The organism is Variovorax sp. YR566 (assembly GCF_051992195.1).
GTDB lineage: Bacteria > Pseudomonadota > Gammaproteobacteria > Burkholderiales > Burkholderiaceae_C > Variovorax.
The window spans coordinates 5,240,799-5,351,991 of the sequence record NZ_CP197092.1 but is presented as its reverse complement, the minus strand read 5'-3'; the positions used below and the strand labels follow the sequence as shown (position 1 = coordinate 5,351,991).

Here is a 111,193-nt window from a genome sequence, read left to right as displayed (position 1 = left end):
CGCGTGCAGCAGAAATTGCCGATAACGCACAGGGTCGGGCTGGGCAAAGGCCTCGGGCAGCCAGTCGTCGCGCGCAACCAGCGTGCGCAGCAACGCGCCGCCTTCAGAAAGAATGCGGGGCTCGTCGGGCGCGCTGTCGAGCAGCCGGCCAAAGGCGCCGACGAATTCGCGCAGGGGCGCCAAGGTGGCGATCACGCCGGGCGCTTCCAGACGCTGGTGTCGGTAATCGCGCGCACATCCACCCGTACCGGCAGGATGCCGTCGCGCGCCGAGCGGTCGGCCACGGCCTGCAGCGCGACGATGTCGGCTTCGCTCACCGGCCGGCCTGCCACCGAAGCCCGCGCGGTGATGATGCGCGACGACTCGATCGGCAGCCGCGTGAGCTGGCTGTAGGCCTGTGCGTAGGCTTCGGGGTTGGCCAGCGCCCAGTCGCCCGCGCGGCCCAGCCGGTCGAGAAACTGCACGATGGCCGCGCGCCTGGCCGGGTCGGCCAGCGAATGTTCGCTCGCGGTGATGAAGCCCAGGGCAGTGTTGATTCCGCGCCCGTCGCGCAGGATGCGTCCGCCTTGCTGCACGGCGATGGTGTAGTACGGATCGAAGATGGCCCACGCGTCGATCTGCTTCGAGGCGAAGGCGGCGGCTGCGTCGGTCGGCAGCACGAACTTCACCGTTACCTCTTCGCGCCGCACGCCGGCTTCTTCGAGTGCGCCGTACAGCTGGTACTGCGAGATGCTGCCGCGCGCCGACGACACGATCACCGTCTTGCCGCGCAGGTCCGCAACGCTGCGCAGCGGCGAATCGGGCTGCACGACGATGCCCAGCGAGTCGGCCTTGCCGACGCGCGTGGCGACGATCTTCAGCGGCGTCTTGCCCACGGCCGCGGCCAGCACGGGCAGGTCGCCGGCCATGGCTGTGTCGACCGCCGCGCTGCGCTGCGCCTCGAACAACGGTGCCGCCCCCTGGAAGTTGGCCCAGCGGTAGGCGAACGGCGCGCCTTCGAGTGTGCGCGAGGCCTCGAAGAGCGAGCGCAGGCCACCGGCCTGGTCGCCAAGCACCAACGTCGTCGGTTGCGGCTGCGCCCACACGCGCAGCGAGCCAGCGGCGGCCAGCGAGAGCGCGGTGCCTTGCTTCAGCCAGCTGCGGCGGGAAGCCCTGGAAAACAGCAGGTCGGTCATGCAGCGGCTCCCGTCGAGAGCAAAGCGCGCTTGCCCGCGGCCACCAGGATCGCATCGTTCTGCGGTGTGTGGATGCGGCTGCACAGCACGTCGCGGTAGTGCCGCTCCAGCGGGTTTTGCCGCGTGAGGCCGTGGTTGCCGCTGAGCTGCAGCGCCAGCTCGACCGCGCGGATTGCGTTGCCTGTCACCGTGTACTTGAGCAGGCCGCTTTCGGCGGCAGGTTGCGCATGGCCGCGATCGACGGCGGCGGTTGCGTCGTCGAGCAGCACCCGGTTGGTTCGCAGCAGCGCCTCGATCTCGCCCACATGCTCCTGCACGCGCGGCAAGCTCGCCAGCGGCGCGCCCAGGCTGCCGGGGGCGCGCTGGTTCAGGAAGCCGACCAGCCAATCGCGTGCGGCCGTGGCCACGGCGTCGTAGAGGCTGCCGAGCAGCACCGTCATCCACGCCTGCTGCGTGGCATGGGCGTCGATATCGGTCTGGCTGCCTGCATCGGGCGCCCAGTCGGCCGGCGCGCGAAGGTCCACCGCGTGGTCGAGATCGATGGCGACGTCTTCGAACACCACCTCGTGGCTGCCCGAGGCGCGCAGGCCCAGATGGTCCCAGCTCGCGATCACGCGCACGCCGGGCGCGTTGCGCGGCACCAGGAACACGCCGGTGCGCGGGGCGGCTTCATCACCCTCATCGGTACGAGCCCACACGGCGAGCCAGCTCAGGCCCTCGATGCCGGTGGTGTAGAGCTTGTGGCCGTCGATCTTCCAGCCGTTGCCGTCGCGCCGCGCGACCGTGCCGGGCAGGCCGCCGCGGGCCGGCGAGCCGAGCGCGGGCTCCACGCGCAGCGCGTTGATCAGCGCGCCGTTTGCGACTGCATCACGCGCCACGCGTTCGCGCAGATGCGGTGGCCAGCGGCTGTCGGTGCGCGTCAATGCGTGGTGTTGCAGATAGGTCATCGTGAGAATCAGCGCCGTGGCCGGCTCGCCCCGCGCCACGGCCGAGATCACGCGCCGTGCCGTCGCCAGCGTGGCCCCGCCGCCGCCGTGCTCGGCGGGCGCGACCAGCCCGATGAGTCCATGCGCCTGCAGTGCCGCGAAGTTCTCGCGCGGAAAGGCGCCGCTGCGGTCGTGGTCGGCCGCGGTGGCGGCGAACTGGGCCGACAGGCGCGCCAGCACGGAGGCATCGACGGTGGAAGGCGGGGAGGGGTGTTCAGGCGTGGCCGGTGTGCGGCGCAAGGGGAGTGCACTCATGGTTCCCGCACGGTACCGGGCCGCCCGGCGCGGGAAAACGACGCATCCCGCATATGCAAACTCGTTTTTCTGCGTTCGCTTCCGTGGGGCGTCTGGTTACGGTTCGGTGCATGAAACCAGACTTTCCTTTGGACAGGCGTCGCCTGCTGCAAGCCGCCGCGGCGTTGGCCGCGACCGGCACAGCAGGCTGGACGCAGGCGGCCACGCCCTCGCGCGACCTGTCCGGCGTCACGCTGCGCGTGGGCACCTACAAGGGCCTCTGGCGCCCGCTGCTCGCCGCCTCTGGCCAGGCGAACACACCCTACAAGATCGACTGGCGCGAGCTCAACAACGGCGTGCTGCACATCGAGGCCATCAACGGCGATGCGCTCGACCTGGGTTCGGGCAGCGAGATTCCGCCGGTGTTCGCGGCGCGGCAGAAGTCCAGCGTGAAGCTGGTGGCCGTCACGCATGAAGACCTGAACAACCAGGCCACGCTGGCGCGCAAGGACGCACCGATCCGCACCATCGCCGACTTCAAGGGCAAGCGCGTGGGCTACGTGCGCGCCACTACCTCGCACTACTACCTGGCCAAGCAGCTGGCCGAAGCGGGCCTGTCGTTCAGCGACATCCAGGCCGTGAGCCTCACCCCGTCGGACGGCCTCTCGGCCTTCGCGCGCGGCGACCTCGATGCCTGGGCCATCTACGGCTACAACGGCCAGCTGGCGCGCACGCAGTACGGCGCCCGCGTCATCAAGACCGGCGTGGGGTATCTCTCGGGCAACTTCCCGATCTACGCCAACCCGCGCGCGCTCGACGACGCGTTGCGGCGCGCCGCGCTGAGCGACCTGCTGCAGCGCCTGCAACGCTCGTTCGCGTGGATCAACGGTAACTTTTTGGCCTATGCCCGCGCGCAGTCGGCCGAAACGCGCGTGCCCGTCGGCGACATCGTCGAGCTCTTCAACGGCCGCAGCGGCGACTACAGCCTGGGCCCCGTCAGCGATGCCGTGGTGCGCAGCCACCAGGACGTGGCCGACACCTTCCTGAAGATCGGCGTGCTCGACGGTCCGGCCGACGTCAAGCCGCTGTGGGACCGCAGCTTCGAGAACGCGCTGCGCCTGCCCGTCGCCTGACATCCACCTCCCATTCATATTCAAACAAGGACAACACCATGAGCCAGCAACACCAAGACGGCGTCGAATTCATCGGCATGATCCAGGGCCAGAAGGTCTCGGAGATCCACGCGGCCAAGGGCCCCTCGCTCGACCGCGACTACGTGCGCGCCTTCGCGCAGGCCCACGAAACGGCCGGCTTCGACCGCGTGCTGGTGCCGCACCACTCGACCAGCCCCGACGCCACGCTCACGGTGGCCTACGCCGCCTCGGTAACCGAGCGCATCCACTTCATGCTCGCGCACCGCCCCGGCTTCGTGGCACCCACGCTGGCGGCGCGGCAGTTCGCCTCGCTCGACCAGTTCAGCGGAGGCCGGCTGGGTGTGCACTACATCTCGGGCGGCTCCGACGAAGAGCAGCGCCGTGACGGCGACTGGCTCGATCACGACCAGCGCTACGCCCGCACCGACGAATATCTCGAAGTGCTGCACAAGGTGTGGACGGCCGAGAAGCCCTTCGACCACGAAGGCGCGCACTACCGCTTCCAGAACGCGTTCTCCGAAGTGAAGCCGCTGCAGACGCGCAACGGCAAGCCGCACGTGCCGGTGTATTTCGGCGGCGCTTCCGAGGCTGCGATTCCGGTCGCGGGCAAGTACGCCGACGTGTACGCGCTGTGGGGCGAATCGCTCGACCAGGCGCGCGAGCTGACCACGCGCGTGCGCGCTGAAGCGGCCAGGCACGGGCGCAGCGTGCGCTTCTCGGTGTCGTTCCGTCCGATCCTGGCGGAGACCGAAGAAGCCGCATGGGCGCGCGCCGAGAACATCCTGGCAGAGACCAAGCGCCTGCGCGTGGTGCAGGGCTACAACCGCGGCGGTCCGCAGCAGAGCGAAGGCGCCAAGCGCCTGCTGGCCGCGGCCGAGAAAGGCTCGCGGCTCGACAAGCGCCTGTGGACCGCGGTCGCGCAGGAGATCGGCGGCCGCTCGAACAGCACCGCGCTGGTCGGCACGCCCGAGCAGGTGGCCGATGCGCTGCTCGACTACTACGACCTGGGCGTCACGACCTTCCTGATCCGCGGCTTCGACCCGCTGGAAGACGCTCTGGACTACGGGCGCGAGCTGATTCCGCGTACGCGCGAACTGGTGGCGCAGCGCGCGCAGGCACAACGCAAGGCGGCCTGAGTCATGAGCGCTGTTCTCTCCATCGACCGCAACGCCCCTCAGCCGCTGAAGCTCAACCCGAACCCGCAGCAGAAGTACTGGTTCGACCCCATCCCGCCGCGCACCACCGTGCAGGCCGAGCGCCGCCATCGGCAGGAGCGCCTGGCCGGCGCCTTCCGCCTGTTCGCGCGCTTCGGCTTCGCGCAGGGCCTGGCCGGCCACATCACGGCGCGCGACCCTGAGCTGAGCGACCACTTCTGGGTCAACCCGCTGGGCATTCATTTCTCGCGCATCAAGGTATCCGACCTGTTGCTCGTCAACTCGAAGGGCGAGACCGTCATTGGCGACAGGCCGCTCAACAAGGCCGCCTTCGCCATTCACGCTGCCATCCACGAGCACAACCCGAAGATCATTGCCGCCGCCCACACACACTCGACCTACGGCAAGGCCTGGTCAACGCTGGGTCGCAAGCTCGACACCATCACGCAGGACAGCTGCGTGTTCCACGAAGACGTGGCGCTGTTCGACGACTTCACCGGCATGGTGGTCGACACCAGCGAGGGCGACCGCATCGCTCACGCGCTGGGCGACAAGAAGGGCGCCATCCTCAAGAACCACGGCATCCTGACCGCAGGCCCCACGGTGGAGGCTGCCGCGTGGTGGTACATCGCGCTCGACAACGCCTGCCACACGCAGCTGCTGGCCGAAGCCGCCGGCAAGCCGCAGCCCATCGACGAGGCCACTGCGCGCCACACGCACAGCCAGATCGGCGGACCCGAGGGTGCCATCCATTCCTTCGACAGCCTCTATGAAGGCCTGGTCGAAGCCGAGCCCGAACTGCTGCTGTAACGCGACGACGATGATCCCAACTCTTTCCCGCCGCAGCGTGCTGCGCGCCGGCGGTGCAGCCGCCGTGGTCGCCTCGGGCGGCCTGATCGCTTCGCGGGCCTTCTCGCAGCAGGCGCGCAAGCTCACCTTCGCCTGGAACGCCGCAGCCTTCTGCCTCTCGCCCGTGGTGGTGGCGCAGGAGCGCGGCTACTTCGAGCGCAACGGCCTGCAGGTCGACCTCATCAACTACACCGGTTCCACCGACCAGTTGCTGGAGTCGCTGGCCACCGCCAAGGCCGATGCGGCCGTGGGCATGATCCACCGCTGGCTCAAGCCGCTCGAATCGGGCTTCGACGTGAAGATCGTCGGCAGCTCGCACGGCGGCTGCGTGCGGCTGGTGGGCGCGAAGAGCGCGGGCGTAACCAACCTCGCGAGCCTCAAGGGCAAGACCATCGGCGTGTCCGACATCGCGAGCCCGGGCAAGAACTTCTTCTCGATCCTGCTCACGAAGAACGGCATCGACGCCGACAAGGACGTCACCTGGCGCCAGTACCCGGCCGACCTGCTCGACATCGCGGTGAAGAAGGGTGAGATCCAGGCCATTGCCGACGGCGACCCCAACGTCTACCTGATCGAGAAGCGCAACCAGGGCGCCTACATCGAGGTGGCGAGCAACCTCTCGGGCGAATACAAGGACAAGGTCTGCTGCATCGTCGGTGCACGTGGCGAGCTCGTGCGCAAGGACAAGGCTACCGTTGCCTCGCTGGTGCGCGCCATCGCGCAAGCCTCCGACTACGTGGCAGAAAACCCGAACGAGTCGGCCAAGCTCTTCGCCAAGTATTCGCCCAACGTCCCGGTGGAAGACCTGCGCGCCTTGCTCGGCACGCTCACGCACAACCACCATCCGCTTGGCCGCAACCTGCGCGACGAGGTCGAGTTCTATGCGCGCGATTTCCGAGGCGTGGGCGTGCTCAAGAAGAGCACGGACCCGGTGCGCTTCGCCGAGCATGTTTCTTTCGATCCGCTGGCATGAAGCCCGGCATCAACAAATCCATGACCCACAGTTCACGTCGCCAGTTTCTCGTTCAAGGTACGGCTGTTGCCGCCGCCATCGCATTGCCCGGTGCAGTTTCCGCGCAGGGTCGCCCGGTGCTCAAGGCTGGCGACCAGAAGGGGGGCCTGCGCGCGCTGCTCGAAGCAGCGGGCGGGCTCGAAGGCCTGGGCTACGACATCCAGTGGTCGGAGTTCCCGGCCGCTGCGCCGTTGGCCGAGGCTCTCAATGCCGCTGCGGTCGATTCCGGCCCCATCGGCGATGCGCCGCTGATCTTCGCGCTGGCCGCGGGCACGCGCGTGAAAGCCATCGGCGCGAACCGCTCCGACTCCTACGGCACGGCAGTGCTCGTGCGGCCCGATTCACCGCTGAAGACCGCTGCCGACCTCAAGGGGAAAAGCGTCGCGACCAATCGCGGCTCCATCGGCCACTACATCACGCTCAAGGCCATCACTGCGGCCGGCCTCAAGCCCGAAGACGTGAACCTGCGCTTCCTCGCGCCGGCGGATGCCAAGCTCGCGCTCACGCAGGGCTCGGTCGATGCCTGGGCCACGTGGGAGCCCTACACCGCACTGGCTGAGGTCAGCCACCATGCACGCGTGCTGGTCAGTGGGCGAGGGCTGCTGCCGGGCCTGAGCTACCTCGCGGCGACCGACAGCGCCATCGCGGCCAAGCGGCCGGTGCTGCAAGACTTCCTGCAGCGCGTGGTGAAGGCCCAGATCTGGTCATACCGCAACGTCGACGCCTACTCGGCTGCGCTGGCTCGCATCATCGGCATTCCGCCCGAAGCGGCGAAGCTGCAGTTCGAACGCCGCCAGCAGAAGTGGGTGCCCATCGACGCGCAGGTCATCGCCGATCAGCAGGGCACCGCAGACTTCTACCGGCAGGTCGGACTCATCAAGCAGCCGCTTGATGTGAAGGGCACTTTCGACACGGGCTTCGGGGTAGCGGCTGGCTAGTGATGCCCGGCTGCAGATGCGCCGGCTTTCACCGAATGCTCTGCCGCGGAGGCCGTAACGGCCGCGGTGCCCGTTTCGAGCGAGCACCATGCTGCCGAAGGTTTGCCCGCCTCCAGCGAACACCATGCTGCTGCGGGTTTGCCTGCCTCGAGCGAACACCACGCTGCTGAAGCCTTGCCCGTCTCGAGCGAACACCATGCTGCCGAAGGGTTGCCGGCCTCCGCCGAACACCACGCTGCTGCAGGCTTGCCCGCCTCAAGCGAGCACCATGCGGCCACATCCTTGGCCGCCGCATGTCGGGGCGCTGGCGCAGGCTCGCCGAATTCCTCGACAGTCAGGCGCTGCATCTCCAGGAAGGCTGCTTGCAGCGCCTGGGCATCTTCCTCGCCGCGCAGGCCGAGGTACGGAAAGTGGTGCAGGAAGTAGCCGAAAGTGGTTTCGCAATCGGCTGCGTACTTTCTCGTGTCGAGGATGTGCATGTGCCAGAAGCGGTCGACGTCCTGCTCTGGAGCGAGCGTCAGGTCGGGGTGCTTGGCGTGCAGTATCAGGTAGCGCTTGTAGGCCACCTCCATCTGATCCGCGTAGGCTGCCGACCAGCCGTAGCCGTCCTCCTTGCGGCAGGCCTTGAACTTGATCGGTGTGAGGTCGAGCGCATTGATCGCGGTGATCGTCTGCTCCAGTGTCTTGCCTTGAGTGGAATGAACCATGAATGCTCCTGTTGAGTTGCTGGAAGGTCCGAGCGAACGTGCCCGGTGAAGATTGCTCCGAAGGTTCGGCCGTCAGACCACTACCGATGGGGCAAATTGGTTGCGCAGGTGATGCGCCATGAAATCGCGCGCCTCGTCGGCGGGTACGGGCTTGCACAGCCAATAGCCCTGGGCCTCGTCGCATCCGTGGCTGCGCAGGTAGTCGAGCTGGGCTGTGGTCTCGATGCCCTCGGCCACCACCTTCATCCGCAGCCCGTGGGCCAGGGTGATGATTCCGTCGATGAGCGCTCGTGCGTCGGGGTCTTGCGAAAGGTCGTTGATGAAGGAGCGGTCGATCTTGACCGTCGACAGCGGGAAGTGCTTCAAGTAAGAGAGCGAGGAATAGCCCGTTCCGAAATCGTCGATGGCGAGCCTGACGCCCATGTCCCGAATCGTCCGGAGCAATTTCGCCGCATGCTCGGGGTTCGCCATCACCGCGCCTTCGGTGATTTCCAGCTCCAGCAGCGACGGCTCCAGGCCCGAGGTTTCCAGGACGGCCCGTATGTCGGCGATGAGCGTGCGGCTTTCGAATTGGCGCGGCGACAGATTGACGCTCACCAGCACCGCGGGCAAACCGTATTTCTGCCACGAACGCGAATCGGCGCAGGCCCTCTCCAGTGCCCACTTGCCCATCGACACGATCAAGCCGATCTCTTCGGCGATCGGAATGAACTGCATCGGCGGAATCATGCCCAGAGCCGGATGGTGCCAGCGCATAAGCGCCTCGACACCGACGATGCGCTGGGTCTGCAGATCCATCTTCGGCTGGTAATACATTTCCAGCTCGCCACGTTCCAGGGCATGGCGCAGCGCGCTTTCCAGCATCAGCTGCTCGGTACTCTGCGCATTCATCTTCGCTGCGTAGAACCGGTAGGTGTTGCGGCCCTTTTCCTTGGCGCGGTACATCGCCGTGTCGGCATTTTTCAAGAGCGCTTCGGCATCGGCGCCGTTCTCCGGATAGATGCTCACGCCGACGCTTGCGCTGACGTGCAGTTCGCGCCCCTCGATCACGAAAGGCTCGGCGCAGCAGGCCAGCACCTTTTCGGCGAGCACCTCGGCATCTTTCGGGCCGGACAGGTTCTCCAGCACCAGCACGAACTCATCGCCGCCAAAACGCGCCACGACATCGGTATCGCGCAGCAGCGCCGTGAAGCGCTCGCCGCAGATCTTGATCATTTCGTCGCCCACACCGTGGCCCAGCGTGTCGTTGATGTGCTTGAAGCGATCCAGGTCGACGAACATCACCGCGAACGGCCTCTGATGGCGGTTGCTGCGCCTGATGGCACGGGCAAGCTCGTGTTGCAGCGCGGCGCGATTGAGCAACCCGGTCAATTCGTCGTGGCTGGCAATGAAGCGAAGGCTCCGCTCGGCCCGCTTGCGTTGCTTGTACTGGGCGATCTGCAAGGCGATCACACGCAGCGACTCCAGCGTCTCTGCGTCGGCAACGTACGGATTGGAGCCAAAGAGTTCCAGCGCCGTGGTCGCATCGGCGGAGGCCATCGGAACGATGAGGCCGACGGTCAGCCCGGCCTGATGGGCCATCGCATCACGCGTGAAATGGCTCGGAGCCGCCAGCGTGTCGATTCGCACGACACCGCCGATCCCCCAGGCGCGGCCCAGCGAACCTTCGCTGGGCCGGTAGGTGAGCGACCGGCTGGCGCTGACGAATCGCTGCACCGCCGGGTCGTTGTCGGCATGCCAGGCCGCGGCACAGCGAGCCAGGCCGTCGTCGCCAACGCTCCACAACGCGCCGCAGTCCCAGCGCAGGTCGGTGCATACCGCCTCCAGCGCCAGCGCGATCACCGTCTCGGTCCTGCCGTCACCGGCAAGCAGCCGGGCGATCTTGTATTCGAGCTTCTGGCGCAACGCATCCTTGCGCGGCTGCGTGGCGTCGCGCACGGTGCCGCGCACCAATCTCTTGCCTTCATCTTCGGCCGATTGCGCGATGACGTGGAGCCAGCGTTCGGTGCCATCGGGCAGGCACAGACGATGCTCGAATTCGCTGCGTTCCGTGGACCGGGATGCCATTGCGATGCGCTGTTCGACCGCGAAACGCTCTGCGGGCGGAATGCGCAAGAGCAGCGTGGGCAGGTCCGGCGGCAAGGGGCCCGCCTCGAAGCCCAGGATGCGCCGGGCTTCTTCGGAGCATTGCAGGGCTCCGGTTTCAGGATCGAGGATCCAGCTGCCCAGGCTTGCCAGGTGCTGGGCTTCCTCCAGCTGCCGTTCGCTCCTGCGCAGGTGACTGGTCATCCGGTTCGCCAGGACCTGGGCCCGGCTGCGTGCGGTGGTCAACGAAAAGACGATGCCGGCAAGCAGCATGCTGGTGGCCAGGCCGCCAAGGACGATGAGCCACGGGATGGTCTTGTCGAGCGGGCCGAAGACCTGGTTTTCGTCCTGGCCGACTTCCACCAGCCAGGAGTGCCCGCCCAACTCGAAGCCGAGCACGCGCTCGAGGCTGTGCGCCGGCGCGGCAGCGGGTTTCGCCAGGGACGCGCTGTCGAACAGCAATTGCCGCTCGCCGAATGGGGTTGGCGTTACAAACCTGGTCTCCACGCGCGTCCCGATCGCCCCCTTACCCGGCCCGGCATCGATCAGGCGCAACCGGAACGTCCTCGCGGCATCGGTACCGACCACGTCGCTCAGCATCCCTGCGATGCTGAAGCCCGCGCCAACCGAACCGATGTAGGCACTGCGCCGCTGCTCGAGCGTATCGAGCGGTTGTCTCGGGCGATAGACCGGCAGCCGCATCGCCAATCCAATGTCGGACTCGCGACCCGGGAGGCGGACCTTGCGGCCGGACATGACGAGCCCGCCGGTGTCGCGCCCCTGCTCGAGCGCGTTTCCTCTGTCGGGCATCGCGCCCAGGTCATTGCCGAGCAGCTTCTCGTTGCCGCCCTGCGGTTCGACGTAGATCAGCGGGTAGTACGTGTCCCGCCCACCGGGCGGCTTGATGGCGAAGCCGGAGGCAACGCCGGCGTCGAGGCCGGCATCACCGCGGACTCGTTCCTCGAACGCCTGCTTGTCGTTGGCCGCGACGCGGGGCGCATAGTTGACAGCCTGGAAACCGGGGTAGGCGCTCGCCAGGTTCAGCCCCGCGACGTAGTCCCTGAAGTCGCTCCGCGTCACGGAATCGGAGGTGTTGAATCGCGCACGCAGGCCGATCAGGACGGCGATGTAGTCGTCGAAGCGGGCCTCGACCTTGCGCGCCAGATCGAAGGCGGCTGCGTCGAAGCGCGTCTGGGCACTACGCCCGATCTCCTGGTGGGCGGAGACACCGAGGGCGATCGACAGCGCCGTGCCGGCCACGAAAATTACCAGCGGCAAGCGAATCCTGACCCAGACGGACACTGACATCGGATTTGATCCTGTCGTTGGTACAGGCCGGTTAGCTCTGCGTGCACTGGTGCGGCACGGCAGAGAACGCAGCAGGTTGCTTCGTTGCCGCAATATATATGGCTGGCGAGAGGGCGTCACGCAATTCGTTACAACAATAACAGCACGTGCATGGGCGGCTCATTTCGAGTTTGAATGCTTAAGTTTCAACTCTGGCAAGGCGGAACCTGGCATTCGGATCAACCTACCGATTGGGGGAACGGCGGTTGATCGCCCGGCGTAGCGACGGCGCTCCTGTGCACGCGCCTCGAAAAGAGACGTCAAAACGAAAACGTAGCCAAGTCCAAGACTCGCGTAGATGCGTCCCCCGGAAGCGGGGCGCCGCTGGCTAGAGTTGTTACATGATTTCTGCCACCGACACCCTCTACGCCATCGCACCCGCGCCCGTTCACTCGCTGCCCATCCAGGGCGAACGCGCACGCTTCCCGGTCAACCGCATCTTCTGCGTGGGCCGCAACTATTCAGAACACGCCCGCGAGATGGGCCACAACCCTGATCGCGAGCCGCCGTTCTTCTTCATGAAGCCGGCCAGCGCCATCGTGGCCGACAGCGGCGAGTTCGCGTACCCGACGCTGTCGAACGATGTCCACCACGAGATCGAACTGGTGGTCGCGCTCAAGACCGGCGGATCGAACATCGCCGCCGCCGATGCGCTCAGCCACGTGTACGGCTATGCCGTCGGCCTCGACATGACCCGCCGCGACCTGCAGGGCGAGGCCAAGAAGATGGGCCGCCCCTGGGACACCGGCAAGGCCTTCGACGGCTCGGCGCCCTGCGGCGAGCTGGTGCCCGTGACCAAGGCCGGCCATCCGGCGGCCGGCGAGATCCGCCTCGAAGTGAATGGCGCGCAACGCCAGGTCGGCGACCTCGCCGACATGATCTGGAATGTGCCCGACACCATCGCCTACCTGTCGACCCTGTTCACTCTGCAACCCGGCGACCTGATCTTCACGGGCACACCGGCCGGCGTAGCGGCCGTACAGCGCGGCGACCGCATGCGCGGCACGGTGGCGGGCGTGGGTGCGCTGGAAGTCGTGGTCGTCTGAGCCTGAAGACGGTCCGCGCATCGGGCCTGGCCGCCTCGCACGGCGGCAAGTTGGCGTACTCTCGCAGGCAGACGCCTGCCGCCACGCCTGTTCCGATGCGCCCCTCTCCCTCCACGTCCGTCCGCACCTACGGCATGCACGAGCGTGCCGACCACCTCGACTTCGACATCCGCTTTCAGGGTGCGCGCAACGAGCTCACGCTGCCGCACCGGCATGCGTACTTCCAGATCCAGATCGGCATCGAGGGCAGCTCGCAGCAGGCCATCGGCGGCGAGGTGCGCCCCTTCGGGCCGCGCCACCTGAGCTTCGTGCTGCCGTACCGGGTGCACGTGATTCCGCATCCGCCCGAGGCGCTGTACTGCATCGTCAACTTCGACCAGCGCTTTTTGTGGCCCGAGCTCGAGGTCGACGCGCTCGACCTCGACGACGTGTCGCTCGCGCGCTACCCCGACCTCGCTCCCTTCCTGTTCCAGGAGTACGTCGACTTCGCCTTCGACGAGACCGACTTCGCCCGCATCCGCGGCTGGCTCGACGAGCTGCACGCACTGAACGCGGGCCGCAACTTCGGCGCCAAGATCGCGATGCGCGGCATCGTGCAGCAGATCATCGGGCTGGCCTGCATGCGGCAGGAGCAGGCGCTGATGCGCCTTTCGCTGCAGCACAACGGCAAGACCTCGCAGCGCGATGCGTTGCAGCGCGTGGTGCGCTACGTGCGCGACAACCTCGACAAGCCGCTGTCGCTGACCGATGCAGCGGCCGCTGCATTCCTCTCGCCCAACTACCTCGCCAACCTGCTGCGCAAGGAAACCGACCGCACCTTCACAGACCTCGTGACCGAGCGGCGCATCGAGCGGGCGAAGGAGCTGTTGTCGTCCACCTCGCTGCTGGTGCGGGAGATTGCGCACCGGTGCGGCTTTACCGACGAGGCGTATTTCAACCGGCGCTTTCGTCAGTGGGTGGGTAGCACGCCGCGCAACTTCCGGCGCGACCACGTGGTGAATACGCGAGGTTGATTTCCCTCGGATCAAGTCCTCGACTGATCAGGCCTGGGTCACGCCGTCGATGGGACTTACGTCGCCTACGAGCTGCAGGAGGTCCACCATCGTAAAAGTCCCAGGCGTGCGCGAGGGAAGAGTCGGCGTCCAGTCCGGGCCTTTCTTCCAAAGGTAGGACTCATGATCGCCGTGGACCAATCCGATGAAGACTTCCGCCACGATACGCGCGCCCACAGGCCCCAATCGCTCGCCGCCCTCTCTGACCGACGCTTCCTTGAGGATGTAGTACCACAAGGGCGTCTGCTCATGCAGTCCCTGCGCCTTGGCCACCGCGCCGTCCGTGCCGGACGAGATCTCGGCGCTTGTCAAAGGGTTGGGCACTGCCATCGCCTGCGCCACCGACTGGCCTGAGGGCAGTCCGAGCATCACGCCCCGCTTCAGATTCAGGAATGGCAGGCTGGCACCGCCAGGCAGCGTATGCAGCGCCTTGACGACGAAAGGATCGATGCGCCGCGCATGATTGAGCGTGACCCCTGGGGGGTTGTTGCCGAAATCGTAGAAGCGCCGCCAGTCGATGATCCAGTTGCTGGCGAGCTTGCTTATCGGAGTCGGAGCGGTGAGCGGATTGGGCGCCAGGTCACCCACGATGCCACCTGAGAGGCCGGAGAACGCGAAGAGAAGTCCCAGCGAGGCGGGTGCGAGCCCGCCCGGGGTGAAGACTCTGTTATGGCTGTAGACCTCCCGAACCATGCTGTGTCCGAGCCGGTAGGCCGCACCGGAGAACTCCACGGGCATGTAGGGCGTCTTCTTGAACCGGTAGAACTGGCGGCCCTCGTTGAGAACGCGAGCCACGATGCCGTCTTCGGTGAGCCGTTCCACGAAGTCGTGCAGCACGAGCCATTGATAGTGCCAAGTCACCTCGCGCCGGGCTTGAAAGAAGAGCTCGGCGGGCGTGGGAGCCGTTGGCGAAGCCATCAGCAGGTCCACCACCTTGTTGTGGAACTTCATGAAGGCCAGATGAGTTTGTGCGACCAGCAGGTTCTCGTCATTGCGATGGTCGCCGATCAAGGCCTGGCCCTCGGGGCTTCTCGGAAGGTCGTTGGGGAACACGCCAGGTATGTCGGCCGCATTCTGTTGAAAGCCCAGGGTGGTCTTGCCGATCAGCAGCTTCGCGCTCGGCGCATTGTTGGGGCCGCGGGCGTAGAGGTGCGGGCTGCCGTCCGGACCTCGCCCATAGATCGAGTCCAGATCCAGCGCCGGCGTCCTGAAGTTCTCGACCCCGGTCGGGTCCTCCAGCTTGTCGCCGATGGAGGTCAGATCCAGCGTGATGTCGTGGTCGACGAACTGGCCCAGGTAGGTGAATCCTGCCGGTACTCGCTCGTTATCTGTGCTGCTGTTCTCGTCCAGCATTGCAGCGGCGAGCGCCTTCAACTTGTCGTCAGAAACTGAAAGAGGCGGCAGGTGAGGGAACATCCTGCCAAACATGCCCGGATCGCCATGTCCCGAGAGCGCATCCAGCGATCCTTTGGTGGGATGGCGGCCGGCCCGGCCGTGCTTGGGATTGACACCGATTTCTTCGGACATGAGGGTTTCCTTGCTTCGTATGTGGGGCTTCGAGCAACATGTTCAAAGCGGACTTGCATCCTACGAAGTGGCCGAAGAATTCATATACGCTGCACGCGGTAGGCCGGTTGCGCTAGCGAAGCTTTGCGACGAAGAGCTCACTGAATAGCCAGACTCTTTCTCCGGCCGTTCTAAATTTCTACCGCACGCGCCAATTGCGACAACCTCTTCACCAGCGGCTCGAATAGCTCCGCCGGCGTGTTGCCATACCCCAGCACCAGCCCGTTGTCCGACGGCGTGGGCTGCAGCGCGAAGCCCGATAGCGGTGTGGGCGCAATGCGATGGCGCAGCGCCTTGGCCGCGATAAGTCGATCGTCATAGCGCGCGGGTAGACGCACCGTCAGATGTAGGCCGCAGTAGCCACCGTCGATCTCGTGTAGCACTTTGAAATGTTTGTTCAGCGCGAGCCGCAACGCTTGCTGCCGGTCGCGGTACAGCCGGCGCATGCGGCCCAGGTGCCGGCTGAATTGGCCGCTCTCGATGAAGTCGGCCATGGCCAGCTGCTCGTGGCGGTGCCCACCGCGCAGCATCTCTTCCAGTGGCGCCTGCACGGCGGACATCAACTGCGCGGGCAGCACAAGAAAGCCCAGCCGCAGCGAGGGAAACATCGTCTTGCTGAAGGTGCCGACGTAGAGCACGGGCGCGTCGTCCACCAGCCCCTGCATCGCACCGATGGGCTCGCCCGTGTGGCGGAACTCGCTGTCGTAGTCGTCCTCGATGATCCACGCGCCATGCAGGCGGGCCTGCGCGATCAGGTCGAGGCGGCGCGCGATGCTCAGCACGGAACCCACCGGGTACTGGTGCGAGGGCGTGGTGTAGATCAGCCGGGGCGGATGTTTCTGCCAGTCGCGTTCGCTCACGCACAGGCCTTCGGCATCGACCCGCACGGGCACGATGCGCATGTCGCCCGCATGCATGGCAGCCTTCACGCCGCGGTAGCCCGGGTCTTCGACCCAGCCGATGTCGCCTGGGTTGGACAGCAGCCGCACGCACAGCGAGATGGCTTCCTGTGCGCCTTCGGCAATGACGACCTGGTGCGGCTCACAGCGTACGCCGCGTGCCACCGACAGATGCCGCGCGATGGCCGCGCGCAGCGGCGGCTCGCCCAGCGGGTCGCCGTAGCCCAGCGCGGCAGAGCCGGCACCGCGAATCGCCCGGTCGAGCGCGCGCCGCCATGCGGCCGACGGAAAGTGCGATAGCGCGGGCACGCCGGGGCGCAGTGCCATGTCTGTCTCGGCGCGCGACACGCTGGGCTTGATGTTCGAGAGGCGCAGCGCGGTGGTGGGCGTGCCGGCTGGCTTGCCTGCGCGCTTCGGCAGAAGGGCGGGCGACGAGAGTTCGGTCACGCGGGTTCCCTGCCGGTCGGGCCGCACATAGCCCTCGGCCGCCAGATGCTCGTAGGTTGCGGTGACGGTGTTGCGCGAGATGGCGAGCGCCTCGGCGAGTGCACGCGAACCGGGCAGGCGGCTGCCCGGCGCCAGGCTGCCGTCGAGGATGGCGCGCTTGAGCCGGTCGTGCAACTGGCGCTGCATCGAACCAGCGTCGCGCTCCTTCACGAGAGGAGATTCGAGCAGGGCGGTGGGGGAAGGGAGTGGGCGTGGCACCATCGAATAAGGTATTCGTGGCACTTTCATTGGAGCCACGATGCGGGTACTTTACGTCCTCCGACCTTGCCGCTCCAGCTTTTCAGAAAGACACCCGCATGCCAGTCCGCCACAACGAATTCGGCCAGTCCATCGGCCCAGACCTGCCCGAATGGACCCCGCGTTCCCTGCCGCCGCGCCGCTCCCTCGAGGGCCGTTTCTGCACCCTCGAGCCGCTCGATGCAGCAAAGCACACCGACGACCTGTACGCCGCCTACGCGCAAGCCCCGGACGGCCGCGACTGGACCTACCTGGGCATCGAGCGGCCCGCTGACATCGACAGCACCCGGGCCTACGCCGAGCGCATTGCGAAGAGCACCGATCCGATGCACTTCGCCGTCATCGACAGGCAAAGCGGCCGCGCCATTGGCTCGTTGGCGTTGATGCGTATCGACCCCGCCAATGGAGTCATCGAAGTCGGCACCGTCAATTTCTCGCCGCTGCTCAAGCACACGCCGATGTCCACCGAGGCGCAATACCTGCTGATGAAGCTCGTCTTCGACGAACTCGGCTACCGCCGCCACGAATGGAAGTGCGACAACTTCAACGAGCCCTCGAAGCGCGCGGCCCTGCGGCTGGGCTTCCAGTACGAAGGGCTCTTTCGCCAGGCCGTGATCTACAAGGGACGCGGCCGCGACACGGCGTGGTTCTCGATCATCGACAGCGAATGGCCGGCGTTGCGCACCGCCTTCGAGCGCTGGCTCTCGCCCGAGAATTTCGACGCGCAGGGCAAGCAGCGCATGTCGCTCGACAAGTTCCGCCTGCCTTCCTGAGCCTGCATCGTCACTGCGTACCGGGCGCAGGCAGCGCCTTGCACAGGAAGTCGAGAAAGGCACGCACCACCTCGGGCAGCGTGCGCCCGGCCAAGGTCTGCAGCTCGACCGAGCGCGCCCGCATGCCGCGCTCGCGAATCTCCGCGGCATGCAACTCGCCGCGCCGCACGCGTTCGCGCACCGTGATCTCCCCGGCAATCGCAAGGCCGCCGCCGTGCAGCACGAAGCTGGCGAGCGCCTCGAAACGGTTGCTCACCAGCGCGGGCTCGAACACCACTGCGCGGTTGCTGCAGGCCACGTCGAACAGCTGGCGCACGGTGGTGTCCGGCCCCGACAGCCCGATGGGAAACGGCAGCATCTGCGCCAGCGTCACGCTGCGCTGCTTCGCCAGCGGATGGTCGGGCCGCATCAGCGCGAACACCGAGGCCGCCTGGCGATGCGACACCCGAACGCCCTGTACCGCGGCGCGGCTGTAGGTGAGGCCGATGTCGGCATCGCCGAGCAGCACGGCTTCGGTCACGTCGGCGGGGTCGCAGGCCTCCAGCTCGAACTGGATGCCGGGGTGCAGCGCGCGGAACGCGACGATGGCCTGCGGCAGGAACTCGTTCGCGAAGCCCGACGAGCAGGCGATGCGTACATGCCCGCGCTGCAGGCCTTGCAGTCCCTGGATGTCGGACACAACGCGCTCGGCTTCCAGCGCACCGCGTCGCGCGTGCGCCGCCAGCAGCTCCCCGGCTGCGCTGGGCGCCATGCCGCGCGGGCGGCGCTCGAACAGCGGCACGCCCAGCAACTCCTCGAGCATGGCCACCTGCCGGCTGATGGCCGATGCACTGACGTTGAGGCGCGTGGCCGCTTCGGTCAGCGAGCCGCCGCGGACCACCTCGAGAAAGTAGCGAAGCGAGGTTTCCTGCAGGCGATGGGAGGACATGGCGGCGGACGCGGGTTGGCTGCGTTGCAAAAAAAGCAAAGATATCCCGAAAAATCGGCAATTGTTCAAAAGCACGCGTTTGCCTAGACTGCCTCGCAACTGTCACAAAGCGGATCCCGCCATGCCCTTACAGCGCAGAACCTTGCGCAGCCCGCTCGCGCTGCTCCCACTGGCCTTGCTCGCAGGCGCCTGCATGACCTGCATGGCCGCAGCCGCAGAACTTTCCCCGGCCGATGCCGAGCGCCATGCGCAGGCCACCTATCGCGAGTACTTCGAGCTTCTGTCCTTGCCCAACGATGCGATCTCGCCGGAGGACATCCGCAAGAACGTCGAATGGCTGGAGCAGGCCTTCCGCAAGCGCGGCTTCACCACGCGGCAGTTGCCCAACGACGGCAAGCCGATGCTCTATGCCGAATACCCGGGCAGCGACCCCGCGCGCAAGACGGTGCTGTTCTACATGCACCTCGATGGCCAGCCCGTCATTCCCGCGCAATGGGCGCAAAAGAGCCCGTGGACGCCCGTGCTCAAGCGCAAGGCGGCCAACGGCGAATGGGAAGAGATCGATTCGGCGCCGCTCTTCAGCGGACCGCTCGACCCCGAGTGGCGTGTGTTCGGCCGCGCGTCGGCCGACGACAAGGGGCCGATCATGATGATGCTCGCGGCCATCGACGCCCTGAAGGCCGGCGGCGGGCAGCCGGCGGTCAACGTCAAGGTGATCCTCGACAGCGAGGAGGAAAAAGGCTCGCCGTCGATCAGCAAGGTGATGCAGGCGCACCGCGACCTGCTGCGCTGCGACGCGATCGTGATCCACGACGGCCCCATGCACGCCACCAACCGGCCCACGCTGGTGTTCGGCAACCGCGGCGCGGCCAGAGCCCAGCTCACGGTGTACGGTGCCAAGGTGCCGCTGCACAGCGGGCACTATGGCAACTACGCGCCCAATCCGGCGCAGCGGCTGGCCAGCCTGCTGGCCTCGATGAAGAACGATCAGGGCCGCGTGACGGTGGCCGGCTACTACGACCACGTGAAGATCGGCGAGGCCGACCGCAAGATCATGGCCGCCGTGCCCGACGACGAGGCCGCACTCAAGCGTCGCCTGGGTATTGCCCAGACCGACAAGGTCGGCGCCAACTACCAGGAGGCGATGCAGTACCCCTCGCTGAACGTGCGCGGCATGGCTGCGGCAGCGGTGGGCGACAAGGTGGCCAACATCGTGCCCGACAAGGCCGTGGCCGAGATGGACCTTCGCACCACGCCCGACTCCGATCCGGCCTACCTCGGCCAGCTCATCCAGAAACACATCGAGCGCCAGGGCTACCACCTGGTCAAGGGCGAACCGACCGACGAGGAGCGCAGCCGCTACGACAAGCTCGCGAGCTTCTCCTACCAGAGCGAGGGCGGCGAAGCAGCGGGCTCGCAGATCGACTCGCCCGTGGGGCAATGGGCCTACAGGGCGCTGAGCGACACCTTCGGCGCCAAGCCCGAGCCGGTGCGCATCCGGATGATGGGCGGCACGGTTCCCACCGCCGAGATCGTGCGCGTGCTGCCGGTGCCCTTCGCGATCATTCCGCTGGTGAACGCCGACAACAACCAGCATGCAGCCAACGAGAACCTGCGCATGGGCAACTACGTGAGTGGCGTGCGCACCGTGTACGGGCTGATGACGCAGGCGTTCTGAGAGGTCCTTCAGCCGAGCTTCAGCCCGGCTTCTGCGCCTGCTCGCACTCGACCTGGATCAGCTCGCGCTCGTCCAGCGTCGCGCCGATGCGCACCGCACTCAGGCAGCCGCCCCACACACAGCCCGTGTCGGTCGAGAGCAGATCGGGCCGCGAGAGCCAGCCCAGCGTCGACCAGTGGCCGAAGGCGACCGTGGCGTTGGCCGTCTTGCGCCCGGGCACGTCGAACCAGGGCATGAAGCCTTCGGGCGCGGTGGCCGCGCTGTCCTTGGCATCGAACTCCATCACGCCGTCGGTCGTGCAGAAACGCAGCCGCGTCAGTGCATTGACGATGGCGCGCAGCCGGGCGCTGCCCGTGAGCGTGTAGCTCCACTGCGCCGGCTCGTTGCCGTACATCGACATCAGGAACTCGCCTAGCGCCGGCCCGCGCAGCACCGATTCGACCTCTGACGCCAGCACCAGCGTGTCGCCCACCGTCCACTGCGGCAGCACGCCGGCGTGCACCATCAGCAGATCGCCGTTGCCGATGCGCATGTGCAGCGCCATGTGCTGCTGGCGCACCCATTCGAGCAGCGCCTCGATGTCGGGCGCGGCCAGCAGCTCGGCCAGGGTGTCCTTGCGGCCGGCCTTGCGCGCGCCGTGCGCCACGCCCAGCAGGTGCAGGTCGTGGTTGCCCAGCAGGCTCAATGCCGATGCGCCGTAGCCCTGCACACGGCGCAGCACCGCGAGCGAATCGGGGCCCCGGTTCACCAAGTCGCCCAGCAGCACGATGGTGTCGCGGCTGGGGGAGAAATCGATCTTTTGCAGCAGCCGCCCGAGGGGGGCGTCGCAGCCCTGCAGGTCGCCAATCAAGTAAAGTGACATTCCCTCATTCTCTCCCTCAGTTCATGGATGTCTTCCTCCTGGCCTTGTTGACCACGCTCAACGCGTTGTTCGCAATGTCCGAAATGGCCCTTTCCACCAGCCGGCGCGCACGTCTCGCGGCATTGGCCGAAACGGGAGACACCGGCGCGGTGGCCGCGCTGAAGCTGATGGAATCGCCCACGCAGTTCCTCTCGACGGTGCAGATCGGCATCACCTCCATCGGCATGCTCAGCGGTATCGTCGGCGAGGCCGCCTTTGCCGAGCCGCTCTCGGTCTGGATGGAAAGCGTTGGCATGGGCCGCGGCACCGCCAGCATCGCGTCTACCGCGGTGGTGGTTACCTGCATCACCTTCTTCACCATCATCTTCGGCGAGCTGGTGCCCAAGCGCATCGGGCAGCTGTATCCCGAGCCCGTGGCGCGCTGGGTGTCACGCCCCATGCGCGGACTGGCCAAGGCCGCCAAGCCCTTCGTTTGGATGCTGGCGGGTGCCACTGCCACCATGCTGAAGGTGTTGCGCATCGACGCCAACGCGGCCCGCTCCGTCACCGAAGAAGAGATTTCGGCCAGCCTCGAAGAAGGCGTGGACGCCGGCGTCATCGAGCAGCATGAGCACCAGATGGTGCGCAATGTGTTTCACCTCGACGACAGGCGCCTGTCGTCGCTGATGATCCCGCGCGCCGACATCGAATGGCTCGACGCCTCCTTCAGCGTGCAGCAGGCGCTGCAGAAGGTGGCCGAGGCCGGTGCGCTCAACCTCGTGCATTCCTGGTACCCCGTGTGCCGCAACTCGCTCGACGACGTGGTCGGCGTGATCAGCGTGGCACACCTGCTGCGCCTGGGCGCCGCACACCCCGGCGTGCTCGGCCAGGAGGCCACGCCCGCCGTGTTCGTGCCCGAGACCCTCACCGGCATGGAGCTGCTGGAACAGTTCCGCGCCCGCGCCGGCCGCCTCGTGTTCGTGGTCGACGAATACGGCGTGGTGCAGGGCCTCATGACTCCGCGCGACCTGCTCGAAGCCATCACCGGCGAGCTGCAGCCCGGCATGCAGACCGACGCCTGGGCGCGCGAGCGGCCCGACGGCGTGTGGGAGCTCGACGGCCTCATGCCCGTGTCGGAGCTGCGCGCGCGCCTGGGCATCCGCGAGCTGCCCGACGAAGAGCGCAACCGGTACAACACCGTGGCAGGCCTTCTGATGGCTGTGTCCGGCCACTTGCCCGAGGTGGGCGAGCACATCGATTGCGCCGGCTGGTGCTTCGAGATCGTCGCGCTGGAAGGCCGCCGCATCGATCGCGTGCTGGCATCGCCCGACCCGGCGGCGCCCCCCAAGGAAGACTGAGGCGCGGGCCATGCTGTCGCTGCTTGCTCTCAGCTGCCCGCAATGTTCCGCGCCGCTGCCGCGCGCCGCCCGTTGGCGCACGGTGAACTGCAGTTACTGCGGTGCCACTGTCGTGCGCAGCGAGGAAACCGTCGAGCGCGAGAGCTTCCGCGCCGCGCTGCGCCGGGCCAATGCCGACGTGGCCGGCGGACGCATCCTCGCGTGGCGCGGTGTGCGCTACCGCGTGCTGGCGCCGCTGGCTACCGGCGAGCACAGCGAAGTGCTGCTGGCCGAACGCCTCGGCGCATTGCCCGAGCGCGTCACCTTCAAGCTCGCGCGAGACAGCGCGGCCAACGACGTGCTTGTGCGCGAAGGCGCGGTGCTGCAGGCCCTGCAAGACTTGTCGGTGCCCGGTGCTGCCTACTTCACCCGCCGCCTGCCGCAGCCCTTGGGTGTGGGCGTGGCCGAGGGGCTGGGCGACGGCGCTCGCCAGGCGCTGGTGCTGCGCCATCCGCCCGGCTTCTGGGGCAGCCTGCAAGACGTGCAGCAGGCCAATGCACAAGGCATCGACCCGCGCCATGCCGTGTGGATCTGGCGCCGCATGCTCGAAGTGCTGGCTTTCGTGCACGGCGCTGGCTGGACGCATCGTGACCTGTCGCCTGCGCACGCGCTCGTGCATCCGCGTGACCATGGCGTGCTGCTCATCGGCTGGTCGCGCGCTCAGCATGCGACCGGCGCGGCCCAAGGCTCCGCTGTTGCTCGCGACCTCATGCAAGCCGCCTGGACCGTGCGCGCCGTGTTGCATGGCGGCGCGGCCGGTGAGCCCGGCTTCGGCTCTCACACCCCCGCACCGCTCGTCGCCTTGCTGCGCCAGTGCAGCGAAGACGCCGCCACCTGCCGGCGCCTCGGCGCGCAGGGCATCGAGCAAGAACTCTCCGCCGCATCGCGCGAAGCCTTCGGCGCATCGAAGTTCGTTCACTTCGACCCCGCGCCGCGCGCCGGCGCCTGAACCGCAGTCATCAAGGAAGAAAAAGCTCATGGGATACGGAAACTACTCGCACGCCGCCCACACGGCGCTCATTGCCGATCGCGCCGCCAAGCCTGGCGCCGAGGTTTTCACGCAGCGCTCCACCCACCCGCTGATGAACCCGAAGGGCCTGAAGGTGCGTGAGTCTCGCGACAACGCCGACCACCCCAACTCCCTGGGCATCGTCTTCGCGCTCGACGTCACCGGCTCCATGGGCGACATCCCGCAGACCTTGGCGCGCCGCGAGCTGCCCACCTTCATGAAGCTGCTGACCGACTGCGGCGTGGCAGACCCGCAGCTCATGTTCATGGCCATCGGCGACGCCACCTCCGACCACGCGCCGCTGCAGGTCGGCCAGTTCGAGTCGACCGCAAACCTCATGGACCAGTGGCTCACCTGGAGCTATCTCGAAGGTGGTGGCGGCGGCACCGGCGAAGAGAGCTACGAGCTGGCCTTCTACGTCATGGCGCAGCACACCGACATGGACTGCTGGGTCAAGCGCAAGAAGCGCGGCTACCTGTTCGTTACCGGCGACGAGCTGCCGTACCCGGCAGTCTCGCGCCACCAGGTCGAAGGCCTCGTCGGCGAGAAGCTCGACGAGGACATTCCCATCGAAGAAGTCATCGCCGCCGCGGCCGAGACCACCAATCTGTTCTTCCTGATTCCCGATGCCCAGCGCCGCCGTCGTTGCGAACCGCGCTGGCGCGAACTGCTGGGCGATCACGTCATCTGCATGGACTCGCCCGACGACGCCTGCGCCGTGGCCGCCGGCATCGTCGCCCTCACCGAGAAGGCCGTGCCCAGCCTCGAAGCACTGGCCGGCGTGATGAGCGGCACAGGCATGGCCAAGGAGCGCGTCGGGGGCGTTCTGCATGCGCTCGACGGCTATGCCGCGCTGCTTGACCCGAGCGCATCGCGCCGCGCACCGCCGGCTGTGGCCACCGCGGCAGCGGGTCCGCGTTCGTCGTGGTGGAAGCGGCTTTTCGGCTGATGGCCGTGTGACTGCCGCCACGCGCTACGTCTCGCTGCTGGGCCTTGGATTTGGAGACTGCGGCAAGGGGCTCTTTACCGATCACCTTTGCGGCACGCTGCAAGCCCACACCGTCGTGCGCTTCAACGGCGGCGCGCAGGCCGGGCACAACGTGGTGCTGGCCGACGGGCGGCATCACACCTTCTCGCAATTCGGCGCCGGCAGTTTTCATGCGGGCGTGGGCGCTGTGCTCGCGAGCCCGGTGGTGGTGCACCCGACGGCACTGCGCGTAGAGGAAGCGGCATTGCGCCGCGTGGGTGTGGAAGACGCCTTCTCGCGTTTGCTGATCGACGCACGCTGCCGCGTGACCACGCCTTTCCACCAGGCCGCAGGGCGGTTGCGCGAATGGGTGCGAGGGGAAGGCGCGCATGGCAGTTGCGGTGTCGGTGTTGGAGAGACCGTGCGGCACGCGCTTGCTTCACCCGACGAAGCCTTGCACTACGGCGACTTGCTGCAGCCCGCACGCGCGCTTGAAAAACTGGAAGCCTCGCGCACCACGTTGCTGCGCGAGTTCGCAACCAACTCAGTTCCCTCGCATGCCGATGCTGCACAGGAACTCGCCATGCTTCGAGACGACACGCTCGCACGGCGCTGGCTTGATGCCGTGGCGCCGTGCCTTAAGCAGTCGCCACTCGCGAGTACGGACCGCATCGCTGAACGCCTCGCGCAGCCCGGCACCGTGATCTTCGAAGGCGCGCAGGGCGTGCTGCTCGACGAGTGGCGCGGGTTTCATCCGCACACCACGTGGAGCACCATCTCGACCGCAGCGGTCGAAGCCGTGCTGCGAGACGTGGGCATCGATGCGCCCGTGCAGCACCTCGGCGTGCTGCGCACCTACCTCACGCGCCACGGCTCAGGCCCGCTGCCCACGCATGACCACGCACTCGACGCGCGGCTGGCCGAGCCGCACAACGCCGATGACGGCTGGCAAGGGGCGTTTCGGCGAGGGCACCCGGACGCGGTGCTGCTGCGGTATGCGCTCGATGCGGTCGGCAAGCTCGATGGGTTGGTGGTGAGCCATCTCGACGGTATCGAAGGATCGAACCTGCGCTGGTGCTCGGGCTATCGCAGCGCAGATGGTTCGAGGCTCGACTCGCTGCCTTGCAGTGAGACGCCAAACCTCGATCACCAGCACACCCTGACGCAACAGCTGCAAGGCGTGCAGCCACTGTACGAGCCCGGCGCCATCGCCACGCCGCAGGAATGGGTCGAACGCGTCGAGACCCTGAGCGGCCTTGCCGTGCGCTACGGTGCCTTCGGTCCGACGCGTGACATGGTGCGCGCGCTGCAGCCCGTCAATCGTCTTTGAAAGACGTCATGCCCTACAACACTCCCTTGATCGTCGGCGCCGCACTCAGCGCCATCGCCGCACTGCTGCATGTCTGCGTGATCTTCGGCGGGCCTGCGTGGTATCGCTTCTTCGGCGCGGGGGAGCGCATGGCCGCAGGCGCGGCGGCCGGGCATCTGTATCCGCCCATCGTCACCTTGCTGATTGCGTGCGTGCTGGGGACGTGGGCGGCGTATGCGCTCTCGGGGGCCGGAGTGCTGCAACCGCTGCCGCTGCTGGCGTTCGTGTTGCCCGTGATCACCGCGGTGTACCTGCTGCGCGGACTCGTCGCATTGGCGCTGTTCGTCTTCGACCGGCAGCGGTTGACGGCCTTCTGGGTGTGGAGTTCGGCGATCTGCCTCGTGTTCGGCATCTTCCATCTGGTTGGGTTGGTCCAGGTGTGGGATAGGCTTTGAATTTGTCGAATGCGCGTCCGAACGGTTCGTACGCATCTGCGCATTGGTAAAAAAACGAGATGAAACAAGGGATCAAGACATGAAGAAATTCGTGGTTTCCTTTCTTTCGCTACCAGAGCGGTTCGGGTCCCTCTGAGCTGACCGGCTGGATCGTTACCTTGTTCCCCTACCTGATCGTCGATTGGAGAACCAAGGCGCTTGGGCCAAACAAGTACCTGGGCAACTGGAAGGCGCACTTCGACGCTGCGAATGCGCGCACGGGATGGCTGCGTTACGACGTGCCATCAGAAGGCCCTGGCATCCATGCGGTGCCGCAGGCGCTGGCTAGCGCGCCCGTGCGCTGCATCGATTTGCTGAACGGCTCGAAGAAAGAGCTGCGATTTGTGGCGGGTATGTTCGGCGTCTCGCAGGATGGTGACACGGGTGCGCTGTCAGCGAGCTTTGGATGGGCGGTGGTTCATGAACCGGCGGTTGATGCGGCCGCCGCCAGCCCGCTTTCCGAGCCAGTGCCTGTTCTCGATGAAGTCACGGGGAAGTGGATCGCCGAATAGGTACAGAGGTACAGGTCGTTCCGTTGAGCAAATCGATGCTGCCACTAAGATCCGTCGGCGACCGCGGTTGACAGTCTGGCTTCCACTAAAACCATCATCAAGGAACGCGACATGGAGACAAGAGGGATTCTTCGCAGGCTCATGTTCACGGCAGGTTGTGCCCTGCTGCTGGAGCTTTCAGGCTGCGGCGGAGGAGGCGGAGGCGGAGGGGGTGGCGCAGCGGTATTGCCCGTAGCTCCTGTAGTCACCACACCGCCGCCCGCGAACACCTCGAGCGGCCGGGTGGTCAGCATCTCGATGAAGTCGGATGCCACGGGCGCGACCTATCCCATCCAGTTCTATCTGCCGGCCGGATATGACAGCGCAACGTCGTCCTATCCTGCGATCTACATCACCGATGGCGACGCCGTCTACAACAACAGCGTGACGCGCTTCAAGAACTTCACGGACATCCTCGAGGCGGCGGGCAAGAAGGCGATCGTCGTTGGCATCGGCGGCACCGCGCGCCGCAACACCGACTATCTGATGCCGGGTGCCAAGGCGTACCACGACTTCCTCACCGGCCAGCTGGTGCCGTACGTCGAGTCGAACTACCGTGCCAACCCGGCCAAGCGCATGCTCTCGGGCTTGTCGAACGGCGGCATCTTTGTCGCATGCGCCTTCTTCATGGAAGGTGCGAGCCAATTCACCTTCCAGTATTTCTTCTCTTCCGAGGCGCCCTTCAACGGCGCACACGACCAGATCGATCCGCTCGAAAGCCAGATGTACGCGAGCAGCAGCGGGCGGGACATCCCCGTGACCTTGCTGCTCGGATATGGCATCGGCAACGCCGGAGGAACGGTGATCACCGCGATGTACGACCAGATCGCCAGTCGCCACTACAAGGGCCTGCAGCTGAGCGTGAAGGGCTATCCGGGCGGCCACACACCGATGGACCTGCCGTCATTCGAGGACATCGTGGCAAGGTTCATCGATTAGCAGCGCAAGCCGGTCCCCCTTCTTCCATCGATCAGTCCCGCCGGGTGCCCCTGGGCAGCAGAGCCGCCACCACGCCCAGCAGGGGCAGGTAGGCGATGGTCTGGTAGACGAAGGCGATGCTGGTGTGGTCCGCGAAGATGCCCAGCACCGCGGCGCCCAACCCGCCCATTCCGAACGCGAAGCCGAAGAACAGCCCCGACACCATGCCCACCTTGCCCGGCATCAGTTCCTGCGCATAGACCAGGATCGCAGAGAAGGCCGAGGACAGCACGAGTCCGATCACGACGGTCAGTGCCGTAGTCCAGAACAGATCGGCATGCGGCAAGAGGAGTGCGAACGGCGCTACGCCAAGAATGGACACCCAGATCACTGGCTTGCGGCCGATGCGGTCACCAACGGGCCCACCGAGCAGCGTGCCCAGCGCTGAGGCAAAGAGGAAGAAGAACAGGTGCAGTTGCGCGTTCTGCACCGTCAGGCCGAAGCGCTCCATCAGGTAGAACGTATAGAAGCTGCTGATGCCCGCCACGTAGAAGTACTTGGAGAAGATCAGCGCCAGCAGCACCGCGATGGCGCCCATCACCACCTTGGGCGGATACGGCGCCGCGGCGGCCGGCTTCTTGCGGCCGGCCGTGGCGACATGGTGCGCGGCATACCAGCGGCTCACCTGCAGCAGCAGGACGATGCCCAGCAATGCCGCCAACCCGAACCAGGCCACGCTGCGCTGGCCGAAGGGCACGATGACGGCGGCAGCCAGCAGCGGCCCGATGGCCGTGCCCGTGTTGCCGCCCACCTGGAACACCGACTGCGCGAAGCCGTGCTGCCCTCCCGAGGCCAGCCGCGCGATGCGCGACGACTCCGGATGGAAGATGGACGATCCGATGCCCACGAATGCCGCGGCCAGAAGCACGAAGCCGAAGCTGGGCGCGAAGGCCAGCAGCATCAGGCCGATCAACGTGGACATCATTCCGAAGGGCAGCGAATACGGTTGCGGCCGGCGGTCGGTGAACAGGCCCACCAGCGGCTGCAGCAGCGATGCGGTCAGCTGATAGGTCAGCGTGATCAGCCCGATCTGGGTAAAGCTCAACGAGAACTCGCCCTTCAGGATGGGATACATCGCCAGGATCAGCGACTGCATCATGTCGTTGATCATGTGCGAGCTGCTGATGCCGGCGAGGATGCCGAAGGCCGGCTTGGATTTTTGAGAAAGAGAGGCCGGATCGCTGGCCGCACCGGTCGGCGTGGCGCTGGCGTCCAAGGATGCTGCTGCGGAGGTTGTCATGGGAGAATTATCGAAAGCACCGCTGCGCCTGTCTCGCGCCAATCCACCAGAAACCCTCGCGAAAAGGACATGGACTCATCTCGCAAGCCCAAGGCCCTGCCTCAGGTGCTCAAGGAGATCGACGACGCGCCGACGCCCGTCACCGGCCGGGCCACGGACTACCCAAGCGGCTGGTACATCGAACCGCATGCGCACACCAAGCACCAGTTGATCTATGCCGTGCGCGGCGTAATGGTGGTGCAGGCCCGGGCGGGCCGCTGGGTGGTGCCGCCCACTCGCGCCATCTGGATGCTGGCCGGCATGACCCATGAGATCCGCTGCATCGGAGAAGTGCACATGCGCAGCCTACAGGTGGCGACCGATGCCGCCCCCAAACTGCTGGGCGAGACCCGGGCCGTGGGCATATCGCCCCTGCTGCGCGAACTCATCCGAGCCGCCATGGAGGTGCAGCAGCCTTACGTGCCCGGCACCCGCGATGGCCGCGTCATGCGCTTGATTCTGGACGAGCTGCGTGCCTTGCCGGTGCTGCCGCTGCACCTGCACATGCCGTCCGACCCGCGGCTGCTGCAGATCTGCGAACTGCTGCAGCAACGACTGGACGACTCCTCCACCATGGCTGATTGGGCGCGGCGCCTTGCGGTGAACGTGAAGACCATCCAGCGCCTGTTCGTGAACGAGACCGGCATGACCTTCGGTCAATGGCGACAGCAGGCTCGGCTGCTGCGAGCGCTGGAGTTGCTCGCGGCCGGCGAGAAAGTCATCGACGTTGCCCTTGCGCTGGGTTACGAAAGCCCCAGTGCCTTTGCCACAATGTTCCGCAAGCAGTTCGACCAGACGCCCAGCCAGTTCTTTGCCGAAGGCTGAGTCCTCGCGGTAATCATCGGAACGAGCCATGAAGATCGACGCATTCGACGAAGGCCTTGAGCACCGGAATATCGTCCCGTATGACCTTGCATACGCCCGAGTCTTCGCCGGGGTGAAGGAGTACGTGTGCATGCATTTGGCCAGCGTGGAACTCGTGCACATCGGGAGCACGGCGGTGGTCGGACTGCGTGGCAAGCCGATGATCGACATCACGGCGATCACCTCCCGCGATGACCTTCGGGAAGAGCAGAGGGCGTTCGAGCGCATCGGCTTCCACCGTCGGCCGGTCTGGGTCGACAGGGATGAGAAGCCGTATGTCTGCGCCTCCGTCTTACATGAAGGGCGGCGCTTCAACGTCAACATCCACATCTGCCATCGCGGCGATCCTGTTCACAAGGATTCGCTGGCCTTCATCGACATACTCAGCCGCCGCCCGGATCTGCGCAGAAAGTACGAAGAAGCGAAGGATCGCGCCCATGCGGTAGACCCGGCCAACCCCCAGGTCTACAACCGGGAGAAAGAGGCCGTGATCAAGGAGATAGAGGCGCAGATTCCAAAGGCCTCGACAAAGGAAGGATGCATGGAAGTTCATCAAGTTGGCGCTTCAGAACTCAAGGACCTTCTGGCCTTGTACAAGTATCTTCACGACGCCGATGACCCCTTGCCCGACGCCGCAACTGTCGAGGCCGTCTGGCAGGAACTGCTGGGCAACCCTCGCTACAAATACTTCGGCGGTTATGTGGGCGGCAAGCTCATCGCAAGCTGCACCCTCACCGTCGTCCCGAATCTCCCCCGCGGTTGCAGGCCCTATGGCGTGATCGAGAACGTGGTGACCCACGCCGACCATCGCAAGCAGGGACATGGCAAGGCGGTGCTTGCAGAGGCCTTGTCCTTTGCGTGGTCGCAAGGCTGCTACAAGGTCATGCTGATGACCGGCAGGAAGGATGAAGCGACCTTCCAGTTCTACGAGTCGGCCGGCTTCAATCGCAACGACAAGCAGGCGTTCATTGCAAAGGCGCCTGCCGACCAGGGCCGTTCCTTCCCGTGAGCCTCGAAACAAGGCTCATCCTCTTCACTTCAGGAGAACACAACCATGGCTACCAACACTGTCCGTCTGCACCGCGTGCTGCGCACTCCGCCGGACCGGCTCTACCGTGCCTTCGTCGAGCCCGGTGCTTTCGAGCGCTGGCTGCCACCGTTCGGATTCACTGGAAAAGTCCACAGCATGGAGCCCGTGGTCGGGGGCGCCTGGCGCATGTCGTTCACCGCCTTTGGTACGGGCCACAGCCACTCGTTCGGCGGGAAGTACCTGGAGCTCGTCCCCGGCCAGCGCATTGCATACGACGCCACTTTCGACGACCCCAATCTGCCTGGCACCATGAAGACCACCGTGACGCTGACTCCAGTGTCCTGCGGCACTGAAATGTCCGTCGTGCAGGAGGGCATCCCCGACGTGATTCCTGTCGAGATGTGCTACCTGGGCTGGCAGGAGTCGCTTGTGGCACTGGCCCAGTTGGTCGAGCCGAGTATTCCGGGTTGAGGAGGCCGCTTTGAGCTTGTGCTCAGCCTTGGCCAGGTGGTGCCACCTCTCGCCTTTCTGGAGGAGAGCGTTGCGGCCTGGCCAGGCCGGGCATGGTCGGGATGCCGCTCGATCTCGATGACCCGGCTTCGTTGTCTCGCCGAAGACGTTCGTGCGCGCTTTCCCGAACTCAATGTGCTCGTCGCCAACGCCGGCATCTCGCGGGCGGAGAACATGGCCGCAGACGGCTGGGATGTTTCTGCTGCCCAGGCCATCGTGGAGACGAACATCATGGGCGTGCTGCGCGTGACGGCGGAGCTCCTGCCGCTGCTGAAAAGGCAGCCAGACGCGGCAATCATGGCGACCAGCTCCAACCTTGCGCGACAGGGCACGGCGTTGGGCCGAGCGAGATGGCCGCTACGACGCTACCTTTGCCGCCATGAACCCGACTGCGGCGTAGTTGGAGGGGGAGGCCGCGCCAGTGGCGCGGCTTCGCCTCAACAGCGCGGGCTCTCCTGAAACAACGCCGCTGCCTCTCGAGCCAACTCCGCCGCGAGCCAGAGCACGTTGTTCAGATGCTCCGAGTCTTCCTGCTCGCCCCATCGGCCGTCTCCATGCAGGCACCAGAGCAGCGATTGCAACTGCTCCAGCTTGTTTTCCAGACGATCCGAGGGACCCGGTCCGCTCTCGGTAGCGGTTGCGTCGGGAGATGCCGGCGTGCGAGGCCGGGCCATAATTCGTTTAGCCATTTGGTGTGCGTCCTTTCAAGGTGTTGCACGTCACTTGGTTAGACGGCTGGAGTGTTACCGCACCCTGGCCGTCGCCTTTTGCGCCTCACGTTCGCATCGGTGCGCGGGTGCGTCGATGGCCCGCCGTGAGGCGATGCGGTTTGCTTATGTGGATTGCCGTTGGTGCTGTCTCCCTTGCCCGCATAGCGGGTGTTTGGTTGCGAGGGCATTCACTTTAGAGAAGAGCGGCGCGGTGCGGAAAAGCAAATGCGCTAGGAAGTCTCGATTTACGGGAATAACTTTTCTTCAGCCCACAATGGCGGTTTGAGTACAACGAAGTCGTGGCGTCGGGTTTCTTTTCCACTTCTTCACAACGGAAGTACGACCTGATGAAGAGCCGAATCATGTATATCGAAGCGAAGTCGGGCGGCCTGACAGGACCGGCCCGCATCGGTCGAGTCACCAGTTCCAAGTCGGGGGCAACCTTGTACTACGGAGGAAAGGCCTTTCGCAGCCTGAAGGGAAGCGGCTTCAAGTCGAACTATTTCGACGTTGAAACCGGTGAGCACTATTGGATTTCAGGGCCTCGACGAGATGGGAAGGACGCCCTGTATGCGACGCACATTCGGCCCGTCATAGACGATGACGTTCGGGACGAGTATTGGTTGAAGGTTCGCGGGGAGGCGGTGCTGTGCGGGGGTGAGAAGCAACTCGTGTGAGCGCCGGTAGGTGTGACCCAGGGGTTCTACCAAGCAGCAAACTTCAGACCATGCCAGCAGCAAATATGCAGAAGTCCGGCTCGATAGCTCGACGGGCACTAGTTCTTTCCGCGGCGCTATTGATGACAAGCGGATGTGCTCCCATCGAAGTGAGGGAAAGTCAAAAGCTTGACGCCGTCTTGACAGCATCCAAGGGCGAGCCGCCTTCAAAGTTGGCTCAGAAGTTGGCTCTGCAAGGCTATGCCTGTACTGCAGCCCCTGAGGATTCGTCGAGCAAGAAGGCGATGCTGCAGTGCTCAAGTCAGAGAGACAACCTGTGGCCGCCGTACTCCTGCATCTTCCGCGTTGATCTGGAAGCAGAACCGCAGGTAGGCTCGAACGAAACATCTCCAGTCGTGAGTCATGCGTGCGCTGGGCTATAGGCGAAATCCGGTCGGAAGCAGCCAGTCGCCAAGGGCAACTCCCGGGTAGGCTGTTTCCTCGGTAAGGTCATCCTCCTGGCTCGACCTGGACGCCAATTCCCCCAAATACGCGACACCGTTGAAAGAGGAACCGAAGTACATGACAGTCAAGCGAATGGACAACATCCTGATCGTTGTCGACGATCTCGAAGCGGTGAAGGCATTCTTTGTAGAGTTGGGCCTCGAGCTCGAGGGCCAAACCACGGTTGAAGGGCCTTCTGTCGGGAGCCTCATAGGGCTTGGAGACGTCAGAGCCACTCTCGCGATGCTGCGGACTCCCGATGGGCAGGGAATTGAACTGGACAAATTCCACACGCCGAATGCGGTTCGGTTCGGGCCTGTGGATGCGCCAGTGAACACCTTGGGTCTTCGTCGAATCATGTTTGCCGTCGACGGCATTGATGCTGTCGTTGCGCGAATGCAGGCCCATGGCGCAGAACTCATTGGCCAGATGCAGTATGGGGAGTCGTACCGGCTTGCCTATATTCGCGGGCCAGAGGGCATCATCGTCGGGCTTGCCGAGCAACTCGGTGGCGTTTAGGTCAAAAAAAGCCCCTGCCGCCTGACAAGCAGACGACAGGGGCAAGTGCGGCATCAGCCCTTCAGCCGAGCACCTCGGTCACGATGCCTGCGCCGACGGTCTTGCCGCCTTCGCGCATTGCGAACCGCATGCCGTTCTCGATGGCCACGGGCTTGTTCAGCTCGAAGCTGATCTGCGCCTGTGCGCCCGGCTCGACCAGACCGGTCTCGGTATCGACGCGAATGACACCCGTCACGTCGGTCGTGCCGAAGAAGAACTGCGGCTGATAGCCGGAGCCGAACGGGGTATGGCGACCACCTTCGTCCTTGCTGAGGACGAAGATCTGTGCGCGCCCCGTCCGGTACGGCTTCAGCGCACCGGGCTTCACGACAACCTGGCCTCGCACGACATCGTCGCGCTTGACCCCTCGCAGCAGCAGGCCGACGTTCATGCCGGCTCGCGCCTCGGCGACGTCCTTGTGGAAGGACTGCACGCCGGTCACGATCACCTGTTCGTCGCCGTCCGAACTGAGCCCGACGATCTCCAGGCTGTCACCGACGCGGATCACACCGCGCTCGACCCGGCCGCTGACCACGGTGCCGCGGCCCGTGATGGTGTGCACGCCTTCGACAGGCATCATGAACGGCGCGCTGTAGTCGCGCACCGGATCAGGAATGCACGAGTCCAACGCGTTCACGAGCTCGACGATGCATCGCACGTCGGCGCCTTCGAGGTCGCCGCGCTCGGCGGCGGCCAAGGCCTTCAGCGCACTGCCGAAGACGAAGCGGGCATCGCGGTATCCGTGCGCAGCCAGCAGCGCGCCGATTTCCATTTCGATCAGCTGCTCGATGTCCGCGCGGTCACTTTCCGCAATGAGGTCCATCTTGTTCACGAACACCACCATGTGGCCGACGTTCACCTGGCGCGCCAGCAGCACATGCTCGATGGTCTGCCGTGCGGCGCCCTCGGTGCCGTCCACCAGCAGGATCGCGCCGTCCATCTGCGAGGCGCCGGTGATCATGTTCTTGATGTAGTCGGCATGTCCGGGGCAGTCGATGTGTGCGTAATGACGGCTGTCCGACTCGTACTCGACGTGCGAGGTATTGATCGTGATGCCGCGTTCGCGCTCTTCCTTCGCGTTGTCGATCTGCCCATAGGACAGCGCACGGCCGCCAATGCGCGCGGCCTGCACGAAGGTAAGAGCAGCCGTCAGCGTCGTCTTGCCATGGTCGACGTGACCGATGGTTCCGACATTCACATGAACCTTGTTCATCATGGTTTTCTCCAGTTTGAGAGTAAAAAACCGATCCGATTCGCTGGCCAGGCGAAACGGTCGGCGGGTTGTCGGTGCGCGCGCACCAAACTCGCGATGCCCGCCATGCGGGCGAAAAAAAAGCCTGCTGGGTGGACCACCCGACAGGCTTTTCTTCTTGCCTGAAGGATGGACCTCCAGGCGCACGAGGGCCTGGAGGCTCTACATGAACCACTCCGCGGAGTCGAAGCACAGCACCGCGCTGGCAGCGCGCGCGGCGAAAGTAAGTTCTCGTTCGGGGCTCATGTCCAAATCTCCAACTGGGTAAGCAGAAAACAAAAAACCCGGTGGCTTGAGGCCTACCGGGTCTTGTGAAACTCAGGAGGCCGAGCCTCCAGGTGGAAGGGCTCTAGGAAAGCAATTCGGTGCCAAAAGGGCGCAGCGAAGCCGCCGCAACGGTGCGGGTCATCAATGCGTCTGGCGTGGTCAGGAACTGCTTCATGGGTCTCTCGTGCGGCTGGCTGTTGGCCGCGGCGCGATGGTTAATCTTTGGGGGTCGGAGGCTAACACCGCTATAGCGATCCGGCAACAGAAGCGTTGCACGCGCGCAGCAATAGTTGCCCGGCGCTTCGTCGCAAATGTCGGCAAGCCGCATTCGTGGCGCCGTGGCACAGATCGACGCAGAAGCACGCCGGTTCCTTCGGCCTCGCGCCAGAGAGGCACCAGGCTCATAGGTCAACGCCCCTTTCAGTTCGCGGACGATGGCCGATTGAGCGATCGGTTCTTCGCGGAGAACCGGGGCATCGGGAGCGGCAGCAACGCGCCCTTCGCGACGGCGATGTGACTGGCTACAGTCGGCTAAGAACGGATATCTATGAGCCCCCTTTTCTGGGGATCTTTTTTGACTAGGGAGAAGAAACCATGAGCTACTACACCCGCTTGGAACTGCAATGGGACGATGCTGACTACGCGTCTGGAAGCCTTACGCCTCAACTGATCGCCGAAGCGGCCGAGAGCTTTGTTGTCGGCAATGGTTGGTCGCTGGATGTGCTCAAAGACCTGCGGGCGTCTGCCGAAGGCAAAGGGCTTGATCGCCCGGGCTACAACTCCATCTATGCGGAACCGTTGATAGCAATGCTTCGAGAAGTCTCGCTGGCATTCCCATCGGTCAAGTTCTTTGCACGCGGTGTCGGCGAAGAAATGTTCGACACATGGGCTCGTGATATTCGCGCTGGCGAAGTCCACCGGGAGTTTGGTCCCTTTGAGCCAGCGGAGTAGTTTGCTTTCGAGCCACAAGCGGACCTAGAAGCCGCATTCATACTTTGTTATGAATGCAGACAAGAACTCTCGCAGCCTCTCTTTGCCATTCACCGCACCAGATTAGTACTTCGGTGAGCTCGATCGCGCATCGCTTTTGCGCAAAACCAACCGCAGGGGCAGCATATCGACCCGCGCCCGTAACAACGCTTGAAATTGTCATCGGTTCGGGCCCACACTCCGAACGCCTGTCACTCTGGATAGATCGCGATGTCCTTTTCGTTCGGTGCCGTTGTCGTCACCTATTTCCCCACCGACGGGCAACTGACGAACCTCCATTCACTCGCGCAGTCGTGCCCGCGCCTATGTGTGGTCGACAACACGCCAGAAGTGGGCGACTGGCATCGCGCGCTCATCGACGCGGAGATCCCCGTGCTGCACAACGGCAACCGTGGTGGCATCGCGGGTGCATTCAACTGCGGCATCGTCGAACTCGAAGCGCGGGGCGTTGAACTCTTCTTTCTGCTCGACCAGGATTCGGAGCTCCCGCCCGGCTACTTCGACGCCATGTGCCAGGCCGCAGTGGCAGCACGAGACAGGAAACACGGTCCCGGCACAGGCGATGCCGGCGAGAGCGAAGAGGGCGCTGCCTTCCTGATCGGCCCGCTCGTCCATGACACGAACCTGGACGCACTGATTCCGCAATTCGGCCTCGAGGGCAAGCGTGTCTATCAGTTCGACCTGCGAAAGCCTTTCACCGAACCGCTGGTTCGCTGCGCCTTCCTGATCTCTTCTGGCTCTTTGATTTCGCGCGCGGCCTGGGCCAGGATAGGTCGCTTCGACGAGCGCTACGTGATCGACCACGTCGACACCGACTACTGCATGCGCGCACTGCACTACGACGTACCGATCTATCTGAATCCGCACGTCGTGCTTCAGCACCAGATCGGCGATCTCCAGGCGAAGTCGCTGTTCGGCTGGAAGATCTACGTCATCAACTATTCGGCCGTGCGCCGCTATTACATTGCGCGCAATGCCCTCGACCTCTCGCTGGCGCATGTGCGCGCCTTTCCCGCGATTCTGTTCATCAACGTCTACACGCTGAAGCAGATCCTGCCCATGCTGATCTTCGAGCGCGATCGTTTGAGAAAGTGCATTGCACTGATGGTCGGCTTATTCGATGGCCTGCTCGGTCGGCTTGGCGGCATCCGCGAGGCGCGCCCCCGGATGAGCAAGTACCTGAGCCGCAGCGGTTGAACTCGCGATGAGCTCGACCCTTCAAGCGCCCCGCGCCCGCCGCGCCGCGCTCGCTTTCATATTCGTGACCGTGCTGATCGACTTCCTCGCGTTCGGGTTGATTCTTCCTGGTCTGCCGCATCTGGTGGAGCGCCTCGCTGGTGGTAGTACTGCAACAGCGGCGTATTGGATCGCAGTGTTCGGCACGGCGTTTGCGGCTATTCAGTTCATCTGCTCGCCGATTCAGGGCGCCTTGTCCGATCGCTTTGGGCGGCGACCTGTGATCTTGCTGTCGTGCCTGGGGCTGGCCGTGGACTTTGTGTTCATGGCCCTGGCCAACAGCTTGCCGTGGCTGTTCATTGGCCGGGTGGTGTCCGGCGTGTTCTCGGCCAGCCTTACTGCAGCCAATGCCTACATCGCCGATGTGACGTCGCCTGAGGAGCGCGCCAAGAGCTACGGCATAGTGGGCGCGGCGTTCGGTGTGGGCCTGGTGCTCGGGCCGGTGCTCGGCGGGCAACTGAGCCACATCGATTCACGCTTGCCGTTCTGGTTCGCGGCCGGCCTGACCATGCTCAACTTCTGCTATGGATGGTTCGTGTTGCCGGAGTCGCTGCCCTCGGAACGGCGCAGCCGGAAGTTTGACTGGTCGCACGCCAATCCGATCGGATCGCTGGTGCTGTTGAAGCGCTACCCGCAGGTGTTCGGGCTGGCGGCGGTGATCTTCCTTGTCAACCTCGCGCAGTATGTCTATCCCAGCGTGTTCGTGCTGTTCGCCGACTATCAATACCGCTGGAAGGAAGACGCGGTGGGTTGGGTGCTCGGACTGGTAGGCGTGCTCAGTGTGCTGGTCAACGTGCTGTTGATCGGGCCGGGCGTGAAGCGCTTCGGCGAGCACCGCACCCTGTTGTTCGGGCTGGGTTGCGGCGTGCTCGGCTTCGTCATCTACGGCTTCGCCGACGTGGGCTGGGTCCTTGTGGCTGCGCTGCCGTTCGGCACGTTGTTGACGGTCGCCGGACCGGCGGCACAGACGCTGCTCACCAGGCAGGTCGACGCTAGTGAGCAGGGTCGCGTTCAGGGCGCGTTGACGAGCCTGGTGTCAGTGGCAGGTATCGTCGGACCGGCGACGTTCGCCGGCAGCTTCGGTTATTTCATCGGCGTGGACGCACCCGTGCATTTGCCAGGCGCGCCTTTTTTCATTGCCGCGGTGTTCCTGGGCATCGGCGCGCTGATCGCGTGGCGCTACGCACGGCCGACGGTGGCAGTGGATGCAACGACAGCGGTGATCGAGCCGACCTAGCACGGCCTTCTCGGCCATGCCTCGGCAAGGTCATGGGCAACGGAAGCTATATTGTTCATTCAGCAACAAGAGAGAAGTCACCATGGCAAAAGCCTATTGGGTCAGTGCGTACCGTGCCGTCAAGGACGCCGACAAACTTGCAGCCTATGCGAAGCTGGCTGGTCCGGCGATCACTGCTGGCGGTGGGCGCTTTCTGGCGCGTGGCCTGCCCGCCAAGGTCTACGAGTTCGGTTTGTCCGAACGCACCGTGTTGATCGAGTTCGACAGCCTCGAGCTGGCTACGTCCACGCATGACAGCCCTGACTACCAAGCTGCGCTTGCCGCGTTGGGCGACGGCGCCGAACGGGATCTACGGATCATCGAAGGGGTCTGAGCAACTGCGGGCCAGGGGCTGGCGCCGGCTCAAGCAGCCGAATCCTTCTCTGGCAGCAACGCCTCCAGGACGAAACGTGTCGGTCCGCTGGCACCCCGGTCGCTGACCGCTAGACCGAGCTGCCGCCATAGAGCCGGGCTGAGCGAGCGAACGGCGATGCGAGGATCGCGCGCGGGCTCGTGCGATTCCTCCGGCAGCAAGGCCGCTCCGTAGCCAGCGGCGACCAGTGTCCTGATCGCATCGTTGTAGTTGAGCTCGATGCGCGGCCGGCAATGGACGCCAGCCGCAGAGAACCATTCCGCGGTCAGCCGGTAGAGACGCGTGGAAGAGTCGTTCATGATCAGCGGTCGCTGGGCCAGCCACTGCGGGGTAAGCCGCTTGGGTGCTTTCCAGTCCGCCGGCAGAAAGGCGACAACAGACTCGCGCCGCAGCGGAGTGACATGAACACCGCGCACAGGCGCCTGCGGCAGCGCCACGACCGCCAGGTCGAGGCTGCCTGCGGCGAGCCGGGCCATGCTGTCGTTGGAGGTCAGTACCTGCACGTTCACGTCGATGCCGGGATGGTTCCGGGCAAGACGTTCGAGCGCGGGCGGCAGCAGGTGCGCAATGGCGCCCGTCGAGGCTCCCACCCGCACGCGGCCCGTTTGGCCTGCGAGCTGACGTCGAACGTCCTCCACTGCGTCGTCCGCGTCCGCCAGCAACCTGCGGGCACGCGCGATGAAGCGCTCTCCCAAGGCAGTCGCTTGCGCGGGCCCCCGCCCGCGAACGAGCAACTGGCCACCCAGGCGCGACTCCAGTTCCGCGATCTGAACGGTGACGGTGGGTGCCGCCAGGTGAAGGGCGCGCGCAGCATTGGCCAAAGACCCGAGGTCGGCGATGGCGACAAGGGTGCGCAGATGGTCAAGGCTCAGTTCCCGCATATCGCTAATTTAACTTTTCTTAATCTGGGGTTCCATATATTTAGCTGGAGCCATCGAGGTCGTATCCCTACGATTGCGCTCCATGGACCTCAATATCTTCATCGACGGCGATCAGGGCACCACCGGCCTTGACCTGCAGAACCGCCTGCGGGGCGGGGAATTTCGCATCCGCACATTGCCGACAAGCCTGCGCAAGGATGCGGCTGCCCGCCGGGCCGCTCTCAACGAGTGCGACATCGCGATCCTTTGCCTGCCCGATGCCGCGGCGCGCGACGCGGTGGCGATGATCGAGAACCCTGCCGTGCGTGTCATCGACGCCAGCTCGGCCCACCGCACCAGCCCGGGTTGGGTCTACGGCCTGCCGGAGCTCGATGCACAGCAAGGCGAACGTATCGCCTCGGCACCGCGGGTCACGAATCCGGGCTGCTATCCCACCGCCGCGGTCGCCCTGCTGCGACCGTTGACGGATGCAGGCCTGTTGCCCACCGACTATCCGCTGGTCATCCATGCCGTCTCAGGCTATTCGGGTCAGGGCAGGGCGGGGGCGGAAGCGCACGAGGCCGCAGCTGGCGGCGCAGGGGCGCATTCGCTGAAGGTCTATGGCCTTGCACTCGAGCACAAGCACGTGGCGGAAATCGAGGCCTATGGCGGCTTGGCGCAGCGGCCCATCTTCGTGCCGGCCTATGGCAGCTACCGGCAGGGCATCGTGCTCACCATCGGATTGCACGCGCGGATGCTTCCCTCTGATGCTTCGGGCGTGCGCATCCACGAATGCCTTGCGGAACGATACCGCGATGCGGCGCATGTGCGCGTGCTGCCGATGTCGTCTGCTGTGCCGATGACCGAACTGGACCCGCAAGTCCACAACGGCTCGAACGACATGAGTCTGGCCGTTGCATTCAATGAACGCACAGGTCAGATCGTCTTGAGCGCGGTTCTCGACAATCTGGGCAAAGGTGCCGCAGGCGCGGCCGTGCAGAACCTGCGATTGATGGCGAGCGCTTCGTAGCCCACTTTGTGAATTCGAAAGGGATATGGCTCACGCAGCCGGATTGTTGTGGGTCCTTCTTTCCACACCTCTCACCACGCATACCCCGCCTGCACCCGAGCCGCAACCCTGTTATTGCTCCCACTGCTCGTAGCAGTCGAAACCCCCACCCCCAGATTCAGGTTGTCATTGACCTGATACCCAAACGCAAAGCCCACAGCCGACGCACCTGCATAGTTGCCAACAGCCGCGCCCATCCATTTCTTGCCCACCGGCAGCGTTGGCATCGACGGCATGGCCAGCGCAGCGGCCACGCCCTGCGCAGCAAATGCATTGGCCTGGCTGGTCGCGTTGCTCACTGCCTGCTGCAGCTGATTGACGTTGACTGCGTCAGTGCCCAGCACCCCCGGCGCGACATTCGTGATGCCGCGCAACTGACCGGTGGCGGCATTGCCCACCGACACGGTGTTGTCGCGCTCCGCCACGGAGCCCTGGCCCAGTGCGACCGCGTTGCTGCCCGAGGCCAATGTGTTGGCGCCCAGCGCCACGGCGTTGTTGCCGGTGGCGATGGCGTTGTTGCCTACTGCGGTGGTGGGATCGGCCAGCGCCTTGGCGCCGGCACCGATGGCGACCGAGCCCGCATTGCTGGCTTGCGCCCCGTTGCCGATGGCCACGGTGTTCTCGCCGTTGGCCTGTGCGTTGGTGCCCATCGATGTGCTGCCCGCGCCGCTGGAACTGGCGCCGGGGCCGCAGGCCACGGCACCGCCAGCGCCCACCGCGCACACGCCGCTGGCCAGGGCCTGGTTCATCAGCGTCTGCAGCGCCGTCACCTGCTGCACGGTGAAGTTGTTGGCCGTGGTGATGGCGGTCTGTTGCGCCTGCTGCACCTGGCCGACGTTGGCTGCATCGGTGGTCGCCTGACCCGCGCTCACGTTGCTGATGGTGGTGCCGGCGCCGCCGTTGGCGTTGAGTTGCAGCGATGTGCCGCCCGCGCCGTACTGCGCCGAGTTCTGCGCGAGGGACTGCGCAGTCGAGGCGGTCTGCTGCACGGTGTAGAGCTGGCTGCCGTTGACGGCATCGGTGCTCGTGGCGTTCACCGCGCCGGCGTTGACGTTGACGAGGGTGCGCGTCTGGCCCGCCGAGCCGAATGAAACGGTGTTTGCCGCGGTGGCGACCGAGTTGGCGCCGATGGCTGCGCTATTGGTCGCGCCACTGGCAACCTGGCTGCCCGTGCCGACGGCCACGCTGCCGGTGGCCAGCGCCGACGCACCGGATGACCCGTTGTAGGCGCCGCCAATGGCGGTGCTGCCGTTGCCCGATGCCACTGCGCCCTGGCTGGCGCCCGAGGCACTGCCGATGGCGACCGCCGAGACGCCCGATGCCTGCGCGCCGCCGCCGCCCGCCTGGCCGCTGAAGCCGCAGCAGCCGTCCGTGCCCTGGCCTCCCGACCCGACGGCGATGGCGCCGCTGGCCGAAGCTTGTGCACCGCTGCCGCCGTTGCCGCCGGTGCCGCCCGCGAACCCCTGCCCGGCGGTGCCGCCGCCGCCGATGGCCGTCGCGCCGTTCGCGTTTGCGCTGGCGCCCGCTCCACCTGTGCCGCCGGTTCCGCCGGCGGTTCCGTTGCTGCCGTCGCCGCCCGCTCCGATCGCGGTGGCGCCATCTCCGGAGACCGTGGCTGCGCCACCGCCGCTGCTGCTCGTCCAGCCCGGCTGGTTGGGGCCGGGGTTGCCGGCGTCACCGGCCACGTAGCCCGCTGCGTGAGCGCTTCCTATGGTGAGCAGGGCCACGGCCGGCAAGTACCGGCGCGAGAGCTGGAGTCGAGTGAGCATGGTTCTTCCCTTGCAAAAACGAATAAGACAAAACGCGGGCGAGTGTGTCTTTTTGTTTGCAGAAGAGCCATACCCGAGAACTGGTAGATCCGGCTCCGGCAAGGCTCGGCGTCAGGTTGAGCGCGTCATACTCCCAGCCGGATCATTCGCACGGGATGTGATGTGCCAACCGAGCCGGGAGTAGAAAAATGATCACTGCATGCTGGCGTGCGCTGCCTGCCGCACTGGCGCTTGCCTTCTCGATGCTGATGAGCGCCTGCTCCAGCCTGCCGCCCCGGGTACCGGAACAGCCCGTCAGTGCCATCGCCGATTTCTCAGCCACGCCGTTGAGCGCGATCACGCAGAAGGTGCTGCCCCCAGATACCCGCTCGGGCTTCCAGCTCCTGCCCTACGGCCCCACATCTTTCGCCACCCGCATGGCAATGGCGAAGCTCGCCACCCGCAGCCTCGACGTGCAGTACTACCTGCTGGCCGCGGACAACACCGGCCGCGCCCTGATGCGCGAGCTACGCGACGCCGCGCTGCGCGGAGTTCGCGTGCGGCTGCTGGTCGACGACCTCTACACCACCGGCGAAGACGATCTGCTGCTGGCGCTCGCCAGCTATCCGAATGTGCAGGTGCGCCTGTTCAACCCGTTTCCGGGCGGGCGCGGCAGCGACGTGACGCGCTTCATCAGCTCGGGCCTGGACTTCGATCGCATCAACCGGCGCATGCACAACAAGCTGTTCGTGGCCGACAACGCCGCGGCCGTCGCGGGCGGTCGCAACATGGCAGACGAGTATGTGATGAATGCCGCCGGCAGCAACTTCGTCGACATGGACGTCTTCGCGGCCGGCCCGGTGGTGCGCGAACTGTCGAACGAGTTCGACCACTACTGGAACAGCGAAGTCGTCTACCCCGTGGGCCAGATCGCCCGCAGCACGCTGACACCCGCGCAACTGCAGCAGAACTTCGAAGCGCTCACCGCCACGGCAAAGCCGCCCGAGGCATTCCGAATCCCGCTGGACGGCAAGATCCTCAACGCCAGCGCAAACGAGCCTTCCGTCGTGCCACTCGACATGGTGCCCATGCTGAACCTGCCTTTCGAGCTGGCCGAGCACCAGTTGAGCCCGCTGCTGTGGGCCAATGCGCGCGTGCTGTTCGATCCGCTCACCAAGACCGAGGGCCTGAACGAGCGCGAGAACTCCATCAAGGGCACGGTGACCGAAGGCGTCATCCGCTGGTTCGAGACTTCGCGCTCCAGCATCAAGATGGTGTCGCCGTATTTCGTTCCGTCCGATGCGGCCGTGGCCAACCTGGCGCGAGCGCAGGCCGAGGGCATCAGCGTGTCGCTGGTCACCAACTCGCTTGCGTCCACTGACGAGCCATGGGTGTACGTGGGCTACTGGCCGCACATCCACGAACTGCTCAAGTCCGGCGTGACCATCTACGAGCTGAGCCCCACGCTGAGCGTGAAGCGCGGCAAGTACGGCATCTTCGGCCACCGCACGGGCGCGTTGCACATGAAGAACGGCATCGTCGACCAGAAGCAGGTGTTCCTCGGCTCGATGAACCTCGACCCCCGCTCGGCCCGGCTCAACACCGAACTGGGGGTGATCATCGACAGCCCCGAGATGGCGCGGCAGCTGCTGAGCTTCGCGGATGCGGGCAGCTCCTACCGCTTGCGGCTCGACGCCACCGGCCGGAACGTCGAGTGGGTAGAAGAAGACGAGGACGGCAAGGAAACGGCCTACGACGTGCCGCCCGAAACCTCGGCGTGGCAGCGCTTCAAGCTGCGGTTGATCGCGCCGTTCATTCCGCAGAGCCAGCTGTAGCGGCTCTGCGTTCGCGGGCTCGCCCTTACCGCTCTTACACGTTGCTGGTGGCGCGCACTTCCTCGATGGTGGTCTGCCCGGCCAGCACCTTCTCGATGCCGTCCTGCCGCAGCGTGCGCATGCCTTCCTGCAGGGCAGCCTGCTGGAGCTCTTCCGCGCGCGCGCCGGTCTGCACGAGGCGGCGCAGCGTCTTCGACATGGTCATCAGCTCGTGGATGCCCACGCGCCCCTTGAAGCCGGTGTCGCCGCAATGCTTGCAGCCGGTGCTGGTGTAGGTGTGCAGGTGCCCGTCGCGGCCGTATCGCTGCACCCAGTCGCTTCGCACCGCCTGGCGCTGGGCCGCATCGTGCTGGTGCGCGCCGAAGGCGTGCATGTAGTCGTCGAGCAGTTCGTCGACGGTCTCGGGGCTTGCGGGCTTGCTGCTGGTGCATTGCTTGCACAGGCGGCGTACCAGCCGTTGCGCGAGCACGGCCAGCAGAGAGTCTGCAAAGTTGAAGGGGTCCATGCCCATGTCGAGCAGTCGGGTCACGGTTTCAGGCGCGCTGTTGGTGTGCAGGGTCGACAGCACGAGGTGGCCGGTCAGCGAGGCCTCGATGGCGGTCTTCGCGGTTTCCTCATCGCGGATTTCGCCGACCATGATCACGTCCGGGTCGGCGCGCACGAAGGCTCGCAGCGCCTTGGCAAAGGTCCAGTCGATGCGCGGATTGATCTGCACCTGCCGCAGCCCGGCCTGCGTGATTTCGACCGGGTCTTCCGCCGTCCAGATCTTTCGCTCCGGCGTGTTGATGTGCATCAGCGCCGAGTGCAGCGTCGTCGTCTTGCCCGAGCCCGTGGGCCCCACGCACAGCACCATGCCGTAGGGACGCTCGACGGCCTTGGTCAGCTGCGCAAGGTTGTTCGGCGACAGGCCCAGCTCGCTCATGGGAATGGGCTTGGCCGATGCCAGGATGCGCATCACCACGTCTTCGAGCCCGTTGTTGGTGGGAATGGTTGCCACGCGCAGTTCGATGCGGTGCTGCGGCGAGTACTTCGCGAAGTTGATCTTGCCGTCCTGCGGGTTGCGCTTTTCGCTGATGTCCAGGTCGCACATGATCTTCACGCGCGCGACGATGGCGTTGCGGTAGCTCGGCGGCAGCTCCAGGTAGGTGTAGAGCAGGCCGTCGCGGCGAAAGCGGATGCGGGTTTTTTCCTGGCCGGGGTAGCTTTCGATGTGGATGTCCGACGCGCCCTCGCGATGCGCCTCGAGGATCATGCTGTTGATCATGCGCACAAGGGAGTTGTCAGACTGCTCGATCGGCGCGTCGGAAGTGGGTGCGGCGGGGCCTTCTTTCTCCAGCGTCTGCAGCAGTTCGCTGGTGCCGGCCATGTCGAAATCGAGCGGCTGGCTGGGATCGAGGCTGGACGAGAAGACGCCGGGAGCGGAGGCCGTGTGCTCGCCGATCTTTTCGTACACCGCTCGCAGCACGCCGTCGAGGTCGAGGCATTGCCCGACGACCGGCGTGACCTTCATCTGGGCGATGAACTCCACTTCGTCGAGGGCCGAATGCCGGCTGGTCGGGTCGTCGATCGCTACGACGAGGCGCCCTTCGTGCAGCATCAGCGGCATCACCTGCAGGCGGCGCGACACCGCATACGGGAGCTTGCGCAACGCCTCGGCAGCAGCGGGAAACAGATGCAGGTTGACGAGGGGGTAGCCCATCTTGCGCACCAGCGCGGTCTGCAGCTGGCCGCGGCTCACTACGCCCATGCGCACCAGCGTCTCGCCCAGCGGCACGGTGGGCTCCAGCTTTTGCTGCGCCAGCCCCGCGCGAAGCTGCTCGTCGGTGATCATGCCCAGCGATGTCAGCGCTTCGCCGATGCGTGCGATCGGCGTGCGGCTCTGGGCTTCGAGCGCGCTATGCAACTGCTCGGGCATGACGACTTCGATGGGGGGCATGGGGCGATCTCCTGTCTGGATTGCGGACAGGCAATCGTAGAGCGTGATCGATGCACTTGCCACCAGCTTGACCCTTGAGTACACAAGTTCTCAATGCTGTAATGAAATGCCCCCCAAGGCTTCGCGCACTTCGTGTCGCTTCGCCTGCCCCTCGCCGGGGCGACACCTTCTCGGCCGTGGTTCGCACCCCGAATCTCCTTTAGTCCTACGCGGATTGCCCGCCATCTGCCTAAACATGACCGCGATGCGTCAATTGATCCTTGCAACGACCCTGGGGCTGAGCGCGCTCGGCGCTTCCACACAGGCCGAGCCCGTCAAGGTGCCCGTCGACAGCGACGAGAAGGGCTCCGTCTACGTCGCGCCCAACGTCAACCCGACCGAGACATCGGCCACCGTCAAGGGGGGCACGGTCGGCGTGCTGCGGCCCGATGGCAGCGGCACCTACATCGGTACCGACACCTCCATGCCACGGCCTACTTACTCGCTGGGCGGAAGCACCGGCGGCAATCTGTCGCTCTCGGGCGGGTTGTCGTCGGACGGCAAGAACAACAACGGCGTGAAGGCTGGCGTCACCATCAAGTACTGAATCGGGTACCGAAGGCCCCGCGGGCTCAGACCAGCGTGCCGTAGACGATGAACCCGTCGTGCGTTGCGACCTTGTCGTAGAGCGTGCGGCCGGCGGTGTTGGTCACGTGCGTCTGCCAGTACACGCGATGCACGCCCGCATCCTTCGCGCGCTCGTACACACCCTGGATGAGCTGGCGGCCAACGCCACGCCCACGCTCCGACGGCAGCGTGAACAGGTCCTGCAGATAGCAGGTCGGCTCCAGGCGCGTGGTGCTGCGGTGAAAGAGGTAGTGCGTGAGCCCGACCAGCTGGCCATCTCGCTCGGCGACCAGCGCGTGCACCGGCTCGTAGGCATCGAAGAAGCGCTGCCAGGTGGCCTGCGTGATTTCATCGGCGAGCGCGGTCGCACCCTCGCGTCCATAGAAGGCGTTGTAGCCGTCCCAGAGCGGCTTCCATGCCGCGTAGTCTTGCGGCGTCGGCGGGCGAATCAGGAGGGAGGAGGTCATGGCGTCGGTGATCTGCACGTTGAAAGACATGCGATTGCAACATGACCCGGCTCAGGGCGCGAAGAACTCCTTCAGCGCTTCTTCAGGCAACTGTCCGTGCAGGCCGATGGCGACAACGCCGGGGCGCGTGTCATCGGCGGGCGGCGCGGCCTTGCGCAAGCTGCCGTGACGGCCGGCGAACTGCACCTCCGACCATTCGCCGTCGCCAGTGCGCAGCAAGCCTTTGAGCCTCAGCACACCGGGGGGCACCTCGCGCAGCCAGGCGCGCAGCGTGGCGGCGGGAATCGCGGCTTGGGGCCGCGCGCTCCACGTCTGGAACAACGATCCATGATCGGGGTTGTCATGGCCGTGGTGATCGTGACAGTCATGACCGCAGACATGCGGAGCCACATCCACGTGCGACAGCCCCGACAGCAGTGCCAGCGGCACCGCCGATTCAGTCGTCTCGATGCATGGCGTGCCCGGCGCCGTCGCACCGACCCACGCTCTGGCCGCAGCGAGCGCCTCGGCGGACGCAAGGTCGGCCTTGTTCACCACCACGAGGTCGGCCGACTTCAGCTGCCGCACCAGCGTGTCGGCCAGCAGCGGGTCTGCCGACTGCTGCGCCACCGCACTCGCATCCACCAGCACGATCACGCCTTCGAGGCTCAGCTCCGGCGCGGCCATGCCGATCTGCGCGATGCGCCACGGGTCTGACACGCCGCTGGCCTCGATCACCACCGCGTCGAACGGCGTCTTCGCTTCGATCACGTCCACCAGTGCCCGCCCGAGGTCGTCGCCGATCTGGCAGCACACGCAGCCGTTGGTCAGCGCGGTGGTGTCGCCGTGCGTGGCGGCGATGAGTCCGGCGTCGATGTTGAGGGCGCCGAAGTCGTTCACCAGCACCGCCATGCGCAGGCCGTTCGCCTCGCGCAGCCAGCGGTTGAGCAGCGTGGTCTTGCCCGCGCCCAGGAAGCCGCCGATGACGGTGAGCGGCAGGCGCTTTTTCTTCGGCGTCATGCGTTCTTCAAGCCCCTTGCGCCTCGAACACGCGGCCCGACAGCACTGTGCCCCACACGCGCGCGTCCTTCAGCGCCATCGGGTCCATCTCCAGCGGATCGTCTTCCAGCACGCAGAAGTCGGCGCGCTTGCCACATTCGATGCTGCCGATCTCGTCGTCGAGCTTCAGCGTCCACGCCGCACCGAGCGTGATGGCGCGCAATGCCTGCGGCACGCTGATGCGCTCGGCCTCGCCCAGCAGCCGGCCCTTGGGCGTGATGCGGTTCACGGCGCACCATGCAGTGAAGAGCGGCCCGAGCGGCGTGACGGGCGCATCGGAGTGGATGGCCAGCGGCACGCCCGCCGCCAGCGCGCTGCCGCAGGCGTCGAGCCGGTTCGCGCGGTCGGGGCCCATGGTCATTTCGTAGTGCTGGTCGCCCCAGTACCAGATGTGGTTGGCGAACAGGTTGGCGCACAGGCCCAGCGATGCCATGCGGCGGAACAGCGGCGCGTCGATCATCTGGCCATGCTGCAACGTGTGGCGGTGGTCGGGGCGCGGGGCTCGTGCGAGCACGCGGCCGATGGCGTCGATGGCAACCTCGCTGGCTTCGTCGCCGTTGGTGTGAGTGTGGATGGTGAGCCCGGCCCGGTGATAGGTCTCGAAGTCGGCCTCGTACTGCGCGGGCGCAGTCACCCAGATGCCGTTGGGTGCGCCGTTGAAATGCCCCGGCCAGCGCAGCCGCGCCGAGAAGCCCTGGATAGAGCCGTCGAGCATCATCTTCACGAGGCCGTAGCGCAGGCGGTCGGTGTTGCGCGGCATCAGGCCCTTCACATGCTCCGCTCCCTGCGCGGCGCCATGCGTGCCGTGAAAGGCCTGGAACGCGGGCAATATGCGCACGCCGAAGCCGTCGTCCTGCGTCACCGTTTCGAGCACGCCGCAGTCTTCGGGCGTGAGCTTGTTGACGAGGTCGGTCGCGGTGGTCACGCCCTGCAGGCAGGCCAGCCGCGCGAAAGAGCGCACACCGGCTTCGGTCATCGGCGCGAGCAGGCCGGCGTTGCCGATCTTGCGCAGCACAAGAAACATGGCGGCCGGTTCCTGCAGTTCACCGGTGGGCTCGCCTTCGCTGGTGCCGCTCGCGAACTTGACCACGCCTTCGACCTCGTTGTCGCGCGTGATCTCGGCGATGTTCAACATCGCGCTGTTGACGTTCATCAGGTGGCCGTTTGCATGACCGATGACGATGGGCCGCGTGCTGCTCGCACGGTCGACGTGCTGCACCGTCATGCGCTCGCCGCCGAAGTAGATGGGATCGAACCCCCAGGCGATGAACGGCTCGGTGTCGGGTACGCCGTCGGCCGTCATCTTCGCGGCCACTTCGCTCAGGCGAGCGACCACCTCGTCCATGGACCGCAGGCCGCTCCACACCTTGCCTTCGGGGTCACGGCGGTCGAACCAGCCGAGGTACGTCCAGTCCCACATGCTGCCTTCCTTCAGGTGGCAGTGGCCTTCGACGAGGCCGGGCATCAGCACCTTGCCGGCAAAGCGCTCGTCGAGCGTGAAGGGGCCCCAGCCCTGAATGTCCGCCAGCGCGCCGACGGCAAGCACGCGGCCATCGCGCACCGCCACGTGAGTGGCGTGCGGCTGCATCGGGTTCATGGTGATGATCTTGCGGGCGGCGTAGACGGTGGTGTTGCTGGTGCTCATGGCGATGTGGGAATCGAAAGAGGAGGGCGCGGCAAGCCGTCGACGACATCGACGCGCCTGCAGCGTACCCAATGATCGGGCGCGACTTCGCGCAGCGGCGGCAGTTCGGCCGCGCAGGCCGGCTCCGCCACGGGGCAGCGGCCGGCAAAGCGGCAGCCCTGCGGCGGGTTGATGGGGCTCGGCGGATCTCCGCTGAGCTTGATGCGGTTCGCCGCGCGCCGCCGCCCGCCGCTTACCGTGGGCACGGCCGACATCAGTGCCACGCTGTACGGATGCAGCGGCCGCGCGAAGAAGCTGCGCCGCGGCGCGCGCTCGACGATCTGGCCGAGGTACATCACCGCGATGTCGTCGCAGATGTGCTCCACCACCGCCATGTCGTGCGAGATGAAGAGATAGGTCAGGCCCAGCTCGCGTTGCAGACGGGCGAGCAGGTTCAGTATCTGCGCGCGAATGGCGATGTCGAGTGCCGACACAGGTTCGTCGCACACCACCAGCTCCGGGTTGGTGGCCAGCGCCCGCGCAATGTTGATGCGCTGGCGCTGCCCGCCCGAGAACTGGTGCGGAAACAGGTGCTGCTGCTCGGGCCGCAGGCCCACCGCCTCGAACAGCTCTGCCACACGGCGCGTGCGTTCTTCCGGCGTGCCCACCCGCATCAGGTCGAGCGGCGCGCGCACCGCTGCGCCAGCCCTCTCGCGCGGATTGAGCGAGGAGAACGGGTCCTGAAAAATGATCTGCATGCGCGTGCGCGCCTGCCGCAATGCTTCGCCCTGCAGCGCGCCCAGGTCGGTGTCGCCAAGCCGCATGCGGCCCGAGGTAACGGGCGACAGCCGCATCACTGCGAGCGCGGTCGTGGTCTTGCCCGAGCCCGATTCGCCGACCACCGCGAGCGTGCTGCCGCGGCGCACCTCGAAAGAGACGCCATCCACCGCCTTCACCACCTCGGGCGTGCGGCCCCAGCCGGCCTTGCCGCGCGGAAAGTGCACCTTCAGGTCATCGACCGAAAGCAGTGTGTCGGTCTTGCCGATGAATGTCATGCGGCCTCTCTTTCGCGTTGGTCGAGCGCTTCGGCATGCAGCCAGCAGGCCGCGCCGTGCGGCACGCCAGCGGCCACATTGCCGTGCAGCGCGAACATCGGCGGCACTTCGGAGGCGCAGCGTGCCATTGCGCGCGGGCAGCGTTCTCGAAAGGCGCAGCCCGTGCCCAGCTCCCAGATCGAAGGCACCACGCCTGCGATCTCAGCCAGGTCTTCACGCGCATCGTCGTCGTACGCCGCGCTGCTGCCGAGCTCGGGCAGGCAATCGATCAGCCCGCGCGTGTAGGGGTGGCCGGGCTCCGACAGCACCTGCTCGGTTGTGCCTTGTTCGATCACGCGGCCCGCGTACATCACCATCACGCGGTCGGCCATCTCGGCGACCGCGCCCATGTCGTGCGTGATGAGCATGATGGCCGTGCCCTTCTCGCGCTGCAACTCGCGCAGCAGGTCGAAGATCTGCGCCTGTACCGTCACGTCGAGCGCAGTGGTGGGTTCGTCGGCAATGAGGATGTCGGGGCGACAGGCCAGCGCCATCGCGATCATCACGCGCTGGCGCATGCCGCCGGAGAGCTGGTGCGGGTACTCGTCCACGCGCCGCTCGGGCGCAGGAATACCCACCTGCTGCAGCATCTCGATGGCGCGCTGCCTCGCTGCGCGTGCGTTCATGCCCGCATGCAGCTGAAGCGATTCGCCGATCTGGTCGCCCACGGTGAACACCGGGTTCAGCGATGTCATCGGCTCCTGGAAGATCATCGAGATGCGGTTGCCGCGCACCTCGCGCATGCGTGCATCGGTGGCCTGCACCAGGTCTTCGCCCTGGAACAGCACCCGGCCATCGCGGATGCGGCCCGGCGGCGAGGGAATGAGCCGCAGCAGCGCCAGTGCCGTCATGCTCTTGCCGCAGCCCGATTCGCCGACCACGCACAGCGTTTCGCCGGCGCGGATCTCGAAGTCGACCCCGTTGAGCACCAGCGCCTGGCCTCGCCTTGTCTTGAACTCGACGTGCAAGTCCTGCACGCGCAGCAGTGCGTCGTCGTTCGTCATCAGCGTTCCCTCAGCTTGGGGTTGAGGGCGTCGTTCAGGCCGTCGCCGATCAGGCTCACGGCCAGCACGGTGATAAAGATCGCCGCACCGGGAAAGGCCACGGCCCACCAGCACGAAAGCACGTACTGCCGGCTGGAGCCAATCATCAGCCCCCAGCTCATCTGGTTCGGATCACCCAGCCCGAGGAAGGACAGGCCCGCCTCGAACAGAATTGCAGCGCCGATGGCCAGCGTGGCCGACACCACCAGCGGCGGCAGCGCGTTCGGCAAGATCACCTTCCAGATGATGCGAGCGTCGCGTGCGCCGATGGCACGCTCTGCCCGCACGAACTCCAGCCCGCGAAATTTCATGAACTCGGCACGCGTGAGCCGCGCGGTGCCGGTCCAGCTCACGATGCCGATGGCCAGCGTCACCGTTACCAGCGTGGGCGAGAACAGCGTTACCACCACCATCGCGAACAGCAGCGCAGGCAGCACCTGGAAGAACTCGGTCAGCTTCATCAGCGCCGCATCGACCTTGCCGCCGTAGTAGCCCGCGAAGGCGCCGAGCGTGATGCCGATCAGCACCGAGAGCAACGCGGCCACCGCACCCACCAGCAGCGTGGCGCGCCCGCCGTAGATCAGCGCGGTGAGCACGTCGCGGCCCAGGTAGTCGCTGCCGAGCCAGGCGTCCTCGCTGAAGGGCGGCGTGAGCGGCGCGGCCTTGATCTCGAACGGATCGGCCGGGTAGAGCCATGGCCCGGCAATGGCCACGAGCAGCACGACCAGCAGCATCGCCATGCCGGCGATGGCGGCAGGGTTGCGCAGGAACATGCGCATCGCTTCCACCCCCGGATGCTCGACGCGCACGGCGGGTTTTGCCTGGGCCTTGGAAGATGCGGCAGCAGCAGCGGTAGGCATCGTGATCACCTTGCTCATGAGGCCTTGATCCGTGGATCGATGAAGCGGTAGCACAGGTCGGTGAGCTGGTTCATCACCACCACCACGATGGAAGAGAACAGCAGCACGCCGAGAATGGTCGGGTAGTCGCGCCGCAGCACCGACTCGAAGGCCAGCCGGCCGAGGCCCGGCCAGTTGAACACCGTCTCCACCAGAATGGCGCCGGCCAGCACGTTGCCGAACTGCAGCCCCAGCACCGTGACCACCGGCAGCAGTGCGTTGCGCAGCGCATGCTTGTAGAGCACCACGCGGTCGGCCAGCCCTTTTGCGCGAGCGGTGCGGATGAAGTCGGAGCCCAGCACGTCGAGCATCGACGAGCGCGCAAGCCGGCTGTACTGCGCGAGGTACACCAGGCTCAGCGTGAGCGTGGGCAGCACCAGGTGCTGTGCCACGTCGAGCATGTCCGCGAAGCCGCCGGTGCCAGTCGAGTCGATGGAGCGCATGCCCGCGACAGGAAGAATCGGAAACACCGATGCCAGCAGGATCACCAGCATGATCCCCAGCCAGAACACCGGCGCGGCGAAGCCCACCAGCGACAGCACGGTGATGAACTGCGACAGCAACCCGTTCGGCCTGCGCGAAGACAGCACGCCCAGCGCAGTACCCACGAAGAAGGCCAGCAGCACCGAGCTGAGCACCAGCAGCAGCGTGGCCGGTACGCGCTCGGCGATCATGCTCGTCACCGGCAGGTTGAAGAAGTACGAATAACCCAGGTCGCCCTGCGCCACCTTGCCCAGGTACACGCCGAGCTGTACCGGCAGCGACTTGTCGAGCCCGTACTGCGTGCGCAGCTGCGCCATCAGCTCGGGCGACATGCCGCCGCTGGCGCCGGCAATGGTTTCCACCGGGTCGCCCGGCGCCGCGTGCACCAGCACGAAATTGAGCACCACCACCGCGAACACCAGGCCCAGGGCCTGGAGCAGTCGCGAGGCGGTGTAGCGAAGCGTGCCCATGTCGTGCCCGCCTTACTTGATGTACACCTCGTCGAGCGGCGACAGCGGCCCCCAGATGGTGGTCGGCACGTTGCCCACCTTCTTGCTGGTGATGGTGTGGTACGGCACCTGGTTGATGAACTCGATGGGCAGCTCGTCGGTCACGATCTTCTGGAAGGTTGCGTAGTAGGCCTTGCGCTGCGTCGGGTCGATCAGGCCGCCTGCGGTGTTGAGCAGTTCGTCGACCTTCGGGTTGGCGTACGACTGCGTGTTGGTCCACACAATGGGCTTGATGTTGGTCGACAGGTAGGTGCGGTGCACGCCGATGATCGGGTCGCCCCAGTTGAACACGGCGTCCATCGACATGTCGAAGTCGTGCGAGGCCAGGCGCTTGGCCCAGGCCGGGAAGTCGGCCGAGGCGCGCACCTCCACCGTGATGCCCACTTTCTTGAGCTGGCCTCGGATGTACTCGGCCACGTTCTTCTGCTGGTCGTCGCCGCCGGGCAGGTAGTCGATGGTGAGCTTGAAGCGCTCGCCGCCTGCGCCTGCCTTGTAGCCCGCGGCGTCGAGCATTTCGCCGGCCTTCTTCAGGTCGAGCGGGTAGCGCACGAGGTCGGGCACGGCAAAGGGGCTGCTGGCCACCAGCGGGCCGTCGGACACGGTGGCAAAGCCGCCCATCAGCGCCTTGGTGATGAAGTTCTTGTCGATGGACGTGGCGATGGCCTTGCGCACCTGCACGTCCGACAGCGGCTTCTTCGCAGTGTTGAAGGCCAGCCAGTTGAGCGGGCCGATGCCGTCGTAGCCCTTGGGCGTGAGCGACACCCTGGGGTCGTTCGCGAAGCGCTTCAGGTCGGTGGGCAGCGTGGCGAAGGGCAGCATCTGGATGTCGCCGCGCTCCAGCCCGAGCACCAGGCTCGCCATGTCGGGCGTGACGTTGACGATGATCTTGTCGAGGTAAGGCTTGCCGGGCAGGAAGAACTTGTCGAAGCGCTCCAGCACGATGCGCTGCGCTGGCTTGAACTCGGTCACGCGGAAGGGGCCCGAGCCGATCACGTCGGTGGTGTTGCGCGGATGGTTCTTCAGGTCTTGCCCGTCGCCGTAGATGTGCTTGGGAAGAATGGGGCACAGCGCCGGCGACATTGCCAGCACGATGGCCGGGTGCGGCACGCTCATGCGGATGATGGCCGTGTACGCATCGGGCGTTTCCACCTTCTCGACCGGGCCGAGCATGGTGGTGAACGGATGGTTGGCCTTGATGGCCATGATGGAGAAGGCCACGTCGGCCGAGGTGACGGGCTTGCCGTCATGGAACACGGCATCTTTGCGCAGCTTGAGCGTGAGCGACTTGCCGTCGTCGGCCAGCTTCCACGACTCGGCCAGGTAGGGCTGCGGATTCCACTTGTCGTCGAAGCGCAGCGGGCTCGCAAAGATCTGCGTCGAGGGCAGGGCGGTGGCAATGCCCGACTGCACCGCGCCGTTCAGGTGCCGGGGCGTCTGCGTGCTGCCGATGACCAGCGTGCCGCCGCGCTTGGGCTCGTCGGCCGCGGAGGCGGGCAGCGGAAGCAGGGTGCTCGCGGCCAGGAGCGCGGCGGAAAGCAGTGTGGTGCGGCGCGTGAAAAGAGAAAGCGGGAGCTGCATGACAAGACCTCGGAGAGTTCGACACAGGCAATCGGATTCGGCCAACGCCAACGCGAAGACCTTGTGTCGAAGATAGGCGCTTGGTACACACCGGCGAAGAGCCAACGCGGCACGACTCACAGGGCCAGAAGGGGCGGGTTTGCCCCGTTGTGCAGCAGGGCGTGCGCCACTTCGGTGAATGCGCGCAGGCGGTGCGCCTACTTCTCGTCGCGCAGCCAGTACCACTTGTAGAGCATGCGCTGGCCGATGCGCCGGAACGGCGCGAACGCGCGCGACTCGACCACCCCCAGCACGTTGGGAAAGGGCAGCGGCGAGCGGTAGATGGGCAGCTCGAACACGTCCTTGCCCGAGTCCTTGCCCGCCACGCGCTCGGCCAGCCGCTTGCCCGCCCAGGTCGAGAACGACACGCCGTTGCCGCCGTAGCCCACCGCGTACCAGATCTTCTTGCCGGCATCGGGCTGCGTGATGCGCGGCATCATGTCGTGGCTCATGTCGACCCAGCCCCACCACGAGTAGTCGATGCGGATGCCCGCCAGCGGCGGGAACTTGCGCGCGATGGCGTCGGTGAGCAGCTTCAGGTGCACCGGGCCTTCGGCGTCGGCGCCGCTCACGGCGCTGCGGCTGCCGATCTGCAGCCGGTTGCCCTTGAGCAGCCGGTAGTAGAAGCGCAGCGTGCGCGTGTCGGTCAGGAAAGTCTGCGACTTGAAGTTGGTGGCTTGCAACTCGGCATCGGTGAGCGGGCGCGTGACCACCGAGTTCGACAGGATCGGCATGATCCGGTTCTTCAGCAGCGGATTGAGCGCCTGCCCCGTGTAGCCACCGGTGCACACCGCCACGCGGCGCGCGCGCACCACGCCGGCCGGCGTCTGCAGGTGGTGCACGCCGTCGATGGTCTGCCAGCCTTGCACGGGGCTGGATGTGTGCACCGTCACGCCCAGCGCGCGGGCGCGCCGCATCAGGCCGAAGGTGAACTTCAGCGGGTGGATGCCCACGCCCTCGGCCTCGTACATCGCGCCGACGGTCTCGCGCTCGTCGCAGTAGTCGTGGCGCACTTCCTCGGCGCTCATCATGCGGGTGGCGTAGCCGAACTTCTCGCGCATGAGCCGTGCCTCGGCATCGAGGCCGGCGAGCTTTTCAGGGCGGTGTGCGAGGTAGAGGTGGCCGCCGTCGTAGGCGTCGCAGTCGATCTGCGTGGTGAGGTGGCGAAAGTTCTCGAAGCCGCTGCGGATCTCGGCGTCGAGCCGCTTGGCGGTGTCGAGGCCCCAGCGTTCGATCCACTGCGAACGCTTGAGCCGGCCGCTCGCGTTCTGGCCCTGGCCGCCGCTGCGGCTGGAGCAACCCCATGCGGCCTGGTTGGCTTCGAGCACGGTGGCGCGGATGCCGTGTTCCTGCGCGAGGTAGAGCGCGGTCGACATGCCGGTGGCGCCCGAGCCGATGATGGCCACGTCTACATCGATGTCGCGCAGCAGCGGGCCGTCGTCTTCCGGCGGCTCGCCGGCGCTGGCCACCCACCAGGTGGGTGCGTAGGCGCGGCCAGCGCCGGGGTCGGGCGCGCGCAGCGGGTCGTACTGCGGGTCGTAGGGGCGGAAAGGGGCCTGCGGCGGCTGCTGCTCGAACGCTGCGGCGTCGATGGCCGCGCTGGCGGTGGCCGTGGCGGAGGCGAACTGCACGGTGCCTGTCATGGTCATGAAGGGCTCCAGGAGAAGGGGAAGAAGAGGGCCGGAAAGAAGTGGGCCGAGGCGTGCTTGCCTACTTCGCGGCGGGCAGGTTCGGGCGTGCCTTGCGGAACACGTTCTTCAGGTGGATCTTTCCGCCCTTGAAGGTGAAGACGTCGATGCCGTCGGTCTCGATGCGACTGCCGTCGGCGGCGGTGCCGGTGAAGGTCCACTGCGAGGTGCCGAAGTCTCCGTGCACGAAGTGCTGGCCGTTGATCCATTGCGCGTCGGGCACGGCTTGCCATGCTGCGGCAAAGGCCTTGCGCACCGCCTCGGTGCCAACGTGGCGGGTGCCGCAGGCGTCGGGGCCGGCGGCGGTCTGGAAGATGCAGTCGGCCGTCATGAAGCTCATGAGGGCGTCGATGTCGTGGCGGTTCCAGGCGTCGCTGAAGGCGGCAAGGGTGTCGGTGGTCACTGAAGTGGAAGGCATTGCGGTCACGCGGGAACTCCGGAAATTGATGCGGCAAGAGTAGGCAGCCGCCTGCCGGCGCGATAGGGCCAGTTGGGAGGATTCGACCGAGCCAGAGCACCACGAACTGCGTGCGCTGCCCTAAACTGCGGCGCACCATGCCCCCGAATCCGCGAGCCACCCAGTGGGCGCAGCTCTTCGCGCTGCCCGATCAACCGGCGCTGCCGCTGCAGGCCCGTTTGCGCGCCGCCGTGGTGCAGGCCATTCTTGAAGAGCACCTGGCGCCCGGTGCGCCGCTGCCTTCGTCGCGCGAGCTTGCGGCGCTGTTGGGGCTGAGCCGCAATACCGTTACCTCGGCGTACCTGCAGCTCATTGACGAGGGCTTTCTGGAGGCGCGTCCGCGCAGCGGGGTGTTCGTGGCGCACGATGCCCGTCCGCTTTCAGCCGTTCATGCGGAGCCGCTGGTCGGGCGCAGCGGGCAGGCGAGCCAGCCGCCCGACTGGTCGGGTCGCGTGCTGCGCTCGCTGGTCGACAAGCCAACGCTGTCGAAACCCGACCGGTGGCGCGACTATCCGTACCCTTTTGTCTACGGCAACTACGACCCGCAGCTCTTTCCCACTGAAGACTTCCGCGAGTGCTGCGCGCGCAGCCTGGCGCGCTCGCAGCTGCCGCACTGGACGCCCGACTTCGAAACCGACGACGTGCCCGACCTGATCGAGCAGATCCGCACGCGCCTCTTGCCCAAGCGCGGCGTGTTCGCGCTCAAGGAAGAAATCCTCGTGACCATGGGCGCGCAGCATGCCTACTACCTGCTGGCCGAGGCGCTGTTCGACGAGCAGACGCGCGTGGGGCTGGAGGAGCCGGGGCATCCGCATGCACGCAACAGCTTCTCGCTGCGGCAGCCCAAGTGGGTGGAGGTGGATGTCGATGAAGACGGGCTGGTGGTCGATGCGCTACCGGCGGCGGACTACCTGTTCGTTACGCCCTCGCACCAGAGCCCCACGACCGCAACGCTGAGCCTCGAACGGCGCCAGTGGCTGCTGCGCAAGGCCGAGTTGCAGGACTTCGTGATCATCGAGGACGACTACGAGGCCGAGAACCTGTACGAAGGCACGCCCATGCCAGCGCTCAAGAGCCTGGACAAGACGGGGCGGGTGATCTACGTGGGGTCGGTGTCGAAGAGCCTGTCGCCTGCCTTGCGGCTGGGCTTTATCGTGGCGCCGCGTGCGCTCATCAAGGAGCTGCGCGTGATCCGGCATGCGATGGTGCGGCACCCGAGTGCCTTCCTGCAGCATGCGTATGCGCTGTTTCTCTCGCTGGGGCACCACGAGTCGCATGCGCGGCGGGTGAACCACGCGATGCAGGAGCGGCTTGCGCTGGCTGCCCAGGCGCTGCGAGACCATCTGCCCGATTTCGAGTTCCGGCTGCCTTCTGGCGGGGCTTCGATCTGGGTGCAGGCGCCGACGTGGGTGGATGCCACCGAGCTGTCGCTGATGGCGCGCAACCATGGGGTGCTGATCGAGGCGGGCGATGTGTTCTTTGCGAAGCCGCCCTATCCGTGCCCCTTCTTCCGGCTGCGCCTGTCTTCCATTGCGGCCTCGCAGATTCCGGCGGGGATCCGGGCCCTGGGAATAGCGGTGGAAGAACTGGCTTTGGCGCGCGGTGAGAAGCGGCCGGCGGGCGGCCGGACCCACTGACCGGCTGGAGAGTCCGGGGGAGGCAACGCCCCGTCTGAGTGCCATGTGCACCAGAACAAGGGTATTCACCCATCGGCTGGCTCCATGCTCGCCCCGGTGCTGGTACTTCCTGGCTGGAGGCGATGCGTGCAAAGTCGCTGCGAGATTCACCTACTGGAGAAACCCGATGACCATGTCCCGCCGTCTCCCCCTGCAACTCGCCGTGCTGGCCACCACGCTGGCAGCCTTGTGCGGCACCGCTTCCGCACAGCAGGCCAAGGAACTCACCTTCGCCCACCAGGACATGCTGGTTCCACTGCGTCTCGTCATGGAGTCCGGCGAGGTCGAGAAGGCCACGGGCTACAAGATCAACTGGCGCATGTTCGCGGGCGGCGGCGACGTGATCCGCGCGATGGCTTCAGGCGACGTGCAGATGGGTGAAACCGGCTCCAGCCCGCTGACGGCCGCGGCCAGCCAGGGGCAGGACATCAAGCTGTTCTGGATCTCCGCCGACATCGCGAATGCGGAAGCGCTCATCGCGCGCAATGCATCGGGCATCAACAGCATGAAGGACCTGGCCGGCAAGAAAGTGGCCACGCCCTTCGTGTCGACCGCGCACTACCAGCTCATGGCCGGCATGAAGATGGACGGCGTCGACCCCAAGAGCGTGAATGTGATGAACATGCGCCCGCCGGAGATCGCGGCCGCATGGGAGCGCGGCGACATCGACGCCACTTTCATCTGGGACCCGGTGCTCTCGAAGATCAAGGCCAGCGGCAAGACCATCGCCACCTCGGGCAGCATCGGCAAGCGCGGCGCGCCCACCTTCGAGGGCATCGTGGTCAACGCCAAGTGGGCGGCCGCGAATGAGCCTTTCATGATTGCCTTCGTGAAGGCACTCAACCGCGCGAACGAGGAATACAAGGCAACGGGCAAGAGCTGGACGCCCGACTCGCCGCAGACCAAGGCCATGGCCAAGTGGACCAAGGCCGATCCGAAGGACGTTGGTGCAGCGATGGCGCTGTACACCTTCCCGACGATGGCCGAGCAGGTTTCGCCGACGTGGCTGGGCGGTGGTGCTGCCAAGGCGATGGCTAATACGGCGGCCTTCTTGAAGGAGCAGGGGCGGGTGCAGGAGGTGAAGCCTGACTACGGCGCGTTCGTGACCACTACTTATGTCGAGAAGGCAATGGGCAAGTAGCAACGAACGGAAATCGGAGATCTGAAATGCCCACGCTAGACATCCGAGACCTGACGGTCAACTACGCGGTAAAGGGCGGCACGCTGCAGGCGCTGGCCCCCGTCAACCTCACGATGCACGACGGCGACTTCGTCGTAGCGCTAGGCGCCTCGGGCTGCGGCAAGACCACGCTGCTCAACAGCATCGCCGGCTTCCTGCCGCCATCGACCGGCGAGATATTGCTGGATGGCAAACCGGTGGTCGGCCCCGGCGCCGACCGCGGCGTGGTGTTCCAGAAGCACGCATTGATGCCTTGGCTCAACGTGCGCGACAACGTGGCGCTGGGCCTGCGACTGGCCGGCGTGGGCAAGGCCGAGCGCGATCGCATCGCCGGAGAAAAGCTCGGCCTCGTCGGCCTGCAGAAATACGCCGACCGCGCGGTGTATGAGTTGTCGGGCGGCATGCAGCAGCGCGTTGGCATTGCGCGCGCACTCGCCAGCGACCCGGCCGTGCTGCTCATGGACGAACCCATGGGCGCGCTCGATGCTTTCACACGCGAACAGGTGCAAGAGATTCTTCTGCAAGCCTGGTCCAAGTCGAACAAGATGGTGTTCTTCATCACCCACTCGGTGGAAGAGGCGCTGTTCCTCGCCACCCGGCTGATCGTGATGAGCCCGAGCCCCGGGCGCATATCGCACGTCTACGACGACGTGCCTTTCTCTCGCCAGTACCTGTCGCACGGCGACTCGCGCAAGGTGAAGTCGGAGCCCGGATTCATCCGCATGCGTGAAGAAGTGCTGTCGATCATTCATCATCGCGAGGTTGCCCATGTCTGAGGTGTCGATCGCATCCCCCGTCGCCATGACGCCACCGCCTTCCAAGCCTGCCACCCCGCCAGTACTGCCTGCACCCGCAGCAGGCGCCAAGCTCAAGACCAGCGCCTTCAAGGTGCCGGGCGAAGGCTCGAGCGTGGCCATCAGCATCGTCACCGTTGTGGCGTTGGTGGCGCTGTGGTTCATCGTTACCAACATGGGCTGGGTCAAGCCGCTGTTCCTGCCCACGCCGCAGGCGGTGTTCCAGCAGTTCTACGAATACCTCACCGGCCAGGCCAACGACAAGCCGCTGTGGCAGCACTTTCTTGCCAGCATGTTCCGCGTGTTCTCGGCCTTCTTCCTGGCCTGCGTCACCGCCATTCCAGTGGGCATTGCGATGGGCATGAGCCGCTTCTGGCGCGGCATCTTCGATCCGCCGCTGGAGTTCTACCGGCCGCTGCCGCCGCTGGCATACCTGCCACTCATCATCATCTGGTTTGGCATTGACGAGCTGCCGAAGGTGCTGCTGATCTTTTTGAGTTGCTTCGCGCCGCTGGCGCTGGCCGCGCGCTCTGGCATGCGCAGTGCATCACAAGAGCAGATCAACGCCGCGTACTCGATGGGCGCGAGCTACATGCAGGTGATCCGCCACGTGATATTGCCGTCGGCATTGCCCGACATCCTTGTGGGCATGCGCATCGCCATCGGCTTCGGCTGGACCACGCTGGTGGCCGCCGAGATGGTGGCGGCGAACATGGGGCTGGGTCAGATGGTGCTGAATGCGTCGAACTTCCTGCGCACCGACATCGTCATCATGGGCATCATCGTCATCGGGGTGGTTGCTTATCTGTTCGACCTGCTGATGCGGTGGCTCGAGCGACGTCTGGTGCCCTGGAAAGGGCGCATGTAATCGGCGCCATGTGCACGGGCTGCTGTGGCGGCAGCGCCGGGCCTTCGGCCAGCGCGCCCATCGATTGCTCCAGGAAGTCGAGCATCGCGCGCATCGCGGCGCTGTTGTGGCGGCGCTGCGAATACGCGGCATACAGCCAGTGCTCGCGCGGCATGTGCTCGCGCAGCACCGGCACCAGTGCCCCGCGCTCCAGGTGCGACTGCGCCAGCGGCTCGGGCACATAGGCCACGCCCACACCACGCAGAGCCAGCTCGATCAGCGCCACGGCGTCGTTGGCTTCCATGCGGCTGTGCACCGGCACGTCGTACGGCTTGCCGCCGGTCTCGAAGGGCAGGTGGGTGGTCGGCTTCGCCGAGAAGCTCAGCACATCGTGCCGGCCCAGGTCTTCGGGCGTCTGCGGCATGCCGCGCTGGGCCCAGTAGGCCGGCGTGGCGCAGACCACCATGTCGAACTGCACCAGCCGGCGCACGATCAGGTTCATGTCGTCGATGCGCCCGCCCGTCAGGTGGATGTCGATGCCTTCCTCGATCAGGTCGAGGTTGTCGTTGGTGAACACCAGGCTCACGTACACATCGGGATAGAGCTTGATGAACCCGGCGATCACGTCAGAGAGCCAGCCGGCGATCAGCCCGTGCGGCGCGCTCATGCGCAACCGCCCGCGCGGGTGCGAACCATGGGCCTGCAGGTCGTTCAGCGTGTTCTCGGCCATCGTCACCAGTTGCGTGCTGCGGTCGAGCAGCACCTGGCCGGCATCGGTCAGGCTCAGGGAGCGGGTGGAGCGGTTCAGCAGGCGCACGCCGCTGCGGGTTTCGAGCTCTGCCACATAGCGGCTGACCGTGGCTTTCGACATGCCCAGCGAAATCGCCGCGCGGGAGAAGCTGCGCCGGAACGCGACTTCACGGAATGTTTTGATGAGATCGAGGCCGTCCATGGTGGAGGCATTGTTCCAGCATCGGGGATGAGGCCGTGGGGTGTAGGGGCATACCCAGGCCTGGATCGGACTTCACGCGAGACAGCTTCCGTGACGATCGACACGAGTAGACTCCGCGGCTTTTCCTTTCTGCAGAGGAGCGAGCTGCATGGCTATCTTGGACGCCGGCCCCTACTTCCACGGTACGCGGGCGGACCTTCAGGTGGGCGATCTGCTCACGGCCGGCTTTCGGTCAAACTACGACGGCCGCGTCGTCATGAACCACATCTACTTCACCGCCTGGCCCAAGGGCGCCGGGCTGGCTGCCGAAATGGCGAGGGGCGACGGCCGTGGCCGCGTCTACATCGTCGAGCCCACGGGCGCCTACGAGGACGATCCCAACGTCACCGACAAGAAGTTTCCGGGCAATCCCACACGCTCGTACCGCAGCCGGGAGCCGCTTCGGATCGTTGGCGAACTGGAGACCTGGGAGCCCTTCGATCCGGAGTACATCCGGCAGCTCAGGGAGCGCGTACGCGTTGGCATGGGAGAGATCATCAACTGAATCCCGCCTGCCGTGCCGCGCCGGGTAGCGAACGGAAATGGACTGGCTTGTTGACCGTCTTGGGCCTCTCGGCGCCACTGCTGTGCGGCTGAATTCGGCCAGAAGCGCTCCCTCGCGGCCGACGTTCGAAGCTGAGGCAGCCGCAATGAGTTCAACCCACAGGGCTACGGCAGTTGGTCATTTTGGATCGATAACGTCAAACTCGAACTGCACCGGAGCGGAGTCTTCGACGTAGGCGCTGATCAGGTAGTGGCCGGCAGGATCGCCATCGGCCACGTCCCAAGACTTCGAAATGGTGCCGTCGTAGATGGTCAGGGTCACGTCCAGCGAAATAGTCTTGCGATCCGCCGACGTACCGTAAGGCTGGCCACCGCTGCCCCACGTCTTCGGGGTTTCCGGCAATGTCACGCGTTCGAGAACGCGGACCTTGCCAGATTTCCGGTTGAGTTTCAGGATCCAACCGTAGTTTTGGTTGATCGCCCGTGGCACGGTGTTCGAAACCTTGAAGTCCAGCACGTCGTTGTTGGGCGCGAGCTTGAAGAGCCCAAAGACCGCATCGAGCGGGCACGCTCCATTCGCTGTCGGGGCGACGGCGCAAGCTTTGAACACGGCGGCATTGGATTCAGAAATGAATCCATGCGATGCGGCGCCCGTTGTTTGAGCGCCAATGTGGGTGCATGCGACCGCGGCGAAAAGAACAAGAAGGTGGCGTGAATATTTCATGGCAGATGAGGCTCGGCAAGCGACTGTCAAACGATCAAACCTTGCATGTCTTTGGCATAGGTTGAGCCAGGAGCGAGCTCGACCTTCGATGCGAGATGCGCCCGCCATGCTCTCCCGGCGAAACGCAGCAGCAGGATTGCCAGCGAGACCTACTGGAATGTAAGGCTCAAGGGTCGGCTCCCGTCAACCAGGCGTACCCGGCGTACCCGGCGGAATCCTAAGCGTCCGCTTTCGAGAACGTCGCTGGACCCTTTGCGCAGACTTCCCGTGCGGCCACAAGCGGCCAATCGCGAATGGCTGCTTCGGCGATGCTCTATCCTCATTAAAAAGGTGTGGGATCGTTAACTCGGAGGAGCAAGCGATTGACGCGCGCAGCCTTCGCTGCTTAACATCAATGCACCTTCCACCGTCGACGTGCCATGAAACGCCGTGAGTTCGTTCTTGTTGGCACTGCGCTCGCCTCACTCGGCGTGTCAGCGTGCACCCATTCGATCGGAGGCTTCGCCGCAAAAACTTCGCGAGAAGATGACTGGAACATCGCCGCGGGCGACGAAGACAAGCTCGTTGACACCACCGCACTCAGCAAGATGGCCGATCGGCTTGCGGCTTCGGGCTCGAACATTCACTCCGTTCTTGTCTTGCATCGCGGCAAGCTCGTTTTCGAGCGCTACCTCCAAGGCAGCGATCAGGTGCCGACCAGCTTTTTCGGCAGCCGTGTGGAGAACGTCGTCTTCAACGCCGGCATGCGCCATGCAATGAAGTCAGCGACGAAGAGCGTCGCGTCGCTCGCCGTCGGCATCGCGATCGACCGGGGGCTGATCCATGGCGTCGACGAGCCGATCCTTGGCTTCTTCCCCGAACTCGCAGACCTGCGAACGCCAGAATCGGATCGCCTCTTGCTGCGGCACGCGCTCGGCATGACGCTCGGTCTCGAATGGATCGAGTCAACGCCCGCGACCGGCGATCTCGCGAACGACGAAACGCGCATGTATTTTTCGGGCGACCCGTGCCGCTACGTGCTCACGCGCCGAACTGTGGCGGCGGCTGGGCAGCAGTTCTTCTACAGTACCGGCGCGCTGGCGCTTATATCAGCGATCCTGCATCGGGCCACCGGCAGACCGCTCGACGAGTTCGCGCGAACGAGCCTGCTTGAGCCCCTGGGCATCTCCGGCGAAGAATGGAGCCGAATGGGCAGAGACAGCGACGCCGGCGGAGGCCTTCGCATGCGTCCACGGGACATGGCGAAGATCGGACAGCTCGTGCTGGCGGGCGGTCGCTGGGATGGACGCCAGATCGTGTCGAAGGGCTGGATCGAAGCTTCCACCGCGTCGCTCATCAAGGCAACGGACGACCAGGACTACGGCTACCTTTGGTGGAGCGGCCATGCCAGAGCGCACCGACGAATAGTCCGCTGGATCGGTGCGCTCGGTCGAGGCGGGCAATCGATCCGAATCGTGCCCGAGCTCGATCTCGTCGTTGCCGTGACGGCAGGCTACTACCAGGACTACAGCCCGCAGGCATTCAAGTTGCAGTACGGCGTGTTCAACGATGTGCTGCAGGCTATCTCACCGTCCCTGTGACTCGGATACCGTGACTGGCGTCCATGCGGTCAGCGCTTAATTGAACCGCGAAACACCGGGCGATCTTCGCGAAACGCCTACTACGGTGACTGGCCGCTTGGCGATGGCCCACGTTGCACTCGCTACATCCGCTTGGGGCCCGAAGGCGGCATAGGTTTATCCCGCAAGCGGACCTCCAGTTCAGCTTCGCCGCCCCTGCAGCAGGGCTTGCGGCTACTGCCGGAAAGAGCCCTTCGGCCTAACCATTTGCTTGAGATTCTTGAGCTTTCGAGGGGCGCGCTCGGTCCATAAGATTTCCGCCCCGTCTCCCAGCTTCTCGTAGATTGGGAGGACATCGGTGATACCCACCAACTTCCATTGAACAGGTACGCCTTCCGGACCACCCTTGTATGGCTTCGCATTCGCGCGAGCAACCGTCATGCCCTTTTTATAGGCATCGTCAAGGGTTCGCGCACGCACAAGAATTGTGTTCTCCCACGACATGAATCGAGCTTCATCATCGTCCTTTCTGTCGTCATTCAACTCCACGAAGCGCAGCAGGTACGAAACCGCATACCAGCCCACCGGTGAAAGATTCTTGTCGTATGTCATGCAAAGATTGTCTCGCCAGTGGCTCGGAGCTAGTAGAGCGACAGCTGCTCAACCGAAACTCTGAACGACTGGTTCTGACCGGCTGGCGTCATTTTTGATTCACTCGCACGAGTGCAAGAGCTTGCTCAGAATCCCCCGCTCTTCATCGCTGAAAAAGTCCTTCAGGTCCTCGAAGTCGCCTTCAATGAAATGCTTCTGCATGTTTCTAAGACTTGCTCTCAGCAGGAGGAGTAGCCCTTTAGCGTCGTAGTCATATCCTGGACCGCTGAAGCCTACCCAGTCCTCTACAAAGTTCAGCAACTCATCGCTGGTTTCGAAGTGCATATTTCTCCCGAATGACTGGTTGTGGGCTAAGTTTTCCCAACGGGGCGACTGGCCGCTTCTGGCCGATAGTACTCACCCGCGCTTTGCCGCCGAATGCCAGCAACCGCCGCGCACGGAACGGACATCAGGTCCCCAGAGCGCAGCGTGTGATGCAGTCCCAGCTGACATACGCGAAGCACGCAGCCTACGACGCGGCTACGGCCTCCTTGACGAAGTCGGTGTACTTGCGCAGAGGACGCCCGAGGATGGCCTGCAGGCGATCCGCGGCGCCGTCCGCGCCATGCATGCCGAACTTCTGGATCCCGGCCATCATCAGGCGCATGTCGTAGGCAAGCCAGGACGGCCCCGATGTGGCCATCTGCACTTCGAAGGCCGCCACGTCGTCTCCGCCGTAAGTCACTTCACGACCGAGCGCAGCACTCCAGATTTTGGCCACCGACTCTCCGGTCAACAGCTCGGGCCCGACCAGCTCCAGCGTCACGCGCGGTGACGGCGCGGGTGCGCGATCGCGGCGCAGCAGTTCGGCGACGGCGGCGTCCGCGATGTCTCGCGCATCGATCATCGCGACGCCTGTGGAGCCGATCGGCATCGGGTAGACGCCGTAGCCCTGGATCACCTGCTGGACCATGCGCTCGTTTTGCATGAAGTAGGCCGGCCGAAGGATGGTTGCCGGAATGTCGAGGCTCTCGATCATTCGCTCGACCGTGTGCTTGCCGGTGAAGTGCGGCACATCGGTGAACTTGTCTGCATGGATGACCGAGAGGTAGACGATGCGCTCGATGCCAGCTTCGCGCGCCAGGTTCAGCGCGACGAGGGCCTGGGTCACTTCGTCGGGCGTGACGGCGTTCAGCAGGAACAGCGTGCGCACCGAAGACAGCGCCGCGCGCAATGAGGGCACGTCGGTCAGGTCGCCGACGACCTCCTTGACGCCGGCCGGAAAGCTCTGCTTTCCGGGTGTGCGAACGAAGGCGCTGACTTCGGCGCCGGCACTGGCCAAGCCTTGGACGACGAGGGAACCGATGGTGCCGGTGGCACCGGTGACGAGAATGCTCATGGAAATCTCCTGGGAGGTTGGTGGGGGATGAAAAGATCGATCAGCGCGAGAAGTCCGCAACGACCTTGCCGATGCGCGGGTCGGTGCGATTGCGTTCGATGGCCATGGGGATGTCGCCGAAGCTCACGACTTCGTCGAGCTTCGAAATCAGCGTGCCTCCGGCGATCTCTGCCGCCAGCCGTTCCAGGAGCGCCGCGTCCGGCTTGCTCATGAACCACAGTCCGCGGCGGCCGGGAGGCGTGCGTGCCAGGATGTCGGGCGAGGACGTGCCGACGATCGCGCCGTCCTTCGTCAGCACCTGCCACGAGCGATCGAGCACTTCGCCGCCAACGTAGTCGAGCACAAGGTCGATGTCGCGCGCGACCGACTCGAAGCGTTCGGTGCGGTAGTCGATGACGTGGTCCGCGCCCAGGCTGCGCACGTACTCGACGTGGGCGGTAGACGCCGTCGCGAAGACTTCGGCGCCTGCCTGCTTGGCGTACTGCACGGCATAGCCGCCCAGTCCTCCTGCTGCACCATGAATGAGGATTCGCTGGCCTGCGGCGATCGGACCTGCGTGGTGCAGGCTTTGCCAGGCGGCCACGGCCGCGACGGGGACGGCGGCCGCATGAACGTCGTCCAGGCCTTGCGGCGTGCGCACGAGCTTCGCCTCGTCGACTGCCACGAACTCGGCATAGGCACCCAGGCCGCCCAGCGGGCCCATGACGCGATCGCCCACGCGAAAACGCGAGGCGCCGGAGCCAAGCGCTTCGACGACACCCGCAAGCTCGATACCCAGCACGGCGGGCAGTTGAAGCGGGAACGCGTCCCGGACGAAGCCTTCACGAATCTTCCAGTCGATGCCGTTCACGCCGGCCGCCCGGACGCGCACCAGGACCTGGCCCTGTCCGGCCGTGGGCCTCGCGGTCTCGGCTACTTCGGCGGCGGCAGCACCGCCGTAGGTCCGGATAAGCACAGCGCGTTGAGTGATGGTGGTGGTCATTTCAGTTTTCTCCTGTTGAAGTTGCGGTAAGGAGAAGATAGGCCGTTGCATTGTTAAAACGAAGATCCAAAAATGAAGACACCTCGTTTCAATTACGGAACACCATGGATCTGAATGCACTGAGCGACTTCGCGCTTGTCGCAATGAACGGTGGCCTCGGAAAAGCAAGCCGCGCGAGCGGTAGATCGAAGGCGACCTTGTCCCGGCGCATCGCCGATCTGGAAGAGCAACTCGGCGTGCGGCTCATCGAGCGCAGCGCCCGCGGGCTCAAACTCACAGAAGCCGGGCAGATGCTGATGGACCGCACCGAAGGGCCGATGCACGAGGTGGCCGACGCCATGACTTCCGCGCGCGAGGGCTTGTCGGTGCCCCGCGGACGCCTGCGCATCGCTTCGCCGGTGCTGTTCTCGCAGCTGGCGATGGGCCGCATCTCCGCCGAGTTCTGCACGGCCTACCCCGAGGTCAGCTGCGAGGTGGTGGCGGACGATCGCCTGGTCGACCTCGTCGAGGAGCAGTTCGACGCCGCGATCCGGATCAATCCAAGCCCGGACAGCAGCCTCGTCGGCCGGTGTTTTGCCAAAGACCGGCTGGTGGTCGTGGCCGCGCCCTCCGTGCCCGTGCCTGCGCCAGGCAAGGTCAGCCCGGTCCCAGGCATCGTCTCGACAAGCTTTCAACCGACGAACTGGACGCTCGACGACGGACGCCTTGTCCTGGAGCCGATTCCGAGGCTCAGACTTTCCTCGTTCCTGATGATTCGCGACGCTGCGATCGCCGGCGCTGGCGTCGCCCTGATGCCGCAGTCGATCGCATGGAACCAGTTGACGCGCGGAGAACTGGTTCAGTGGGGCATGGTTTCAGGCGTGGAGGTCGCGCTCTGGGTCCTGCATACGTCGAGACGACTCCCCGCACCGAAGGTTCGGGCGTTCGTCGATTTCATGTGCGCGCAGTATCCGCAGGGGTCTCTCGTACTGAACGGCTAGGTCAGCTGTTTTCTTTCTGGGGAAAATGGACCCACCCGAAACCGAGCATGAGGGGATCAAGATGTCAGCCGACGACTGGTGGAAGTGCGGAATCGTCTATCAGGTCTACCCGCGTTCGTTCCAGGACAGCAACGGCGATGGCATCGGGGACCTGGGCGGAATCCGCGCCCGGCTGGATCATCTGGTCTCGCTCGGCGTCGATGCCATCTGGATCTCGCCGATCTATCCCTCGCCGATGGCCGACTTCGGGTACGACATCTCCGATTTTTGCGACGTCGATCCGCGCTTCGGCACGCTGGACGGCTTCGATGCGCTGGTGCAGGAGGCCCACGCGAGAGAGCTCAAGCTCATCCTGGACTTCGTGCCCAACCACACGTCGGACCGTCATCCGTGGTTCGTGCAGAGCCGCAGCGCACGCAGCGATCCGCGACGCGACTGGTACATCTGGCGCGACCCGGCGCCGGGCGGCGGGCCGCCCAACAACTGGATCAGCAATTTCGGCGGCCCGGCCTGGGCCTTCGATGCGGCCACCGGCCAGTACTACTGCCATTCGTTCCTGAAGGAGCAGCCCGACCTCAACTGGCGCAACCCCGAAGTGCGAGCCGCGATGTACGAGGTGCTGCGCTTCTGGCTTCGGCGTGGCGTCGACGGATTCCGTGTCGACGTGCTCTCTCAAATCATCAAGGACGCGCAGTTCCGCGACAACCCGCCGAATCCGGACTTCGCCCCGGGCCAGGACCCATTTTTTCGCTGGTTGATGCTCTACAACACCGACCTGCCGGAGGTACAGCCGATCGTGGCCGAGATGCGCCGCGTGGTCGACTCGTTCAGCGACACACGCTCGTCGCGCGTGCTGATCGGCGAGCTCTACCTGCCGCTCCCGCGCCTGGTCGCCTACTACGGACTCAACGCCGAAGGTGTGCTCGAAGGCGTGCAGCTGCCCTTCAACTTCCAGCTGATCGCGACCGAGTGGCAGGCGGCGCGCATCGACCGCTTCGTGCGCGACTACGAAGCTGCCTTGCCCGCCGGCGCCCAGCCGAACTGGGTGCTGGGCAACCACGACAGACCTCGCATTGCGAGCCGCGTCGGGCCACAGATGGCGCGGCTCGCGGCCATGCTGCTGCTCACGCTGCGCGGCACGCCGACGCTCTACTACGGCGACGAGATCGGCATGACGGACGTCCCCATTCCCGCCGATGAAGTGCAGGACCCGTTCGAGAAGAACAAGCCCGGCATGGGCCTGGGGCGCGACCCGGAGCGAACACCCATGCAGTGGAGCGCCGCAGAGCATGCGGGCTTCACGACCGGCACGCCGTGGCTGCGCCTGGCAGCCGACTGGCCCACGAACAATGTGGAGGCGCAATCGCACGACGCTGGGTCGATGCTGGCGCTCTACCGGCGCCTCATCGCGTTGCGCCGCGCGCAGCCCGCGCTGAACCGGGGCAACTACGAAGCGCTTGAAGCCGGGGGCGAGGTGCTCGCCTATGCGCGCAACGGCGAAGGGCAGCGGCTGGTAGTGCTCTTGAACTTCGGCACCACCCCGGCGCCGATGTCGTCGGCGTTGATGCCGCGCCAGCCGGTCGTGCTGGCATCGACCGATCCTGCGCGCGCCGAGTTCATCAAGGGGTCCCTGGTGCTGGCGCCTTGCGAAGGCGTCGTCATCGGCGCCGTGAACGACAAAGGTCTGGCGACACGATGAGCGATCAAGACTTGCCGGTCTGGATCTCGACGTAGCTGCGCGCATGCCAGCGCACTCGAATGGGCCATTTCGCGTCGGCAATGGTTTCCGAATTCACGTCCTTGCCGCTGCCGTAGTTGATCTGCCGGTCGGGACGCCTGTTGAGGCCGATCAGCAGCACGATGCGGCTGCCCGCCGCGAGCTTGCAGGCCGTCACGCGTTCGACGGTGAACGCAAGCAGCTGACGCTCGCCGGCCCGCAGAAGCCGGCGACGCATGCGATGGCCTGCGTAGCTGGCGCGAAAGTCGTAGGGATCGAACAGCAGCTGGTATTCGCCGCTTGCCGTCTGCTCGTACAGCGAGATGTTGAAGTCCACGTCCTGCCGCGAGGGCGTGATGTCGAACACGCCGCGCAGGCTGCCGACGATCTCGGTGCCCTCCGGGAGCGGATCACTGACAAAGCTGATGCTGTTGCGCGCCGGCAGTTGCTTCACGCGCAGCGCATCCGGCCACGGAGTGCGCACGTCGCGTCGATCGGCGAGATCGACCGAGAGCCGCACGTTGCCACCGCCTTCGGATGGCGACGGCAACAGGCGGTGCGGGTCGTCGCGCTCGCGGGTGTCGAGGTGAAGGCGCAGCCGGGTGCGCTGCGGTGCGTCCAGCGTCGGCGCATGGCGCCACTGGTCCGCACCCATCACCTGGTAGTTGACGCGATCCATCAGCAGGGAAGGCTTGTTCGCGCCTTTCAGGATGTGGTCGAGCCATTGGTAGCGCAGATCAGGCAGGTCGATGCGTGCGACGGGGTCGAGCGTGTAGCCGCGCAGCGTCGGCGCCGTGCCGCGCCGGATCGAGGTCGCGTCGTAGGGGCCGAGCAGCAGCGTCGTGTCGGCCTGCGGCCGGTTGCGAAGATGCTCGTGGTGGTAGTAGAGCGCGCCGGCGTCGGCACCGTAGTAGCCGGCAAAGCTGAGCACCGGAATGTCGATTCGCGCAAACTGCTCTGCCGACGGCAAGAACTTCTGCCAGTAGCGATCGTGGCTCGGGTGCGTCAGCCAGGTTCGGACCAGCCTGCTGCGCTTGCCCAGCAGCACGCGGTCTATGTCCCAGTAGGGGCGATTGCCACGGTGCCAGCGTGCGTCGAGTGCCTGCCACATCGTGTCCGGGTCCGCGTCGGCGTCGACGCCTGCCCGCAGGGGCTCGGCAGTCGCGTGCTCCTGCGCCCAGCGGACCATGGCGTTGCGGAAGATCTGTCCGGCCATCGGGAAGTCGATGCCCGGCGCCATCGGCGCGATCGTGGCAATGGCCTTGAGGGCAGCCGGTCTCCTGCGGGCGGCGGCCCAGGCGGCGTAGCCGGAGTAGCCGTCGCCGAGCATGGCGACGCGGCCGTCGCTCCACGCCTGCCGGGCAATCCAGTCGATGACGGCGGCGGCGTCTTCGCCGTCGCGAACGAACGGCCACACGGCGCCCTTGCCGTCGGGCGTGCGTCCGCGCACGTACGCCGTGACGCCGACGTAGCCTTTGGCGGCACTGTGCTGTGCATCGTCCTCGGCGGGATCGAGCGTGAAGCGCAGCAGCGTCGGCAGGGTTGCCAGTGCGTCGTTTGCGCGGCCGGGCCGAACCAGGCGCGCATGGATGACACCCCCGCGCACGGGAATCCTGACGTCAGCCTCCGCCACGTAGCGGTTGCGGTTTTCCGCCGCGAACAATTCGGGCAGCAGCGCATTGAAGCTGCGACGCGACTGGTACGAAAGCCAGGTTCGCACGAGCGCCAGCGCATCGGCCTGCGGGAGGCTGCCCTTCGCGCGCCAGAGATCGAAAGCCTGGCGCAGCGGCTCTCTGTACACCGCCGGCGGGATTTCGAGCCGCGCCATGATGGCCTGGGCTTGCGCGTTGTCGAGCGGCGACACCAGTTCCTGGAACGAGCGCGCGTAGGCTTCGGCGAAGCCGAGACGCCCGTCCGCTTCGAGCATGCGCGCGCGCGCATAGATGCCGTCGAGGATCGCCCGCTGGACCAGGTCGTCGAACGGCTTGCCCTGGCGGCGGCTGCGCAGGGAGCCGCTGCTGTCGTAGGCTGCACGGTAGGCGCCGCTGACGATCTGCAGGGCGGTCAGGTTGGCCAGGAAGACATCGGTGTCCGCCTCCTGGTACACCGGCAAGATGCGCTCGGCCAGGTCCCGCATCAGGTCCGCCGCGGTGGCATCGTCAGGATCGCGCGGTGGCCGGAAGCCGAAATCGGCCGCCCAGGCCCAGGTCGGCCACGCGGGCAGCGCAAGAATCAGCCGCATGAGGGCGCGACGCGCACGACTGACGGTTGACCCGGGGTGTCTCATGGTCGCTGCTCCTCGGGTGCGGCGTTCGGCGCCTTGACCAGATGCACCACCCGCGTGAACAGCCGATCGTGCGCTCCTCCGGCCGAGCCTATATGAACAATGCCCGTGTGCGTGAGCTTGCCCAGCGCGTCGATGATGAGTTCGAGCGTGTCGTCGTCGAACGCGCCGAAGGCTTCGTCCATCACCAGCCAGGGCGGCGCCTGCAGCACCACGCGGGCGAAGCCCAGCCGCAACTGCTCGTCCATGCTGAGCTCGCTCTCCCAGCGACCCGTCTTGTTCAGCAATTGCTCCAAACGCTGGAGGCCCACACTCGCCAGCGCGGCCACCATGGCTTCTCTCGGGTAGCTCGATGGCTCCATCGCATACGACAGCACTTCGGCCAGCGTGCCGCGGGGAATGTAGGGCGTGCCGCGCGGCATGTAGTGGATCGTCTCGCCGACGGGCCGGCGCACGGTGCCGCAGCCCCAGGGCCAGAGGCCCGCGAGCGCCCGGAACAGCAGGGTCTTTTCCGTGCCCGGTGTGCCGAGGATCAGGACGCACTGGCCGTGGTGCACGACGAGACTGGGGTCGTCCAGCTGATCGTGGCCGCTCCAGGAGCGAACCTCGAGCGCTTCGATCGCGAGCGTCCCGGCTTCGCTCTCTTCGTAGGCGATGCGGCTGCCGCCTGCCTGTGCCTCCAGATCGGAGGCCAGCATCCGGCGCAGGTCGGTGACACGCAGCAGCGTGGCGCGCCAGTCGGCAATGATGCTGAAGTTGTCGACGAACCAGCGCAGCGACGACTGTGCCTGGGTGAAGGCCGCGGCAGCCATCATCAGGCCGCCGAACGAAACCTTCCCCGAGAAGTAGAGGGGGGCGGCCACCAGCGTCGGCGCGATGATGGTGACCCAGCCGAAGCCCGCGGTGACCCAGGTCAGGTTGGTCAGCCCGAGCACCACGCGCGACGTGGCGCGCAAGACGTCGCCGAAATGCATGGCAACGCGACGCTTCTCGTCGGCCTCGCCACCAGCCAGGGAGATGCCGTCCAGATGCTCGTTGATGCGCGTCAGCGAGAAGCGCAATTCGCCTTCACGCGCGTAGCGCTCGGCGTTGCGCGAGATCAGGCCGTTGCCGACCCAGTAGGTGAGCAGCGAGCCGGCGATCGCATAGGCAATTGCCGCCCACAACATGAAGCCCGGCAACACGTGGTCCTCGCCGTTGAAGAAGAGGCTGAAGTCCTTGGAGATGACCCACAGCACGCTCGCAAAGCTGCCGAACAGCATCGCTGCCTGCAACAGACCCACGCCGAGGGTGACCGACAGATCGCACAGCTTCAGCGTGTCGTCGTGCATGCGCTGATCCGGGTGAGCTCCCATCGGGCCGCTGGCCTGGAGCCAGAACGCCCGGCGCGGCTGCAGCCACAGCCCCACGAGGTCATTGACCACGGCCTCGCGCAGCTTCAGCTGCAAGGTTTCGCCCAGCCACCTCTGTGCGACGTTCAAGACCAGCAGCACGCCCGCAATGATGGCGAAGACGCCTACCTGCACGACGAATTCGCTCAGGTCGCGACGCGAGATCGCATCGTAGAACGGCTTGTTCCAGCTATTGAGCTCGATCTGCCCATACGCCGTGAGCGCGACGACCACGACGATCGCGCCCATCAGCACGACAAGCGTTTTCGCGACTGGGGACACTCGCAAGGCGCCGAGCAACTCGCGGACCTGACGGAAGACACCGGCTCTTGCAGCCGGCTCGACACGGTTCTCAGGCCTCGCGCTCATCGCTACCGCGGCACCTGGCAAGCGGCGGCCGCGATGCGGCGCGCCGAGACACACGAAATGAAGGCGGCGTGGCTCCATGCCAGTTGCTTCGCCGAGGTCTGCGCGCCGCTGCGCTGGTCGAACTGTTCCGACAGATCACCACCGGCCGGCGTGTACGCGCGCACGGTGGCGAGGTAGGCGTCGCCGCGCCCCATCCACTGGTTCCAATGGCGTGCATCGCCGCCCATCGCCGCGGCGCGGAAACAGAACTCGGCGGCGCCGAGTGTCGAGAAAAAGTACGCACCGCCCGAGTAGTACGCGTCGCCAGCGTACCGACCCATCGCCGCGCCACGGCCTGTGGCACGGCCGTGGTTGATCGGATAGGCCGCATCGAACAGCGCATCGAGTCGCTCCAGCGTGGCCTGCATGCGCGGATCGGCCGGTCCATGCGCAGCCTCGGTGCCGAGGCTATGGATTGCCGACAGGATCACCGCGATGTCCAGCGCCTTCGCACTGGGCTGGCCGTCCACCAGCACGCGTGAACGGTAGTAGCCGCGCGTCGAGTCGCGGTCGTCTGGCTGTTCGTCTCGTTCGTCCACCCAGTAGTCGTCGAGCAGGCGCTGCACGGCCCGCGACTCCTCCCGGCAGCGCTGCGCCAGCGCCGCGTCGCCCAGGCCCTCCAGCCATGCCGCGCCTTCGGCCAGCGCGGCCCCTGCGACGCGCAGTGTGTAGTAGTGGCGGCCGAGCTCTTCCTCCCAGATGTCGTACGACGGCTCGCGCCAGTGACGCAGCGTGAAGTCGATGTCGAAGCGAATCAGCGGCGTGACCTCCGCCAGCAGGGCCGCGTCGAGGTGCCCTCCGGCCGCCCAGCGCAGCAGCGCCAGCGCGCGCAATGGCGGCCCGTCGTGCTGGGGGCGCGCCCATCGGAGGACGTCGAGCGTACCGTCGGGGTTCACTCTCGTTTCGGCGACGACGGCATCACCGTGGACGCTCCCGAGGTCATGGTCTTCGCGCAGAAACTGCAGGAGTTCGGGGGCCACACGCGCTCTGCGGCCTTGCTCCGCGGCAACCGCGCGGCCGTCGAGCCCGTTCACGGCAAGGCTGAAGCGGGTGAAATCGCGCAGATGCTGCAGGGCTTCGTCGCCGATGCGTCGGTCGACGTAGAGCAGGCGCAGTGCATCGATGACGACAGCAGAGTCCCGGAACCAATGAAAGAAGTAGTCCGGGTCCGGGTCGTAGTTGCCGAGTACGGGCGAGGCAATGATGGCGCCGGCGACCGGCCGTATGGTCTGACCGAAGCCGGGGCGATGCTTGACGATCGACACCGGCGAGATGCAGGGCAGCATCGCGCTCGCCGAATGGGACAGCTGTCTTTCGAGCCATGACTCGAAAGCCGGGTCTTGCTGGCTCGCCACGCTGAAGGTCACGGTGCAGGCGACTCGAGGTGCGGGCTGCTGAAGTCCAGGGCGCGCAGCCCGGCCTGCACTTCGGGCACGCTCATGAACAGTTTCCACAGAAGGCCCGTGCGATGGTTCTCCATCATCACGACGATCGGGCCCTGGTCGATGGCGAGATATGTCTCTGCGAACCAACCGCGCCGTTCGCAGAACGCATCGATGAAGCCGTAGTCCTTCCACAGGCGCGTGCCATGCACGGTGAGGAAATGCCGCAGAACCTGCATCACCTCGGTGGGCGCATACGGCAGGCTGGCCAGCGCAGCCGTCGGCGAAATGGTGCCGTTGTCGATGTCCGGGGCGTGCGCGAGGTAGCCGTCGGGGTCGTCGCTGGCGGTCAGGCCCCAGCACGATTCGCCGTAGCCCGGATGGCCATGAGGATTGGCGATGCAGTGCGCACGGTTGATCTGCAGGTGGCGGCAGTTGAGGTCCCAGTAGTCGGCGTAGCGATCCTTCAGGCCGTGCGGATCGAGGCCACAGAACGAGTAGTGCGTGAAGAACAGCGGGCCGCCGTATGGCATGCCCAGCGGTATCTCGATGCCGTAGTACGACCGGCCGTTGAGGAAACCGGCCCCCGCCGCGAAGCCGCGGTGGTACACCCGCGGATCGATCGCATGGCGCGGCGCGGCCGCCGCCAGCAGGTAGGTGATGAGGCACTCGTTCCAGCCGCGCACTTCGTGGTTCATCGCCCAGCCGTGGTTCGGGCTCCAGTGCCAATACAACACGTCCCGTCCGCCCTGGGTGAACCAGTTCCATTCGACGTCGTGCCACAGCGTGTCGATGTCGCTGCGCAACCGGCGCGCCGCGGCCGTGTCTTCGCTGAAATACTGGCGCGCACAGAGCAGGCCCATGCAGAGGAACGAGGTCTCGACCAGATCGCCCGCGTCGTCCTTGGGGCTCATCGGGATCGTCGCGCCGCTCGCTGCGTCCATGAAGTGGGGGAAGGCACCGTGGTATCGCCTGGCGCGAAAGAGGGCGTCCCGCATGCGCCCCAGGCGCTCCAGCGCTGCGTCCCGCGTGACCCAGCCGCGCTCCACCGCGACGATCAAGGCCATGATGCCGAAGCCCGTGCCGCCGATCGCGACCCTGTCATCGGGCAGGTCTTCGCCCGTGGCGCTGACGAGCGTGCGGCGGTCGAGCGCCAGGCCGCTGTCGGCATCCGCACCGTCCCAGAAATAGCGGAAGGTCTGCCGCTGCACGGCATCGATCAAGGCTTCATCGGGCAGGGCTGCCAGTGCCCTCGGGTTCCTGTCATCCATCAACACGAACGGTTCCTTTCGTTGTTGTCCCGGGTGTCACGTTTGGTTTCACCGAATCATCGGCGACGCCACGCGGCTGAGGGCTCTTCGCCCGCAGCATGCCATCATTAGGCCCCCTGGGTTCTATTCGAAATCCCTGATGAGTCGCATCGATACTCTCATGGCCCGGATGACGCTAGCCGAAAAGCTGGGTCAACTGACGATGACTGCCTCCGGCTACACGGTCACCGGGCCGGTGCTCGCGGGAGACTCCACGCAGTCGATCATCGACGGCACCGTCGGCAATCTGTTGAACATGGTCGGCGCCGGTCACACGCACGAGATGCAGCGATTGGCCGTCGAGAAGTCACGGCTCGGCATTCCGCTGCTGATCGGCCTGGACATCATTCATGGCCATCGCACGCTCTTTCCGATCCCGCTTGCGGAGGCCGGCACCTTCGACGAAGTCCTCTGGGAGCGCACGGCGCGAGAGGCTGCACGCGAAGGCGCTGCCGACGGCCTGGCGATGACTTTTGCGCCGATGCTCGATGTATCGCGCGATCCCCGCTGGGGCCGTACCGCGGAAGGACCCGGCGAAGACCCTTGGCTTAACGCACGCATCGCGCAGGCCAAGGTGCGCGGCTTCCAGGGGGCAGACCTGTCATCGGCCGATTCGCTGGCCGCCTGCGCGAAGCATTTCGTCGCATACGGCGCAGTCACCGCGGGGCGGGAGTACGCCGCCGTGGACATCTCCGAGCGCACCTTGCACGAGGTGCATCTGCCGGGCTTCGCAGCAGCGGTGCGCGCCGGCGTTGCGACGCTGATGCCCGCCTTCACCGATCTCAACGGCGTGCCGATGACTGCGCACATCCCCTTGCTGCGCGACTGGCTGCGCGGCGAGATGGGCTGGGACGGCGTCATCGTCAGCGACTACAACGCGATCGCGGAACTGATCAAGCACGGCGTCGCCGCCGATCTCGTCGATGCCGCGGTGCTGGCGCTGAAGGCCGGCGTCGACATCGACATGATGGCCGACGCGTATCGCAAGGGTCTGCCCATCGCGCTCGCGCAGGGACGGGTGACGATCGAAGAGATCGACGCGAGCGTGCGCCGCGTGCTGCGGCTCAAGGAGCAGCTCGGCCTGTTCGACGACCCCTACCGCCGCGGCGCGACACCCGAACTCGTGGCGGTTGTCGCCGAGCGGCACGCGGTGGCGCGCGACGCCGCGCGCAAGGCCATCGTCATGCTGAAGAACGAGCGGGACACCCTGCCTTTGCCTGCTGCGGCGAAGGCACTGTGTGTCATCGGCCCGCTGGCCGACGCAAGCACCGAGATGAAAGGCCCGTGGTGGGGTGCCGGCGAACACGAGCCGGCCGCGAGCGTGCTTGCCGGCTTGCGTGCCGCGCTGCCGCAGACCGACATACGCCATGCACCCGGCGTCGCCATCGAGAGTGATGACGACAGCGGCATCGAAGCGGCCGCCCTGCTGTGCGATGGCGTCGACGCCGTCCTGCTGTGCCTGGGCGAGCGTGCCACCATGAGTGGCGAGGCCGCGAGCCGCGCCACGCCCGCGCTGCCCGGGCTACAACAGGCGCTGGCCGAAGCGGTGATGGCACGTGCACACGCGCTCGGCATTCCTGTCGTCGCAATCTTGTTCTCGGGCCGCCCGCTCGTCGTCCCCTGGCTGGCCGAACACGCCGATGCGCTGCTGGCTGCGTGGTTCCTCGGCATCGAAGCCGGCCATGCGATTGCCGACGTGGTCACGGGCCAGGTAACGCCAAGTGGCCGTACGCCGATGAGCTGGCCGCGCGCCGTCGGGCAGCTGCCGATCTACTTCGGCCAGCGTCCCACCGGACGGCCGATGAATCCCGCCGACTACTTCACGAGCAGGTACCAGGACGTCGAAAATTCGCCGCTATATGCCTTCGGCCACGGCTTGACCTTCGGCCGGTTTGTCTACGACGAGCTTCAGGTAGAGCCGCGACGCGTGCGCGAGCAGGACGCGCTGAAGATCAGCGTCAGGCTGCGCAACGTTGGTGCGCGTGAGGCTGAAGAAACTGTCTTCCTGTTCGTTCGCGGCAAGCGGAGCCGTGTCACCCGGCCGTTGCTGGAACTCAAGGGCTACGCGAAGCTGCGATTGATGCCGGGCGAAGCCGGCTTGGTGAACCTGGAACTGCCGGCGGCCGAGTTGCGCTACCTCGGGCCGGACCTGCAGCCTCTGTTCGAGGCGGATGAAGTCGAGATCTTCGTCGGGCCGAGTGCCGAGCAAGCAGGGTTGCTGCGGCAGACCATCGAGTTGTGCTGAAACCCCAGGGGCGTAGGGGCATGCCGTTACCCGTGGCTATACTGCGCCGGTCACGTCAAAAAGAGGCGTGATCGGGCTTGGACTCCCGTTGAAATCACTGCGACGCAAGCCGCAGTCACCCCGCAGGGTCTGCGGCTTCGTCGTTCGTGCTTCCAGTTTTGGCGGCTCGATGGGCGGGCGCAAGCCCGGCCGGTTTCACGCAAGTGGTTTCCCGGTAGTCCAACCCGTCGAGCCGCCGCCTCCGCTTGGACTCGGGGGTGTCGGTTTCAGCAAACCGAAACCCTTGGAGGCCATTCATGGCTGCATCTGCTCGCGCTTCTGCGCTCGTCTCTTCGTTTCCCGAATCTTCTGAAACTGCCAGCGTTGAAGCGCTTGTGCTGCAGGCGTGCGATGACATCGACAGCTTTCACGCTGTGCATCGCGCCTATGCGTGTCTTGAAAAGCTCATCGTTCCGCAGAGGGTGAGCGATACGGAAGAGGTCTATCCGACGCGCGCCGAACTCGGCGCTCTGGTGCGGCTGGTTAATGAAGAACTGCAGCGGCGCGTCGAAACGGCCGAGGCTACGATTCAGTCGTTGCGTGCTGCCGCAGGCGAGGGCGGTGCGCAATGAAAAGATCGCCATGAACCATGTCCGTCGGCTTCGGGCCTTGTTGCGAGGGCCGTGCGCGAGGCTCCAGTCGGGCATGAATGTCGTACAGCGACCTTACCTAGATCGCCGGAAAGCAGACCTTCGCAGCATGCTCACAACACTAGTCGAACAGATTGGTATCGCGGCAATGAAAGCGCGTGCACACCAACTGAAGGCGCGTCAACAATCAATCGCTAGGAAGTCCAAAGTATTGAAGCTCGCTAATCGTGGCTAGGCAAGCGCAGCTTCGTTCACAACGCAAGGAGATCATGGAAAGCGAAAGAAAACGACTCGAGGAAGAGCAAACCTTCGCCATCTTTGCACTGCCTGAAGACTATGCGTACTACATCGGCCAGGTGGTGAGCATTGGTTCCGACGGCTTGAGGGTCGTTCGCAAGCAACTTTCGATAAAGAGTCCGTACAGAATTGAGGTAGTGCCTGCATCCAGCATTTCCAGAGTGGAATACGAGAGCGGCTTGGCGGCAACGCGAATCGTGGCGGGCGTACTGGTGCTGCTTCTACTAGTTGGCATCTTCTACTACTTGGGGGTTTATTGGGACAGCCTTGAGCCAGGTACGACCATCCGGGTCGGTCTGCTTGGGCTTGCCGGGATCTATGGGCTGAAGTGGGCCTTTATGTCGCGGCGGCACCAACTGACATTTCACCTCCACGACGGCAGTCGAGTTCGATGGCGCTCCCGCTCGGGCGACTTCAAGTACAAAGAGCGGGTTGCCAGTCGTGCAGTGGAGCATTTAAGAGAGCTTGGATTGCTGGCCCGCAGTGCGGCATAGGGGGCTTGGCTTGACGCAATCCGGCCAACTGCGGTCGTTCAACGGCGCTGCACAATCGCGTCCAAAGCGGCCACCCGCTGCATGCGGCTCACGAGGAGGAGTTTTGGGAATCAGCCTGTTTGTCGAGCGGCTCGGCCGCGCCAATGCCATTTCCCTGGAGGAATGGGGGAAGCTCGTCGCCAACGAGCCGGACCTACGGCTTCGCGCCAAGCCGTATGCCGCCATCAACCCTGAGACCGGTGAACAGATTCATCTCCCAGTTGGCGATGCAGACTCAGAGATTTACAGCGGAATGCAATGGCATCCGTTTCTTCGCTTTGCTCGAGGCAAGTTGGTCATGGAGTATCAGTCCGGGTTCGAGAATCCGGACAAAGAGCTTCGGCTGCGGATCGCCTCGATTTCAAGGGCACTCGACGCTCAGATCACAACTGACGTTGATGATGAGCCTTTGAAATGGTAGCAAAGCGAATAGGTCGGGACGCGGCCACAACCAATGGGATGGACGCCCCCACCCGTACCGGCATCGATGTGCCACAGTGGAAGTGTCAGCAACCACTTGAACTGAAAGGGGCGTCCACCATGAAGATTACGACTGTTGGCATTGACCTGGCAAAGAACGTGTTCCAGGTTCACGCAGTGGATGAGCATGGCAAGGTCGCGTTGCGCAAGCAACTGCGGCGCGACCAAATGACGGCATTCTTCGTGAACTTGCCTCGGTGTCTCATCGGCATGGAGGCGTGCGGCAGCGCCCACCACTGGGCGCGAACCCTGCAGGGCTTCGGCCACACGGTTCGCTTGATGTCGCCACAGTTCGTCAAGCCGTATGTGAAGAGCAACAAGAACGACGTGGCTGATGCGGAAGCCATCTGCGAGGCCGTCACCAGACCCAACATGCGATTCGTGCCGGTGAAGAGCGTCGAGCAGCAAGCCGTGCTGTCGCTGCATCGCGCGCGCCAAGGCGTTGTCATCGCCCGCACGGCGCAGGCGAACCAGATTCGCAGCCTCCTGGGCGAGTTCGGCCTGGTCATCCCGAAGGGCATCTGCCACGTCGCCAAGCAAGTCCCCGAGCTGCTTGAAGACGCGAGCAACCAGCTGCCCGGAACGTTCCGCCGACTCATCGCTCGCCTAACCGAGCACCTCAAGGAATTGGACAAGCTGGTCGACGAGTTCGAGGACCAAATCAAGGTCTGGCATCGCAGCAGCGAGCTCAGCCTCCGGCTCGAGAAGATTCCCGGCATCGGACCGCTGGGAGCCAGTGCTCTGGTGGCCTCCATCGCGGATGCGAACAGCTTCGACAACGGCCGGCAGCTCTCGGCTTGGCTCGGCCTCGTGCCGAGGCAGAATTCGAGCGGAGGCAAGCCAACGCTCCTGGGCATCAGCAAGCGCGGGGACGTGTACCTGCGCACCTTGCTCATTCACGGCGCGCGCTCGGCCATTGTTGCGGCGCAGCGCAAGGCCGTGAACACCAACGTGTGGCTGGCGAGCCTGCTGAACCGACGACATCCGAACGTGGCTGCTGTGGCACTGGCCAACAAGAACGTGCGAACGGTCTGGGCACTGCTAGCCCATGGGCGGGAGTTCCGACCTAACTACGTGCCGCCGCAGCTCGCTGCGTAGCCGACCCAACCCATCAACACAGAAGGCAGGAGACTGAACCACCGATTGCTCAGGCAATCACGCAGTGATGGCAAAACAGGTTAGACCGTGGTTGGCGAAGCCCAAAACGTCCGGGGCACTCGGAGTGCGGACAACCGATAGAGGAGCCGACCAGCAAACCCCATCAGGGACAGCGGCGAAAAGCCGCAGCGAAAGTCCGAATGTACGGGTGCAATCGAACCTTCAAGTCATCATCAACTGAATGCCTGGCATATTTGGGGGCGTCCATGTACGGTCGTTCGACGGCGAGGCAGAATTTGCGCCGAAGAGCAACCACCCTCTATCGAATACGGAGAATCCCATTTCGTACCACGCCAAGGAATACGAAGTTTATGTCGTGCTCGGCGCACCTGGCGTGTTGCCATGGGCATGGTCGGTGTGGCGAGAGATTGCGCCGCTACTGTCCCCCTTTGTGGGCTCTCCTCGAGGAAAACCGTTTGTCCGTTCGAGCCAGACGATGGGCCTTGGAAAACAGCACCGGTCGGTGGCGTTCGGTCGAATGGGGTGGGACCAAAAGTCACACGCCAGTTGGACTCACGGTTCACCTACGAGCAGCCCCGACGCAGAGACTTGGAATTTCGTTGGAACCGAAGTCTGGGCGCCTTCTTGGAACGTGTGCGAGAAGAACCTCGAGGCTCCGGATTTCTACATGCACCTCCTTTGCGCGCCGCCCTGCAAGCAGGACCACTCACCTCAATTCAGCTCCATTCTCGTCGTCGCGTTCGCTGCGTCCTCCGCTGGTGCTCGCCGAGTCGAACTGCGTGCTGCGATGACCACCATTGCGAAGCTCCTGGACAGTCCCTTCTCGGTGTGGAAGCATCGCGCTTGGGGCATCCCGGTTGGCCTTTCCGGCGGCTTTCGGGACGCTGTGCAGGATTTCGGAGTCGGTTCCGGCCTCTTCAAGAATGCAGACCCTCACGAACGGCGGCTGGGCCTGGACACCTTCACCGAGACTTGGGCGACCCTCTACCAGAATTGAACAACCGGGACCTGCAACCGCGGACAGAATTCGGCCAGAACCCGTCATTCACACTAAAGCGCCAATGCAAGTCAGCCGCGTCGTTTTTTACCGTGCCCAGCACATCACAGGCCCAACGGCCGTGCTCGTCTCGATTGGCTTCGGAAAAATGCCGGCGCGTGGTCCGACGGTGACTCGTTTGGTATCGCTGGGCAAGGACAGTGCTATCAAGTTCGACCTGTCTGACCATGTGTCGGAGGTCCTAGCGGGCGTGGCACGAGCGAACGCAGAGACCGGCGGCAGCCTCGAAGTCGAAGCTATTGAGGTGGTTGCGGATGACTACCCTGGCAAGGGCCAAGCGGAGCAGGCAGCATATGGCATTGCGCTCGCGGTTCAACGTGGAGAATGCTGACGGACCGAGGTCGGTCAGAAGCCGACCTTCCCGGAACACACTAGATCATGAGAAAAGAGCAGGTCGAAATCTATTCCGATACGAGCAACGCCGCAGTTCTACGCCACCCGGACCGCCACTTTCCCGGCTGCTTGGTTCAAGGCGATACGCTTCACGGTCTTCGGCAGTCAGTTCGTCGCGTCCAACGCAGTGCCCATCTCCTCGACGAGGAGGCTGCTGCAGATCTCGCCGATGTTGCAGATCATCTTGAGAGCCTTCTGAACCACTACAAAACAGTGCTCGCAGCCCACGCGATCAAACTACCGTTCACTGATACGTCGAGCGGCTGACGCCGCCATCCGGCCAACTCCCGACCGTCGAATCCAACGCCTGTTGCTTGCGAATTATGACTGGCACGTCGATACAAGACTTCCTCCTTTTTGGAGTTCTCCCGTTCGGAACCCTATTGATTCCAGTCACTTTCGTCATGCTCTGGCGGTTCAGAAAGCGCACGACTTGGGCGGCTGTCTTCTCTATCGCCGCAGCAGGAATTGTGGGTGGCGCCGTGCTCGTCGCAACGCTTCGGGCCTTTTTCCTCCTGCCTCGATTTGGTGCCTGTCTCGAGTGCGGAATCCAGAGTTGGCGGTGGTACTCGGACGCAATCACCTTTGCCCAGGGATTCGGTGTCACGGCCGCTTTGGCCCTCTTGGCAAGCGTGCTTGTGTTCAGGCCAAACCGATGAGACCTGAAACTTGAACGTCTGTTTCGGAGTTCAGCGTACGGCCGCTTCGGGCCCAACACGGCCGTACGTTTTTCTCCGAAGCCGTCATTCAAGAACGTATAGATGCGGTTTAAGCCAAAACCATACTGCTGCGCCCACGGCCAGCCACAGGACCGCGACGAGGAGGGCGCCGGCCCGGCTGCTTGGCTTCGAGCCTTTCGTCCGCATCCACTCGTCTGCCTGGCTGCGACATTCTGCGAGGACTTCAGGCGGCAGCAGCCTGATGGTCAGCCAGATTAAGACGGGAAGTAGCAGAACGTCATCGACGTAGCCCAGCACGGGGATAAAGTCTGGAATCAGGTCAATGGGACTCAGCGCATAGGTCACCACAAAAACACCCAACGCCTTCGCGTACCAAGGCGTTCGAGGATTTTTGCCTGCAAACCAAAGCGTCACGCCGTCGCGTTTGATTCGCTTGGCCCAAGTCTTCAAGTTGTCGCTGATTCGCATGGGCGCAAGCATGCCAGGGTCACGTGGCCGAACTCTGCCCGCGGCTTCGAAGGACTGCTGATCGCCGATAGTACCCGTCCGCACACACCCTATCGAACAACAGCGACGAGCCTGAAGCGGGGGCGGAGCCTGATCTCAAACGACCGTTCTTGGTACTGACGCCCACAATTGGCAAAGCCTCATCCAAAACCCATCCAGCCGCGTACACGCATCTACGGCACACACTCCGAAGTGCCCCCAACGAGGAAACCGCACATGCCGCAGGACATCGCATTCGCCATCCGCTGGGTCGAAAAGGGCCTGGTGCCCGACACTGTCGTCCGCCAGGGCATCCGCCGTCTGCTGAAAGACCGGCTCGCCGAACTGCACGCCGGCAACGCCCTGGCCGTGGCCGATCTGACGCAAGACTTCGTCGCCCGTATGGCCGCTGAGAACCTGGCACCCCTGCCCGAGAAAGCCAACGAACAGCACTACGAAGTCCCCGCCGCCTTCTTCGCTGAGGTGCTGGGCAATCACCGCAAGTACAGCAGCTGCTACTGGCCCGAAGGCACCCGCACGCTGGAAGATGCGGAGTCCGCCGCGCTGGCCGCCACCTGCGAGCGCGCCGGCCTGGGCAACGGGCAAGACGTGCTGGAACTGGGCTGTGGCTGGGGTTCCCTCACGCTGTGGATGGCCGAGCGCTATCCGGGCAGCCGGATCACGGCGTTGTCTAACTCGAATTCGCAGCGCGAGTACATCGAGACGCAGGCGGCGCAGCGGGGGCTGGGCAATGTGCGCGTGCTGACGCGCGACATCAACGTCTTCGACACCGACGAACGATTCGACCGGGTGGTGTCCGTCGAGATGTTCGAGCACCTGCGCAACTGGCCGCAGGCGTTTGCCAACGTGGCGCGTTGGCTCAAGCCCGGGGGGCGCTTCTTCATGCATGTGTTTGCCCATCGTGAGGCGCCGTACCCTTTCGAGGTGCGCGACCCGAGCGATTGGATGAGCAAGTATTTTTTCTCCGGCGGCATGATGCCCAGCGACGACTTGGCGCTGCACTGCCAGGACGACTTGCGGCTGCTGCGCCGCTGGCGGTGGGAGGGCAGTCATTACCAGCGCACGGCCGAGGCCTGGTTGCGCAACATGGACGATCGCCGCGACGCGCTGCGTCCGCTGTTCCAGGCCACGTACGGCGCCGAGGCCAATGTGTGGTGGACGCGCTGGCGGCTGTTCTTCATGTCGGTGGCGGAGCTGTTCGGCTTCGACCATGGGCAGCGTTGGTGGGTGAGCCACTATCTGTTCGAGCGCAGGGCATGAGCGGCGTGGCAGAGGTAGCGCTGGCGGGCCTGGCATGGACCGCATCGCTGGCGCTGCTGACGTGGGTGGCGAGCCTCGTGCGCCACGACGCCAGCCTTGTCGATCGCATGTGGCCGGTCTTCATCGTGGGCGCGGGTCTCGTGTATTTCGCGCTGCTGCCGGTGCAGACGGTGCGCGGGTTGTGGATGGCCGTGCTCGGCGCGGCATGGGCGGTGCGGCTGTGCCTGTACATCACCTGGCGCAACTGGGGCCACGGCGAAGACCGGCGCTACCAGGCGATTCGCGCGCGCAATCAGCCGAACTTCGGCTTCAGGAGCCTGTATCTCGTGTTCGCGTTGCAGGCGGTGCTGGCGTGGATCGTCTCCGCGCCGTTTCTGCCGGGCATGGCGGCGGCGCGGCCGCTGGGAGTGTTCGACGCAGTGGGCGCGGCACTGGCGCTGTTCGGCATCTTCTTCGAGGCCATCGGCGATGCGCAGATGGCGCGCTTCAGGTCCGACCCGAAGAATGCGGGCCAGGTGATGGACCGCGGCCTATGGCGCTACACGCGGCACCCAAACTACTTCGGTGAGGCCTGTGTCTGGTGGGGTATCTGGCTGATGGCCATGGGCGGGGCAGGGTGGAGCGGCGCGTGGAGCGTGGTGTCGCCGCTGCTCATGACGTGGCTGCTGCTCAAGGTCTCGGGCGTGCGCATGCTCGAGGCTGACATCGGCGAGCGTCGCCCCGCATACCGCGAGTACATCGCGCGCACCAATGCCTTTGTTCCGGGGCCGGTGCGGCGGTGGCACTATCCGGATCAGTGAAGCCCTCGTTCAAAAGTCTGCTGATGCGCATCGTCCTCTGGAGCACGGCAATCGTCGTGCTGGTCGTCCTCGTGGGCGTGGTGTACGAGCAGGTCGGCCGCTACCGCGCGGCGCGCGACTTTCCCGCGCCGGGGAAGATGGTCGACATCGGCGGGCGAAAAATCCAGCTGGATTGCCGGGGCTCGGGCTCGCCCACCGTCGTGTTCGAGGCGGGGCTGAGCGTCGACGGTTCGTTGAGCTGGTCGGCCGTGCAGTCGAAGGTCGCGGCACACACGCGTGCGTGCTCGTACAGCCGTGCGGGCTTGATGTGGAGCGACGCTTCGGATGCGCCCTATAGCGCCAGGCAGGTGGCGCAAGACCTTCACGAGGCCCTGACCCGTGCGGGCGAGCACGGCCCCTTCGTGCTGGTCGGCCAGTCGCTGGGCGGTCTTTATGCGACGAGCTTCACGAAGTACTTCGGCGCCGAGGTGGCGGGGCTGGTTCTTGTCGACCCATCGCATCCGGACCAGGTCGCGCGTGTCGCGGCTTTCATGACGGAGACGCGGTCGCTGCGCTCCCGCATCGCCGTGTGGCTTGCGTGGTCCGGCCTGTTGCGCGCGGCGGCTCCCTCGCTGCTGCCGCAGGCACCGAACCAGACGGCGCGCGATTCACAGGCGGTTCACGCATTTGCGCCGAAGTCGATGGTCACGCAACTGGCGGAGAGCGATGCGACCGATGCCTCGCTCGCCGAGGCCGGCGCCTTTCGCGATCTGGGCAGCCGGCCGCTGGTGGTGCTCACCGCCATGGCACCGTACACCGAAGCGGAACTCCGGGGAATGAAGATCACGCCCGAGCAGGGCAAGCAGGTGCAGGCCATCTGGGAGAAGCTGCACGAGGACATGGCGACATGGTCCTCGCGCAGCACGCACCGGCTGTTGCCGAACGCCGGGCATGACATCCAGTTCGACGACCCGGCTGCGGTGATCGACGCGGTGCTGTCCGTCGTCGAAACGGTCCGTGCGGACCGCGACAACGGGTCGCACTGACGCCGCGCCTCACCAGCGGATCTTCACGCCCACGCTGCCGTTGACTCCGCTCTTCGTGCGCGTCGCGCCGTCCGAGTCCCACAGCTTGCCCAGTTCCGCATACACGCTCGTGCTTTGCGTCAGCTGCAGCGTGGCGCCTACCGCGAGCTCGGTGCTCGTGCCGCCTGTGCGGGTGGCGATGTCGGTGTACGCGGCCGGGCCGATGAAGCGGCTGACGTCGGTGCCGCTGCTGCTGCGGTAGACATTGGCCCGCACATAGGGCTGCAGCAGGCCGGCGGAAGTGGCGATCTCGCCCTTGACCCGCACGCCCGCGCGCGCCAGCCAGCCGTTGTGGCTGTCTTGTTGCACCAGGGCACCCGTGATGCTGCCGTCGTCGAGGTTCACGCGCTGGTGCACCAACTGCAACTGGGGCTCGATGGTCCAGCCCGGGGCGATGTTGAAGGCCTGGCCCACCTCGATGGAGGCCAGCAGGCTGCTACCCTTGCCGGAGCTGCCGAAGCCCAGCGTGGGCGACACGGTGTAGCGGTGGCGCCCGGCCTGCAGCACGCCGTCGACGTACAGGCCGCTGTCGTTCTTCCAGGTGGCGTAGGCGCCCAGGTACTGGCTGCGCAGGTCGTTGGAGCCGGCTGCGTAGTTCACGATGCCGCGCGCGAAGCCGGTCACGCTCATGTCGCCGTCGAGCTGGCCGACGTAGACGCCGGCGCGCCAGTTGGCGTCGGCCCACAGGTCGGTGCCGGCCTGGAAGCCCGTGAGGCGCCCCTTGCTGGTGGGGCGGACGGTGCCGCTCTGGCTGATGGTGCGGTCGGTGCTGATGATGCGGGCCCAGGCCTGGCGGTAGCCCTGGTCTGGCGTGGCGGTGTTGGCGCCGGTCGGGCCGTCGTCGCCTACGCGCTGATGCATGTTGCCGAGCATCGCCAGGTTGGACTGGCGGAACTGCTCGGGCAGCGCGGCGTAGAGCGGCACTTCGGTGCGGTAGGTGGGCACGGTCACGCCGCCGCCGCCGCCGCCGCCGCTTCCGCCACCGCTGGCCGGTGGAACGACGGTGGCAGTGGAGCGCAAGTACCAGTTCTCGCCCGCGCCACTTGCGTCGGCGGCGTACAGCCGGTACTCGTAGGCGCCGGCATCGACGTGGCCGCCTGCCAGGGCGAAGGCGCTCTTCGTGGTCTGTGCGGTGGTCGTCGCCCCGTTCAGCGCGCTCACGACTTCGATGCCGCTGCCGCTGGTCAGCGCGCCCAGGCCTCCGAGGTTGGTGATCTGCACGTTGGTCGTGCCGCTGGCAATGGCGGTGCTGCCGCTGAGGATCAGCCGGTCGCTTGCGCTGCTGCTGTCGCCCAGCGCCGTGCCAAGGCGCAGCGTGCCGCCGCTGCCCACCCACGGGCCGGTCACCGTGAGGGTGGTTCCGGGCACGGTGCCCACCAGCGAGACGGTGCCGCCGTTGGCCATCGACGCGATGGTCTGGCTCCGGCCGGCCAGGTCGAGCGTGGCGCCCGATGCGACCGTGAAGGCGCTGGCGCTGCTGAGTGCGTTCGCCGCACCGGCGCGCAAGGTGCCGGCGGCGACGTTGGTGGCGCCGGTGTAGATGTTGGCGCCAGCCAGGGTCAGGGTGCCTGCGCCACTCTTCACCAGGTCGCCGGCACCCGAGATCGGGCCCGACCAGCCCATGTCGTGGCCGTTGGTGTTGATGGTGCCCGTGCCGCCCAGAAGCAGGGCATTGCTCATGCTCAGGCCGTCGGCGCCGGCAATCACGCTGGCGGTGGCGCCGCTGTCGATGGCAACGGCGCCCGTCAGCGCCGCGCCGGTGTTCAGGGTCAGGCTGTTGCTGCCGCCGGTGAATTCCACGGCCGACGCACGGGTGAGGCCGTCGCCGGCCAGTCCGCCCGAGATGGCGCCGCTGTTGGCAATGGTGAGGTTGGCGCCCATCACGCCGACGCCGCCCACACCGTTGGCGCCGCTCGCGCCTCCGTTGCTGTTGGCGCCACCGGTGCTGCCGGCCCCGCCGGTGATGGTGCCGCTGTTGGTGATCGTTGCGCTGGCACCCGTGGCCCACAAGCCGATGCCGCCGTCGCCGCCGGCCCCCGGCGCACCGGTGCCGCCCGCGCCGCCGCCACCGGCTCCGCCTGCACCCCCTGCGCCACCAGTGACCGTGCCGGTGTTGGTCACCGACACCGCGCTGCCGGCCAGCGTGATGCCGTTGCCGCCGGCCCCGCCGCCGCCGCCCGATGCGTTGCTGCGCGCCGGCAGCAGTTCTGCCCCGCCGTTGCCGCCCGCACCGCCAGCGATGGTGCCGCTGTTGGTGAAGGTGAGCCCCGCCGTCGTGGCATTCAGGAAGAACCCGCCGCCGCCGCTGCCGCCGCCACCGGCTTGCGAGAAGGCATTGCCACCGTTGCCGCCCGCGCCGCCCGTGGAACTGCCGGAGGCCGTGTAGTTGCCGGTCGGCCCGATGAGGATGGAGCCGAAGCCGCCCGCGCCGCCGCCGCCGGCAGCCCAATAACCGTTGCCGCCCACGCCCCCGGTGCCGCCGGTGTAGCTGTCGGAAGAGGAGGTAACGGCGCTGCCGATCGACGAGCCCTGGAATCCGCCGCCACCGCCGCCACCGTATCCGTTGCCGTTGGCGGCGTCGCCGGTCTGCGATTGGCCCGCGCCGCCGTTGTCGCCCTGCAGCACGCCGGGGCTGACGACGTTGCTGGTCGTGCCCGCCGCGCCGCCCGTGCCTGCGGTAGCGCCGGCAAAGGAGCCGATGTTGGCTGTGGAGCCCGCCGTAACGCCGGCATCGGTCGACGATCCGCCGGCTCCGCCGTTCGCACCCACCGTGGTGTCGTTGAGCCCGCCGCTGCCACCGCTGCCGTTGCTGCCGCCCGCGCCGGCGTGCAGCGAAGGGTCGCCGACGGGTTGCCCGCCAGCGCCGCCGGCCGCCATCGCCGGCCCGGTGCCCAGGAGCAGCACCGCGACGGCGACTGCCCCCAGTTCGCCCAGTCTGGCCGATCGCGCGTGGCCGCGAGATGTTTCGGGAGCGGCTACCCAAGTGCCGAGCGTTGGATTCCAGAGGGTGCGAAAAATCTTGTTCATGGCTTCAATTTGTTCGTTTGTTGTTACCTGACAGGCAGGCTCCCGTGCGCAGGTGCGCTCTCTCTTGCGTCTGCGCGTTCCGTCGTTTTCCATTTACAAGTCAAAAATGTAAGTACGCGTACACGCTGGCGATATGCCTGAAAGCGGGTACCCCCTGAGGGAGTGATAGGCGAGGAACGGGAGCACCAGGCCCGTCCCGAGGCTGCGTACTGAGGCCTACGGCACTACAGGCGCAGCGCCGTCTGACGCAGGTCTACCCTGAACTGCGTCTGAAAGTAACCAATGATTCGCGGCGGATACAAAGATCCGCCCGCAAGGCGAGCTAAGCGCCCGGCCTTTGGGAGATCGCCAGGCGCGCGGCCAGGCCGGCCAGCACCGAGCCCATCGCATAGCGCTGCACGGCCAGCCAATGCGGGTTGTGCTCGAACCATCCGGCAATGCGGGAGGCAGACATCGCCATGGTCAGCAGCACGACAAAGCTGATCGCGATCTGCGTGGCGCCGAGCATCAGGCTCTGCGCGAACAAGGAGCCGTGCTCCGGCGAAATGAACTGCGGGAACAGCGAGAGATAGAAGAACGCGACCTTCGGATTCAGCAGGTTCGTCAGCAACCCCATGACGAAGAGCTTGCGGGGCGAGTCGTGCGGCAGCTGCCGCCCCTGGAACGGTGAGCGCGCGCCGGGCCGAACAGCCTGCCAGGCCAGGTACGCCAAGTACACAGCGCCCGCCCACTTCAGCAGCTCATACGCCAGCGGCACGGTCACGAACAGCGCCGAGAGGCCCAGCGCGGCCGCCATCATGTGCGCGACGAACCCGGCGAGCACGCCGAGCAGCGAAACAAAACCGGCCTGTCGACCTTGGCAGATCGACCGCGAGATCAGATACACCATGTTGGGCCCGGGCGTGATGGCCAGCAGAACCACGGCACCGGCAAAGATCGCCAGATCGGTCAGGGGGACCATGGCAGCCTCCGTGCGGAAGACGACGTGACGATGCGCAGCACCGCGGCGCTTGCGCCATCGCTCTGGACCACGACCGGCCCGTTGTGATGCAGCAGCAGCGATTCGCCGCTGGCGACGAAGTGGTCGTCGAGGTCGCCGGGTTCGGTGAGCCACACGCGGCCGCTCGTCACTTCGAGGCGTGCGCCGGCGCGGTGGCGCAGCGTGCGCGCCTCGCCGATGGGTAGCGTCATGAGAGACGGGGCGGATGCGCCGTGGCGTGTTCCGGGCGATGGGGTGTGGGTGAGTGTGTTCATGGACTCGACAGTAGAGATCGGGCGTCGAGCCGCACAGCCACAGGTATTCGCCATCTGGAGTGGTACAGACCGGGCGAAGCCGCATCTGTGCCAGTCGCGGCGGCCGTCATCTGTACCTGTCGGGCCACTTCGGCGCGGTACAGAATGCGGCCATGCCCGAGCACGACCAAGCCGAGGTGCTGTACCTGCAGATCGCCGAATCGATCGCCATGCCGATCCGCGCCGGCACGCTCGCGCGGGGCGAGCGCATTCCGTCGGTGCGCGAACTGGCGCGGCATCACAGCGTGTCGCTGGGCACGGTGGTGCAGGCCTATCGCATGCTGGAGGATTCGCGCCTGATCGTCGCGCGGCCGCGCTCGGGCTACTTCGTCGCGGCCCGCCCGCCGAGGCCGCCCGAGCCAGAAACCTCGAACCCGCCTGCGGACTCGATGGCAGTGGACGTCAGTTCGCTCGCCGCGCGCGTGATGCAGCTCGCGCACGACCCGGGCTACGTTTCCTTCGGCGCCGCATGCCCGAGCGCCGACCTGTTTGCCGAAGAGCGCGTGCGCCGCGCAACCAGCCGCGCCGTGCAGCGCCATCGCGCAACGCTCACCCAATACATCGTCGGCTCCGGCGATGAGAGCCTGCGCCGCGCAATCGCGCGCCATGCGCTGCGCATGGGCTGCCAGCTCGACGCGCGCGACATCGTCGTGACGAACAGCTGCCTCGAGTCGATCACGCTCTGCCTGCGCGCGGTAACGCAGCCCGGCGACGTGGTCGCGCTCGAATCGCCGACGCTCTTCAGCTTTCTGGAGATCCTCGAAGACCGGCACCTGCGTGCGCTGGAAATTCCGACGCATCCGCGCACCGGAATCTCACTCGACGCGCTGCAGCTGGCCTTCGAAACGCAGCCGGTGAAAGCCGTGCTCGCCGTACCCACGCTCTCCAATCCGATGGGCGCGAGCATGCCGCCGGCCGACCGGCGCCGCCTCGCGCAGATGGTTGCCGAACGCGGCATCCCGCTGATCGAGGACGTCACCTACAACGACCTTGCCGAGCAGGACGAGCAGCGCCGTGCCGTGCGCTCCTTCGACACCACGGGGCACGTGATGCTGTGCTCCTCGTTCTCCAAGACGGTCGCACCCGGGCTGCGATTAGGCTGGGTCGATGCCGGGCGATGGGGCACGAAGGTCGCGCGCATGAAGCAGGTGACCAGCGGCAGCCAGTCGGCGATGCTGCAGCGTGCAATGGCCGACCTGCTGATGCAGCCGGGCATCGAGGCCAACTACCGCCAGATGCGCTCGACCATCGCGGCGCGCGTCGATGAAGTGCGCGGGCTCATCGCACAGCACTTTCCGAAGGGCACGCGCGTCACCGACCCTCCAGGCGGGTTCATCCTGTGGGTCGAACTGCCGCACGGCACCGATTCGCTCGCGCTGTTCCAGGCCTGTCTTGCCGAGGGCATCGTCATTGCTCCAGGCACGATGTTCAGCGCCACGAACCACTTTCGCCACTGCATCCGGCTGGGGCTCGCCGGCCGCTGGGACGATGCTCATCGCCATGCACTGCGGCGTGTGGGCGCGTTGGCGGAGGACATGTCAACGCTGCGCTGAACGACTGGTGCGTTTCTTCTGGCCGTGCCCGAGGCTTTGGAGGTACGCGCAGAACATGTCGGCCATGGCGTCTGCGTAGGCTTCGATCTCCGCGTCGGTTCGCGGGCTTTCCGAGAACTGCTTTCCCACCGCGCTGAACGTCGTCGTGATCAGGTCGCCGGCCAACGCGCGCGTGGCTTCGGAGGCATCGGGCAGGGCCTCCTGCATGAAGGCCTGCACGGTGCGGTCTCCGGCGGCCCTGGCCTCATGCGCCTCGGGTGCGTCCCGGTAGAGCGGGGCGGCGTCGCTCAGCGCCACGCGCATTCCGGCTTCTTCGCACTCCGAGCGGATGAAGGCGTGCACAAGCATGCGCAGCCGCTCCAGCGGCGGCCTTTGTGCGTCTTCGAGGATGCCGCACAGCATCTCCGTCGTCTGCCGCCATTCGTCGCTCTGGAGGCGAAAGAGGATCGACGCCTTGTTCGGAAAGTACTGATACACCGACCCGACACTGACGCCGGCCCTCTCGGCCACTCGCGTGGTGGTGAAGCGGTTTGCGCCTTCCTTCGCCAAAACCTGAAGGGCGGCTTCGAGGATCGTGGCGACGAGCCCGGTCGAGCGGGCCTGCTTGGGCTGTCTTCTAGAGGAGATCGGTGCGCTTCGGCGTTCGGTCATCGGTGGGGCTCGCAACGCGAATAGGAAATGTGAATGTTCCTTCATATTATGAGCACTCGTTCACTCCAACACGAAGACCCCTGTGACAACCCTGACCACCACACCGCTCGCGCCCTTGCTGGAGCGCCTGTTCGAAGAGGCCGCCGCCGCGTCGCCTGCAATGAGCTCCGCGGTCGCCGATCTCTCCAGCGAAGAGCGCACGCGCCTGATGCGCAGCAAGACCGACTACCTCGACTTCTACGCAAAGCTGAAAGACGTTCCGCTCCCCGTCTCGCGCGAGACCGGCGCGCTGCTCTACATGCTGGCGCGCAACAGCGGCGCGCGAACCGTCGTCGAGTTCGGAACCTCGTTCGGCATCTCGACCCTGCACCTCGCCGCGGCCCTTCGGGACAACGGCGGCGGCCGCCTCATCACCACCGAGTTCGAGCCGTCCAAGGTGGCGAGGGCTCGCCAGAACCTGGCGGCCGGCGGCCTCGACGACCTGGTCGAAATCCGCGAGGGAGACGCGCTGCAGACGCTTGCCGCCAACCTCCCGGATTCGATCGACCTGCTGCTGCTCGACGGTGCCAAGGCGCTCTATCCCGAGATCCTGGAGTTGGTCGAGAGCCGCCTCCGGCCGGGCGCTTTCATCGTCGCCGACAACGCCGACTACAGCCCCGACTACCTGGCGCACGTGCGCTCGCCGGAAGCGGGCTACATGTCCACGCCGTTCGGCGGAGATGTCGAGCTGTCGATGCGGCTCGGCTGACAACAACACCAGCGCGGACACAGCGTCCGCAGTGCCAGTCGCACTGGCCGTAAGCGTCTGACGTCAAGCAACGCACTCAACGATCCTCGTCGGTCGGAGTGCGTTCGTTTGCGCGCTTCCGTCGATGGGGAACAGCCTGGACAACACCATGACTTCTCAATCGACACCGTCGACAACATCTTCGACACGTCACCCGGCGCAGGGCCGCCTGCTGCTGCTGACGGCCATCCTCTTCATTTCCTATCTTTGCGTCGGCATGTCATTGCCCATCGTGCCGATCTTCGTGACCGGGCGGCTGGGGCTCGGCAATGTGTGGGCCGGGCTCGGCGTCGGCATCGCCTTTCTTGCGACTGTCGTCAGCCGGGCGCATGCCGGCAGCCTTTCGGACCGTCGCGGGGCCAAGGTCGCGGTGGCGCGCGGGCTGGCTTTCTATGTGGGCGGGGCGGTGGTCTCGCTGATTGCGGGGCTGTCGTTTCTGGCGCCGTGGACGGCCTTCCTGATCCTCATCGCAGGCCGGCTGCTCATCGGGCTTGGCGAGAGCCTTGTTGCGGTCGGCGTGATCGGCTGGGGGATCGGCCTCGTCGGTCCCGCCCGTTCGGGGCAGGTGCTGGCATTGGTCGGCGCCGCCATCTACGGCGCACTCGCCGTCGGCGGGCCTGTCGGCCTGGCATTGCTCGACCGGTTCGGATTTGCCGGTGCGATGGGCGTCAGTGCGATCCTGCCCTGCCTCGGGCTGCTGACCGTCTGGCGCATCGCAGGCGTTGCCGCGCACCCTGGCACAGAGCGCCCGCCGTTCTGGCGCGTGATCGGCAGGATCTGGCCGCACGGTTCCATCGTCTGCCTCCAGGGCATCGGCTTCGCCGCGATCGGGGCGTTCTTCACGCTCCATTTTCTGGATCAGCACTGGCGCTATGCCGGGCTGGGCCTGACAGCCTTCGGCAGCGGATTCGTTCTGGTCCGCGTGCTCTTCGGCCATCTGCCGGACCGCGTGGGCGGCCTGCCCGTGGCGATCGGATCGCTCGCCGTCGAGACGCTCGGCCAGGTCCTGATCTGGAGTGCAACCGATCCGGTGCTTGCCCTTGTCGGCGCGTTTCTCACAGGGCTCGGCTGCTCGATGATCTTTCCGGCCATGGGCCGCGAAGTCGTGCGCCTTGTGGAGCCGCATCTGCGCGGCACGGCGCTGGGCGGGTTCTCGGCATTCCAGGACATCGCCTACGGCCTGACGGGTCCCGTGGCCGGGCTTCTGGCCGACCGGGCGGGTTACAGCGGCGTCTTCCTCATCGGCGCAGGTGCGGCGGCGGCGGGTCTCGTGATTGCGATCAGTCTCCGCCGGGTGCAGAGAGTTGCTCCAGGTTGATTTCGCAGGCCGCCTTCAAAGCGGCCGCGACCTTCTCCGGCTCCAGGCGCAATTCCGCGATGTCGCGCTCCCCGACGCAGAAGCCGTCGAGCCGTACGTAGATGCGTGAGAAGTCGCCACCGAGTGCCCGCGCCACGTCGCTCAGGCAGTCGGCAAGCGTGGCGAAGCCGCCGTCGCGGTACGAACTGGGCGGTATCACGCCCTTGGACCGGGGCGCGCGAACGGAATACGCGTACGCCGCCGCTTCCTTCCGGAGCTCCACCACGGGCTGCAGGCAGCGTTGAACTTCCCCGGTCTTTTTCATGGACTCAGTTTAGATGCGGCGCTGCGCCCCATCCAGCTAGCGCGTGCGCTGCTTTGCAACGAATTCCGGCGTCACCGTGCCCTGCTTGTTGCCGAACTGCGCGATGACGTAGTTGGCGAGCGCCGCGACTTCGGTATCGGTGTAGGCCTTGCCGAACGCCGGCATGTAGACCTCCCTGTCGTGCACGTGCATCCTCACGCCCTGCAGGATCATCTGCGTGATGTTGGAGCCGTCAGGGTCGTTCACGCCGCGCGTTCCAAGCAGCGACGCGTTGGCGGTCTGCTGGCCCTGTCCGTTCCACTGGTGGCAGCTCGCGCATGCCGCCGCGAAGAGCCTCAAGCCTTGCTCGTGGCCTTCGGCCGTGTTGGCGGCAGGCGCCGCCGCGCTCGCGGCCACGGCCCATGGCGCCTTTGCGTCGACCTCGATCGGGTCTTTGCCGGCCTTGGCGGGCACCGTGCGCAGATAGCTCACCAGCGCCGAGGCGTCCTCCGGCTTCAGGTACTGCAGGCTGTGCTCCACAGCCTCGCCCATGGGGCCAGAGGCCGAGCCGCGGCCATCGGCGTGCCCGGTCGTCAGGTACGAGGCAATCTCTGCATCGCTCCACGCGCCGATGCCGTTCTTCGCATCCGACGTGATATTGTAGGCGCGCCAGCCCTGGATCGATTCGCCCGCGAGGTTGTTGCCCGCATCCATCGCGAAGGCGAAGTTGCGCGGCGTGTGGCATTCCGCGCAGTGGCCCAGCGCCGTGGCGAGGTACTTGCCCTGGTTCCACGCAAGCGGCTTCGACGCGTCGGCCTCGAACCGGCTGCTCTTGAAGAAAGCCGCGTTCCAGAAGCCCATCGCCCAGCGCTGGTTGAACGGGAAGCCCAGGTCGGCCTCCTTGTTCGGCTGGTTCACCTTGGGCAGGCTGAAGATGTAGGCCTTGATCGCGAGCACGTCGTTGCGGCTCAGCGTGGTGTACGAGGTGTACGGGAACGCCGGGTACAGGCGTTTGCCGTCGGCGCGTACGCCGTCGTGCAGCGCGCGCACGAAGTCGTCGTCGCTCCATTTGCCGATGCCCGTCTCTGGGTCGGCGGTGATGTTCGACGAGTAGATCGTGCCGAAGGGCAGCACGAAGGGCAGGCCGCCCGCAAAGGGCTGCCCCTTGCCGCCGGGCACCGTGTGGCACGCGATGCAATCGGCGGCCTTGGTGAGGTATTCGCCGCGCACGAGCAGCGCCGCGTCGCTGGGCGCGCCGGCCAGCACCGGCGCCTCGCCCTCGGACTTGTCGGTGCGGTTCAGGAAGAAATACAGCGCCGCCCCAACGACGAACACCGCCACCAGAAATTTGAGAAGCCGCTTCATGCTGCGCTCCTTTCGCCAAGCCCTGCACTGGCGATCTTTTTCTTCAGCGCTTCCTTGTCCTGCGCCAGCAGCGCGCGGTTCACCGGCAGCTCGCGCAGGCGCACGCCCGTGGCCGCGAAGATCGCGTTGGCCAGCGCCGGTGCGGCAATGGCCGTGCCGACTTCGCCGAGCCCGCCAGGGGCCTCGCCGCTCTTGACGGTGTGCACCTCTATCGGCGGTGCCTCGTTGATGCGCAGCATCCGGTAGTCGTGGAAGTTGCTCTGCTCGATGGCGCCGTCGCGCACCGTGATCTCGCTGAACAGCGCCGAGCTCAGCCCGAACAGCAGCCCGCCCTGGATCTGCGCCTCGATGGAGCTCGCGTTCACCGCAATGCCGCAGTCGAGCCCGACCACCGCGCGCCGCATGCGCACTTCGCCCTGCGGCGTGACCTCGGCCTCGACGATGGCGCACACGCGGCTGCCGAAGGCATCGCCCACCGCCACGCCGCGCCCGACACGCGCCGGCAGCGTGCCTTGCCCCCAGCCGATCTTGCTTGCCGCCAGGTCGAGCACCGCGAGCGTGCGCGGGTTCTTCTTCAGCATGGCGCGCCGGTAGGCCACCGGGTCTTTCTTCGCGCGGTGCGCCAGTTCGTCGATGAAGCTCTCCATCACGAAGAGGTTGTGCGTCGGACCCACGCCGCGCCACCAGCCGACGTTCAGGCCGGCCGGCATGTCGTGCCGTACCCATTCGACCTTGAGGTTCGGCAGATCGTAGCAAGGCTCGGCAACGCATTCGATCAGGTCGCCGTCCATGCCGTCCTTGCCCATGAAGGCTGGAGCCCAGCGGCCCAGCACCGTGCCGCCCGAGATGCGGTCGCCGAACCAGAGGATCTGGCCCTCGCCGTCGACCACGGCCGAGATGTCGTCGTGGTACATCGGCCGCACGATGTCGTGGCGGATGTCTTCCTCGCGCGTCCACACCACCTTGAGCGGGTAGGGCACCTGCTTGGCGAAGGCCACGGCCTGCTCGACCGAATCGGTCTCCAGCCGTCGGCCGAAGCCGCCGCCCAGGTACTGGTTGTGCACCACGACCTTGTCTTCGGCCAGGCCGGTGATCTTGGCCGCGGCGCTCACGCAGCGCGTGGGCACCTGCGTGCCGACCCAGATCTCGCACTGGTCGGGCCGCACGTGCACCGTGGTGTTGAGCGGCTCCATGGTCGCGTGGGCCAGCATCGGAAGGTCGTAGGTGGCCTGCACCAGCGTGCCCTCGGGCCGCTTGCCGGCTTCCTTGCCGATGATGGCCTTGTCTTTCGCCAGCGCGTTGGCCAGCGCCGCACGCAACTGCTGCGTGGTGAGCGTGGCGTTCTGCCCCGGCGTCCACTGGATCTTCAATGCATCGAGGCCCCGCTTCGCGGCCCAGAAATGCTCGCCCACCACGGCGACCGCGTCCTTGATGCGCAGCACGTCGATCACGCCGGGAATCGCCCGCGCTGCCTTGTCGTCCACAGAGGCCAGCACGCCGCCGAGCGTGGGGCTGGCCTTGACCGTCGCCACCTTCATGCCCGGCAGGCGCACGTCGATGCCGAATTGGGTGGTGCCGTTGACCTTGCCCGCCGAATCGACGCGCCGCAGCGGCTGGCCGATCAGCTTGAAATCCTTCGGCTCCTTCAGCGTCACCTTTTCCGGCATCGGCAGCTTGGCGGCGGCGCTGGCAAGCGCGCCGAAGCCGAGCTGCCGGCTGGATGCCGCATGGCTCACCACGCCGCGCGCGACCGTGCAGCTCGCAGCGTCGACCTTCCACTGCGCGGCGGCGGCACTCACCAGCAGCGTGCGCGCCACGGCGCCAGCTTCGCGCAGCACGCCATAGGTGCCGCGCGTGCTGGTCGAGCCGCCGGTGATCTGCCCGCCGAGCAGCGGCATGCCGTAGAGCGCCTCGTTCGGCGGCGAATGCTCCACGCGCACCTGGTCGAGCTCGACGCCCAGTTCCTCGGCCAGCAGCATCGCCGAGCCGGTGTAGATCGCCTGGCCCATCTCGGCCATCGGCATCACGAGGCGCACGCCGCCGTCGGCATCGATGCGGATGAAGGCATTCGGCGCGAATGCCGGGTTGCCGTCGGCGAGCGCGGCGGCCGCGTCGGCCGGCTGCTGCCTGGGGCTGATCGCGGCGAAGGCCTTGCTGCCTCCGACCCAGGTGAAAGCCAGCGCAAGGCCGCCGGCCTGCAGGGCGGCGCGCCTGCTGATGCCACCGATGCCGGCGGCCTTCACGATGCGCTCCTTGCTGGCATCGCGACCACCGACTGCAACACTTCGGCCTTGCCGGTGGCGGCCTGCTTGATGGCCGCACGAATGCGCGAGTAGGTACAGCATCGACAGACGTTGCCCGACATGGCCAGGTCGATGTCGGCGTCGCTCGGGTTGGGCGTGCGCTGTATCAGCGCGGCCGCGGACATGATCTGGCCCGACTGGCAGTAGCCGCACTGCACCACGTCGACATCGAGCCAGGCCTTCTGGATGCTCTTGCCCGCAGGCGTCTGCGAGACGGCTTCGATGGTGGTGATGGCCTTCTTGCCGATGGAGCCGACCGGCAGCACGCATGAGCGCACGGGCTGGCCGTCGAGGTGCACGGTGCAGGCGCCGCACTGCGCGATGCCGCAGCCGAACTTGGTGCCGGTCAGGCCGACGATGTCGCGCAATGCCCAGAGCAGGGGCATGTCCTCGGGCGCGTTGAGGGCAACGGACTGGCCGTTGATGTTGAGATCGATCATGGGCCCCGCCTTTTTTCTGGTTCGCCGTGGGTGGCAGCGCGAACCATAACGCGACTTCGGAAAGTGCGCTGGGCGGGCAGGGCAACGCTCAACCGGGTTACCCGGATTTCATCGACGGGCGCCTATCGAAAGCACCCGAAGGTATTCATCGCCGCGCAGGATCGTCAGGCGGGCACCTTCTGCGCGGGCGCCTGCAGCGGCGGCGTGCCGGTCTTGAACAGGCTTGCCAGCTGCGTGCGCAATTCCGGCGTGTCGGCATGGCCGTGGACGGCCACGGCGTGCTGCACGGCAGCATCGAGCAGTTCGCTCTCGGAGTCGGCAGATAGCGCGACGCTGCAGTTCGTCGTGCTCGGGTACTCGCGGCAGTCGATGTATTGGCGTGACATGGTGGCTCCTGGAATGTCCTTACGGATGTGCTTCGAAGATCAGGTTGAACGGGGTCTCGCTGGCGCGGCGGAAGTGCGAGAAGCCGCCTTGCGTGACCACCTCGCGAAGGCGCGCTTCGCCGGCCTGCGCACCCAGGCAGAGGCCCACTTCCTGCGAACGCGAGGCCGGCGTGCAGATGAAGCTCGAGGCCGAATAGAACACGCGCCCCACGGGGTTGATGTTGTCCTCCAGCCGGTCGTTGGCAAAGGGCTCGACGATCATCCAGGTGCCCTGCGGCTTCAGGCTGCGCCGCACGTGCGCCGCCGCGCCGACGGGGTCGCCCATGTCGTGCAGGCAGTCGAAGACCGCGACGAGGTCGTAGTTTTCTCCGGGGAAATCCTTGGCGCTCGCGACCTGGAAGCGCAGGCGCTTTTCATCGTCGACACCGGCCTTGCGTGCCGTTTCGCGGGCGCGTTCGATCGAAGGCGCGTGATAGTCGAAGCCGATGAAGCTGGACTCGGGATAGGCCTGCGCCATCAGCAGCGTCGATGCACCGTGCCCGCAGCCCACGTCCGCCACGCGCGCGCCGCGCTTCAGCAGGGGCTCGATGCCTTCGAGCGCCGGGATCCACTGGCTCACCAGGTTGGCCGCGTAGCCGGGCCGGAAGAAGCGCTCGGTGCCATGGAAGAGGGCCGCATCGTGCTCGTGCCAGCCGATGCCCAGGCCCGTGCGCATGGCCTGGACCATCTTGGGAATGATCTTGAACTGCGCCACCGCGATCTGGAAGGCGCCGGGCACGAAGGCCGGGCTGCCTTCCTCGGCGAGCGCGAAGGCCTGTTCCTCGGTCAGCGAGAACAGCTCGCCTTTGGGGTCGTACTCGACGTAGCCGCTGGCGGCCTGGGCCGAGAGCCATTCGCGCAGGTAGCGCGGATCGGTCTCGGTGCGGCGGGCCAGTGCCTCCGCGGTGGAGGGGCCTTCGGCCAGCGCCTTGTACAGGCCGAGCTGGTCGCCGACGACGATGGTTGCCGCGTGCATCACGGCGCCGATGTCGTGGACGAAGTTACCCATGAACGCGTTAAGCCGTGTTTCGTCGATAGCCATGTGTATCTCCTTCGCCGGTGGGCGGCCCGCGCGCCCCCCGCCTGCCTATACTGTTCGCGGCAAAGGGCCTGCAAGCATCCTGCGTCTCGATGCGTGCAGGCGCCATACGCAGCAATGCGTATGCACCGTGAAAGGGGCATGCCATGACGAACCTGACGCGCAACAATCGCGCGAGCGCACTTCGCCTGCTGGCGCAACTGGAGTCCGGGCATTCGCCCGTGCGGCATCACGGCGCCGGCAACGATGGCTTGCGCGCAACCCACCGCATCGCAACAAAGTCGCCGGGCCGGCGCGAATTCCGCCGCGCTGCGCTGCAGGCCGACTACTACCGGCGCGCGGGGTTGGAGCACGCGGTGGCGGTTGCCTTCCTGTACCGGCTGGCCTGCCGCGCCGAGGCGCCGTTGCCCGAAGCACCGCCTGCCGGCCTCACGCCCCGCGAGGGCGACGTCATGCACTGGCTCTCGCGCGGAAAGACCGACGCCGAGATCGCCGCCTTGCTGGAGATAAGCCCACGCACCGTGCACAAGCACCTGGAGCATGTGTACGTGAAGCTGGGCGTCGAGACGCGCACGGCGGCCGTGATGCGTGCGCTCGGCATGGACAGGAGCCCATAGGGAAGGAGCAGCCGGGGCCGGCCGGCCCTCGCCGTCAGCGCGAGGCCACCGCCACCGGCGCATCGGCCGGCGAGGCAGATCGCCCGATCATCCACGCGCACACCGCCGACACCACGCCCGCGAACAGCACGTACAGGCAGATCTGCCACGGCTCGCCGCCGCCAGATTTGAGCAGCGCGGTCGCGATGATCGGCGTGATGCCCGAGGCGAAGATGCCCGAGAACTGGTAGACGAAGCTGATGCCCGTGTAGCGCACCTTCGCATCGAACAGATCGCAGAACAAAGCAGCCTCGGGCCCATACACAGATGCATACAGGATGCCGAAGGGCACGATGATCGACAGCCAGATCAGCATCACGTTGCCGCCGCTGTGCGTCATGAGCCAGAAGCCCGGGAACGCCGACACCGCAGTAATGAGCGAACCCCACATGTACACCCGGGGCCGCCCCAGCCGGTCGGACATGCGCCCGAAGAAGGGAATGGCAAAGCACATCACCACGGCCGCCGCCATCACGCCCAGCAGCGCTTCGGTGCGGCTGATCTTGATGGTGGTCGTGAGGTAGTTGATGGAGAACACGCCGAAGATGTTGAAGAACACGCCGTCGATGTAGCGCGCGCCCATGCCCTTCAGAACATTGCCCGGGTAGCGCCGGATCATGTCCATGAACGGAATGCGCAGCTCGGCGTTGCGCGCCTTCACGGCCGCGAACTCGGGCGTTTCCTTCACGTGCAGGCGGATGTACATGCCCACCATCACCATCGCGCCGGAGATGAGAAAGGCGATGCGCCAGCCCCAGGCCAGGAACTGCTCGTCGGTGAGCAGCGACGACAGCAGCGCCACCACGCCCGAGGCCAGGCACAGGCCGATGGCCAGCCCGATCTGCGGCAGCGAGGCATAGAAGCCGCGCTTTTCCTTCGGTGCGTATTCGTACGCCATCAGCACCGCGCCGCCCCATTCGCCGCCCAGGCCGATGCCCTGCGCCACGCGAAGCAGCAAGAGCAGCAGCGGCGCCGCGATGCCGATCTGCGCATAGGTGGGCACCAGCCCTATGAGGAAGGTGGCCACGCCCATGATCATCAGCGTGATGATGAGCATGCTCTTGCGGCCGATCTTGTCGCCGAAGTGGCCGAAGATCACGCCGCCCAGCGGCCTCGTGACAAAGCCCACCGCGAAGGTCGTGTACGCCAGCAAGGTCGACACCACCGGGTCGCTGCCCGGAAAGTAGAGCTTGTTGAACACGATGCCGGCCACTACGCCGTACAGGAAGAAGTCGTACCACTCGATGGTGGCGCCCACCAGGGCAGAGACCACCACCCTGCGAATCGCTTTCTCGTCGCTTGCGCTCATGTCGTTGTCTCCGATGAGGTTGTCGTGGCGGCCTCTGCGGGCCTTGGGTTTGCAAAAAACAAAAAACTCAGTGCGCGGCTGCAGCCGCTCTTGCGTCCTCTCTGATCAGGTCGACGGCCTTCTCGGCCATCATCACGGCGGGTGCGTTGGTGTTGCCCGACACCAGCGTCGGCATCGCCGAACAGTCGATCACGCGCAGGCCCGCCACGCCGTGCACGCGCAGGCGCGCATCGACCACGGCGAGCGCATCGCTGCCCATGCGGCAGGTGCCGGTGGGGTGGAAGATGGTGGCGCCGTTGTTGCGGCAGAACTCCAGCAGGTCGGCGTCGCTCGCGGCATCGGGTCCGGGCTTCACCTCACGCTTCACGTAGGGGCGCATTGCGGGTGAATCGGCAATCGCGCGCGCGGCCTTCACGCCGGCCACAGTGGTCGCGCGATCGAGCTCGGTGGCGAGATAGTTCGGCTGCATCTCCGGCGGCTCGGCCGCGTCGAGCGAGCGGATGCGCACATGGCCGCGCGACTCCGGCCGCAGCTGGCACACCGACATCGTGAAGCCCGAGTACGGATGCACCTTGCCGCCTGCCATGTCGGCCGAGAGCGTGGCCACGTGGAACTGGATGTCGGGCGTGGCCGCCACCGGCTGGCCGCTTTCATCCTTCAGCGCGCGCATGAAGCAGCCGCCCTGGTTGATGCCCACCGCCAGCGGGCCGGTGCGGTGCATCAGCCATTCCAGCCCCATGCCCATCTGGCCGAACCAGGAGTTGAGCTGGTCGTTGGTGGTGATGGGCTTGGTGCATTCGTAGCCCAGGCGAATCTGCAGATGGTCTTGCAGGTTCTTGCCCACGCCGGGCAGCTCGTGCACCACCGGGATGCCGAAACGATCGAGCAGCGCGCGCGGCCCGATGCCCGAGAGCTGCAGCAGCTGCGGCGACTGGATCGAGCCGGCCGACAGCAGCACCTCGGCGCGGCAGCGCGCGGTCTTCAGCTCGCCGCCTTGCCGGTACGTGACGCCGGCGGCGCGCTGGCCTTCGAACACCAGCTTCTGCGCCATCGCCTCGGTCTCGATGCGCAGGTTGGGGCGGCGCTTCACGGCCGGCGTCAGGTAGGCCTTGGCCGTGCTGCAGCGCCAGCCCCTGTGCGTGGTCAGCTGGTAGTAGCCCGCGCCTTCCTGCGCGGCGCCGTTGAAGTCGTCGGTGCGCGGCACGCCTGCCTGCCCGGCGCCGTCGATGAAGGCCTCGATTAGCTCGTGCTTCGCGGCGATGTCCGAAACCCTCAGCGGGCCGTTGCCGCCGTGGAAGGCGTCACCGCCGCGCTGGTTGCCTTCTGATTTGATGAAGTAGGGCAGCACGTCGTCGTAGCCCCAGCCGGCGTTGCCCAGCGCGGCCCAGTGGTCGTAGTCCTCGCGCTGGCCGCGGATGTAGATCAGCCCGTTGATCGCGCTCGATCCGCCCAGCGTCTTGCCGCGCGGCCAGTAGATGCGCCGGCCGTTCATGTTCGGGTCGGGGTCGGTCTCGAAGCGCCAGTTGTAGGTGGGGCTCCACATCGTCTTGCCGTAGCCGATGGGCAGGTGGATCCACAGCGAGCGGTCGGCAGGCCCTGCTTCGAGCAGCAGTACGCGCGTGGCCGGGTCTTCGCTCAGCCGGCCGGCCAGCACGCAGCCGGCCGAGCCGGCGCCGACGACGATGTAGTCGAACTCTTCTTCAGGCATGAAGGGGTCCTGTAGGGGCCTGTGGGGTCCGGGAGTGGAACAATCGCTTCGCTCGGCCGCATCCTAGGCTAATGATTTTCGGAACGCAATGTTCCATTTTTAAGGTTTACCCGCATGCCCCGTTCCGCGCGCACGTCTGCCGCAGTGATCTCAGCAGTGATTTCTCCAGAGGAGGCGGAGTCCGCTTCCGGCTCCGGTTCGTCGGCCGAGCGCAGCCTGCGTCTGCTGGCGCTGCTGGCCAACGAAGGCCGCGCGCTCACGCTTGCCGAACTGGCCGCGCAGCTCGGCCTGCCCAAGGGCACGGCGCACCGCATCTGCACCCAGCTGCTGGCCACCGGCTTCCTGGCGCGCGACGTGGACGAGCGCTCGTTCAGTGTCGGCCCCGCGCTGCGCAAGCTCGCCTTCGACACGCTGAACCACGGCGTGGTGCGCGGGTTGCGGCACGAGGTGCTGTCGGAACTGGTGCGCCAGGTGGGCGAAACCTGCAACCTCACCACGCTCGATGGTGCGCAGGTGCTCTACCTCGACCGCGTGGAAGCGCAATGGCCGCTGCGGCTGACGCTCGACGTGGGCTCGCACGTGCCGCTGCACTGCACCGCCAGCGGCAAGCTGTTTCTCGCGCAGATGCCGAAGAAGGAGCGCGATGCGCTCATCGACAAGCTGCCGCTGGAACGCATGACGGCCAACACCATCACCAAGGCCGCTGCGCTGCGCACCGAGTGCGAGGCGATTGCGAAGAGTGGTTACTCGTGCGACCGCGAAGAGTTCATCGCCGGGTTGGTGGCCGTGGCCGTACCGGTGTGCGATGCGGCGGGCGCGGTGCGCGCCGCGCTGGCGGTGCATGCGCCGACCGCGCGCATGTCGATGGACGATGCAGTGAAGCGCATCGATGCGCTGAAGGCGGCGGCGACGAAGATGAGCGGGCTGCTCTGAGCTTGCCGGCCTGCTCTTACTCTTCGTAGCCGATGTCCAGCCTCACCATGGCGCCGGCGCTGTCGATTCTTTCCGCGCGGAAGTAATAGCGCCCGCGGTAGCTCTCGAAATGAAGGGGAAGGGCGACGGGTTCGTCCCAGCTCGTCAGCGCGAAGCCCTGGTTGCGCAGTTCATGCAACAGCGCATCCAGGCGCTGTGGATCGGGGTCGACGCGAATGTCCGCATCGGCCGGCGATGTGCCTTGCGGGTCGTGCAGCCATCGCGCGAAGCTGCCGATCAGGGTGAAGACATGGCCCTGTGTGCGGAGGGCGTCGAGCAACCGGGCCGTGCCCTCCAGGTCGATGCGCGCGCGCTGCTTGCGAAACACCAGCGCGTATTCGTGGCGGCGATCCGTGCGCGCTGGGAAAGCTTCGCTGACGGCAGTCGCTTCGCTCTCATGCGGATAGATCAGCACACGCTCTTCTTCCATGGTGAAGAGCGCACCGAGGATGCGTGCGAGATCGAAGGCTAGGGGCAGCACGCGATCGCCGAGGCGAATGTTCTGCACCATCGCAATGCAATGGCCGCCTTCGCGCAAGCGCGTGCGAACGGCGTGGAACACGTTGCGCAGGCCCTCCAGGTGCTGCGCATAGCTGCGGCTGTCGTAGAGCTGCGAAGCCGTGGAGGCGCCCGACCACTGGCATCCGAAATAGGGCACGTTGGTAAGGCAAAGCTCGAAGGGCTGCAGCGCGGCGGTGTCGAGCGTGTCGCATGAGCCGTGCAGCAGGGTGATGTCGCTGTCGCCGATGCCGTGGCGCGTCAGCCGTTCGTGTGTGAGCTGAATGCGGTCCGCGTCGATTTCGCAGCCTGCCGCCAGTCGGTTTTCCAGGCGCGCCGCAAGCAAGGTCGTGCCAAAGCCCGCGAAGGGATCGAAGACCGTGTCGCCGCGCTGCGAGAACTGGCGCACGAACGGCGTCATCTGCTCGACCCACCCGCAGTCGCGCGCGCCCAGCGGGTCGCGCGCACGCAGGTCGTCGGGCAGGCGGTGGAGCGGCGACTCGTGGTCGAGCATCAGCCAGCTGTGGCTAGGCATCGGCATGCACCTGCATCGAACGGGTGTCGAGCAGCACGTCGCGCCCGGGCTCCCAGCCGGCGCACAGCCGTCCATCGGGAAAGTAGACCAGCTTGTAGATGTCTTCAGTCGCATGGCGCGCGTGCATGGCGCCGTAGTCGGAACTCTCGAAGATCACGGACAGGCCATTCGCGGTGCGCAGGCGCAGGTTCCAGAAGTAGTAGCCCTCGGTCAGGCTCTCGACCGTCCATCCGCGCGAGACGGCGGCGTCGTCGAGGCAGGCTGTCAGCAGCGCGTCCATTGGCACCCGCTGGGCGTGCAGGTAGCGCGCCGTGGCGTTGTCCCGGTAGCTGCCGTCGAGCCGGGAGAACTCACGAAAGACGACAGTGCCTGCGCCGCAGTGCTGCTGCGCCCACGAGAGATAGGCCGAGACGTCCTGCGGCCGTGCGATGCCGCTGCACTGAAGAATGCACACCAGGCGCAACGGCATCGCATCGGCCAGTTGCCGTGCAGTGCGTTCGAATACCACCTGATCGCTGATTTCCAGCCCGGGCCTGAAACGCATGATGGCCTGGTTGGTTGCACCTTCGTGGTGGTGGCGGGACAGTTCGAGCCAGCTCAGTCCGAAGTCTTGCAGCGCACGCTGCAGGATGGCACTGCCTGTCTTTGCAAAGCCGGCACCGTTGGTGTACAGCACGCGGTCTTCGACGCGTGGGCCGTCGCTTGCTTCGGCCGCGGCCAGCGTGGCCAGCAGTTGCAGCATCCAGCCGGCGTCGTCGCTGGTCTCCAGGCCCGAGAGCGACCACGAGAGCGGCACGCCGCGCAAGGCCCGAAGCGCACGGGCAAGACCGTCGAAGTACGTGCCGTCCGGCCGCAGCCGGGAGGCCGGCACACCGCCATCGGCCTTGCGAAGATTTT

General features: G+C 65.9%; 103 protein-coding genes (2 of these 103 only partly in view). 53 read left to right on the top strand and 50 right to left on the bottom strand.

The window, feature by feature from the left end:
- The 3 genes in view from ACTG4X_RS25085 to ACTG4X_RS25075 are tightly spaced (each overlapping or abutting the next) and all read right to left on the bottom strand, a layout consistent with a single transcriptional unit that may run on beyond the window.
- A protein-coding gene (locus tag ACTG4X_RS25085; protein WP_440532190.1) for a cysteine dioxygenase crosses the window boundary here: on the bottom strand, positions 1-195 show its beginning. 417 nt of this gene lie to the left of the window's left edge; 195 of the gene's 612 nt are visible here — the first part of the coding sequence; it begins with the start codon at positions 193-195; its stop codon lies off the left edge, out of view.
- Positions 192-1,175 carry an ABC transporter substrate-binding protein gene (locus ACTG4X_RS25080; RefSeq protein ID WP_440532189.1) on the bottom strand — a complete coding sequence of 328 codons (984 nt, stop codon included), beginning with the start codon at positions 1,173-1,175 and terminating at the stop codon, positions 192-194. Before ACTG4X_RS25080 ends, ACTG4X_RS25085 begins: the two co-directional genes overlap by 4 nt.
- The gene (locus ACTG4X_RS25075) at positions 1,172-2,416 is read right to left on the bottom strand and encodes an acyl-CoA dehydrogenase family protein (RefSeq protein ID WP_440532188.1); all 1,245 of its coding nucleotides are present in this window, start codon (positions 2,414-2,416) and stop codon (positions 1,172-1,174) included. Before ACTG4X_RS25075 ends, ACTG4X_RS25080 begins: the two co-directional genes overlap by 4 nt.
- 110 nt (positions 2,417-2,526) lie before the next feature.
- Between ACTG4X_RS25075 and ACTG4X_RS25070 the strand changes: the two genes are divergently transcribed.
- Genes ACTG4X_RS25070 through ACTG4X_RS25050 form a run of 5 tightly spaced genes read left to right on the top strand, consistent with a single transcriptional unit; the run spans position 2,527 to position 7,502 of the window.
- Positions 2,527-3,528: an ABC transporter substrate-binding protein gene (locus ACTG4X_RS25070; RefSeq protein ID WP_440532187.1), complete on the top strand. Its 1,002-nt coding sequence runs from the start codon at positions 2,527-2,529 to the stop codon at positions 3,526-3,528.
- Between the two features lie 38 nt (positions 3,529-3,566).
- Positions 3,567-4,685, top strand: a complete 1,119-nt coding sequence (locus ACTG4X_RS25065) for an LLM class flavin-dependent oxidoreductase (protein ID WP_093080833.1) — start codon at positions 3,567-3,569, stop codon at positions 4,683-4,685.
- Positions 4,686-4,688: 3 nt separating this feature from the next.
- Positions 4,689-5,513: a class II aldolase/adducin family protein gene (locus ACTG4X_RS25060; protein ID WP_093179595.1), complete on the top strand. Its 825-nt coding sequence runs from the start codon at positions 4,689-4,691 to the stop codon at positions 5,511-5,513.
- 10 nt (positions 5,514-5,523) lie between these two features.
- Positions 5,524-6,525, top strand: a complete 1,002-nt coding sequence (locus tag ACTG4X_RS25055) for an ABC transporter substrate-binding protein (protein WP_440532186.1) — start codon at positions 5,524-5,526, stop codon at positions 6,523-6,525.
- 20 nt (positions 6,526-6,545) lie between these two features.
- Positions 6,546-7,502, top strand: a complete 957-nt coding sequence (locus tag ACTG4X_RS25050; protein WP_440532185.1) for an ABC transporter substrate-binding protein — start codon at positions 6,546-6,548, stop codon at positions 7,500-7,502.
- On the opposite strand, the gene ACTG4X_RS25045 is transcribed toward ACTG4X_RS25050, so the two are convergent.
- Together ACTG4X_RS25045 and ACTG4X_RS25040 are read right to left on the bottom strand one after the other, a co-directional pair.
- Positions 7,499-8,209: a glycine-rich domain-containing protein gene (locus ACTG4X_RS25045; protein WP_256216958.1), complete on the bottom strand. Its 711-nt coding sequence runs from the start codon at positions 8,207-8,209 to the stop codon at positions 7,499-7,501. The genes ACTG4X_RS25050 and ACTG4X_RS25045 overlap by 4 nt on opposite strands.
- A 72-nt stretch (positions 8,210-8,281) precedes the next feature.
- A complete protein-coding gene (locus ACTG4X_RS25040) occupies positions 8,282-11,602 on the bottom strand; it encodes a bifunctional diguanylate cyclase/phosphodiesterase (protein WP_440532184.1) in 3,321 nt (1,106 codons plus the stop codon).
- 380 nt (positions 11,603-11,982) lie between these two features.
- Here ACTG4X_RS25040 and ACTG4X_RS25035 point away from each other — a divergent pair, with 380 nt between their 5' ends.
- Together ACTG4X_RS25035 and ACTG4X_RS25030 are read left to right on the top strand one after the other, a co-directional pair.
- Complete coding sequence (locus ACTG4X_RS25035) at positions 11,983-12,687, top strand: fumarylacetoacetate hydrolase family protein (RefSeq protein WP_440532183.1); 705 nt, start codon at positions 11,983-11,985, stop codon at positions 12,685-12,687.
- 95 nt (positions 12,688-12,782) lie between these two features.
- Positions 12,783-13,700, top strand: coding sequence for an AraC family transcriptional regulator (locus ACTG4X_RS25030; protein WP_440532182.1), 918 nt, complete (start codon positions 12,783-12,785; stop codon positions 13,698-13,700).
- Between the two features lie 27 nt (positions 13,701-13,727).
- On the opposite strand, the gene ACTG4X_RS25025 is transcribed toward ACTG4X_RS25030, so the two are convergent.
- Positions 13,728-15,266 carry a peroxidase family protein gene (locus ACTG4X_RS25025; protein ID WP_440532181.1) on the bottom strand — a complete coding sequence of 513 codons (1,539 nt, stop codon included), beginning with the start codon at positions 15,264-15,266 and terminating at the stop codon, positions 13,728-13,730.
- Between the two features lie 170 nt (positions 15,267-15,436).
- Positions 15,437-16,912, bottom strand: coding sequence for a MocR-like pyridoxine biosynthesis transcription factor PdxR (gene pdxR / locus ACTG4X_RS25020; RefSeq protein WP_440532180.1), 1,476 nt, complete (start codon positions 16,910-16,912; stop codon positions 15,437-15,439).
- Positions 16,913-17,007: 95 nt separating this feature from the next.
- Between pdxR (ACTG4X_RS25020) and ACTG4X_RS25015 the strand changes: the two genes are divergently transcribed.
- The gene (locus tag ACTG4X_RS25015; RefSeq protein ID WP_440532179.1) at positions 17,008-17,721 is read left to right on the top strand and encodes a GNAT family N-acetyltransferase; all 714 of its coding nucleotides are present in this window, start codon (positions 17,008-17,010) and stop codon (positions 17,719-17,721) included.
- 10 nt (positions 17,722-17,731) lie between these two features.
- Here ACTG4X_RS25015 and ACTG4X_RS25010 read toward each other — a convergent pair whose 3' ends face one another.
- A complete protein-coding gene (locus tag ACTG4X_RS25010) occupies positions 17,732-18,649 on the bottom strand; it encodes a LysR substrate-binding domain-containing protein (RefSeq protein WP_093058493.1) in 918 nt (305 codons plus the stop codon).
- Between the two features lie 121 nt (positions 18,650-18,770).
- Here ACTG4X_RS25010 and ACTG4X_RS25005 point away from each other — a divergent pair, with 121 nt between their 5' ends.
- Positions 18,771-20,327, top strand: a complete 1,557-nt coding sequence (locus ACTG4X_RS25005; protein ID WP_440532178.1) for a M20/M25/M40 family metallo-hydrolase — start codon at positions 18,771-18,773, stop codon at positions 20,325-20,327.
- Positions 20,328-20,346: 19 nt separating this feature from the next.
- Here ACTG4X_RS25005 and ACTG4X_RS25000 read toward each other — a convergent pair whose 3' ends face one another.
- Positions 20,347-21,189, bottom strand: coding sequence for a symmetrical bis(5'-nucleosyl)-tetraphosphatase (locus ACTG4X_RS25000; RefSeq protein ID WP_440532177.1), 843 nt, complete (start codon positions 21,187-21,189; stop codon positions 20,347-20,349).
- A 23-nt stretch (positions 21,190-21,212) separates the two neighbouring features.
- Between ACTG4X_RS25000 and ACTG4X_RS24995 the strand changes: the two genes are divergently transcribed.
- From ACTG4X_RS24995 to ACTG4X_RS24965, 7 genes are all read left to right on the top strand, one after another.
- Positions 21,213-22,526, top strand: a complete 1,314-nt coding sequence (locus ACTG4X_RS24995; RefSeq protein ID WP_093058490.1) for a hemolysin family protein — start codon at positions 21,213-21,215, stop codon at positions 22,524-22,526.
- A 10-nt stretch (positions 22,527-22,536) separates the two neighbouring features.
- Positions 22,537-23,514: a lipopolysaccharide kinase InaA family protein gene (locus ACTG4X_RS24990; RefSeq protein WP_440532176.1), complete on the top strand. Its 978-nt coding sequence runs from the start codon at positions 22,537-22,539 to the stop codon at positions 23,512-23,514.
- Positions 23,515-23,542: 28 nt separating this feature from the next.
- Complete coding sequence (locus ACTG4X_RS24985) at positions 23,543-24,523, top strand: VWA domain-containing protein (protein ID WP_435460157.1); 981 nt, start codon at positions 23,543-23,545, stop codon at positions 24,521-24,523.
- Between the two features lie 7 nt (positions 24,524-24,530).
- Complete coding sequence (locus tag ACTG4X_RS24980; protein ID WP_440532175.1) at positions 24,531-25,871, top strand: adenylosuccinate synthetase; 1,341 nt, start codon at positions 24,531-24,533, stop codon at positions 25,869-25,871.
- Between the two features lie 8 nt (positions 25,872-25,879).
- Complete coding sequence (locus ACTG4X_RS24975) at positions 25,880-26,305, top strand: hypothetical protein (RefSeq protein ID WP_440532174.1); 426 nt, start codon at positions 25,880-25,882, stop codon at positions 26,303-26,305.
- A gap of 137 nt (positions 26,306-26,442) precedes the next feature.
- Positions 26,443-26,856, top strand: a complete 414-nt coding sequence (locus tag ACTG4X_RS24970; protein ID WP_440534422.1) for a DUF4419 domain-containing protein — start codon at positions 26,443-26,445, stop codon at positions 26,854-26,856.
- Between the two features lie 282 nt (positions 26,857-27,138).
- Positions 27,139-27,834 carry an alpha/beta hydrolase gene (locus ACTG4X_RS24965; protein WP_440532173.1) on the top strand — a complete coding sequence of 232 codons (696 nt, stop codon included), beginning with the start codon at positions 27,139-27,141 and terminating at the stop codon, positions 27,832-27,834.
- 31 nt (positions 27,835-27,865) lie between these two features.
- Here ACTG4X_RS24965 and ACTG4X_RS24960 read toward each other — a convergent pair whose 3' ends face one another.
- The gene (locus ACTG4X_RS24960; RefSeq protein WP_440532172.1) at positions 27,866-29,113 is read right to left on the bottom strand and encodes an MFS transporter; all 1,248 of its coding nucleotides are present in this window, start codon (positions 29,111-29,113) and stop codon (positions 27,866-27,868) included.
- 69 nt (positions 29,114-29,182) lie between these two features.
- Between ACTG4X_RS24960 and ACTG4X_RS24955 the strand changes: the two genes are divergently transcribed.
- From ACTG4X_RS24955 to ACTG4X_RS24940, 4 genes are all read left to right on the top strand, one after another.
- Positions 29,183-29,977 carry an AraC family transcriptional regulator gene (locus tag ACTG4X_RS24955; RefSeq protein ID WP_093058483.1) on the top strand — a complete coding sequence of 265 codons (795 nt, stop codon included), beginning with the start codon at positions 29,183-29,185 and terminating at the stop codon, positions 29,975-29,977.
- A 28-nt stretch (positions 29,978-30,005) separates the two neighbouring features.
- Positions 30,006-31,025 (top strand): GNAT family N-acetyltransferase, encoded by a 1,020-nt coding sequence (locus ACTG4X_RS24950; RefSeq protein ID WP_440532171.1) that lies wholly within the window; start codon positions 30,006-30,008, stop codon positions 31,023-31,025.
- Positions 31,026-31,070: 45 nt separating this feature from the next.
- Positions 31,071-31,517: an SRPBCC family protein gene (locus ACTG4X_RS24945; RefSeq protein WP_093058481.1), complete on the top strand. Its 447-nt coding sequence runs from the start codon at positions 31,071-31,073 to the stop codon at positions 31,515-31,517.
- A gap of 117 nt (positions 31,518-31,634) precedes the next feature.
- Positions 31,635-32,015, top strand: coding sequence for an SDR family NAD(P)-dependent oxidoreductase (locus ACTG4X_RS24940; protein WP_440532170.1), 381 nt, complete (start codon positions 31,635-31,637; stop codon positions 32,013-32,015).
- On the opposite strand, the gene ACTG4X_RS24935 is transcribed toward ACTG4X_RS24940, so the two are convergent.
- Positions 31,994-32,245: a hypothetical protein gene (locus ACTG4X_RS24935; RefSeq protein WP_440532169.1), complete on the bottom strand. Its 252-nt coding sequence runs from the start codon at positions 32,243-32,245 to the stop codon at positions 31,994-31,996. The two genes, ACTG4X_RS24940 and ACTG4X_RS24935, sit on opposite strands and share 22 nt — an antisense overlap.
- A 368-nt stretch (positions 32,246-32,613) precedes the next feature.
- On the opposite strand from ACTG4X_RS24935, the gene ACTG4X_RS24930 reads away from it, so the two are divergent.
- Together ACTG4X_RS24930 and ACTG4X_RS24925 are read left to right on the top strand one after the other, a co-directional pair.
- Entirely contained in the window at positions 32,614-32,943 is a 330-nt protein-coding gene (locus ACTG4X_RS24930) for a 1-deoxy-D-xylulose-5-phosphate synthase (protein WP_093058476.1), read from the top strand.
- A gap of 561 nt (positions 32,944-33,504) precedes the next feature.
- Positions 33,505-33,945: a VOC family protein gene (locus tag ACTG4X_RS24925; protein ID WP_440532168.1), complete on the top strand. Its 441-nt coding sequence runs from the start codon at positions 33,505-33,507 to the stop codon at positions 33,943-33,945.
- 61 nt (positions 33,946-34,006) lie between these two features.
- On the opposite strand, the gene tuf is transcribed toward ACTG4X_RS24925, so the two are convergent.
- The gene (gene tuf / locus ACTG4X_RS24920; protein ID WP_440532167.1) at positions 34,007-35,200 is read right to left on the bottom strand and encodes an elongation factor Tu; all 1,194 of its coding nucleotides are present in this window, start codon (positions 35,198-35,200) and stop codon (positions 34,007-34,009) included.
- Positions 35,201-36,097: 897 nt separating this feature from the next.
- Here tuf and ACTG4X_RS24915 point away from each other — a divergent pair.
- From ACTG4X_RS24915 to ACTG4X_RS24900, 4 genes are all read left to right on the top strand, one after another.
- Positions 36,098-36,454 (top strand): hypothetical protein, encoded by a 357-nt coding sequence (locus tag ACTG4X_RS24915; RefSeq protein WP_440532166.1) that lies wholly within the window; start codon positions 36,098-36,100, stop codon positions 36,452-36,454.
- A gap of 411 nt (positions 36,455-36,865) precedes the next feature.
- Positions 36,866-37,690 carry a rhamnosyltransferase gene (locus ACTG4X_RS24910; RefSeq protein WP_440532165.1) on the top strand — a complete coding sequence of 275 codons (825 nt, stop codon included), beginning with the start codon at positions 36,866-36,868 and terminating at the stop codon, positions 37,688-37,690.
- Positions 37,691-37,697: 7 nt separating this feature from the next.
- Complete coding sequence (locus ACTG4X_RS24905) at positions 37,698-38,966, top strand: TCR/Tet family MFS transporter (protein WP_097198553.1); 1,269 nt, start codon at positions 37,698-37,700, stop codon at positions 38,964-38,966.
- Positions 38,967-39,048: 82 nt separating this feature from the next.
- Entirely contained in the window at positions 39,049-39,339 is a 291-nt protein-coding gene (locus ACTG4X_RS24900; RefSeq protein WP_440532164.1) for a DUF1330 domain-containing protein, read from the top strand.
- Between the two features lie 29 nt (positions 39,340-39,368).
- Here ACTG4X_RS24900 and ACTG4X_RS24895 read toward each other — a convergent pair whose 3' ends face one another.
- Positions 39,369-40,259: a LysR family transcriptional regulator gene (locus tag ACTG4X_RS24895; protein ID WP_093080771.1), complete on the bottom strand. Its 891-nt coding sequence runs from the start codon at positions 40,257-40,259 to the stop codon at positions 39,369-39,371.
- 82 nt (positions 40,260-40,341) lie between these two features.
- Between ACTG4X_RS24895 and argC the strand changes: the two genes are divergently transcribed.
- Positions 40,342-41,268, top strand: a complete 927-nt coding sequence (gene argC, locus ACTG4X_RS24890) for an N-acetyl-gamma-glutamyl-phosphate reductase (RefSeq protein ID WP_093179632.1) — start codon at positions 40,342-40,344, stop codon at positions 41,266-41,268.
- A gap of 71 nt (positions 41,269-41,339) precedes the next feature.
- On the opposite strand, the gene ACTG4X_RS24885 is transcribed toward argC, so the two are convergent.
- The gene (locus ACTG4X_RS24885; protein WP_440532163.1) at positions 41,340-43,076 is read right to left on the bottom strand and encodes a YadA family autotransporter adhesin; all 1,737 of its coding nucleotides are present in this window, start codon (positions 43,074-43,076) and stop codon (positions 41,340-41,342) included.
- 188 nt (positions 43,077-43,264) lie between these two features.
- On the opposite strand from ACTG4X_RS24885, the gene ACTG4X_RS24880 reads away from it, so the two are divergent.
- The gene (locus ACTG4X_RS24880; protein ID WP_440532162.1) at positions 43,265-44,890 is read left to right on the top strand and encodes a phospholipase D family protein; all 1,626 of its coding nucleotides are present in this window, start codon (positions 43,265-43,267) and stop codon (positions 44,888-44,890) included.
- Between the two features lie 34 nt (positions 44,891-44,924).
- Here ACTG4X_RS24880 and ACTG4X_RS24875 read toward each other — a convergent pair whose 3' ends face one another.
- Entirely contained in the window at positions 44,925-46,826 is a 1,902-nt protein-coding gene (locus ACTG4X_RS24875; RefSeq protein WP_440532161.1) for a GspE/PulE family protein, read from the bottom strand.
- A gap of 244 nt (positions 46,827-47,070) precedes the next feature.
- Between ACTG4X_RS24875 and ACTG4X_RS24870 the strand changes: the two genes are divergently transcribed.
- The gene (locus ACTG4X_RS24870; RefSeq protein WP_093058531.1) at positions 47,071-47,412 is read left to right on the top strand and encodes a hypothetical protein; all 342 of its coding nucleotides are present in this window, start codon (positions 47,071-47,073) and stop codon (positions 47,410-47,412) included.
- Positions 47,413-47,437: 25 nt separating this feature from the next.
- Here ACTG4X_RS24870 and ACTG4X_RS24865 read toward each other — a convergent pair whose 3' ends face one another.
- The 10 genes from ACTG4X_RS24865 to ACTG4X_RS24820 all read right to left on the bottom strand — a co-directional run bounded on the left by ACTG4X_RS24865 (position 47,438) and on the right by ACTG4X_RS24820 (position 58,312).
- The gene (locus ACTG4X_RS24865) at positions 47,438-47,899 is read right to left on the bottom strand and encodes a GNAT family N-acetyltransferase (RefSeq protein ID WP_093080889.1); all 462 of its coding nucleotides are present in this window, start codon (positions 47,897-47,899) and stop codon (positions 47,438-47,440) included.
- Positions 47,900-47,950: 51 nt separating this feature from the next.
- Entirely contained in the window at positions 47,951-48,898 is a 948-nt protein-coding gene (locus ACTG4X_RS24860; protein ID WP_440532160.1) for a CobW family GTP-binding protein, read from the bottom strand.
- Positions 48,899-48,905: 7 nt separating this feature from the next.
- Positions 48,906-50,582 carry an amidohydrolase gene (locus tag ACTG4X_RS24855; RefSeq protein WP_440532159.1) on the bottom strand — a complete coding sequence of 559 codons (1,677 nt, stop codon included), beginning with the start codon at positions 50,580-50,582 and terminating at the stop codon, positions 48,906-48,908.
- Positions 50,579-51,616, bottom strand: coding sequence for an ABC transporter ATP-binding protein (locus ACTG4X_RS24850; RefSeq protein ID WP_426389639.1), 1,038 nt, complete (start codon positions 51,614-51,616; stop codon positions 50,579-50,581). The genes ACTG4X_RS24855 and ACTG4X_RS24850 overlap by 4 nt, the downstream gene beginning before the upstream one ends.
- Complete coding sequence (locus ACTG4X_RS24845) at positions 51,613-52,659, bottom strand: ABC transporter ATP-binding protein (protein WP_093179642.1); 1,047 nt, start codon at positions 52,657-52,659, stop codon at positions 51,613-51,615. Before ACTG4X_RS24845 ends, ACTG4X_RS24850 begins: the two co-directional genes overlap by 4 nt.
- On the bottom strand, positions 52,659-53,576 hold the full coding sequence (locus tag ACTG4X_RS24840) for an ABC transporter permease (RefSeq protein WP_440532158.1): 918 nt from the start codon (positions 53,574-53,576) through the stop codon (positions 52,659-52,661). Before ACTG4X_RS24840 ends, ACTG4X_RS24845 begins: the two co-directional genes overlap by 1 nt.
- Entirely contained in the window at positions 53,573-54,550 is a 978-nt protein-coding gene (locus ACTG4X_RS24835; RefSeq protein ID WP_307617707.1) for an ABC transporter permease, read from the bottom strand. Before ACTG4X_RS24835 ends, ACTG4X_RS24840 begins: the two co-directional genes overlap by 4 nt.
- Before the next feature lie 12 nt (positions 54,551-54,562).
- Positions 54,563-56,167: an ABC transporter substrate-binding protein gene (locus ACTG4X_RS24830; RefSeq protein ID WP_093179643.1), complete on the bottom strand. Its 1,605-nt coding sequence runs from the start codon at positions 56,165-56,167 to the stop codon at positions 54,563-54,565.
- A 197-nt stretch (positions 56,168-56,364) separates the two neighbouring features.
- On the bottom strand, positions 56,365-57,855 hold the full coding sequence (locus tag ACTG4X_RS24825) for an NAD(P)/FAD-dependent oxidoreductase (RefSeq protein ID WP_097198561.1): 1,491 nt from the start codon (positions 57,853-57,855) through the stop codon (positions 56,365-56,367).
- A 61-nt stretch (positions 57,856-57,916) separates the two neighbouring features.
- Positions 57,917-58,312 carry a nuclear transport factor 2 family protein gene (locus ACTG4X_RS24820; protein WP_093058459.1) on the bottom strand — a complete coding sequence of 132 codons (396 nt, stop codon included), beginning with the start codon at positions 58,310-58,312 and terminating at the stop codon, positions 57,917-57,919.
- Positions 58,313-58,449: 137 nt separating this feature from the next.
- Here ACTG4X_RS24820 and pdxR (ACTG4X_RS24815) point away from each other — a divergent pair, with 137 nt between their 5' ends.
- The 4 genes from pdxR (ACTG4X_RS24815) to ACTG4X_RS24800 all read left to right on the top strand — a co-directional run bounded on the left by pdxR (ACTG4X_RS24815) (position 58,450) and on the right by ACTG4X_RS24800 (position 62,869).
- Positions 58,450-59,988, top strand: coding sequence for a MocR-like pyridoxine biosynthesis transcription factor PdxR (gene pdxR, locus ACTG4X_RS24815; protein WP_093080746.1), 1,539 nt, complete (start codon positions 58,450-58,452; stop codon positions 59,986-59,988).
- Positions 59,989-60,154: 166 nt separating this feature from the next.
- Complete coding sequence (gene tauA / locus ACTG4X_RS24810; RefSeq protein WP_093058457.1) at positions 60,155-61,168, top strand: taurine ABC transporter substrate-binding protein; 1,014 nt, start codon at positions 60,155-60,157, stop codon at positions 61,166-61,168.
- A 26-nt stretch (positions 61,169-61,194) separates the two neighbouring features.
- Positions 61,195-61,983 carry a taurine ABC transporter ATP-binding protein gene (locus tag ACTG4X_RS24805; protein ID WP_440532157.1) on the top strand — a complete coding sequence of 263 codons (789 nt, stop codon included), beginning with the start codon at positions 61,195-61,197 and terminating at the stop codon, positions 61,981-61,983.
- Entirely contained in the window at positions 61,976-62,869 is an 894-nt protein-coding gene (locus tag ACTG4X_RS24800; RefSeq protein WP_093179650.1) for an ABC transporter permease subunit, read from the top strand. Before ACTG4X_RS24805 ends, ACTG4X_RS24800 begins: the two co-directional genes overlap by 8 nt.
- Here ACTG4X_RS24800 and ACTG4X_RS24795 read toward each other — a convergent pair.
- Complete coding sequence (locus ACTG4X_RS24795) at positions 62,787-63,800, bottom strand: LysR family transcriptional regulator (RefSeq protein ID WP_440532156.1); 1,014 nt, start codon at positions 63,798-63,800, stop codon at positions 62,787-62,789. The genes ACTG4X_RS24800 and ACTG4X_RS24795 overlap by 83 nt on opposite strands.
- Before the next feature lie 148 nt (positions 63,801-63,948).
- Here ACTG4X_RS24795 and arr point away from each other — a divergent pair, with 148 nt between their 5' ends.
- On the top strand, positions 63,949-64,344 hold the full coding sequence (gene arr, locus ACTG4X_RS24790; protein ID WP_093058453.1) for an NAD(+)--rifampin ADP-ribosyltransferase: 396 nt from the start codon (positions 63,949-63,951) through the stop codon (positions 64,342-64,344).
- Between the two features lie 177 nt (positions 64,345-64,521).
- Here arr and ACTG4X_RS24785 read toward each other — a convergent pair whose 3' ends face one another.
- Positions 64,522-65,067 carry a hypothetical protein gene (locus tag ACTG4X_RS24785; RefSeq protein WP_143042649.1) on the bottom strand — a complete coding sequence of 182 codons (546 nt, stop codon included), beginning with the start codon at positions 65,065-65,067 and terminating at the stop codon, positions 64,522-64,524.
- Between the two features lie 419 nt (positions 65,068-65,486).
- On the opposite strand from ACTG4X_RS24785, the gene ACTG4X_RS24780 reads away from it, so the two are divergent.
- On the top strand, positions 65,487-66,647 hold the full coding sequence (locus ACTG4X_RS24780; RefSeq protein WP_440532155.1) for a serine hydrolase domain-containing protein: 1,161 nt from the start codon (positions 65,487-65,489) through the stop codon (positions 66,645-66,647).
- A gap of 213 nt (positions 66,648-66,860) precedes the next feature.
- Here ACTG4X_RS24780 and ACTG4X_RS24775 read toward each other — a convergent pair whose 3' ends face one another.
- From ACTG4X_RS24775 to ACTG4X_RS24760, 4 genes are all read right to left on the bottom strand, one after another.
- A complete protein-coding gene (locus ACTG4X_RS24775; protein ID WP_093080732.1) occupies positions 66,861-67,238 on the bottom strand; it encodes a DUF4288 domain-containing protein in 378 nt (125 codons plus the stop codon).
- Positions 67,239-67,337: 99 nt separating this feature from the next.
- Positions 67,338-67,562: a hypothetical protein gene (locus ACTG4X_RS24770; protein WP_093080730.1), complete on the bottom strand. Its 225-nt coding sequence runs from the start codon at positions 67,560-67,562 to the stop codon at positions 67,338-67,340.
- Between the two features lie 184 nt (positions 67,563-67,746).
- Positions 67,747-68,616: an NmrA/HSCARG family protein gene (locus ACTG4X_RS24765; RefSeq protein ID WP_440532154.1), complete on the bottom strand. Its 870-nt coding sequence runs from the start codon at positions 68,614-68,616 to the stop codon at positions 67,747-67,749.
- A gap of 40 nt (positions 68,617-68,656) precedes the next feature.
- Positions 68,657-69,598, bottom strand: coding sequence for an NADP-dependent oxidoreductase (locus tag ACTG4X_RS24760; protein ID WP_440532153.1), 942 nt, complete (start codon positions 69,596-69,598; stop codon positions 68,657-68,659).
- Positions 69,599-69,702: 104 nt separating this feature from the next.
- Here ACTG4X_RS24760 and ACTG4X_RS24755 point away from each other — a divergent pair, with 104 nt between their 5' ends.
- The gene (locus ACTG4X_RS24755) at positions 69,703-70,578 is read left to right on the top strand and encodes a LysR family transcriptional regulator (protein ID WP_097198568.1); all 876 of its coding nucleotides are present in this window, start codon (positions 69,703-69,705) and stop codon (positions 70,576-70,578) included.
- 61 nt (positions 70,579-70,639) lie between these two features.
- The gene (locus ACTG4X_RS24750) at positions 70,640-72,277 is read left to right on the top strand and encodes an alpha-amylase family glycosyl hydrolase (RefSeq protein WP_440532152.1); all 1,638 of its coding nucleotides are present in this window, start codon (positions 70,640-70,642) and stop codon (positions 72,275-72,277) included.
- A 4-nt stretch (positions 72,278-72,281) separates the two neighbouring features.
- On the opposite strand, the gene ACTG4X_RS24745 is transcribed toward ACTG4X_RS24750, so the two are convergent.
- The 4 genes from ACTG4X_RS24745 to ACTG4X_RS24730 form a co-directional block, all read right to left on the bottom strand.
- Entirely contained in the window at positions 72,282-74,582 is a 2,301-nt protein-coding gene (locus ACTG4X_RS24745; protein ID WP_440532151.1) for a CocE/NonD family hydrolase, read from the bottom strand.
- Entirely contained in the window at positions 74,579-76,252 is a 1,674-nt protein-coding gene (locus ACTG4X_RS24740) for an ABC transporter ATP-binding protein/permease (protein WP_440532150.1), read from the bottom strand. Before ACTG4X_RS24740 ends, ACTG4X_RS24745 begins: the two co-directional genes overlap by 4 nt.
- Before the next feature lie 89 nt (positions 76,253-76,341).
- Entirely contained in the window at positions 76,342-77,745 is a 1,404-nt protein-coding gene (locus ACTG4X_RS24735) for a glycoside hydrolase family 15 protein (protein WP_440532149.1), read from the bottom strand.
- Positions 77,742-79,031: a glucoamylase family protein gene (locus ACTG4X_RS24730; RefSeq protein WP_440532148.1), complete on the bottom strand. Its 1,290-nt coding sequence runs from the start codon at positions 79,029-79,031 to the stop codon at positions 77,742-77,744. Before ACTG4X_RS24730 ends, ACTG4X_RS24735 begins: the two co-directional genes overlap by 4 nt.
- Positions 79,032-79,200: 169 nt before the next feature.
- Here ACTG4X_RS24730 and ACTG4X_RS24725 point away from each other — a divergent pair, with 169 nt between their 5' ends.
- The 8 genes from ACTG4X_RS24725 (at position 79,201) to ACTG4X_RS24690 (ending at position 86,090) form a co-directional block, all read left to right on the top strand.
- Positions 79,201-81,315 (top strand): glycoside hydrolase family 3 N-terminal domain-containing protein, encoded by a 2,115-nt coding sequence (locus tag ACTG4X_RS24725; protein WP_440532147.1) that lies wholly within the window; start codon positions 79,201-79,203, stop codon positions 81,313-81,315.
- 296 nt (positions 81,316-81,611) lie between these two features.
- Positions 81,612-81,926 (top strand): hypothetical protein, encoded by a 315-nt coding sequence (locus ACTG4X_RS24720; protein ID WP_440532146.1) that lies wholly within the window; start codon positions 81,612-81,614, stop codon positions 81,924-81,926.
- A 287-nt stretch (positions 81,927-82,213) separates the two neighbouring features.
- Positions 82,214-82,735 (top strand): hypothetical protein, encoded by a 522-nt coding sequence (locus tag ACTG4X_RS24715; RefSeq protein WP_093058439.1) that lies wholly within the window; start codon positions 82,214-82,216, stop codon positions 82,733-82,735.
- Between the two features lie 103 nt (positions 82,736-82,838).
- On the top strand, positions 82,839-83,195 hold the full coding sequence (locus ACTG4X_RS24710; protein ID WP_093058438.1) for a hypothetical protein: 357 nt from the start codon (positions 82,839-82,841) through the stop codon (positions 83,193-83,195).
- Positions 83,196-83,314: 119 nt separating this feature from the next.
- Positions 83,315-84,352, top strand: a complete 1,038-nt coding sequence (locus tag ACTG4X_RS24705; RefSeq protein WP_097197991.1) for an IS110 family transposase — start codon at positions 83,315-83,317, stop codon at positions 84,350-84,352.
- Between the two features lie 241 nt (positions 84,353-84,593).
- Positions 84,594-85,370, top strand: coding sequence for a hypothetical protein (locus ACTG4X_RS24700; protein ID WP_440532145.1), 777 nt, complete (start codon positions 84,594-84,596; stop codon positions 85,368-85,370).
- Positions 85,371-85,434: 64 nt separating this feature from the next.
- Positions 85,435-85,761 carry a hypothetical protein gene (locus ACTG4X_RS24695; protein WP_440532144.1) on the top strand — a complete coding sequence of 109 codons (327 nt, stop codon included), beginning with the start codon at positions 85,435-85,437 and terminating at the stop codon, positions 85,759-85,761.
- Between the two features lie 47 nt (positions 85,762-85,808).
- A complete protein-coding gene (locus ACTG4X_RS24690) occupies positions 85,809-86,090 on the top strand; it encodes a DUF6959 family protein (RefSeq protein ID WP_164547973.1) in 282 nt (93 codons plus the stop codon).
- 476 nt (positions 86,091-86,566) lie between these two features.
- Here the strand turns inward: ACTG4X_RS24690 and ACTG4X_RS24685 are convergent, their stop codons facing one another.
- Positions 86,567-86,971 (bottom strand): YkvA family protein, encoded by a 405-nt coding sequence (locus ACTG4X_RS24685; RefSeq protein ID WP_440532143.1) that lies wholly within the window; start codon positions 86,969-86,971, stop codon positions 86,567-86,569.
- 255 nt (positions 86,972-87,226) lie between these two features.
- Here ACTG4X_RS24685 and ACTG4X_RS24680 point away from each other — a divergent pair, with 255 nt between their 5' ends.
- The 3 genes from ACTG4X_RS24680 to ACTG4X_RS24670 are packed head-to-tail and all read left to right on the top strand — an operon-like array spanning position 87,227 to position 90,095.
- Positions 87,227-88,270, top strand: coding sequence for an SAM-dependent methyltransferase (locus tag ACTG4X_RS24680; RefSeq protein WP_440532142.1), 1,044 nt, complete (start codon positions 87,227-87,229; stop codon positions 88,268-88,270).
- Complete coding sequence (locus ACTG4X_RS24675; RefSeq protein ID WP_440532141.1) at positions 88,267-89,070, top strand: DUF1295 domain-containing protein; 804 nt, start codon at positions 88,267-88,269, stop codon at positions 89,068-89,070. Before ACTG4X_RS24680 ends, ACTG4X_RS24675 begins: the two co-directional genes overlap by 4 nt.
- A 23-nt stretch (positions 89,071-89,093) precedes the next feature.
- A complete protein-coding gene (locus ACTG4X_RS24670) occupies positions 89,094-90,095 on the top strand; it encodes an alpha/beta fold hydrolase (RefSeq protein WP_440532140.1) in 1,002 nt (333 codons plus the stop codon).
- Between the two features lie 9 nt (positions 90,096-90,104).
- On the opposite strand, the gene ACTG4X_RS24665 is transcribed toward ACTG4X_RS24670, so the two are convergent.
- The 3 genes from ACTG4X_RS24665 to ACTG4X_RS24655 form a co-directional block, all read right to left on the bottom strand.
- Positions 90,105-93,161, bottom strand: a complete 3,057-nt coding sequence (locus tag ACTG4X_RS24665) for an autotransporter outer membrane beta-barrel domain-containing protein (protein WP_440532139.1) — start codon at positions 93,159-93,161, stop codon at positions 90,105-90,107.
- 322 nt (positions 93,162-93,483) lie between these two features.
- Complete coding sequence (locus ACTG4X_RS24660) at positions 93,484-94,122, bottom strand: LysE family translocator (protein WP_093082051.1); 639 nt, start codon at positions 94,120-94,122, stop codon at positions 93,484-93,486.
- Positions 94,110-94,415: a DUF2917 domain-containing protein gene (locus ACTG4X_RS24655; protein ID WP_177192894.1), complete on the bottom strand. Its 306-nt coding sequence runs from the start codon at positions 94,413-94,415 to the stop codon at positions 94,110-94,112. The genes ACTG4X_RS24660 and ACTG4X_RS24655 overlap by 13 nt, the downstream gene beginning before the upstream one ends.
- A gap of 152 nt (positions 94,416-94,567) precedes the next feature.
- Between ACTG4X_RS24655 and ACTG4X_RS24650 the strand changes: the two genes are divergently transcribed.
- Positions 94,568-96,007 (top strand): PLP-dependent aminotransferase family protein, encoded by a 1,440-nt coding sequence (locus tag ACTG4X_RS24650; RefSeq protein ID WP_440532138.1) that lies wholly within the window; start codon positions 94,568-94,570, stop codon positions 96,005-96,007.
- On the opposite strand, the gene ACTG4X_RS24645 is transcribed toward ACTG4X_RS24650, so the two are convergent.
- Entirely contained in the window at positions 95,993-96,658 is a 666-nt protein-coding gene (locus ACTG4X_RS24645) for a TetR family transcriptional regulator (RefSeq protein WP_440532137.1), read from the bottom strand. The two genes, ACTG4X_RS24650 and ACTG4X_RS24645, sit on opposite strands and share 15 nt — an antisense overlap.
- Before the next feature lie 82 nt (positions 96,659-96,740).
- On the opposite strand from ACTG4X_RS24645, the gene ACTG4X_RS24640 reads away from it, so the two are divergent.
- Positions 96,741-97,406, top strand: a complete 666-nt coding sequence (locus tag ACTG4X_RS24640; RefSeq protein ID WP_307614885.1) for an O-methyltransferase — start codon at positions 96,741-96,743, stop codon at positions 97,404-97,406.
- A gap of 148 nt (positions 97,407-97,554) precedes the next feature.
- Entirely contained in the window at positions 97,555-98,763 is a 1,209-nt protein-coding gene (locus ACTG4X_RS24635; protein ID WP_440532136.1) for an MFS transporter, read from the top strand.
- Here ACTG4X_RS24635 and ACTG4X_RS24630 read toward each other — a convergent pair.
- The 6 genes from ACTG4X_RS24630 to ACTG4X_RS24605 all read right to left on the bottom strand — a co-directional run bounded on the left by ACTG4X_RS24630 (position 98,726) and on the right by ACTG4X_RS24605 (position 104,621).
- Positions 98,726-99,067: a hypothetical protein gene (locus tag ACTG4X_RS24630; protein WP_440532135.1), complete on the bottom strand. Its 342-nt coding sequence runs from the start codon at positions 99,065-99,067 to the stop codon at positions 98,726-98,728. The genes ACTG4X_RS24635 and ACTG4X_RS24630 overlap by 38 nt on opposite strands.
- 36 nt (positions 99,068-99,103) lie before the next feature.
- A complete protein-coding gene (locus ACTG4X_RS24625) occupies positions 99,104-100,411 on the bottom strand; it encodes a c-type cytochrome (RefSeq protein WP_440532134.1) in 1,308 nt (435 codons plus the stop codon).
- Positions 100,408-102,756 carry a molybdopterin cofactor-binding domain-containing protein gene (locus ACTG4X_RS24620; RefSeq protein WP_440532133.1) on the bottom strand — a complete coding sequence of 783 codons (2,349 nt, stop codon included), beginning with the start codon at positions 102,754-102,756 and terminating at the stop codon, positions 100,408-100,410. The genes ACTG4X_RS24625 and ACTG4X_RS24620 overlap by 4 nt, the downstream gene beginning before the upstream one ends.
- Positions 102,651-103,154, bottom strand: a complete 504-nt coding sequence (locus ACTG4X_RS24615; protein WP_093082065.1) for a (2Fe-2S)-binding protein — start codon at positions 103,152-103,154, stop codon at positions 102,651-102,653. Before ACTG4X_RS24615 ends, ACTG4X_RS24620 begins: the two co-directional genes overlap by 106 nt.
- A gap of 164 nt (positions 103,155-103,318) precedes the next feature.
- Positions 103,319-103,540 carry a DUF1059 domain-containing protein gene (locus ACTG4X_RS24610; protein WP_093059467.1) on the bottom strand — a complete coding sequence of 74 codons (222 nt, stop codon included), beginning with the start codon at positions 103,538-103,540 and terminating at the stop codon, positions 103,319-103,321.
- 19 nt (positions 103,541-103,559) lie between these two features.
- Positions 103,560-104,621 carry a class I SAM-dependent methyltransferase gene (locus ACTG4X_RS24605; RefSeq protein ID WP_440532132.1) on the bottom strand — a complete coding sequence of 354 codons (1,062 nt, stop codon included), beginning with the start codon at positions 104,619-104,621 and terminating at the stop codon, positions 103,560-103,562.
- A gap of 143 nt (positions 104,622-104,764) precedes the next feature.
- Between ACTG4X_RS24605 and ACTG4X_RS24600 the strand changes: the two genes are divergently transcribed.
- Positions 104,765-105,235: a helix-turn-helix transcriptional regulator gene (locus ACTG4X_RS24600; RefSeq protein ID WP_093059471.1), complete on the top strand. Its 471-nt coding sequence runs from the start codon at positions 104,765-104,767 to the stop codon at positions 105,233-105,235.
- Positions 105,236-105,269: 34 nt separating this feature from the next.
- On the opposite strand, the gene ACTG4X_RS24595 is transcribed toward ACTG4X_RS24600, so the two are convergent.
- Positions 105,270-106,583, bottom strand: a complete 1,314-nt coding sequence (locus ACTG4X_RS24595; protein ID WP_093059473.1) for an MFS transporter — start codon at positions 106,581-106,583, stop codon at positions 105,270-105,272.
- A 67-nt stretch (positions 106,584-106,650) separates the two neighbouring features.
- Complete coding sequence (locus ACTG4X_RS24590; protein WP_440532131.1) at positions 106,651-108,291, bottom strand: GMC family oxidoreductase; 1,641 nt, start codon at positions 108,289-108,291, stop codon at positions 106,651-106,653.
- A 114-nt stretch (positions 108,292-108,405) separates the two neighbouring features.
- Between ACTG4X_RS24590 and ACTG4X_RS24585 the strand changes: the two genes are divergently transcribed.
- Positions 108,406-109,224, top strand: a complete 819-nt coding sequence (locus ACTG4X_RS24585) for an IclR family transcriptional regulator (protein ID WP_440532130.1) — start codon at positions 108,406-108,408, stop codon at positions 109,222-109,224.
- A 16-nt stretch (positions 109,225-109,240) separates the two neighbouring features.
- Here the strand turns inward: ACTG4X_RS24585 and ACTG4X_RS24580 are convergent, their stop codons facing one another.
- On the bottom strand, positions 109,241-110,296 hold the full coding sequence (locus ACTG4X_RS24580) for a DNA methyltransferase (RefSeq protein ID WP_440532129.1): 1,056 nt from the start codon (positions 110,294-110,296) through the stop codon (positions 109,241-109,243).
- Positions 110,289-111,193, bottom strand: partial view of a hypothetical protein gene (locus ACTG4X_RS24575; RefSeq protein WP_440532128.1) — the 3' portion only. The gene runs 268 nt beyond the window's last position; the window shows 905 of its 1,173 coding nt (coding positions 269-1,173); its start codon lies off the right edge, out of view; its stop codon occupies positions 110,289-110,291. The genes ACTG4X_RS24580 and ACTG4X_RS24575 overlap by 8 nt, the downstream gene beginning before the upstream one ends.

What these genes read in the sequence shown, in the direction of transcription:
- ACTG4X_RS25080 (WP_440532189.1), bottom strand. Translation starts at nt 1,175, where the DNA reads ATGACCGACCTGCTGTTTTCCAGGGCTTCCCGCCGCAGCTGGCTGAAG.
- ACTG4X_RS25075 (WP_440532188.1), bottom strand. Translation starts at nt 2,416, where the DNA reads ATGAGTGCACTCCCCTTGCGCCGCACACCGGCCACGCCTGAACACCCC.
- ACTG4X_RS25070 (WP_440532187.1), top strand. Translation starts at nt 2,527, where the DNA reads ATGAAACCAGACTTTCCTTTGGACAGGCGTCGCCTGCTGCAAGCCGCC.
- ACTG4X_RS25065 (WP_093080833.1), top strand. Translation starts at nt 3,567, where the DNA reads ATGAGCCAGCAACACCAAGACGGCGTCGAATTCATCGGCATGATCCAG.
- ACTG4X_RS25060 (WP_093179595.1), top strand. Translation starts at nt 4,689, where the DNA reads ATGAGCGCTGTTCTCTCCATCGACCGCAACGCCCCTCAGCCGCTGAAG.
- ACTG4X_RS25055 (WP_440532186.1), top strand. Translation starts at nt 5,524, where the DNA reads ATGATCCCAACTCTTTCCCGCCGCAGCGTGCTGCGCGCCGGCGGTGCA.
- ACTG4X_RS25050 (WP_440532185.1), top strand. Translation starts at nt 6,546, where the DNA reads ATGACCCACAGTTCACGTCGCCAGTTTCTCGTTCAAGGTACGGCTGTT.
- ACTG4X_RS25045 (WP_256216958.1), bottom strand. Translation starts at nt 8,209, where the DNA reads ATGGTTCATTCCACTCAAGGCAAGACACTGGAGCAGACGATCACCGCG.
- ACTG4X_RS25040 (WP_440532184.1), bottom strand. Translation starts at nt 11,602, where the DNA reads ATGTCAGTGTCCGTCTGGGTCAGGATTCGCTTGCCGCTGGTAATTTTC.
- ACTG4X_RS25035 (WP_440532183.1), top strand. Translation starts at nt 11,983, where the DNA reads ATGATTTCTGCCACCGACACCCTCTACGCCATCGCACCCGCGCCCGTT.
- ACTG4X_RS25030 (WP_440532182.1), top strand. Translation starts at nt 12,783, where the DNA reads ATGCGCCCCTCTCCCTCCACGTCCGTCCGCACCTACGGCATGCACGAG.
- ACTG4X_RS25025 (WP_440532181.1), bottom strand. Translation starts at nt 15,266, where the DNA reads ATGTCCGAAGAAATCGGTGTCAATCCCAAGCACGGCCGGGCCGGCCGC.
- pdxR (WP_440532180.1), bottom strand. Translation starts at nt 16,912, where the DNA reads ATGGTGCCACGCCCACTCCCTTCCCCCACCGCCCTGCTCGAATCTCCT.
- ACTG4X_RS25015 (WP_440532179.1), top strand. Translation starts at nt 17,008, where the DNA reads ATGCCAGTCCGCCACAACGAATTCGGCCAGTCCATCGGCCCAGACCTG.
- ACTG4X_RS25010 (WP_093058493.1), bottom strand. Translation starts at nt 18,649, where the DNA reads ATGTCCTCCCATCGCCTGCAGGAAACCTCGCTTCGCTACTTTCTCGAG.
- ACTG4X_RS25005 (WP_440532178.1), top strand. Translation starts at nt 18,771, where the DNA reads ATGCCCTTACAGCGCAGAACCTTGCGCAGCCCGCTCGCGCTGCTCCCA.
- ACTG4X_RS25000 (WP_440532177.1), bottom strand. Translation starts at nt 21,189, where the DNA reads ATGTCACTTTACTTGATTGGCGACCTGCAGGGCTGCGACGCCCCCCTC.
- ACTG4X_RS24995 (WP_093058490.1), top strand. Translation starts at nt 21,213, where the DNA reads ATGGATGTCTTCCTCCTGGCCTTGTTGACCACGCTCAACGCGTTGTTC.
- ACTG4X_RS24990 (WP_440532176.1), top strand. Translation starts at nt 22,537, where the DNA reads ATGCTGTCGCTGCTTGCTCTCAGCTGCCCGCAATGTTCCGCGCCGCTG.
- ACTG4X_RS24985 (WP_435460157.1), top strand. Translation starts at nt 23,543, where the DNA reads ATGGGATACGGAAACTACTCGCACGCCGCCCACACGGCGCTCATTGCC.
- ACTG4X_RS24975 (WP_440532174.1), top strand. Translation starts at nt 25,880, where the DNA reads ATGCCCTACAACACTCCCTTGATCGTCGGCGCCGCACTCAGCGCCATC.
- ACTG4X_RS24960 (WP_440532172.1), bottom strand. Translation starts at nt 29,113, where the DNA reads ATGACAACCTCCGCAGCAGCATCCTTGGACGCCAGCGCCACGCCGACC.
- ACTG4X_RS24955 (WP_093058483.1), top strand. Translation starts at nt 29,183, where the DNA reads ATGGACTCATCTCGCAAGCCCAAGGCCCTGCCTCAGGTGCTCAAGGAG.
- ACTG4X_RS24950 (WP_440532171.1), top strand. Translation starts at nt 30,006, where the DNA reads ATGAAGATCGACGCATTCGACGAAGGCCTTGAGCACCGGAATATCGTC.
- ACTG4X_RS24945 (WP_093058481.1), top strand. Translation starts at nt 31,071, where the DNA reads ATGGCTACCAACACTGTCCGTCTGCACCGCGTGCTGCGCACTCCGCCG.
- ACTG4X_RS24940 (WP_440532170.1), top strand. Translation starts at nt 31,635, where the DNA reads ATGACCCGGCTTCGTTGTCTCGCCGAAGACGTTCGTGCGCGCTTTCCC.
- ACTG4X_RS24935 (WP_440532169.1), bottom strand. Translation starts at nt 32,245, where the DNA reads ATGGCTAAACGAATTATGGCCCGGCCTCGCACGCCGGCATCTCCCGAC.
- ACTG4X_RS24930 (WP_093058476.1), top strand. Translation starts at nt 32,614, where the DNA reads ATGAAGAGCCGAATCATGTATATCGAAGCGAAGTCGGGCGGCCTGACA.
- ACTG4X_RS24925 (WP_440532168.1), top strand. Translation starts at nt 33,505, where the DNA reads ATGACAGTCAAGCGAATGGACAACATCCTGATCGTTGTCGACGATCTC.
- tuf (WP_440532167.1), bottom strand. Translation starts at nt 35,200, where the DNA reads ATGATGAACAAGGTTCATGTGAATGTCGGAACCATCGGTCACGTCGAC.
- ACTG4X_RS24915 (WP_440532166.1), top strand. Translation starts at nt 36,098, where the DNA reads ATGAGCTACTACACCCGCTTGGAACTGCAATGGGACGATGCTGACTAC.
- ACTG4X_RS24905 (WP_097198553.1), top strand. Translation starts at nt 37,698, where the DNA reads ATGAGCTCGACCCTTCAAGCGCCCCGCGCCCGCCGCGCCGCGCTCGCT.
- ACTG4X_RS24900 (WP_440532164.1), top strand. Translation starts at nt 39,049, where the DNA reads ATGGCAAAAGCCTATTGGGTCAGTGCGTACCGTGCCGTCAAGGACGCC.
- ACTG4X_RS24895 (WP_093080771.1), bottom strand. Translation starts at nt 40,259, where the DNA reads ATGCGGGAACTGAGCCTTGACCATCTGCGCACCCTTGTCGCCATCGCC.
- argC (WP_093179632.1), top strand. Translation starts at nt 40,342, where the DNA reads ATGGACCTCAATATCTTCATCGACGGCGATCAGGGCACCACCGGCCTT.
- ACTG4X_RS24885 (WP_440532163.1), bottom strand. Translation starts at nt 43,076, where the DNA reads ATGCTCACTCGACTCCAGCTCTCGCGCCGGTACTTGCCGGCCGTGGCC.
- ACTG4X_RS24880 (WP_440532162.1), top strand. Translation starts at nt 43,265, where the DNA reads ATGATCACTGCATGCTGGCGTGCGCTGCCTGCCGCACTGGCGCTTGCC.
- ACTG4X_RS24875 (WP_440532161.1), bottom strand. Translation starts at nt 46,826, where the DNA reads ATGCCCCCCATCGAAGTCGTCATGCCCGAGCAGTTGCATAGCGCGCTC.
- ACTG4X_RS24870 (WP_093058531.1), top strand. Translation starts at nt 47,071, where the DNA reads ATGCGTCAATTGATCCTTGCAACGACCCTGGGGCTGAGCGCGCTCGGC.
- ACTG4X_RS24865 (WP_093080889.1), bottom strand. Translation starts at nt 47,899, where the DNA reads ATGACCTCCTCCCTCCTGATTCGCCCGCCGACGCCGCAAGACTACGCG.
- ACTG4X_RS24860 (WP_440532160.1), bottom strand. Translation starts at nt 48,898, where the DNA reads ATGACGCCGAAGAAAAAGCGCCTGCCGCTCACCGTCATCGGCGGCTTC.
- ACTG4X_RS24855 (WP_440532159.1), bottom strand. Translation starts at nt 50,582, where the DNA reads ATGAGCACCAGCAACACCACCGTCTACGCCGCCCGCAAGATCATCACC.
- ACTG4X_RS24850 (WP_426389639.1), bottom strand. Translation starts at nt 51,616, where the DNA reads ATGACATTCATCGGCAAGACCGACACACTGCTTTCGGTCGATGACCTG.
- ACTG4X_RS24845 (WP_093179642.1), bottom strand. Translation starts at nt 52,659, where the DNA reads ATGACGAACGACGACGCACTGCTGCGCGTGCAGGACTTGCACGTCGAG.
- ACTG4X_RS24840 (WP_440532158.1), bottom strand. Translation starts at nt 53,576, where the DNA reads ATGAGCAAGGTGATCACGATGCCTACCGCTGCTGCTGCCGCATCTTCC.
- ACTG4X_RS24835 (WP_307617707.1), bottom strand. Translation starts at nt 54,550, where the DNA reads ATGGGCACGCTTCGCTACACCGCCTCGCGACTGCTCCAGGCCCTGGGC.
- ACTG4X_RS24830 (WP_093179643.1), bottom strand. Translation starts at nt 56,167, where the DNA reads ATGCAGCTCCCGCTTTCTCTTTTCACGCGCCGCACCACACTGCTTTCC.
- ACTG4X_RS24825 (WP_097198561.1), bottom strand. Translation starts at nt 57,855, where the DNA reads ATGACCATGACAGGCACCGTGCAGTTCGCCTCCGCCACGGCCACCGCC.
- ACTG4X_RS24820 (WP_093058459.1), bottom strand. Translation starts at nt 58,312, where the DNA reads ATGCCTTCCACTTCAGTGACCACCGACACCCTTGCCGCCTTCAGCGAC.
- pdxR (WP_093080746.1), top strand. Translation starts at nt 58,450, where the DNA reads ATGCCCCCGAATCCGCGAGCCACCCAGTGGGCGCAGCTCTTCGCGCTG.
- tauA (WP_093058457.1), top strand. Translation starts at nt 60,155, where the DNA reads ATGACCATGTCCCGCCGTCTCCCCCTGCAACTCGCCGTGCTGGCCACC.
- ACTG4X_RS24805 (WP_440532157.1), top strand. Translation starts at nt 61,195, where the DNA reads ATGCCCACGCTAGACATCCGAGACCTGACGGTCAACTACGCGGTAAAG.
- ACTG4X_RS24800 (WP_093179650.1), top strand. Translation starts at nt 61,976, where the DNA reads ATGTCTGAGGTGTCGATCGCATCCCCCGTCGCCATGACGCCACCGCCT.
- ACTG4X_RS24795 (WP_440532156.1), bottom strand. Translation starts at nt 63,800, where the DNA reads ATGGACGGCCTCGATCTCATCAAAACATTCCGTGAAGTCGCGTTCCGG.
- arr (WP_093058453.1), top strand. Translation starts at nt 63,949, where the DNA reads ATGGCTATCTTGGACGCCGGCCCCTACTTCCACGGTACGCGGGCGGAC.
- ACTG4X_RS24785 (WP_143042649.1), bottom strand. Translation starts at nt 65,067, where the DNA reads ATGAAATATTCACGCCACCTTCTTGTTCTTTTCGCCGCGGTCGCATGC.
- ACTG4X_RS24780 (WP_440532155.1), top strand. Translation starts at nt 65,487, where the DNA reads ATGAAACGCCGTGAGTTCGTTCTTGTTGGCACTGCGCTCGCCTCACTC.
- ACTG4X_RS24775 (WP_093080732.1), bottom strand. Translation starts at nt 67,238, where the DNA reads ATGACATACGACAAGAATCTTTCACCGGTGGGCTGGTATGCGGTTTCG.
- ACTG4X_RS24770 (WP_093080730.1), bottom strand. Translation starts at nt 67,562, where the DNA reads ATGCACTTCGAAACCAGCGATGAGTTGCTGAACTTTGTAGAGGACTGG.
- ACTG4X_RS24765 (WP_440532154.1), bottom strand. Translation starts at nt 68,616, where the DNA reads ATGAGCATTCTCGTCACCGGTGCCACCGGCACCATCGGTTCCCTCGTC.
- ACTG4X_RS24760 (WP_440532153.1), bottom strand. Translation starts at nt 69,598, where the DNA reads ATGACCACCACCATCACTCAACGCGCTGTGCTTATCCGGACCTACGGC.
- ACTG4X_RS24755 (WP_097198568.1), top strand. Translation starts at nt 69,703, where the DNA reads ATGGATCTGAATGCACTGAGCGACTTCGCGCTTGTCGCAATGAACGGT.
- ACTG4X_RS24750 (WP_440532152.1), top strand. Translation starts at nt 70,640, where the DNA reads ATGTCAGCCGACGACTGGTGGAAGTGCGGAATCGTCTATCAGGTCTAC.
- ACTG4X_RS24745 (WP_440532151.1), bottom strand. Translation starts at nt 74,582, where the DNA reads ATGAGACACCCCGGGTCAACCGTCAGTCGTGCGCGTCGCGCCCTCATG.
- ACTG4X_RS24730 (WP_440532148.1), bottom strand. Translation starts at nt 79,031, where the DNA reads ATGGATGACAGGAACCCGAGGGCACTGGCAGCCCTGCCCGATGAAGCC.
- ACTG4X_RS24725 (WP_440532147.1), top strand. Translation starts at nt 79,201, where the DNA reads ATGACGCTAGCCGAAAAGCTGGGTCAACTGACGATGACTGCCTCCGGC.
- ACTG4X_RS24720 (WP_440532146.1), top strand. Translation starts at nt 81,612, where the DNA reads ATGGCTGCATCTGCTCGCGCTTCTGCGCTCGTCTCTTCGTTTCCCGAA.
- ACTG4X_RS24715 (WP_093058439.1), top strand. Translation starts at nt 82,214, where the DNA reads ATGGAAAGCGAAAGAAAACGACTCGAGGAAGAGCAAACCTTCGCCATC.
- ACTG4X_RS24705 (WP_097197991.1), top strand. Translation starts at nt 83,315, where the DNA reads ATGAAGATTACGACTGTTGGCATTGACCTGGCAAAGAACGTGTTCCAG.
- ACTG4X_RS24700 (WP_440532145.1), top strand. Translation starts at nt 84,594, where the DNA reads ATGCCTGGCATATTTGGGGGCGTCCATGTACGGTCGTTCGACGGCGAG.
- ACTG4X_RS24695 (WP_440532144.1), top strand. Translation starts at nt 85,435, where the DNA reads ATGCAAGTCAGCCGCGTCGTTTTTTACCGTGCCCAGCACATCACAGGC.
- ACTG4X_RS24690 (WP_164547973.1), top strand. Translation starts at nt 85,809, where the DNA reads ATGAGAAAAGAGCAGGTCGAAATCTATTCCGATACGAGCAACGCCGCA.
- ACTG4X_RS24685 (WP_440532143.1), bottom strand. Translation starts at nt 86,971, where the DNA reads ATGCGAATCAGCGACAACTTGAAGACTTGGGCCAAGCGAATCAAACGC.
- ACTG4X_RS24680 (WP_440532142.1), top strand. Translation starts at nt 87,227, where the DNA reads ATGCCGCAGGACATCGCATTCGCCATCCGCTGGGTCGAAAAGGGCCTG.
- ACTG4X_RS24675 (WP_440532141.1), top strand. Translation starts at nt 88,267, where the DNA reads ATGAGCGGCGTGGCAGAGGTAGCGCTGGCGGGCCTGGCATGGACCGCA.
- ACTG4X_RS24670 (WP_440532140.1), top strand. Translation starts at nt 89,094, where the DNA reads ATGCGCATCGTCCTCTGGAGCACGGCAATCGTCGTGCTGGTCGTCCTC.
- ACTG4X_RS24665 (WP_440532139.1), bottom strand. Translation starts at nt 93,161, where the DNA reads ATGAACAAGATTTTTCGCACCCTCTGGAATCCAACGCTCGGCACTTGG.
- ACTG4X_RS24660 (WP_093082051.1), bottom strand. Translation starts at nt 94,122, where the DNA reads ATGGTCCCCCTGACCGATCTGGCGATCTTTGCCGGTGCCGTGGTTCTG.
- ACTG4X_RS24655 (WP_177192894.1), bottom strand. Translation starts at nt 94,415, where the DNA reads ATGAACACACTCACCCACACCCCATCGCCCGGAACACGCCACGGCGCA.
- ACTG4X_RS24650 (WP_440532138.1), top strand. Translation starts at nt 94,568, where the DNA reads ATGCCCGAGCACGACCAAGCCGAGGTGCTGTACCTGCAGATCGCCGAA.
- ACTG4X_RS24645 (WP_440532137.1), bottom strand. Translation starts at nt 96,658, where the DNA reads ATGACCGAACGCCGAAGCGCACCGATCTCCTCTAGAAGACAGCCCAAG.
- ACTG4X_RS24635 (WP_440532136.1), top strand. Translation starts at nt 97,555, where the DNA reads ATGACTTCTCAATCGACACCGTCGACAACATCTTCGACACGTCACCCG.
- ACTG4X_RS24630 (WP_440532135.1), bottom strand. Translation starts at nt 99,067, where the DNA reads ATGAAAAAGACCGGGGAAGTTCAACGCTGCCTGCAGCCCGTGGTGGAG.
- ACTG4X_RS24625 (WP_440532134.1), bottom strand. Translation starts at nt 100,411, where the DNA reads ATGAAGCGGCTTCTCAAATTTCTGGTGGCGGTGTTCGTCGTTGGGGCG.
- ACTG4X_RS24620 (WP_440532133.1), bottom strand. Translation starts at nt 102,756, where the DNA reads ATGCTGTACCTACTCGCGCATTCGTGCGGCCATCAAGCAGGCCGCCAC.
- ACTG4X_RS24615 (WP_093082065.1), bottom strand. Translation starts at nt 103,154, where the DNA reads ATGATCGATCTCAACATCAACGGCCAGTCCGTTGCCCTCAACGCGCCC.
- ACTG4X_RS24610 (WP_093059467.1), bottom strand. Translation starts at nt 103,540, where the DNA reads ATGTCACGCCAATACATCGACTGCCGCGAGTACCCGAGCACGACGAAC.
- ACTG4X_RS24605 (WP_440532132.1), bottom strand. Translation starts at nt 104,621, where the DNA reads ATGGCTATCGACGAAACACGGCTTAACGCGTTCATGGGTAACTTCGTC.
- ACTG4X_RS24600 (WP_093059471.1), top strand. Translation starts at nt 104,765, where the DNA reads ATGACGAACCTGACGCGCAACAATCGCGCGAGCGCACTTCGCCTGCTG.
- ACTG4X_RS24595 (WP_093059473.1), bottom strand. Translation starts at nt 106,583, where the DNA reads ATGAGCGCAAGCGACGAGAAAGCGATTCGCAGGGTGGTGGTCTCTGCC.
- ACTG4X_RS24590 (WP_440532131.1), bottom strand. Translation starts at nt 108,291, where the DNA reads ATGCCTGAAGAAGAGTTCGACTACATCGTCGTCGGCGCCGGCTCGGCC.
- ACTG4X_RS24585 (WP_440532130.1), top strand. Translation starts at nt 108,406, where the DNA reads ATGCCCCGTTCCGCGCGCACGTCTGCCGCAGTGATCTCAGCAGTGATT.
- ACTG4X_RS24580 (WP_440532129.1), bottom strand. Translation starts at nt 110,296, where the DNA reads ATGCCTAGCCACAGCTGGCTGATGCTCGACCACGAGTCGCCGCTCCAC.